At 39.7% G+C, this 115343-nt stretch carries 86 protein-coding genes and 1 pseudogene (2 of these 87 only partly in view); 74 read left to right on the top strand and 13 right to left on the bottom strand.

Annotated features, from left to right (window positions below; translation table 11 throughout):
- Positions 1-467, top strand: partial view of a TetR/AcrR family transcriptional regulator gene (locus ACSVDH_RS28655; protein WP_439252549.1) — the 3' portion only. It extends 157 nt beyond the left edge of the window; 467 of the gene's 624 nt are visible here — the last part of the coding sequence; the start codon falls outside the window, past its left edge; it ends in the stop codon at positions 465-467.
- A gap of 24 nt (positions 468-491) precedes the next feature.
- Positions 492-3752 (top strand): fused isobutyryl-CoA mutase/GTPase IcmF, encoded by a 3261-nt coding sequence (gene icmF, locus ACSVDH_RS28650; RefSeq protein WP_439252551.1) that lies wholly within the window; start codon positions 492-494, stop codon positions 3750-3752.
- 43 nt (positions 3753-3795) lie between these two features.
- Here the strand turns inward: icmF and ACSVDH_RS28645 are convergent, their stop codons facing one another.
- On the bottom strand, positions 3796-3933 hold the full coding sequence (locus ACSVDH_RS28645; RefSeq protein ID WP_299093372.1) for a hypothetical protein: 138 nt from the start codon (positions 3931-3933) through the stop codon (positions 3796-3798).
- A 180-nt stretch (positions 3934-4113) separates the two neighbouring features.
- Here ACSVDH_RS28645 and rpoE point away from each other — a divergent pair, with 180 nt between their 5' ends.
- The 3 genes and pseudogenes from rpoE to ACSVDH_RS28630 all read left to right on the top strand — a co-directional run bounded on the left by rpoE (position 4114) and on the right by ACSVDH_RS28630 (position 8224).
- Complete coding sequence (rpoE, locus tag ACSVDH_RS28640) at positions 4114-4683, top strand: DNA-directed RNA polymerase subunit delta (RefSeq protein WP_299093371.1); 570 nt, start codon at positions 4114-4116, stop codon at positions 4681-4683.
- 496 nt (positions 4684-5179) lie between these two features.
- Complete coding sequence (gene pyrG, locus ACSVDH_RS28635; RefSeq protein WP_299093370.1) at positions 5180-6787, top strand: CTP synthase; 1608 nt, start codon at positions 5180-5182, stop codon at positions 6785-6787.
- Positions 6788-6920: 133 nt separating this feature from the next.
- Positions 6921-8224: pseudogene (locus tag ACSVDH_RS28630) on the top strand (IS3 family transposase).
- 64 nt (positions 8225-8288) lie between these two features.
- Here the strand turns inward: ACSVDH_RS28630 and ACSVDH_RS28625 are convergent.
- Positions 8289-8831 carry a DUF2529 domain-containing protein gene (locus ACSVDH_RS28625; RefSeq protein ID WP_439250922.1) on the bottom strand — a complete coding sequence of 181 codons (543 nt, stop codon included), beginning with the start codon at positions 8829-8831 and terminating at the stop codon, positions 8289-8291.
- 361 nt (positions 8832-9192) lie between these two features.
- Here ACSVDH_RS28625 and ACSVDH_RS28620 point away from each other — a divergent pair, with 361 nt between their 5' ends.
- From ACSVDH_RS28620 to ACSVDH_RS28585, 8 genes are all read left to right on the top strand, one after another.
- Complete coding sequence (locus ACSVDH_RS28620; RefSeq protein ID WP_299093398.1) at positions 9193-9567, top strand: response regulator; 375 nt, start codon at positions 9193-9195, stop codon at positions 9565-9567.
- A gap of 177 nt (positions 9568-9744) precedes the next feature.
- On the top strand, positions 9745-10602 hold the full coding sequence (locus ACSVDH_RS28615; protein ID WP_299093367.1) for a class II fructose-bisphosphate aldolase: 858 nt from the start codon (positions 9745-9747) through the stop codon (positions 10600-10602).
- 794 nt (positions 10603-11396) lie between these two features.
- A complete protein-coding gene (gene murA, locus ACSVDH_RS28610) occupies positions 11397-12686 on the top strand; it encodes a UDP-N-acetylglucosamine 1-carboxyvinyltransferase (protein WP_439250920.1) in 1290 nt (429 codons plus the stop codon).
- 624 nt (positions 12687-13310) lie between these two features.
- Entirely contained in the window at positions 13311-14582 is a 1272-nt protein-coding gene (gene rho, locus ACSVDH_RS28605) for a transcription termination factor Rho (RefSeq protein WP_046588517.1), read from the top strand.
- A gap of 356 nt (positions 14583-14938) precedes the next feature.
- On the top strand, positions 14939-15145 hold the full coding sequence (gene rpmE / locus ACSVDH_RS28600) for a 50S ribosomal protein L31 (RefSeq protein WP_299093363.1): 207 nt from the start codon (positions 14939-14941) through the stop codon (positions 15143-15145).
- Positions 15146-15380: 235 nt separating this feature from the next.
- Complete coding sequence (locus ACSVDH_RS28595; RefSeq protein ID WP_439250919.1) at positions 15381-15995, top strand: thymidine kinase; 615 nt, start codon at positions 15381-15383, stop codon at positions 15993-15995.
- 261 nt (positions 15996-16256) lie between these two features.
- A complete protein-coding gene (locus tag ACSVDH_RS28590; RefSeq protein WP_439250918.1) occupies positions 16257-21941 on the top strand; it encodes a lamin tail domain-containing metallophosphoesterase family protein in 5685 nt (1894 codons plus the stop codon).
- Entirely contained in the window at positions 21916-22212 is a 297-nt protein-coding gene (locus tag ACSVDH_RS28585) for an LPxTATN C-terminal sorting signal domain (protein WP_439250917.1), read from the top strand. Before ACSVDH_RS28590 ends, ACSVDH_RS28585 begins: the two co-directional genes overlap by 26 nt.
- A gap of 75 nt (positions 22213-22287) precedes the next feature.
- Here ACSVDH_RS28585 and ACSVDH_RS28580 read toward each other — a convergent pair whose 3' ends face one another.
- Together ACSVDH_RS28580 and gloA2 are read right to left on the bottom strand one after the other, a co-directional pair.
- Positions 22288-22800, bottom strand: a complete 513-nt coding sequence (locus ACSVDH_RS28580) for a MerR family transcriptional regulator (protein WP_439250916.1) — start codon at positions 22798-22800, stop codon at positions 22288-22290.
- A 172-nt stretch (positions 22801-22972) separates the two neighbouring features.
- Complete coding sequence (gloA2, locus tag ACSVDH_RS28575; RefSeq protein ID WP_439250915.1) at positions 22973-23359, bottom strand: SMU1112c/YaeR family gloxylase I-like metalloprotein; 387 nt, start codon at positions 23357-23359, stop codon at positions 22973-22975.
- Positions 23360-23539: 180 nt separating this feature from the next.
- Here gloA2 and prfA point away from each other — a divergent pair, with 180 nt between their 5' ends.
- From prfA to ACSVDH_RS28550, 5 genes are all read left to right on the top strand, one after another.
- Positions 23540-24610: a peptide chain release factor 1 gene (gene prfA / locus ACSVDH_RS28570; RefSeq protein WP_299093448.1), complete on the top strand. Its 1071-nt coding sequence runs from the start codon at positions 23540-23542 to the stop codon at positions 24608-24610.
- Between the two features lie 6 nt (positions 24611-24616).
- Complete coding sequence (gene prmC, locus ACSVDH_RS28565) at positions 24617-25486, top strand: peptide chain release factor N(5)-glutamine methyltransferase (RefSeq protein WP_439250914.1); 870 nt, start codon at positions 24617-24619, stop codon at positions 25484-25486.
- A 291-nt stretch (positions 25487-25777) separates the two neighbouring features.
- Positions 25778-26428, top strand: a complete 651-nt coding sequence (gene spoIIR, locus ACSVDH_RS28560; protein WP_299093445.1) for a stage II sporulation protein R — start codon at positions 25778-25780, stop codon at positions 26426-26428.
- A 107-nt stretch (positions 26429-26535) separates the two neighbouring features.
- Positions 26536-26979 carry a GNAT family N-acetyltransferase gene (locus ACSVDH_RS28555; RefSeq protein WP_299093444.1) on the top strand — a complete coding sequence of 148 codons (444 nt, stop codon included), beginning with the start codon at positions 26536-26538 and terminating at the stop codon, positions 26977-26979.
- Positions 26980-27144: 165 nt separating this feature from the next.
- A complete protein-coding gene (locus ACSVDH_RS28550; RefSeq protein WP_299093443.1) occupies positions 27145-28191 on the top strand; it encodes an L-threonylcarbamoyladenylate synthase in 1047 nt (348 codons plus the stop codon).
- Positions 28192-28324: 133 nt separating this feature from the next.
- Here the strand turns inward: ACSVDH_RS28550 and ACSVDH_RS28545 are convergent, their stop codons facing one another.
- The 3 genes from ACSVDH_RS28545 to ACSVDH_RS28535 form a co-directional block, all read right to left on the bottom strand.
- On the bottom strand, positions 28325-29026 hold the full coding sequence (locus ACSVDH_RS28545) for a FadR/GntR family transcriptional regulator (protein ID WP_299093441.1): 702 nt from the start codon (positions 29024-29026) through the stop codon (positions 28325-28327).
- Between the two features lie 160 nt (positions 29027-29186).
- A complete protein-coding gene (gene gudD, locus ACSVDH_RS28540) occupies positions 29187-30545 on the bottom strand; it encodes a glucarate dehydratase (RefSeq protein ID WP_439250912.1) in 1359 nt (452 codons plus the stop codon).
- A 33-nt stretch (positions 30546-30578) separates the two neighbouring features.
- Positions 30579-31922, bottom strand: a complete 1344-nt coding sequence (locus ACSVDH_RS28535) for an MFS transporter (RefSeq protein WP_439250911.1) — start codon at positions 31920-31922, stop codon at positions 30579-30581.
- A gap of 277 nt (positions 31923-32199) precedes the next feature.
- Between ACSVDH_RS28535 and kdgD the strand changes: the two genes are divergently transcribed.
- The 26 genes from kdgD (at position 32200) to spoIID (ending at position 56684) form a co-directional block, all read left to right on the top strand.
- The gene (kdgD, locus tag ACSVDH_RS28530) at positions 32200-33132 is read left to right on the top strand and encodes a 5-dehydro-4-deoxyglucarate dehydratase (RefSeq protein ID WP_439250910.1); all 933 of its coding nucleotides are present in this window, start codon (positions 32200-32202) and stop codon (positions 33130-33132) included.
- A gap of 16 nt (positions 33133-33148) precedes the next feature.
- Positions 33149-34612 (top strand): alpha-ketoglutaric semialdehyde dehydrogenase GucD, encoded by a 1464-nt coding sequence (gucD, locus tag ACSVDH_RS28525; protein ID WP_439250909.1) that lies wholly within the window; start codon positions 33149-33151, stop codon positions 34610-34612.
- A 55-nt stretch (positions 34613-34667) separates the two neighbouring features.
- Positions 34668-34808 (top strand): hypothetical protein, encoded by a 141-nt coding sequence (locus ACSVDH_RS28520; RefSeq protein WP_439250908.1) that lies wholly within the window; start codon positions 34668-34670, stop codon positions 34806-34808.
- Positions 34809-34945: 137 nt separating this feature from the next.
- Positions 34946-35506 (top strand): manganese efflux pump MntP, encoded by a 561-nt coding sequence (locus tag ACSVDH_RS28515; protein WP_299093433.1) that lies wholly within the window; start codon positions 34946-34948, stop codon positions 35504-35506.
- A 295-nt stretch (positions 35507-35801) separates the two neighbouring features.
- On the top strand, positions 35802-37184 hold the full coding sequence (locus tag ACSVDH_RS28510; protein ID WP_439250906.1) for an alkaline phosphatase: 1383 nt from the start codon (positions 35802-35804) through the stop codon (positions 37182-37184).
- An 87-nt stretch (positions 37185-37271) separates the two neighbouring features.
- Positions 37272-37907, top strand: a complete 636-nt coding sequence (locus ACSVDH_RS28505; RefSeq protein ID WP_439250905.1) for a hypothetical protein — start codon at positions 37272-37274, stop codon at positions 37905-37907.
- A gap of 94 nt (positions 37908-38001) precedes the next feature.
- On the top strand, positions 38002-38460 hold the full coding sequence (locus ACSVDH_RS28500; RefSeq protein ID WP_439250904.1) for a low molecular weight protein arginine phosphatase: 459 nt from the start codon (positions 38002-38004) through the stop codon (positions 38458-38460).
- 92 nt (positions 38461-38552) lie between these two features.
- Positions 38553-38999: a ribose 5-phosphate isomerase B gene (gene rpiB / locus ACSVDH_RS28495; RefSeq protein ID WP_299093429.1), complete on the top strand. Its 447-nt coding sequence runs from the start codon at positions 38553-38555 to the stop codon at positions 38997-38999.
- Positions 39000-39018: 19 nt separating this feature from the next.
- Positions 39019-39591: a TIGR01440 family protein gene (locus ACSVDH_RS28490; protein ID WP_439250903.1), complete on the top strand. Its 573-nt coding sequence runs from the start codon at positions 39019-39021 to the stop codon at positions 39589-39591.
- 409 nt (positions 39592-40000) lie between these two features.
- Positions 40001-41242: a serine hydroxymethyltransferase gene (glyA, locus tag ACSVDH_RS28485; RefSeq protein WP_439250902.1), complete on the top strand. Its 1242-nt coding sequence runs from the start codon at positions 40001-40003 to the stop codon at positions 41240-41242.
- Between the two features lie 358 nt (positions 41243-41600).
- Complete coding sequence (upp, locus tag ACSVDH_RS28480; RefSeq protein WP_439250901.1) at positions 41601-42230, top strand: uracil phosphoribosyltransferase; 630 nt, start codon at positions 41601-41603, stop codon at positions 42228-42230.
- Positions 42231-42337: 107 nt separating this feature from the next.
- On the top strand, positions 42338-44566 hold the full coding sequence (locus ACSVDH_RS28475) for a S8 family serine peptidase (protein WP_439250900.1): 2229 nt from the start codon (positions 42338-42340) through the stop codon (positions 44564-44566).
- A gap of 230 nt (positions 44567-44796) precedes the next feature.
- Positions 44797-45018 (top strand): AtpZ/AtpI family protein, encoded by a 222-nt coding sequence (locus tag ACSVDH_RS28470; RefSeq protein WP_299093421.1) that lies wholly within the window; start codon positions 44797-44799, stop codon positions 45016-45018.
- Positions 45019-45024: 6 nt separating this feature from the next.
- Entirely contained in the window at positions 45025-45393 is a 369-nt protein-coding gene (locus ACSVDH_RS28465) for an ATP synthase subunit I (protein ID WP_299093419.1), read from the top strand.
- Positions 45394-45414: 21 nt separating this feature from the next.
- Complete coding sequence (gene atpB / locus ACSVDH_RS28460; RefSeq protein WP_439250899.1) at positions 45415-46149, top strand: F0F1 ATP synthase subunit A; 735 nt, start codon at positions 45415-45417, stop codon at positions 46147-46149.
- Positions 46150-46226: 77 nt separating this feature from the next.
- Positions 46227-46439: a F0F1 ATP synthase subunit C gene (atpE, locus tag ACSVDH_RS28455; protein ID WP_299093416.1), complete on the top strand. Its 213-nt coding sequence runs from the start codon at positions 46227-46229 to the stop codon at positions 46437-46439.
- 286 nt (positions 46440-46725) lie between these two features.
- On the top strand, positions 46726-47247 hold the full coding sequence (atpF, locus tag ACSVDH_RS28450) for a F0F1 ATP synthase subunit B (protein ID WP_299093414.1): 522 nt from the start codon (positions 46726-46728) through the stop codon (positions 47245-47247).
- Complete coding sequence (locus ACSVDH_RS28445; protein ID WP_299093413.1) at positions 47244-47789, top strand: F0F1 ATP synthase subunit delta; 546 nt, start codon at positions 47244-47246, stop codon at positions 47787-47789. The genes atpF and ACSVDH_RS28445 overlap by 4 nt, the downstream gene beginning before the upstream one ends.
- Before the next feature lie 15 nt (positions 47790-47804).
- Positions 47805-49313, top strand: coding sequence for a F0F1 ATP synthase subunit alpha (gene atpA / locus ACSVDH_RS28440; protein ID WP_299093411.1), 1509 nt, complete (start codon positions 47805-47807; stop codon positions 49311-49313).
- Positions 49314-49407: 94 nt separating this feature from the next.
- Positions 49408-50265, top strand: coding sequence for a F0F1 ATP synthase subunit gamma (locus ACSVDH_RS28435; RefSeq protein WP_299093409.1), 858 nt, complete (start codon positions 49408-49410; stop codon positions 50263-50265).
- Positions 50266-50473: 208 nt separating this feature from the next.
- Positions 50474-51892: a F0F1 ATP synthase subunit beta gene (gene atpD, locus ACSVDH_RS28430; protein WP_299093408.1), complete on the top strand. Its 1419-nt coding sequence runs from the start codon at positions 50474-50476 to the stop codon at positions 51890-51892.
- Positions 51893-51917: 25 nt separating this feature from the next.
- Positions 51918-52313: a F0F1 ATP synthase subunit epsilon gene (locus tag ACSVDH_RS28425; RefSeq protein ID WP_299093406.1), complete on the top strand. Its 396-nt coding sequence runs from the start codon at positions 51918-51920 to the stop codon at positions 52311-52313.
- Between the two features lie 568 nt (positions 52314-52881).
- The gene (locus ACSVDH_RS28420) at positions 52882-53112 is read left to right on the top strand and encodes a DUF1146 family protein (protein ID WP_299093404.1); all 231 of its coding nucleotides are present in this window, start codon (positions 52882-52884) and stop codon (positions 53110-53112) included.
- A 176-nt stretch (positions 53113-53288) separates the two neighbouring features.
- Positions 53289-54017, top strand: a complete 729-nt coding sequence (locus ACSVDH_RS28415; RefSeq protein WP_439250897.1) for a YwmB family TATA-box binding protein — start codon at positions 53289-53291, stop codon at positions 54015-54017.
- Between the two features lie 32 nt (positions 54018-54049).
- Entirely contained in the window at positions 54050-55351 is a 1302-nt protein-coding gene (gene murA / locus ACSVDH_RS28410; RefSeq protein ID WP_299093402.1) for a UDP-N-acetylglucosamine 1-carboxyvinyltransferase, read from the top strand.
- Between the two features lie 313 nt (positions 55352-55664).
- The gene (gene spoIID, locus ACSVDH_RS28405) at positions 55665-56684 is read left to right on the top strand and encodes a stage II sporulation protein D (protein WP_439250896.1); all 1020 of its coding nucleotides are present in this window, start codon (positions 55665-55667) and stop codon (positions 56682-56684) included.
- 227 nt (positions 56685-56911) lie between these two features.
- Here spoIID and ACSVDH_RS28400 read toward each other — a convergent pair whose 3' ends face one another.
- Positions 56912-57289 (bottom strand): VanZ family protein, encoded by a 378-nt coding sequence (locus ACSVDH_RS28400; RefSeq protein WP_439250895.1) that lies wholly within the window; start codon positions 57287-57289, stop codon positions 56912-56914.
- A 313-nt stretch (positions 57290-57602) separates the two neighbouring features.
- Here ACSVDH_RS28400 and asnB point away from each other — a divergent pair, with 313 nt between their 5' ends.
- The 10 genes from asnB to ACSVDH_RS28350 all read left to right on the top strand — a co-directional run bounded on the left by asnB (position 57603) and on the right by ACSVDH_RS28350 (position 66521).
- On the top strand, positions 57603-59513 hold the full coding sequence (gene asnB, locus ACSVDH_RS28395) for an asparagine synthase (glutamine-hydrolyzing) (RefSeq protein WP_439250894.1): 1911 nt from the start codon (positions 57603-57605) through the stop codon (positions 59511-59513).
- A gap of 152 nt (positions 59514-59665) precedes the next feature.
- Positions 59666-60556, top strand: coding sequence for a stage II sporulation protein SpoIIQ (spoIIQ, locus tag ACSVDH_RS28390; RefSeq protein ID WP_439250893.1), 891 nt, complete (start codon positions 59666-59668; stop codon positions 60554-60556).
- Between the two features lie 196 nt (positions 60557-60752).
- Positions 60753-60968, top strand: a complete 216-nt coding sequence (locus tag ACSVDH_RS28385; protein WP_518617451.1) for a hypothetical protein — start codon at positions 60753-60755, stop codon at positions 60966-60968.
- 593 nt (positions 60969-61561) lie between these two features.
- Positions 61562-61837: a sporulation transcriptional regulator SpoIIID gene (gene spoIIID / locus ACSVDH_RS28380; RefSeq protein ID WP_046588600.1), complete on the top strand. Its 276-nt coding sequence runs from the start codon at positions 61562-61564 to the stop codon at positions 61835-61837.
- Between the two features lie 217 nt (positions 61838-62054).
- Positions 62055-63056, top strand: coding sequence for a cell shape-determining protein Mbl (gene mbl, locus ACSVDH_RS28375; RefSeq protein WP_299091908.1), 1002 nt, complete (start codon positions 62055-62057; stop codon positions 63054-63056).
- A 211-nt stretch (positions 63057-63267) separates the two neighbouring features.
- A complete protein-coding gene (locus ACSVDH_RS28370; protein WP_439250890.1) occupies positions 63268-64074 on the top strand; it encodes a flagellar hook-basal body protein in 807 nt (268 codons plus the stop codon).
- 15 nt (positions 64075-64089) lie between these two features.
- Positions 64090-64920, top strand: coding sequence for a flagellar hook-basal body protein (locus ACSVDH_RS28365; protein ID WP_439250889.1), 831 nt, complete (start codon positions 64090-64092; stop codon positions 64918-64920).
- Positions 64921-64932: 12 nt separating this feature from the next.
- Complete coding sequence (locus ACSVDH_RS28360) at positions 64933-65199, top strand: DNA-directed RNA polymerase subunit beta (protein ID WP_299091917.1); 267 nt, start codon at positions 64933-64935, stop codon at positions 65197-65199.
- 387 nt (positions 65200-65586) lie between these two features.
- The gene (fabZ, locus tag ACSVDH_RS28355) at positions 65587-66027 is read left to right on the top strand and encodes a 3-hydroxyacyl-ACP dehydratase FabZ (protein ID WP_439250888.1); all 441 of its coding nucleotides are present in this window, start codon (positions 65587-65589) and stop codon (positions 66025-66027) included.
- A 161-nt stretch (positions 66028-66188) separates the two neighbouring features.
- Positions 66189-66521, top strand: a complete 333-nt coding sequence (locus tag ACSVDH_RS28350) for a hypothetical protein (protein WP_439250887.1) — start codon at positions 66189-66191, stop codon at positions 66519-66521.
- Between the two features lie 85 nt (positions 66522-66606).
- Here ACSVDH_RS28350 and ACSVDH_RS28345 read toward each other — a convergent pair whose 3' ends face one another.
- Positions 66607-67320, bottom strand: coding sequence for a 4'-phosphopantetheinyl transferase family protein (locus ACSVDH_RS28345; RefSeq protein ID WP_439250886.1), 714 nt, complete (start codon positions 67318-67320; stop codon positions 66607-66609).
- 293 nt (positions 67321-67613) lie between these two features.
- On the opposite strand from ACSVDH_RS28345, the gene ACSVDH_RS28340 reads away from it, so the two are divergent.
- The 11 genes from ACSVDH_RS28340 to cotJC all read left to right on the top strand — a co-directional run bounded on the left by ACSVDH_RS28340 (position 67614) and on the right by cotJC (position 102193).
- On the top strand, positions 67614-68639 hold the full coding sequence (locus ACSVDH_RS28340; protein ID WP_439250885.1) for a serine hydrolase domain-containing protein: 1026 nt from the start codon (positions 67614-67616) through the stop codon (positions 68637-68639).
- Positions 68640-68846: 207 nt separating this feature from the next.
- Positions 68847-69857 (top strand): fatty acid desaturase family protein, encoded by a 1011-nt coding sequence (locus ACSVDH_RS28335; protein WP_439250932.1) that lies wholly within the window; start codon positions 68847-68849, stop codon positions 69855-69857.
- A gap of 184 nt (positions 69858-70041) precedes the next feature.
- A complete protein-coding gene (locus tag ACSVDH_RS28330; RefSeq protein WP_439250883.1) occupies positions 70042-70770 on the top strand; it encodes a thioesterase II family protein in 729 nt (242 codons plus the stop codon).
- Positions 70751-76516, top strand: coding sequence for a non-ribosomal peptide synthetase (locus tag ACSVDH_RS28325; RefSeq protein WP_439250881.1), 5766 nt, complete (start codon positions 70751-70753; stop codon positions 76514-76516). Before ACSVDH_RS28330 ends, ACSVDH_RS28325 begins: the two co-directional genes overlap by 20 nt.
- Positions 76506-80720, top strand: a complete 4215-nt coding sequence (locus ACSVDH_RS28320) for a beta-ketoacyl synthase N-terminal-like domain-containing protein (protein WP_439250879.1) — start codon at positions 76506-76508, stop codon at positions 80718-80720. Before ACSVDH_RS28325 ends, ACSVDH_RS28320 begins: the two co-directional genes overlap by 11 nt.
- A gap of 14 nt (positions 80721-80734) precedes the next feature.
- Positions 80735-85216 carry an amino acid adenylation domain-containing protein gene (locus tag ACSVDH_RS28315; protein ID WP_518617450.1) on the top strand — a complete coding sequence of 1494 codons (4482 nt, stop codon included), beginning with the start codon at positions 80735-80737 and terminating at the stop codon, positions 85214-85216.
- A 156-nt stretch (positions 85217-85372) separates the two neighbouring features.
- Positions 85373-88528, top strand: a complete 3156-nt coding sequence (locus ACSVDH_RS28310; protein ID WP_439250878.1) for a cyclic peptide export ABC transporter — start codon at positions 85373-85375, stop codon at positions 88526-88528.
- Positions 88529-88544: 16 nt separating this feature from the next.
- Complete coding sequence (locus tag ACSVDH_RS28305) at positions 88545-100784, top strand: non-ribosomal peptide synthetase (RefSeq protein ID WP_439250877.1); 12240 nt, start codon at positions 88545-88547, stop codon at positions 100782-100784.
- A gap of 271 nt (positions 100785-101055) precedes the next feature.
- Positions 101056-101301, top strand: coding sequence for a spore coat associated protein CotJA (locus ACSVDH_RS28300; RefSeq protein ID WP_299092056.1), 246 nt, complete (start codon positions 101056-101058; stop codon positions 101299-101301).
- Positions 101302-101306: 5 nt separating this feature from the next.
- Positions 101307-101567, top strand: coding sequence for a spore coat protein CotJB (locus ACSVDH_RS28295; RefSeq protein ID WP_439250876.1), 261 nt, complete (start codon positions 101307-101309; stop codon positions 101565-101567).
- 56 nt (positions 101568-101623) lie between these two features.
- A complete protein-coding gene (gene cotJC / locus ACSVDH_RS28290) occupies positions 101624-102193 on the top strand; it encodes a spore coat protein CotJC (protein WP_299091927.1) in 570 nt (189 codons plus the stop codon).
- 344 nt (positions 102194-102537) lie between these two features.
- Here the strand turns inward: cotJC and ACSVDH_RS28285 are convergent, their stop codons facing one another.
- The 4 genes from ACSVDH_RS28285 to ACSVDH_RS28270 all read right to left on the bottom strand — a co-directional run bounded on the left by ACSVDH_RS28285 (position 102538) and on the right by ACSVDH_RS28270 (position 108231).
- On the bottom strand, positions 102538-104115 hold the full coding sequence (locus ACSVDH_RS28285; RefSeq protein ID WP_439250875.1) for an S-layer protein: 1578 nt from the start codon (positions 104113-104115) through the stop codon (positions 102538-102540).
- Positions 104116-104697: 582 nt separating this feature from the next.
- The gene (locus tag ACSVDH_RS28280; protein WP_518617449.1) at positions 104698-106497 is read right to left on the bottom strand and encodes a LamG-like jellyroll fold domain-containing protein; all 1800 of its coding nucleotides are present in this window, start codon (positions 106495-106497) and stop codon (positions 104698-104700) included.
- 499 nt (positions 106498-106996) lie between these two features.
- Complete coding sequence (locus ACSVDH_RS28275) at positions 106997-107437, bottom strand: YwpF family protein (RefSeq protein ID WP_439250873.1); 441 nt, start codon at positions 107435-107437, stop codon at positions 106997-106999.
- A gap of 383 nt (positions 107438-107820) precedes the next feature.
- Positions 107821-108231 (bottom strand): helix-turn-helix domain-containing protein, encoded by a 411-nt coding sequence (locus ACSVDH_RS28270; protein WP_439250872.1) that lies wholly within the window; start codon positions 108229-108231, stop codon positions 107821-107823.
- A 240-nt stretch (positions 108232-108471) separates the two neighbouring features.
- Between ACSVDH_RS28270 and ACSVDH_RS28265 the strand changes: the two genes are divergently transcribed.
- The 9 genes from ACSVDH_RS28265 to ACSVDH_RS28225 form a co-directional block, all read left to right on the top strand.
- A complete protein-coding gene (locus ACSVDH_RS28265; RefSeq protein ID WP_439250870.1) occupies positions 108472-108888 on the top strand; it encodes a hypothetical protein in 417 nt (138 codons plus the stop codon).
- 189 nt (positions 108889-109077) lie between these two features.
- Positions 109078-109425 (top strand): single-stranded DNA-binding protein, encoded by a 348-nt coding sequence (locus tag ACSVDH_RS28260; protein ID WP_299091939.1) that lies wholly within the window; start codon positions 109078-109080, stop codon positions 109423-109425.
- Positions 109426-109573: 148 nt separating this feature from the next.
- On the top strand, positions 109574-110143 hold the full coding sequence (locus ACSVDH_RS28255) for a hypothetical protein (RefSeq protein WP_439250868.1): 570 nt from the start codon (positions 109574-109576) through the stop codon (positions 110141-110143).
- 27 nt (positions 110144-110170) lie between these two features.
- Positions 110171-110881: a GntR family transcriptional regulator gene (locus ACSVDH_RS28250; protein ID WP_299091945.1), complete on the top strand. Its 711-nt coding sequence runs from the start codon at positions 110171-110173 to the stop codon at positions 110879-110881.
- 213 nt (positions 110882-111094) lie between these two features.
- Entirely contained in the window at positions 111095-112192 is a 1098-nt protein-coding gene (locus ACSVDH_RS28245) for an EF_0837/AHA_3915 family putative deacetylase (RefSeq protein WP_439250866.1), read from the top strand.
- Positions 112170-113273: a DgaE family pyridoxal phosphate-dependent ammonia lyase gene (locus ACSVDH_RS28240; protein WP_439250865.1), complete on the top strand. Its 1104-nt coding sequence runs from the start codon at positions 112170-112172 to the stop codon at positions 113271-113273. The genes ACSVDH_RS28245 and ACSVDH_RS28240 overlap by 23 nt, the downstream gene beginning before the upstream one ends.
- Before the next feature lies 1 nt (position 113274).
- A complete protein-coding gene (gene dagF / locus ACSVDH_RS28235) occupies positions 113275-114030 on the top strand; it encodes a 2-dehydro-3-deoxy-phosphogluconate aldolase (RefSeq protein ID WP_439250864.1) in 756 nt (251 codons plus the stop codon).
- On the top strand, positions 114023-115039 hold the full coding sequence (locus ACSVDH_RS28230) for a sugar kinase (protein ID WP_439250863.1): 1017 nt from the start codon (positions 114023-114025) through the stop codon (positions 115037-115039). The genes dagF and ACSVDH_RS28230 overlap by 8 nt, the downstream gene beginning before the upstream one ends.
- Before the next feature lie 98 nt (positions 115040-115137).
- Positions 115138-115343 carry the start of a GntT/GntP/DsdX family permease gene (locus ACSVDH_RS28225; RefSeq protein WP_439250862.1) on the top strand. The gene runs 1120 nt beyond the window's last position, so the window shows 206 of its 1326 coding nt (coding positions 1-206); it begins with the start codon at positions 115138-115140; its stop codon lies beyond the right edge, outside the window.

Genomic DNA, 115343 nt, shown 5'->3' with positions numbered 1-115343 from the left:
GGACGTTATATGAATATATTCGCCAAAAGGAAGATGTTTTGTACTTGGTCTGCGATACGATTTATGACCAAGTGCATATCAGGCTTGAACAGGATATTGATACGAAGCAAGGTACAATCGAGAGTTTAAAGCTTGCAATCCATCACTATTTTAAGGTTGTCGATGATATGCAGGATGAAGTGTTGGTCATGTATCAGGAAGCGAAATCTTTATCCAAGGATGCTCTTCCTTATGTTTTGAAAAAGGAAAATGAAATGGCGGCAATGTTTAAAAAGATTATTGACAGCTGTGTGACAAAAGGGGAGCTGAAGTTATCGGAGCAGGAGGCAGAGCTTATATCCCATAACATTATTGTCCAAGGACAAATGTGGGCGTTTCGAAGATGGGCATTGCAAAAGCTCTATACAATCGATCAATATATTGAACTGCAAACGAAAGTGATTTTACAGGGAGTTGTGGAGAAATAGCATTCACTTAAGGGGGGATAGCAGATGGCGGCAATTGACATTTATAAACCGAAGCATCCGATACGATTTGTGACAGCATCAAGTCTTTTCGACGGCCATGATGCTTCAATTAACATTATGCGTCGCATTTTGCAGTCAAGTGGAGCTGAAGTCATTCATCTTGGTCATAACCGATCAGTAGACGAAATTGTTTCAGCAGCCATTCAAGAGGATGTTCAAGGAATTGCAATATCGTCCTATCAAGGAGGACATGTCGAGTTTTTTAAATATATGTATGATCTATTAGTGGAAAAAGGGTCAGGACATATTAAAATTTTTGGCGGTGGCGGTGGAGTCATTATTCCCCGCGAAATAAAAGAGCTGCACGAGTATGGAATTGCGAAAATCTTTTCACCTGAAGATGGCAGGGAATTAGGTCTTCAAGGCATGATTAATTACATGCTTAAGGAATGTGATTTTTCGACGATTACCGAGCATGATATGGAGCTTGATCGGCTTAAAGCAGGCGAACTGAAGACTGTTGCGAAATTTATTTCCTATGCGGAAGCAAAGGTTCTTCATAATGAGGTATCAGCAAGTGTTGAGAGTGTGTTTAATCAGGCTAAACAGCTTGAATCAGCTGCACCTGTTATTGGGATAACCGGGACTGGCGGTGCTGGAAAAAGCTCATTAACAGATGAATTGATCCGGAGGTTTTTAAATGAAATCCCAGAATTAACGATTGCGGTTCTTTCCGTCGATCCGACAAAGCAAAAAACTGGTGGAGCCCTTTTAGGGGATCGAATCCGCATGAATGCAATTTTTTCACCGAGAGTATATATGAGGAGTTTGGCGACAAGACAATCGAAAACAGAGCTATCACTTGCAATTCAAGATGCCATTTCCGTTGTGAAGAGTGCTGGATATGGATTAGTGATCGTTGAGACGAGCGGAATTGGCCAGGGTGATGCGGAGATTACTCAGATTTGCGACCTTTCCTTATATGTGATGACAAGTGAATTTGGCGCACCATCACAGTTGGAGAAAATCGATATGATTGATTATGCCGATTTAATAGTCATTAATAAATTTGAACGAAAGGGCTCGGAGGATGCAAAACGTCAAGTGCAAAAGCAGTACCAGCGCAGCAGACAATTATTTGACATGCCGCCGGATGAGATGCCTGTGTATGGAACCATTGCCAGCCAGTTCAATGATTTAGGGACAAACACGCTATTTGCAAAGCTTTTGGAGCTAATAAATGAAAAGACTAACAAAGACTGGCAGACATCCTTGCCGATCGTAAAGGATGTTGCAAAGCAAAACGTCATTATCCCATCAGAAAGAAGATATTATTTACGGGAAATCAGTGAGACGGTACGAAATTATCACAAGCACGCTGAGGAACAAGCAAAGCTTGCAACAAAGCTCTTCCAAGTAAACGGAACATTGGAGACCTTGTCTGAACTAGAAGGGAATGAAGCGGTTATTCATTCTCTTGAAGCCCTGCAAAAACGACTTGAAGACAAGTTAACGCCACAATCGAAAGCGCTTCTTTCCGAATGGAAGGAAATGAAGGAAAAATATGCTCAGGATGAGTTTAAGACAGTCATTCGCAATAAAGAAATCGTGACAGCATTAAAAACGACTTCATTATCAGGCTTACCAATTCCTAAAGTGTCATTACCGAAGTATCGAAATGACGGCGACATTTTAACTTGGCTTTATAAAGAAAATGTTCCGGGCTCTTTCCCTTACACTGCGGGAGTTTTCCCGTTTAAACGAGAAGGAGAAGATCCGAAACGGCAATTTGCCGGGGAAGGCACACCTGAGCGAACAAACCGCCGCTTCCATTATTTATCAAAGGATGACCATGCAAAACGCTTAAGCACAGCATTTGATTCCGTTACTTTATATGGCGAGGATCCAGCACACCGTCCTGATATTTATGGAAAAATCGGAGAAAGCGGGGTGAGCATTTGTACGCTCGATGACATGAAAAAGCTCTATCACGGCTTTGATCTTTGTGCACTATCCACATCGGTATCAATGACAATCAACGGACCGGCACCAATCATCCTTGCGATGTTTATGAATACAGCCATCGACCAGCAGGTGAAGAAAAAAGAAGCAGAGCTTAATCGTTCGTTAACCGAAGAAGAGTATGAAGAGGTAAAGGCCGATACGTTGCAAACCGTTAGAGGGACGGTTCAGGCTGATATTTTAAAGGAAGACCAGGGGCAAAATACATGTATTTTCTCAACGGAATTTGCCTTAAGGCTGATGGGTGATATTCAACAATATTTTATTGATCACAAGGTGAGAAATTATTATTCTGTGTCTATTTCCGGTTATCATATCGCAGAAGCCGGGGCAAACCCAATCTCTCAGCTGGCATTTACTCTTTCAAATGGCTTTACGTATGTAGAATATTATTTAAGCAGAGGTATGGATATTAACGATTTTGCACCAAATCTTTCCTTTTTCTTTAGTAATGGGCTTGATCCTGAATATACGGTGATAGGCCGTGTTGCGAGAAGGATTTGGGCAACGGTCATGAGAGATAAATATGGGGCTAATGAGCGCAGCCAAAAACTTAAATACCATGTCCAAACCTCAGGTCGTTCCTTACATGCTCAGGAAATTGATTTTAATGATATTCGCACTACCTTACAGGCGCTTATGGCATTGCATGATAATTGTAATTCACTTCATACAAATGCATACGATGAAGCGATCACCACACCTACTGAGGAATCGGTCCGCAGAGCGATGGCGATCCAAATGATTATTACAAAAGAGCATGGGTTAACGAAAAATGAAAATCCGCTCCAAGGCTCATTTATAATCGAAGAATTAACCGATTTAGTCGAGGAGGCCGTTCTGCAAGAATTCGATCGCATTAATGAACGCGGCGGGGTGCTTGGTGCAATGGAAACGCAGTATCAACGCGGAAAAATCCAAGAGGAATCAATGCATTACGAAATGAAAAAGCACACAGGTGAGCTGCCGATCATCGGTGTTAATACTTATCTGAATCCAAATCCTCCATCACAGGAATTTGTCGATAATATGGAGCTTGCACGTGCAACGAAAGAAGAGAAGGAAACACAAATTGTCAACCTCCGTGCTTTCCATCAAAAGCATGAACAAGTGGTTGAGGAGGCTCTGCAGAAATTAAAACTTACAGCAATCAATAACGGAAATATTTTTGCTGAGCTAATGGAAACGGTGAAAGTTGCTAGTCTTGGGCAAATAACGCAGGCACTTTATGAGGTTGGCGGTCAGTATAGACGGAATATGTAAATCGTTTGCTCATGAATGGAAGCCTCTGTTCATGAGCAGCTTTTTAGTTAAAAGATAAATTAGCTTCAAATTTATAAAATGCTAGAATAAACGAAAAAGTTGCAAGATTATTCCTCAAAGTTGCAAAATTCTCTTCTAAAGTTGCAAAAAAACCACTAATAGTTGCAAGATTTTGAATCAAAGTTGCAAAATCCTCCTAAATAAAAGGTTGGAGGCCAAATTTAAAGTATTTTTTACGTGATAAATGTGGCATAAACTGCTAGAATTTGTTTATAATGAATGGTATGTGACTTAAAGCTTGACTTTATACATATTTTTACGTATGAAATAGATTTAGTATTTTAGAAAGGATGTGCCGTACTTGAGTCTAAAGGATTTAACTGAGGAACAAATCAAAGAAATGGCAATGGTTGAAGTTGCATATGAGCTTTTTACAGAAAACAAAAAACCATATCTTTTTAGTGACCTAGTAGAGGAAGTAGCAACTCTTCTTGGTTTAACAAAAGAGCAGGTTGAAGATAGAATCGCTCAATTTTATACAGATATTAATATTGATGGCCGCTTCATATGTGTAGGAGAAAACATGTGGGGATTACGTACTTGGTACCCTTACGAACAAATCGAAGAAGAAATTTTACCTGCTGCGAAACCTAAGAAGAAAAAGGCGAAGAAAGGCCTTGAGGATGATCTTGAGGATGACTTCGATGAAATTGAAGAAGATCTGGATTATGATGAGCTAGATGAGCTAGATGACTTCGATGATACGGATGAAGATGATGATGAGGATGAAGATGAAGATTTCGATGATCTTGATGACACAGATTTAGATGATGACGATGATCTCATTGATGATGACGATGAATTTGATTTAGAAGATGAAGATGAAGATTTAGACGAACTTGATGAGCTAGATGACGAGGAAGAAAAATAAGATTATAATTCGTCTTGACTTTCCCTTTTCAACTAGGTAGAATCTATTTTGGGCTCTTAAAAAAGCATTCGTTTGTATTTAGTATACAATTACAGCTCCCTTTCAACTTGTTTGAAAGGGGGCTTTCTATTTTTATGTAGAAAAAGAAGGTTTTTAATGATTGTTAGTGGATGCGGAATGCTCGATTTTATACATCGTGAGCATGGTGCTTTTAGCTTGTTCAAAGATAAATAAGTTTATGATTTGAATTGGGTGTCAATGTCTAGCTCCAGCGCCTAGCCCCGAAGCACAGGACGTGCAAATGCTGTCAGTGTGACAGGATGTCTCGTTTTTGACTTCCTCGAGGTCACAAGCCAATCAGGAATTTGAAGGTAAAGAACATCTTCTATTCCTGAACGTCTTGTTGCCCGAGGCCGAGCAAGGCGCTTCCGCTTTTCTAATGATTTTATTGTCTTTTGTACAAAATAAATATATATAGCTTCTGAGGGGGAAGACCATGACAAAGTATATTTTTGTAACAGGTGGAGTTGTATCTTCACTAGGAAAAGGTATTACTGCTGCATCTTTAGGAAGATTATTAAAAAACCGCGGTATGAGTGTAACGATTCAAAAATTCGATCCGTACATAAATGTGGATCCAGGAACAATGAGTCCGTACCAGCATGGTGAGGTGTTTGTTACAGGGGATGGCGCTGAAACAGATCTTGATTTAGGTCACTATGAGCGTTTTATCGATGTCAACCTAACAAAGTTTAATAACGTAACAACAGGAAGAATTTATTCAACTGTATTAAAGAAGGAGCGCCGTGGTGATTATCTTGGGGGAACAGTTCAAGTTATTCCGCATATCACCAATGAAATTAAAGATCGTGTATTCCGTGCTGGAAAAGAAACGGGAGCAGATGTGGTTATTACAGAGATCGGCGGTACGGTTGGGGATATCGAATCATTGCCATTCTTAGAAGCCATTCGCCAAATCAAAAGTGATATCGGCCGTGACAATGTAATGTATATTCACTGTACACTTGTCCCATATATTAAAGCGGCTGGCGAAATGAAAACAAAACCAACACAGCATAGTGTAAAAGAACTGCGCAGCTTAGGGATTCAGCCAAATGTTATCGTTGTTCGTACAGAACTGCCAATGTCTCAAGATATGAAAGACAAAATTGCGTTATTCTGTGACATTGATCCAAATGCAGTCATTGAGTGCCGTGATGCGGAAACACTTTATTCAATCCCATTAGATCTGCAAGCACAAAATCTAGATTCTATTGTTTGCAAACATTTAAAACTAGATTGTAAAGAAGCAGATATGACAGAATGGAAAGAGCTTGTAAAACGCGTAACAAATCTCTCAAAAATAACAAAGATTGGTCTTGTTGGGAAATATGTAGAATTACAGGATGCCTATATTTCAGTTGTCGAAGCACTTCGCCATGCAGGCTATCAATATGACTCTGACATTGAAATTAAATGGGTTAATGCAGAAACATTAACAGAAGAAAACGTGAAGGAACAGCTTTCAGATGTTGATGGCATCCTTGTACCTGGCGGCTTTGGTGACCGTGGAGTTGAAGGGAAAATCCTTGCAACAACTTATGCACGTGTAAATAAAGTGCCATTCTTAGGTATTTGCCTTGGCATGCAGGTTGCATCAATTGAATTTGCCCGTAATGTTGTTGGGCTAAAAGGCGCAAATTCTTCTGAAATTGATCCGGAAACACAATATCCGGTTATTGATTTACTTCCAGAGCAAAAGGACATTGAAGATCTAGGCGGTACACTTCGCTTAGGACTATCCCCAAGTAAGCTTCAGGAAGGAACGCGTGCATTTGAAGCTTATAAAGAGGAAGTTGTTTATGAGCGCCACCGTCATCGTTATGAATTTAATAATGAATACCGTCAAGTGATGGAAGAAGCCGGCTTCGTGTTTTCTGGGACTACACCTGATGGCCGTTTAGTGGAAATCATTGAACTCAAAGATCACCCATGGTTTGTTGCATCACAATTCCATCCGGAATTCACATCTAGACCAACTAGACCGCAACCATTATTCCGTGATTTTGTTCACGCATCATTAACAGCAGCTGAAAAGTTATAAGAAATAAGAAAAAGCTAACGTCTTGTAAAATGTACCCTATAGAGTAGACACGTAGAAAAAGTCTACCTATAGGGTACTTTTTTGTATAATTTAAATACAACTAAAGATAAGCAATAGGGGACTGGAGAAAATAATGAGTAAAAAGACTTTTACAGATAAAGAGATCATACAATTGTCAGCTAATAAATACGTTAAATCTGTTAGTTCTAAAGGAATTACTTATACTGATGAATTTAAACGTATTTTCATTGATGAAAATGAAAAGGGAAAGTTACCTAGGGATATATTTGAGGAATGTGGATTTGACATAGATATTATTGGGATGAAACGTGTTCAATCATCGGGCAAAAGGTGGAGGGCTGCCTATCGAGAAAGTGGAGTTTCCGGGTTACGTGATACTAGAAGTGAAAACTTAGGTAGACCTAGAGAAAAAGAACTTACATTAGAAGAGAAGAATGCTCGATTAGAAGCACAAATCAATTTACTAAAGGCTGAAAATGAACTATTAAAAAAGATTCGTTTTGCAGAAAGGGGGATGAAGAAGTAGTACTTCCCCCTTGCCAAAAGTACATTCTTATTCGTTCACTGATTAAAAAATATCAACTAAAAAATATGGTTAGCTACCTGTGTGAACTGGCTGGTATTTCACGAAGTGGTTATTATAATTACTTCTCAGAGAAGTCTCAAGAACAAAGAAGGCAAAGAGATAAAAAGGAAGAAGAAGTGAAGGAGATAATCTTAAAAGCATTCAAATATAAGAATCGTAAGAAAGGGGCACGCCAAATTAAAATGACCTTGGCGGGTCAATTTAATGTTGTCCACAATTTAAAGCGTATCCGACGAATCATGAAGAAGTACGGTATTATTTGCCCTATTAGAAAGGCAAACCCTTATAGACGAATGATGAAAGCAACACACGAACACCGTGTTTTCCCTAACTTATTAAATCGACAATTTAAGCAGAATGTACCTGGAAAAGTCCTTCTTACAGATATTACTTATTTATTTTATGGAAAAGGTCAAAAGGCTTATTTATCAACGATTAAGGATGCTTCTACCAATGAAATCATAGCTTATAATGTTTCAGATCGATTGACGATTGCCTTGGCTACAGACACCCTTTTAAAGTTATGAAAAATAGAAACTTTAAGAAAGCTAAAGATGCCTTAATACACTCGGATCAAGGGGTTCACTATACTCACCCTGACTTCCAAAGGTTAGTTGAAAAATTAGGATTACGCCAATCCATGTCAAGAAGAGGAAACTGTTGGGATAATGCCCCTCAAGAATCATTTTTTGGTCATTTTAAGGATGAGGCATACATAAAACCTTGTACAACCTTGGATGAATTAAAACTCGAAATACTATAGATACCAATGGAATTTAAATAAGATGACCCCTGTTCAATACAGAGATCATCTTCTTAAAACTGCCTAGGCTTTTTTAAAAATGTCCTTTACAAAGGGTACACTTTATTGTGCGTTAGCTTTTTTATATAGAGTTAATACTCATCTTCATATTCATTTAAGATCTCCTTAATGGTAAAGCTCAGTGCATAATAGACATATAAGGAGGTCATTAAAGCAGGAAATCCATATCTTTCACCGTCATCGCCGGGGATTAGAGGCTGGCGAAGTTTTGCATCTATATGAAGATCGGCGACAGATTCCAAGCCTGCTTCAACATTTTTGATTAAGGCGGAAACACCAACTAGCTGAATCCCTTGATCAGAAAGAGCTTTAGCAATGGAGATTGCTTCCTCATCTGTTGATCGATAGGTAAATAAAAGCACGCGATCTTCTGGTGAAAGCTCCTTTATCTGTCCATTTTCGTCAAGAAGCGCTTCAGCCCTATCTAATGGTTCACTGCTTTGCAATGCCTCCAATACGACACCATGGAGCTCCCTGTATCCGTAAAGGTACAATTTTCCTTCGCCAATTAAAGCCTGGGCAAGAAGTCTTGCGCTATCTTCTATATTCATCTCTTCCTGTTCTTGAATCCGATTAAAATGTCCGGTCAATTGAGTCGTGAAAATCTTCATCATGGTTTATAAAATCTCCTTCCACAAATCCCATGTATAAGGTATTATAACGAAAAGTAAAAAAATCTGAAAGAAAAGCAAAAAACGCATTTTCAAAATATGACAAAGATAAGCAGAAATTGTCGACAAATGATCAAAGTCATTTTGCAGGAGATACAAGGTAAAAAAAGAATTAATAATAAAGGTAAAATTGAACATTTTTATTCAACTATTTGTATAAAGGCAATTACAAATCATGAACGAAGCTGATACTAATGTATGTTTGGAACCTAAGAGAACATGTCGCAGTTCATCATTAAAAAGGTCTGAACCTTCGTACATATTGAATGGGAAAAAATAAAACGAAGAGGTGTATGAAATGACAATGTTAAAGGAAAAAATCTTGATTGTAGATGACCAATATGGAATCCGAATTTTATTAAATGAGGTTTTTCAAAAAGAGGGCTATCAAACGTTTCAAGCTGCCAGCGGTTTCCAGGCTTTAGAAATAGTTGAAAAGCATTCCCCTGATTTAGTGTTATTAGATATGAAAATTCCGGGTATGGATGGGATCGAAATATTAAAACGAATGAAAGTAATTGACCAGGATATTCGCGTTATTATTATGACTGCTTACGGGGAGTTGGATATGATTCAGGAAGCAAAGGATCTAGGGGCACTTACGCATTTTGCAAAGCCATTTGACATTGATGAAATTCGTGATGCCGTAAAAAAGTACTTACCAATTAAAACCAACTAAAAACATTATATTACCCAAATATATGTCGAAATGTTGCCGATTTTCGAAGAAATTGGTATGCTATTAAGTGTGAAAAGTATCATGCAGACTCTACATATTCGTGAATATTCTGGTCAAGCTAGGTATGATATACTTTTCTGTATCAGAAAATAAGGTTCATTAGGAGGATTTTACGATATGCCTTTAGTTTCAATGACAGAAATGTTGAACAAAGCAAAAGATGAAGGTTATGCAGTAGGTCAATTTAATATCAATAACCTTGAGTTTACTCAAGCAATCCTACAGGCTGCAGAAGAAGAGAAATCTCCAGTAATTCTTGGTGTATCTGAAGGTGCAGGACGCTATATCGGCGGATTCAAAACGGTTGTAAAAATGGTTGAAGGTCTTATTGAAGACTATAAAATCACTGTACCTGTAGCTATTCACCTTGACCACGGTTCAAGCTTTGAAAAATGTAAAGAAGCAATCGATGCTGGATTTACTTCCGTTATGATTGATGCTTCACACCACCCATTTGAAGAAAACGTTGAAACAACTGCTAAAGTTGTTGAGTACGCTCATTCAAAAGGCGTTTCTGTTGAAGCTGAACTAGGAACTGTTGGTGGACAAGAAGATGACGTTGTAGCAGACGGCGTAATCTATGCAGATCCTCAAGAATGTGCAGAACTTGTTAAACGTACAGGTATTGACTGCTTAGCACCAGCATTAGGTTCTGTTCACGGACCATACAAAGGTGAGCCAAACCTAGGCTATAAAGAAATGGAAGAGATTGCGAATCTTACAAACATGCCATTAGTTCTTCACGGCGGAACTGGTATCCCAACAAAAGATATCCAAAAAGCGATTTCTTTCGGTACAGCAAAAATCAACGTTAACACTGAAAACCAAATTGCTTCTGCAAAAGTAGTTCGTGAAGTGTTAGCTGCAAAACCAAATGAATATGATCCACGTAAATACTTAGGACCAGCTCGTGACGCGATTAAAGAAACAGTAATCGGCAAAATGCGTGAATTTGGTTCTTCAAACAAAGCATAATAGCAATATGGCCGCCTTCTCCTAAAGGCGGTTATATTCTGAAAATTAAGAAAGCGCTAACAAGTAGCGCATATCATTAACCTAGCTGACCAATTATCAAGATCTTATAAAAAACGGACTTGCAGATGCTTGTTCGTTTTATTTTTTGATTAAACTCTGACCTCTTTATGATCGTTAATCCCCAAACCACAAAAGTTGGTATTTTTTTCTTAAAAGAAGATTTCTTTGTAGTAAAACGTTGTTGTCCTGCTTAATAGATGGTTTAATAGTAAGAGATCCTATTTTTAAAAACGAATAAATTTGTTTGTTCATGGTGGCTGAAAAAAACAAACGTAAAGGAAGTTTTATAAATCATTTAAATAATGTATTTCCAAAGGCATAAAAGGAAATAAAAGAGATAACAGCTTGTATTTTTTAGAAGTAAGAAGATATAAATTGGTATTAGTTTTTGGTGTCTGGCTCCAAGGGAATCGGCTCTGGAGTCTAGTCAAATAGGAATTGAAGGTAAAAAACACCTTCTATTCCTATTCGCCATATGCTTGTCGCCGATCAACAGGCTTCTTGCGCCTTTAAAGCTAACAGGCAATAAGAACTAACCCTTTCCTCATAAGAGTTTTTCTAATCTTATATCGGAAAAATTTTGTTGACAAGAGATATCCTTATATTCGGAAAACATGATGGCTAAGGAAGGTTAGGCATATTTCGTGTGAAGTGAATACATAGATGTGCGAATTTGTGCAAAGCTCACCCTCCATGTTCTTTCCGGAGTCAACTTCATAAGAAGGGAGACTATCATGGAAAAATTAAAAGTTGCCGGTGGAGATTTATTGAAAGGTACCGTAAATATTAGCGGGGCGAAAAACAGTGCCGTGGCGCTCATTCCTGCAACAATATTGGCGGATTCTGTCGTTACGATCGAAGGATTACCAAATATTTCTGATGTGAATATACTCGGAGATCTATTAGAAGAAATCGGCGGAAAGGTCGAATTGAAAGATCATGAAATGGTGGTCGATCCATCATCGATGATTTCAATGCCGTTGCCGAATGGAAAAGTAAAAAAACTGCGGGCATCGTACTACTTAATGGGAGCTATGCTTGGTCGGTTTAAAAAAGCTGTTATTGGGCTGCCGGGCGGATGTCATCTAGGTCCAAGACCAATTGATCAGCATATTAAAGGTTTTGAAGCACTAGGTGCACAGGTAACAAATGAACAAGGTGCGATCTACCTACGGGCAGAAGAACTCCGCGGCGCACGAATCTATCTAGATGTTGTTAGTGTTGGTGCAACGATTAATATTATGCTTGCAGCTGTACTGGCAAAAGGAAGAACAATTATTGAAAACGCTGCAAAAGAACCGGAAATCATTGATGTTGCCACATTGCTGACAAGCATGGGAGCAAAAATTAAAGGGGCAGGAACAGACGTTATTCGAATAGATGGAGTTGAAAAACTGCATGGCTGCCGTCATTCCATTATCCCTGACCGGATTGAAGCAGGGACCTATATGATAATTGGAGCTGCGATGGGAAAAGAAATAATGATTGATAACGTCATTCCATTACATTTAGAATCCCTTATTGCAAAGCTTAGAGAAATGGGGCTGCATATAGAAACGAGCAACGATCAAATCTTAATTGTCGGTGGTCAAAAGGAGCTTAAGGCCGTTGATATTAAAACACTCGTTTACCCTGGATTTCCGACAGACCTTCAACAGCCGTTCACCTCTCTATTAACAAAAGCTTCTGGAACAAGTGTTGTAACAGATACCATTTACTCTGCACGATTTAAGCATATCGATGAACTGAGAAGAATGGGAGCGGCCATAAAGGTTGAAGGTCGTTCAGCGATTGTTTCTGGTCCAACAAAATTACAAGGTGCAAAGGTGAAAGCAAGTGATTTACGTGCTGGAGCCGCGCTTGTATGTGCAGGGCTTATGGCAGATGGTGTGACGGAAATAACTGGACTTGAGCATATTGATCGCGGCTATAGTCAGCTCGTTGAGAAGCTTTCAGGTCTTGGGGCAACCATTTGGCGTGAAAAATTATCGGATAAAGAAATCGAGCAACTGCAAAATTCATAAAAACAGCATGTTTGAGATTAAGATTTTGTAGATGTGTGGCCTTATTAAAAGGCGCATTAGGGACAACCTATTTCTTTAAAAAGGTATACCCTTAAAAAGTAAAAACTAGAAAGTAGATAAAAGATAGATACTTGCAAAATAGAAAAGCGAGGTTTTAAAATCTCGCTTTCTCCAGGTGAAAACCCCTTACTTCTAAATGATTTTCCAAAAATGATTGATTAAATCTGAGAAATAGGGTAAAAATAAAGAGTGCTGCATTGAATGAATTACTGCATAATCTACTTCAAGCTCACCTTCATTTTCCTTCTCGATCCAATTGTGCAAGATATTTCTTCATTCGTATATAGCGAGACTTCCAACAGTGGGGTTTTCTCCCTCCCCACTGTTGGTTGGCGAGACTTATCGGATCTTTACGGGCAGTTATCCCCTACGTATTTCTCAGCTTCTCTTAAATCTTGAAGTAGGGATTTTACTGCCCGTTAAGATTGGGATAAATGATGGTAAATCTCTTATTGAGTTATATAACGATCTGATACATTTTTTAATACCAGCAGAAATGAATTTGACAATCGATAGATGGAAAACAACGGTATAAAATTGAAAAATAAAAAGAGTGGTGTTTTTATGAATCAAGTTTCAATTTCTTCATTAGAACATATGAAACTAAAAGAATTATATGAGCTTGCACGTCATTTTAAAATTTCCTATTATAGCAAGCTAACGAAAAAGGAACTAATTTTTGCTATTTTAAAGGCAAACGCAGAGCAAGAGGATCTATTGTTTATGGAAGGTGTCTTAGAAATCATTCAATCGGAGGGTTTCGGTTTCTTAAGACCGATTAATTACTCACCAAGCTCTGAGGATATCTACATTTCAGCTTCGCAAATCAGACGTTTTGACTTGCGTAATGGGGACAAGGTTTCCGGTAAGGTTCGACCTCCAAAAGAAAATGAACGTTACTACGGATTGCTTCATGTAGAAGCAGTTAATGGTGAAGACCCTGAAACGGCTAAAGAACGTGTGCACTTCCCAGCATTAACTCCTCTCTATCCAGATAGACAAATTTACCTTGAAACAAAACCAAACTATCTATCAACTAGAATCATGGATTTAATTGCACCGGTAGGCTTTGGTCAACGCGGATTAATCGTTGCCCCTCCTAAAGCAGGTAAGACGATGCTGTTAAAAGAAATCGCAAACAGCATTACAACCAATAATCCGGAAGCCGAATTAATTGTTCTATTAATCGATGAGAGACCGGAAGAGGTAACAGATATTGAACGCTCAGTAGCAGGGGATGTTGTCAGCTCAACATTCGATGAAGTGCCTGAAAATCATATAAAAGTTGCAGAACTCGTTTTAGAACGTGCAATGCGTCTTGTTGAACATAAAAAGGATGTTATTATTTTAATGGATAGCATTACACGTTTGGCGCGTGCCTATAACCTTGTCATTCCGCCAAGCGGCCGTACTCTTTCAGGCGGTATCGACCCGGCTGCGTTCCATCGTCCTAAACGATTCTTTGGAGCTGCACGTAATATTGAAGAGGGCGGAAGCTTAACTATTCTTGCAACTGCATTAGTTGACACTGGCTCCCGTATGGATGACGTCATTTATGAGGAGTTCAAAGGAACAGGTAACATGGAGCTTCATCTTGATCGTTCACTTGCAGAAAAACGAATCTTCCCAGCAATTGACATCCGTCGTTCTGGAACTAGAAAAGAAGAGCTTCTCATTCCGAAAGATCACCTTGATAAGCTTTGGGCGATCCGCAAATCAATGGCAGATACCCCAGACTTTATCGAGAAGTTTTTAAGAAAATTACGTCAAACAAAATCAAATGAAGAATTCTTTAGTCAATTAGATGCTGAAATGAAGACGGCTAGAAATAGGTAGGGATTGTGGAGCAAGGCGGTTCCGCTTGTGTCCAGAGAAAAAGTACAATTTTTTTGAGCATAGTGTTGGCGTCTAGCTCCAGGCGCCATCGGCGAAGCACAGGACGTCGCGTTTTTAACTGCCTCTAGGGTCTAGTCAAATCGGAATTGAAGGTAAAGAACACCTTCTATTCCGATTCGCCTTATGCTTGTCGCCTTGCGCCTTTCTAGTAAAATTTAACTTCAGCTTGCTTTTACTCTTAGCACTTGTTATAATTTCATCATGTGCTTTTCTAGAAATGATATCGTCAATCGGACGAGTCACCTAGAATATTTAACTCTGTTTCAGATGATTCAGGGCGGAAGGAGATGAAAAGAATGAAAACAGGAATTCATCCAAACTATAATAAGGTTATGGTGAAATGCGCTTGTGGTAACGAATTCGAAACAGGTTCTGTAAAACCAGAAATCCGCGTTGAGGTTTGTTCTGAGTGCCATCCATTCTACACAGGACGTCAAAAATTTGCAGATGCAGGTGGACGTGTAGATAAATTCAATAAAAAATACGGCCTTAAGCAACAGTAATAAAGGTTTTTTCAACAGGCAAGACGAACTGCACTTGCCTGTTTTTTCACGCCAACTTTTACGTAGAACTATGATCATGGTTCCGATATAATGGTGATCCTACATATATTAAAGTAGGTATTTTTAAAATGATTTATTCCATGAAAAACATGTCTATATAGATGATGAAGGTACCAATGAACGGTACGGTCAATCGACTCGGAAAGCATTGACGACGAAGGGAGAGGCCGTTTTCATGTATGTAATGAAACAAAGTGGATGGCTTGAAATGATATGCGGCAGCATGTTTTCAGGCAAATCGGAGGAACTCATTCGCAGAGTGCGAAGAGCGCAATTTGCAAAACAAGAGGTAAAGGTTTTTAAGCCGGTCATCGATAACCGCTTTAGTGAAGAAGAGGTCGTGTCCCATAATGGCACCGCCATCGTATGTAAACCAATTGCCTCATCTCTTGAAATCTTGGAACATATTACTGAAAAAACAGATGTCATCGCTGTTGATGAAGTTCAGTTTTTTGATGAACAGATTTGTGATGTCTTAACACTTCTTGCAAATCAAGGATACCGTGTCATCGCAGCAGGTCTTGATCAGGACTTCAGAGGAGAACCATTTAGCGTTGTGCCGAAATTATTGGCTATTGCTGAGCTAGTAACTAAGCTTCAGGCTGTTTGCTCGGTATGCGGATCACCTGCAAGTCGTACACAACGACTAATCAACGGCAAGCCGGCTTCCTATCACGATCCGATCATTTTAGTAGGGGCATCTGAATCCTATGAACCTAGATGCAGACATCACCACGAAGTTCCAGGAGCACCTGTAAGGGATTTTAAAAAAGAGAACAGCACGATGTAATCGTTAATATAGATGTAGAGCTCCAAGCCTGAATGAAAGGCTTGGTGTTTTTTTTTCAGAACCCACCCAAGTAATATCCGTATTAAGTTCCACCGCGATTCATAACAACAGCACAATCATAAACTACATCACTTTACCCTAATTTTACAAAATATTAAAAATATAACAGAAACATTTGTAAAAATTTACACTCCTTTTAAATTTCGTTTACAAAATTCGATTAGTATTATCATGAATATACATAAATATAAGGAGGACGCCATGAATAAACGAGAAGTTCGTCGAAAAGTGAAAAGTCTTTTTTTATCTATTTGTATGGTAACGTTAATTCTGCCAAGTTTTATCTCGTTTATTCCTGTTAAAAGGATTTATGCAGAAGAAGTGATCAATAACACGGTTTCTACTAATCCTGCCGAGACAGGAACAACTGATACAGGCAATGAAGAACAAGCAACAGACAAAGAAACAGCCACTCAAGAACCACCTGTTCAAGGGGAAGCTGATGGAGTTGAAAGTGAAGAAGGCAATGCAGATGTACTGCCTGTAAATGATGAACCAGCACAAGAAGAAAGCACTACTGGAGAAAAAGAACCAACGCAAGAAAGTGAACCTGCACAACAAACGGAAGAATCCTCTGAAAAACCTGCTCATTCAAACGAACAACAAAACGAATCTGAGCCTCCTTCTCCGCAACAAAATGAAGCAGCAGAAGAAGAAAATCAGCCAGAAGCTTCTGCTAGTTTAGTAGAAGAGGATTTTAATAATAATTCCTACCTATTCATAACAGAAGTAGCCCCTAATTCTAAAGGGACAGATAACTATGAGTTTTTCGAAGTATACAATAATTCGAATCAGCCATTATCGTTAGCAAATTATGCGTTTATTTATCGTTACACAGACACGGGGAAAGAGATCGTGTTCCAAGTTCCTGCTGTGACAATTGATCCGCAGGAAACCCTTGTTCTTTGGTTTAATAACAGCGGCCTTACTTTATCTGATTTTAACAATTATTATGGTTTGCAGTTAACAAGTGAGCAAGTCGTTGAGTTTAAAGATGTATTTCCAGGCTTCGCTAATGGAGGAAATCGCGGCGCGGTGATCAAGGACAAAGATGGAAATGAAGTAACCTCTGCTGCCTATTTGCCTAATGAAACGGATAATAGCGGCTTAGTTGTTCAGTATAAATATTCTGCTTCAAAAACAGCAATGGATAAGCATCAGGTGTTGGCTTCACCAACTCCGGGTACAATAGAATCCGTTCAAGTTCCGGCGAATCCGGTTGTTTTAGCAGAAGTTCCAGCTGACAAAGAAGCGCCGGTTATCACCCATACACCGGTTACAGAAAGTGCTGTATCAGGTGCAATTAAGATTGATGCTAGTGTAACAGATAATTTGGCAGCGATCTCAACGGTGACACTATACTACAAGAATGCTGAAGCAGAAGACTTTACGTCTGTACCGATGAATGTAAGTTCAGAAGACTGGACAAGCTTTACGGCAGAAATTCCTGGTGCCAGCGTTCAATCAAACATAACCTATTATATTGAAGCGACAGATGGCAAAAATTATGCAAAAAGCGAGGAGCAAGTCATCTCTGTTGACGTTCCTCAAGAAACGTATAGCGAGCAAAGACTTTTCATTACCGAGCTTTCCCCGAACACAGAAGGCGCGGGAACCGATTATTATGAGTATTTTGAACTCTACAATAATACGAATCAACCGTTACCTTTAATGAACTATTCATTTGTTTATAAGTATACGGATAGCGGTGAGGAAAGAGTATTCCAAGTTCCTGCTGTGACGATTGATCCGCAGGAAACCCTTGTTCTTTGGTTTAATAATGGCAATCGTACGTTAGCGGATTTTAACGCACATTATAATTTAGGACTAACAAGTGATCAAGTCGTTGAATTTAAGGATCATTTTCCTGGATTTTCAAACGGCGGCAACCGGGCAATTGTCATAAAAGACCACACAAACACAGAAGTTGTTTCTGCCAGTTATTTAGGAACGGAAAATGATAACTTAGGTGCTGTTATTCAATATATGTTCCCTGCTTCAGGTACGGAAATGGAGAAGCTTAGCGTGCTTGCCGCTCCTACACCAGGTATGATTGAAGCCAATCAGGTACCGACAAAACCAGTTGAGCTTGATGAAATTCCAGCCGATACCGAGGCACCAGTTATTACTCATGCACCGGTTACAGAGGGTGCTGCTTTTTCCCCTATCAAAATTGAAGCAACAGTTACTGACAATATGGCTGTACCATTTGTGACCTTGCATTATAAAAAAGAGGGTGAGGAGTCCTTCACTTCTTTATCAATGAATGCCAGCGAAGATGGAGGAAGCTATTCTGCTGACATCCCGGGAGTGAGTGTCGATGCTCAAATCACATACTATATCGAAGCTTCTGATGGAGCAAATAGCAGCAAAACAGAAGAATATGTGATTACTGTTAAAAAGGATGAAGTGGATTACAGCAAAATTCCAACATTCCTTGTGACTGAGGTTGTTCCGGATACAGAGAATGTCGGATCAGCTGATGGCTATGAATTTATTGAAATCTACAATAATACGGATAAAGATTTAAGTTTTAAAGATTATAAGATTCAATATCGCTATGGAACAGATCCTGCAAGTGATGTCGTCTGGCCTTCCATACCGGATAATGTTGTGATTCCTTCAAAAGAAACACTTGTATTCTGGATTATTAATAACCAAAATGGCGAGAAAACCGTTGCTGATTTTAATGCAAACTTTGGAACAAACCTAATCGAAAACAAAGATATCGTAAAAATTCATAGTGACGGGATGGCAAACGGAAGTGCGAGAGGGCTAGTCGTTGCCACGAATACAAAGGAAGAAATTACAGTTTCATACTACAATGAGACAGCAAACACTGATGATACAGTACCTGACAAAGGTATAGTGTATAAGTATCCTGAAGACGGTTCAACACAGTCCTTGAAGGTAAGTGCCGGAATTGAGGATGCAACACCAGGCAAGGTAGAATCATTTCAGGTTCCTTCTCAGCCTGTACACATTGAAGACGACACAGTTGCTCCAACGATCGAAAATAAAACAACCGTTACAGAGGTCAAACAAACAGATGATATTGAGATTGCCGCAGCAGCAAATGATAATGTTGGTGTAAAATCAGTTCGATTGTACTATCGCACAAATGATCGGGATACATTTAATGAAATCCTTTTAGGAATGGATTCTGAAACACAATTATATAAAAATATGATTTATGCTGCAGATCTGATTGCCAAAGAATATGTTGAATATTTCTTTGTTGTATCAGATGGGGCAAATGAAGTGAAGAGTGATACATTTAAGATCACTGTTCATAGCGGGTTGGATCAGTCTGAATTGCGGTTAAATGTAAAAGAACATAAGATCCTTACAGGAGAAAAAATTCTTAAAGGGACATCAAATGAGGAAACAGCAGATGATGTTAAGCTATTCGTTGATGGAAACGAAGTACAGTCTAATACGTATACATCATTAGAAACCCCTGCCTTTTTTGCTTTTGAAGTAAACGGACTTAATACGTATTTCCAAAATGCAGTGACAATGGGCGACGATATTCTTTACCTATTGGATAAAGATTGGCTGTCACATTGGAAGACGTTTACGATTCCTGTTGAAGCTGATCGTTTGAAGCTGGGTGAAAATACGATTACCGTTCGTGCAGGAAATAAGGCTTCGCCATTCCAGCTAGAAGAAGACGAAGAAAACCGTGATGATTATAATTTAAGAAATGTTCGCTTAATTTTAGGAGATGGAACGGTTTTAACTGATCCGGCGAAGAATGATCCAACAAAGGTTTACGATATGGGTGATGATGGCACCTTCCGACCGTTTGAGGATTTTACGTTTACCATTACAGAAGATCATACTCCATCGAAAACTTATGCGTGGGATACAACAGCTGTCCCTGATGGCGAGCATGTGATTAAAGCAACTGATGCGAATGATGAAGTTTCGGCACCTGTATTAGTCGATAATACTGCACCTGTGGTAAAAACAACGATCATTGAGGGCAAGGAATACAAAGGCGAATTTACCATTGATACGGATGTAACAGATGAAATTGCCGGGGTTGATATGGTTCAAGTTCTGCTTGATGGCGAGCAAATTGAAGTGCCTTATAAAACGGCATCCTCACAGCTTACACCTGGAGAGCATAAGCTTACAGTTATTGCGACAGACAAAGTTGGAAACAAAGCAGAGAGCAATGTTCCGTTCTCTGTGAATAATGAAAATCCAACGAAGCCGGAGCTGATTTCACCAGCTGATAATAGCTCAACACCTGTAGATGGTGATCCGCGCTTGAAGGTCAAAGTAACAGACCCGACTGGTGATAAGATGGATGTAACGTTCTATAAAGGCTATCAATATGATGCCAGTCAAACAGATAATGTTAAGGCATTTAAGCATGCAGCAGATGTCGAGCCGCCGCAAACGATGGCTCCAGAGGGTGAAGCAGCCTTTACGGAAGAGGATATCAACTTAGTGTCTGAAAAGGATGGCCGCTACCTAGCAACAGATTCAAGTACACAATTCCCATACCATCGTTTTGATGTGACGGTTGATCCTTCAATTGATGAAAACGATGTTGTGGAGCTTTCATGGAGCGGAAACTCATTTGAAGGCAGAAAGGTATCTATGTATGCATGGAGCCACAAAAGCAGCAAATGGGAATTAATTGATTATCAAGTTGCGGGTATAGAGGATTTTGAATTAAAAGGAACCGTTGAAGTAGGTGAGTTTGTAAAAGAGGCTAAAATCAATGTATTAATCCAAGATGAAATTCCAAAGAGCCCTGAGGAATATGATTATACATTCGTTTGGATGTCTGATACACAATATTACTCAGAAAGCTATCCGCATATTTATGAAAGACAAACGAATTGGATTGCAGAAAAACAAGAAGAGCTGAAAATCAAATATGTTTTCCATACAGGGGATCTAGTCGATAATTTCGGTCAAATCCAAGAATGGGAAAATGCTGATAAATATATGGGCGTCCTTGACGAAAACAATATTCCTTATGGAGTATTAGCCGGAAATCATGACGTAGACCAATTATCGAACGACTACACACAATATTACAATTATTTTGGTGCGGATCGTTTCGAGGACAAACCTTATTATGGTGGAACGTACAAAAACAATCGCGGTCACTATGACTTAATTTCATCAAATGGCAATGACTTTATCATGGTTTATATGGGCTGGGGAGTTCAAGATGAGGATTTGTCTTGGATGAATGAAGTATTAAGCCAATACCCTGATCGAAAAGCCATTTTGAATTTCCATGAATATCTTTTAGTTTCAGGCAACCGCAGTCCGCTCGGTGAAAAAATTTACAACCAAGTGGTAAAACCAAATGAAAATGTCATAGCTGTTCTTAGCGGCCATTATCACGATTCTGAAACATTAGTAAGTGAAATTGATGACGATGGTGACGGAACTGCAGACCGTGAAGTGTATCAAATGCTTGGTGATTACCAAGGTGGTCCCGAGGGCGGCCAAGGCTATATGAAATTGCTGCACTTTGACCAAGACAACAACAGAATCATTGTCAATACGTATTCACCATACCTAGATGACTATAACTTCTATGATCCTAATGAATTCCCTGGAAAAGACGAGCTCATCATCAATCTTGATCTTCAAGTCGATGAAAAGCGCGTTGCTACTGACTACTTTGCTGTAAATGTAAAAACAGACGAAGAAATCGGCAAAAAAGAAAATGTGCCTAGTGGAAAAACAGCAGAAGTAAAATGGAGGAGACTGACTGAAAATCATACGTATTCCTGGTATACAGTTGCAGAAGATGACTACACAGGAAAAGCCGTCTCTGATATTTGGACATTTACAAAAGGCAAGGATCAACCTAACCCTGGTAATGGAACCGACAATCCAGGTAGGTGAAAATCCTGGTAATGGTAGCGGTAATCCAGGTAACGGTGGAGAAACACCAGGAAGTGGCAACAATCAGCCAAATAACGGAGCAGATCCAACGAATAAACTGGGAATTGAAAGTCCATCTGACTCGAAGTCAGCCGAGTCAGCCACCAGCGCTATATTGCCTATAACAGCAACCGATACTTATACTATTTTGCTAATCGGTATTGTTATTAGCTTGGCAGGTGCAGCATTGATTTACTTGCAGAAAAGAAAGACAGGAATTACACTTTCATAAGCCAAAACAGCCTTACTCTTTATTTTTAAGAGTAAGGCTGTTTCTTTACAAAAAAATAAGAGGGAACAATAGCCCTCAAAAGCTGAAAATTGAACTTATGAAATTTTTTCTTCGCGGTTTTTTCTGTTCGGATCCTTGATCAAATACAAAAACATTATCTTTCATCGGCTCACGTTTTTGTTGGGACCGTTCAAGCTCTTCGACCCTTTTCTCTAGCGATTGAACTTTGTTCAGCAAATCTTCCATTTCCCTGCGGTGTTGGAGAAGCTGATAGGAGACAACATCATCCGCTTTGCCGCGAATCTTTCGTTCAAGCTCATCCATACGCTCGCTCAATGTATCCACCTTAGGATCATTAACAACTGTAGTGTTGATTAACGTCCCCTTTCTGCTTGTTTCCGTCATAGCTTGAGGCTGCGGCTGATTATTTAGTTGTTCCTGCAATTCTTTTAATCTTGCCAGATCGTCGTCGTTAAACTGATAGTGCCCCAGTTCATTTTTTTCCAATTCCATATCCAATTGATGGACCCATCTCATTAACGTTCTTCTGGAAACTCCCAGTGCTTTTGCTGCGGCTGCTGTACTCATATTAATTCCTCCTTAAACTTTTAAGTACAATCCAAAACACAAGGCGGCCAACCAACTATATAGCAAATTCGACCTCCGCAGCAAATCACCTTCACGTTAGACAAAACAAGTATCAATTCGGCAAAGAAAGTGGATGTTTTACATATTATGAAATGGCTCTGTCGATAACCGCTTATGCTTCATAAAGCTCTAGCGGCAGTCCATCTGGATCCTGGAAGAATGTAAACCATTTACCGGTATGTGGATCTACTCTGATTGGTTCTACCTCCACACCTTTTTGATTAAGCTCAAGTACTGCCTCTTCAATATTCGGTACTTCAAACGCAAGATGCCTAAGTCCGGCTGCTTCAGGTTGTGTCGGCCTTTTAGGCGGATTTGGAAAGGAGAATAGTTCAATTTGATATGTATCATTTACCATTAAATCTAATTTGTATGAGCCGCGCTCCTCACGAAAAACCTCAGATAAAATCTTTAAGCCAAGTGTTTCTGTATAAAAAGCTTTAGAAACTTCATAATTAGAGCAAATGATGGCGATATGGTGAATTTTATTAAATTTCATGACAAGAACCCTCTTTTCTTAAAATTGATTTCCATGATTTAAGGTACCTATATTATAAAATAACAATTTTTGAGAAAGCTTACTATAATATGAAGAAAAATTTTGTCAATTTGCTTTTGACGCGTTCAGTGACCTATACTATAATTATAATGTTATGCATGAAAATTGAGGTGAACATGTGTGTTAGATCGTTTACAATCGGTAGAAGACCGTTATGAAAAATTAAATCAGCTTTTAATGGATCCTGATATTATCAATGATCCAAAGAAGCTGCGTGAATATTCGAAGGAACAATCTGATTTACAAGAAACAGTTGAAGCATATCGCGAATATAAAGAGGTACGTGAGCAAATTTCTGATACAAAATCAATGCTTGAAGAAAAGCTTGATCCAGAAATGCGCGAGATGGCAAAAGAAGAGCTGTCCGAATTAGAGGAACGTGAAGAAGAACTAACAGCTAGGTTAAAATTGCTTCTCATCCCTAAAGATCCGAACGATGATAAAAACGTTATCATGGAAATCCGTGGGGCTGCTGGTGGAGATGAGGCTGCTTTATTTGCTTCGGATTTATATCGTATGTACAGTCGCTTTGCAGAAACGCAGGGCTGGAAAACAGAAGTAATGGAGGCAAACGCAACTGGAACGGGCGGATATAAAGAGATTATCTTTATGATTAATGGTAAAGGGGCATATTCGAAGCTAAAATTCGAAAATGGTGCACATCGTGTCCAACGTGTTCCAGAAACGGAATCAGGCGGCCGTATCCATACCTCTACTGCAACGGTTGCGGTATTACCTGAGGCAGAAGAGGTTGAGGTGGAAATCCATGAAAAGGATATCCGTGTAGATACCTTTGCATCTAGTGGTCCAGGGGGACAAAGTGTTAATACAACGATGTCTGCTGTTCGTTTAACACACTTGCCAACAGGAACCGTTGTTTCCTGTCAGGATGAAAAGTCGCAAATTAAAAACAAAGAGAAAGCAATGAAGGTACTTCGTGCCCGTGTTTATGACAAGTTCCAGCAAGAAGCACAGGCGGAATATGATCAAAATCGTAAGCTTGCCGTTGGAACAGGTGACCGTTCAGAGCGTATTAGAACGTATAACTTCCCGCAAAATCGTGTAACGGACCATAGAATTGGCTTAACGATTCAAAAGCTTGACCAAATCTTAGAAGGAAAGCTTGATGAGGTAGTTGAGGCGTTAATCGTTGAAGACCAATCAAGCCGACTTCAAGCAGCGGAAGAATAAAAAAGAATGAAATTTGTATACGAAGCCCTCAACTGGGCTTCTTCTTTTTTAAAGGAAGCGGGAAGAGATGAAAATGCCGGTGAGCTTCTGCTGCGCCACCATTTACAGATGGATCGGGCAGCATTGTTTTCGAATTTGAGACTGGTCCTCTCAAATGAACAGCTGCAAGCATTTAAAGCGGATGTCGAAAAACACGGGGACGGTATCCCTGTTCAATACTTAATCGGTTATGAAGAATTTTATGGCAGGAAATTTAAAGTTAATCAAGAAGTGCTTATTCCACGTCCCGAAACGGAGGAATTAGTGGAAGGTGTACTTCAGCGTGCCGCCAGCTATTTTAAGGAAAAAGATGTGCTGCAGGTAGTTGACGTCGGCACAGGTAGCGGAGCAATTGCTATTACCTTGGCACTCGAAAACCCGAGATTTTGTGTGAGGGCCATCGATATTGCAGAGCCATCATTAAAAGTTGCTGAAGAAAATGCTAAACAACTACAGGCAAACGTTCAATTCCTGCACGGTGATCTTCTTGAGCCAATCACAAAAAATCCGGAAGTGGAAAAAATTGATATCCTCGTCTCAAATCCGCCATATATCCCTGATTGGGAAATTGACACACTTTCCCCAGTCGTAAAAGATCACGAACCTATTCGTGCACTAGCAGGTGGAAAGGACGGCTTGGATTTTTACAGAAGACTTGTGAAAGATATGAAGGATCTACTCAACTTACCAGCTATGGTTGCGTTTGAGATTGGAGTAGGTCAAGGCATCGATGTGAGAAACCTGATTTTGCAAACCTTCCCTGCTGCCGAAGTAGACATTGTAAATGATATAAATGGCAAGGATCGGATGGTGTTTGGATTGGTGGAGGGGGAATGAAGCGGGGGACATTCCCCTCCCGCCAAATCGAAGTCGCACTTTTTCAGTGTTCGCCGATAAATTTTGGATTTCGCTGATATATTTTAAATATCGCCGATATATTTTTAAATTCGCCGATAAAATGAATTTTTCGCTGATATATTGGCCGAATCCGCCGATAAAACAAGAGAAGTCGCTGATATCTTAATTCGGGGGAACTGTTCCACACCACCTATTAAACTATTTTTCCAAAAAGGTAGTTTAAGAATCTCTCATGCTGTCCATACTGTTTACCAAGGGAGGCGTGAGATGATGAAAAAACAAAAACTTGCATTTATATATATTCTTTTATTATTGGTTGGGGCGATTGCAAATGTGTATAAAGAACCGGTGGCTGCGAGTACTCAGGAGCCGGTTGTGATACCAGATGAGGCGATTCGCCTGCGGATTTTGGCAAATAGTAATTCGGAGGAAGACCAAGAGCTAAAAAGAAAGGTTCGAGATGCGGTTAACAAGGAAATTACTGAATGGGTAGAAGAGCTAACGTCAGTCGAAGCAGCAAGGGAATTAATTCAGTCGAGACTTCCTCAAATTGAAAAAATCGTTGCGGATGTTCTGGAAAAGGAAGACATGCAGCAATCCTATTCAGTTGACTTTGGTAATATAAGCTTTCCAACAAAGCTCTATGGAAACTTTGTTTATCCTGCTGGTGAATATGAAGCGATTTTAATTAGTCTTGGTGAGGCAAAAGGTGCCAATTGGTGGTGTGTGCTATTCCCGCCGCTATGTTTCCTGGATTTCTCTAACGGTGAAGCCGTTCAAGCTGCAGAAGCTGAAACAACAAACGATAAAGAAAAAACAGATGAAAAGCTAAAAGAGCTTGTTGTCGATGAAGAGGAAGAAAAAGAAGAAGTAGAAGTGAAATTCTTTTTAGTAGAATGGTTCCAAGGCTTGTTTGCATAATTTAAGAACTCCTTTAAAAAAGATGACGGATGTCCTTCTAAAATAAAGAATAAAACTAGTTTTCACCTCATAGTGTTGTAATAGGAAAATTAAATGGGGTGAAAATGATGTTTTATCAGTTGAAAATAGCAGAGGAAAAAGATTTTAACCGGCTGACTAGCTTTGTTGAAAAGGCTGGGGTTAGTTCAGAAGGATTTGAAAGTCTAATAGATTACTTTGTCATAATGGAAAGTGGAGAGCATGAAGTGGTGGCTTGCATAGGCGTTGAGCCGATGGAGGAATATGGTTTATTGCGTTCACTTGTCGTGTCGGACAAGCTAAAGCAGGCCCATATTTTAACGCTCTTTCAAAGCATTCAAGCATTGGCTGAGCAAAAAGGCATTAAGCATTTATTTTTAGTTACGAATAAGGATGCTTCCGTACAGTTTTTGTCGCTAATGGGTTTTGATGAGATTGAGCAAACATCCATTCCTAATCAGCTCTTATCTATTGATCATTTAAAGGGATCTCTTGAACAAGCCAATGCGAAAATTATGGTAAAGTCATCATAATGTGGGTATATCCACATACTTTTCCACAAAAGTCACAGCCTTATCCACAATTTGTGGATAAGGCTTGTTTTATTGTGCTTCTTTTTATATACTTTCTGAGAGTTATTTATCTACGAAATGCGAAAAATAGAGTAGAAATGATCGGTTATTAAGGAGTTAGAACATATGAATACAAAAGTATGGGTTGTGGATGATCGAGCAAATTTATCCACTAGTTATCCACATATTTCACAGGCTGCACAGTTATTAAGAGAGAATGAAGTGGTTGCTTTTCCGACAGAAACGGTCTATGGCTTAGGAGCCAATGCTTTTTCAGATGAAGCAGTGCGCAAAATCTATGAAGCGAAAGGGAGACCAAGTGATAATCCACTTATTGTCCACATTGCTTCTAAAAGCAAGCTTGATGAAATTGCAAAGGACATTCCCGATTATGCCTATAAATTAATCAATGAATATTGGCCAGGACCGTTAACATTAATCTTGCCGAAAAAAGGGAAGCTTTTATCGACTATTGTAACTGCGGGGCTTGATACGGTAGGTGTAAGAATGCCGGACCACCCGATTGCGCTTTCCCTCATCCGTGAGGCAGATGTCCCAATTGCAGCCCCGAGTGCCAATCGGTCCGGAAAGCCAAGTCCAACACAGGCATCACATGTATACCATGATTTAAACGGAAAAATCAGTGGTATTGTGGATGGCGGGGCAACAGGAGTTGGCGTTGAATCGACAGTGCTGGATTGCTCTACCGCAGTCCCAACGATTTTACGACCGGGAGGCATAACGAAAGAACAGCTTGAAGCAATAATCGGAGAAGTGAAAATTGATCAAGCGCTTGTAGAGGAAGGACATGCTCCTAAATCTCCTGGGATGAAATACACCCATTACGCTCCAAATGCTCCTGTTGTTGTTGTAAAAGGGAGTTTAGAGTTTCTGCAGAAGGTAATCAATAAGCATCAATCAGAAGGTAAAAAAGTGGGTGTACTGACGACAATGGAAAATGTCAACCAGCTTGAAGCAGATACAATCATTCCATGCGGAAGTCGTGCGGATTTACCATCAGTTGCTGCCCAGCTTTATGATGGCCTAAGAAAGTTTGATAAAGAAGATATCGACATCATTATAAGTGAAAGCTTCCCGCAAGAAGGTGTAGGGGAAGCGATTATGAACCGGTTGTTGAAGGCTGCAGGAAACAACTTCATTTTCGAACAGTAAAGAAAACTCGCCGACTGGCTAGCCTGAAAAGCGAAGACAGAGGCATAGTTGCCCTGGTCCTTAATACTTATTAAAAGTGAATAAAGAGGGGACAGTCCATAAGAAAATTTAGGGACTGTCCCACGCTTCCCAATTATTCCCCAGTAGAAAGCTTTAGCACCTTTTGCCGCACATAATTCAGATGGTTATACATATGTTGAAACGCTTCCTGTGGATTTCGCTGTTCAAGAGCTGAGTAGATTGCTTCATGATGGGAGACGGTTAGGTCACGTTCCCGGGTTTCAATTAAGCTGTCTATTTTATGATGAGTGATGAGCAGTGAATCAATCATTCCCTCGACAATTGGATTATTTGCACTTACTGCAATGATGCGGTGAAATTCCTTGTCATAGTCACCGTAATTATTGTCTTTGCTGTTTGCGATGCCGTCAATCGTTTCTCGCAGTGCAGCAAGCTGTTCGTCTGTTATTTTTTCAGCTGCCATTGTGACAAGCCCGAGCTCAAGGGCCATTCGTGCTTCAATAATCGCCGGTAAATTATCCACGGCAAGTGCCAGCATAACAGAAAACGGATGACTTCCGATTTTATTATTAAAAAATGTACCTTCCCTCGTTTTGCGGGTAATAACACCTAGTGTTTCAAGTGCGCTAAGGGCTTCGCGGATAACAGGCCTGCTCACATCGAGCTCCTCCATAAGCTCGGTTTCAGGGGGAAGCTTATCTCCAGCTTTCATTTGTCCGCTTACGAGCAGCTGAACAATCCGGTCTACCACCTGTTTCGCAAGTGTACTGCGGCTAACCGATTGAACGCCGATTTTTTTTGATGGGACACTCATTATGTAAACCTCTTTTCATGACAGATTCAATTTAATTGTTATTGTAAGACTAATTATATAATATCATGTAAAAATTTTCATGTTTGGAAAAGAAATAGGCGCTAATAATAAATGCGCCACTCAACAGAGTGACGCAAATGTTCAAAGATAACGAAGGAGCTTATCTCACAAGGCAAGGACGTTTCGGATCAAATTTCCAACCAGGAATTAAAAATTGCATGGCGATGGCATCATCTCGTGCTCCGAGCCCTTTTTGTAAATAGAGCTGATGAGCCTTTTCAATTTGCTCCATATCGATTTCAACCCCAAGCCCAGGCTTATCTGGTACATCGACCATGCCGCCAACAATGGTAAAGGGTTCTTTAGTTAACCGCTGTCCGTCCTGCCAAATCCAGTGGGTATCAATCGCAGTGATTTTTCCTGGAGCAGCAGCGGCAACATGAGTAAACATCGCTAGTGAAATATCAAAGTGGTTATTAGAATGTGACCCCCATGTCAACCCCCATTCATGGCACATTTGTGCAACACGGACGGAACCTTGCATTGTCCAGAAATGCGGGTCGGCAAGTGGGATGTCAACTGACTGAAGCTGGATGGAATGGCCCATTTGCCGCCAATCGGTTGCGATCATGTTTGTGGCAGTAGGCAAACCGGTTGCCCGTCTAAATTCTGCCATGGTCTCTCGTGCGGAATAGCCATTCTCTGCCCCGCAAGGATCCTCTGCATAGGCTAAGACATGATGTTGGTCTCTGCAAAGCCTAATCGCATCCTCTAACAGCCAGCCGCCATTTGGATCAAGGGTAATGCGTGCGTCCGGGAAGCGCTCAGCAAGTGCTGTCACTGCTTCAATTTCTTCCTCTCCGCGTAAAACACCGCCCTTTAACTTAAAGTCATTGAATCCATAACGGGCATGGGCCGCTTCGGCTAACCGTACAATGGCTTCAGGGGTTAACGCTTGTTCATGGCGCAGGCGAAACCACTCATCATCAGCATCCATGTCACTTAAATAAGGAAGGTCTGTTTGGTTCCTGTCTCCAACATAAAAAAGGTAGCCAAGCATTTCTACTTGATCGCGCTGCTGTCCTTCGCCAAGAAGTGCCGCAACCGGGACGCCAAGATATTGTCCAACTAAATCAAGCAGGGCTGCTTCTAATGCCGTTACCGCATGAATGGTGATCCGCAGGTCAAAGGTCTGCAGACCCCGTCCGCCTGAATCCCGATCTGCAAATTGCCTCCGAACTTTGTTCAAGATATTGTTATAAGTACCTATCGATTGCCCCATGACCAATGGCTTTGCATCTTCAAGCGTTTTGCGGATTTTTTCACCGCCTGGAACCTCACCGACTCCGATATTGCCTAGATTATCTTTTAAAATAACGATATTGCGTGTAAAGTAAGGGGCATGGGCACCGCTCAAGTTGAGAAGCATACTATCATGTCCTGCTACAGGAATCACCTTCATATCTTTAATAACCGGAGTACCTGCTTTAATGTTTTCTTTTACTAATTGAGTATTCATTTTTCATCGCTCCCATTCAACTAGAATAATAGATTAAGATGTTAATTCTACGCGCTTGATTTCTCCGACGAGGAATAAATAGCTGAAGATGGCCACAAGTGCATTAGCACCAACGAAGATTAGCGCACCATTAAATGACCCTGTCACTCCGATAATATAACCGATAATAATAGGTGTAGTGATACCGGCTATGTTACCGAACGTATTAAAAAGACCGCCGCTAACGCCAGACATTTCCTTAGGTGATGTATCTGATACAACAGCCCAGCCTAGTGCACCAAATCCTTTTCCAAAAAAGGCTAGAGCCATAACAAAAATGACAACCCATTGTGTCTCTACATAGTTTGCAGCAACTAAACTCATTGACATAACCATTCCAATGACTATAGGGGTTTTACGAGCAACTGTTAACGAAAAGCCTTTTCGCAGGAGGAAATCTGAAAACAATCCCCCAAGAATCCCGCCCAAAAAGCCGCAGATTGCAGGAAGGGATGCAATAAAACCAACCTCCAGGATGGTCATCCCTCTTTCTTGCACAAGATAGACTGGAAACCAAGTTAAAAAGAAATAGGTTAAGGTTGTAATGCAATATTGCCCCAGATAAATTCCTAATAGCATCCGGTTTGATAGCAGTTTTTTAACATTACTCCAGCTTGCACCTTTCTTTTCTTCAGTTTGATCCATATGAATTAAAGCTCCGCCAGCTTCAATATAATCAAGCTCCGCCTTGTTCATGCGCGGATGTTCCTTCGGACTATATATGGTTTTTAGCCAGATAAAGGCGACAATGATACCGATCACACCCATGAAGTAAAAGACATACTCCCAGCCAAAGGTGTATGTAATGTAACCCATGATCGGCGCAAAGAGAACGGTTGCAAAATACTGGGCAGAATTAAAGGTAGCTGCCGCTGTACCTCGCTCATGACCTGGAAACCAAGATGCTACGATTCTGCTATTGGCAGGGAAGGATGGGGCCTCTGCCAATCCAACAAGAAACCGGAGTCCAAACAGAACGGTGACGGCTGTTCCAACAGAACCGAAGATACCGATCATTCCTTGTAATAGAGTAAAACAGGACCAGAGGAAGATGCTCCAAAAGTAAACCTTTTTTGATCCGAAGCGGTCGAGGAGCCATCCGCCTGGAATTTGTCCTGCCACGTATGACCATGCAAATGCCGAGAAAACATAGCCCATCATAACGGAATCTAAGCCAAGCTGATTGGACATATCGGATCCCGCAATTGATAAAGTAGCACGATCTGCATAATTTATCGCTGTGACAAGAAAGAGCATAACAACAATCATCCAACGGGTACGTGTCTTCTTCTCATTATTTGGAATGATGGGATTAACTACTTTTTCAAGTGCGCTCATAATCTCACTTCCTTTTGCATTGTGGTGGCATCGCTTACAAAAGACAAAGAAAAACAGATTCAAATTTTATAAGTTTATTATAAGGGCATCTCTCCTTTTTTTAAGAAATTTTCAAAATATTATTTTGTCCAATAGTAAGACAAATAAATTTGATTGTCAATCATTTTCCAAGGTGAAAAATTGATAGGTTTTATTTTCAAAAATAGTAAAACTTCTTGTTGAAACATTCGTCTATTTGTCTTACAATAAAACAAAACACAAAGGAGGAGGAATGGTTGTGAATCAATTTCGCAAGGCGCCATCTGGAATTTTAGGATTTCCAATTGCTCCATTTACAGTAAATAATAAGCTTGATGAAAAGTTGCTTGCCCAAAATATTCAGTTTCTACTTAATGAAGGGCTCGAAGCGATCTTTGTCGCATGTGCAGCTGGAGAATATCCTTCATTAAGTAAAGAGGAATATGAAGCAATGGTAGAGGTAGCTGTGACTGTAACTAATGGAAAGGTTCCTGTTTACACAGGAGTTGGAGGCAATATCCAAACTTCTTTGGAATTTGCCGAGATATCAGCTAAAAAGGGTGCAGATGGTTATTTAATATTACCGCCATATCTGGTAACAGGGGAGCAATCAGGTCTTGCAGATTATTTCAAAACGATTGCAGAAAGTACAGATTTAAACGCCATTGTTTACCAGAGAGATCAGGTTTCTTTATCAGTGGAAACATTGGAAACGCTTGCGGAGGTGCCGCAGGTTGTTGGTGTAAAGGATGGACTGGGGAATATGGAGTTAAATACGCTTCTTACGCAAACCTTTAAACAGCGATTTGGCTGGCTAAATGGCATGCCATTGGCTGAAGTGACGATGCCGGCCTATGTTCCGCTTGGATTTAACTCTTACTCATCAGCAATTTCAAATTATATCCCGCATATCTCTAGAATCTTTTATCAATCCGTTTTAAACCAAAATCAAGAAACGGTGAATGATCTTTATCAGCATGTCATCTTACCAATCAACAACATTCGCCGTAAGCGGAATGGATATGCCGTATCTCTTATTAAAGCCGGGATGGAAATCATGGGTCTTCCTGTAGGGCAAAACGTCAGAAAACCGATTCAGCCAGTGGAAAGAGAGCATTATGCAGAATTAGAAACGATTTTAAAACAGGCATTGGATCGATATCCAAAACCAATAACAGCTAAATCACTTTAAAAAAGGGGATGAGCAAATGGTCGTAACAGTTGAGACAAAAAAATATCTTAATTTTATCAATGGTGAGTGGGTGCCATCGATTAGCAATGAAGTGGAAAAAAGCTTGAATCCGGCAAATAAGGATCTGGTTGTAGGCTATGTGCAAAAATCCGCTAAAGAGGATTTAGATTATGCTGTAAAGTCTGCCAAGGAAGCGAAGGAGGCATGGCGGAAGCTTTCTGGAGCTGAACGGGGAGAATATTTATACAAAGCAGCTGCGATCCTTGAAAAACGAATCGATGAAATTGCTGAATGTGCAACGAGTGAAATGGGAAAAACACTTGCCGAAACGAAGGGTGAAACAGCTCGCGGCATTGCTATTTTAAAGTATTATGCTGGAGAAGGGATGCGCAAAGTAGGGGATGTGATTCCTTCAACAGATCCAACTGCCCTCATGTTAACAACAAGGGTGCCGCTTGGCGTTGTTGGGGTAATCACACCTTGGAACTTCCCGATTGCGATTCCAATCTGGAAAATGGCTCCTGCGCTTGTATATGGGAACACTGTTGTGATTAAACCGGCGACAGAAACAGCGATTACCTGTGCAAAAATCATCGAGTGCTTTGAAGAAGCGGGATTCCCTCCTGGGGTTGTCAATATGATTACAGGCCCTGGCAGCGTCGTAGGTCAAGGGATTGCGGATCATAAGGATGTTAATGGGATAACGTTTACTGGCTCAAATAAAATTGGAAAGCAAATTGGTCAGGCAGCTCTTGCAAGAGGAGCGAAATATCAGCTTGAAATGGGAGGGAAAAACCCTGTTATTGTTGCTGCGGATGCCGATTTAAGCCTTGCGGTAGATGCGGTCATCGCAGGTGCTTTCCGTTCAACCGGACAAAAATGTACAGCGACTAGCCGCGTCATCGTTTTATCCGAGGTCTATGAGGAATTTAAGCAGCTCCTTGTCGAGAAAACGAAAGAGATTACCCTTGGAGATGGGGCTGACAGCAACACTTGGATGGGACCATGTGCAAATGAAAGCCAGCTTCATACCGTGCTTTCCTATATAAACAAAGGCTTAGAAGAAGGAGCAACACTATTAACCGGCGGGAAACGTGCAGAAGATGGGGAACTGAAAAAAGGCTATTATGTGGAGCCGACGATCTTTGACAGCTGTACTCCAGAAATGACCATCGTTCAGGAGGAAATTTTCGGGCCGGTGATTGCTCTGCTAAAAGCAGAATCCGTACAAGAGGCTATTAAACTAGCTAACAATGTAGAATATGGCCTTAGCGCTTCGATTTTTACAGCCAATATCCAAAACCTGTTGTCATTCATTGAAGATATGGATGCAGGATTAATCCGTGTCAATGCAGAAAGTGCCGGTGTTGAATTGCAAGCACCATTTGGAGGGATGAAAAACTCCAGCTCCCATTCACGTGAACAGGGAGAAGCAGCGAAGGAATTTTTCACATCGATTAAGACTGTCTTTATTAAATAAATGTGAGAGGCGGACATCTGTATTTGCGAATTAACCTAAAATTGGAGGAAACCTTATGTGGATCATCACGCTGTATTCACAGACAACGATCTCAATGTTTGAATTTGCTTCAGAAAAAGAAGCGAGAGAGATCTTCAATAAACTCCAAGGCTGTAAGATTCTTTCTCAAGTTATTTACTATAATGATTCTTTTTAAGTAAAAGAGGAACGAGCAAGGCAAGCGAGCATTCGCCAATTGCCTTACTCCCGCCTCTCATCTCTCTATTGTCATGTCAGTTCTAATCCAAATCGGACGTGCATAAAGTTAAATAGGCGTGTCCGAGGGGGTAAAAGATGAACATAGAAGCGATCATGGGAGAGCTGCTAACATTACTGATTATGGCACTGGCTTTAGGTATGGATGCATTTTCTGTTGGCCTTGGCATGGGGTTAATTCGATTAAAGGCCAGGCAAATCTTTTACATAGGAATCACAATCGGCATCTTTCATATATGGATGCCATTAGTAGGGATGTTAATCGGAAAAGCCCTTAGTGATACATTTGGAACAATCGCAACATTGTTAGGCGGCGGTTTGTTAATCTTGCTTGGCGTCCAGATGGTGTTCGCCTCGTTTAAAAAAGATGAGAAGCCGTTGATTACACCAGTAGGGTTTGGATTAATTGTATTTGCGCTTAGTGTCAGCCTGGATAGCTTTTCTGTCGGCTTAAGCCTAGGCATTTACGGGGCAAAAACCGTTCTAACGGTTGTTGTTTTTGGAATCGTAAGTATGGTGTTAACCTGGATTGGCCTGTTAACAGGTAAACGTGTACAGGCATGGTTGGGCTCATATAGTGAAGCGCTCGGCGGAAGCATCTTATTGGCATTTGGTGTAAAATTAATCTTTCCTTTTTAAGTAACGACCGGTTGGGAGCAGCCGGTCGTTTGTTAAGAAAATAACTTCTTTGTAAATTCGTGTAAATATCCACCTGTGTATTTTTTGCTAATTAGCGAAAAGGGATGGTAGAATACTCAACTATTATATAGTCTTTTATACCTAATGATGATCCGTTTATTGCTAATAATCCCCTTTATCTAGTTCCATTCGATCGATTATCTCCATTTACAAAACTATTACATTTCCTTAAAAGTACATTAAAACTACCAAACTATAATCAGCCATGTCACATAAAGATTAGGAGGAATTATTCATGTTTAATAAAAGATTTAAAAAGAAGCTTCTGCCTTTAGCAGTTATGACTGCTGTCGCTTTTGGTAGTTTAGGCGGAACATTCTCTGTTGCGGAAGCTAAGGAAGCAAAAAATAATGCAAAAATCAAAAATGTCATCTTTCTTATTGGAGATGGAATGGGTGTTTCATATACCTCTGCATACCGTTATTTGCAGGACAGCAATAACTCAAAATTTGTCGATCGTACAGAGCTTGATAAATATTTAGTCGGCCAGCAAATGACCTACCCTGAGGATCCTGAACAAAATGTAACAGATTCCGCATCTGCAGCCACTGCAATGTCAGCTGGTATTAAAACCTATAATAATGCCATTGCCGTTGATAACGACGGATCAGAAGTTAAAACTGTACTTGAAGCTGCAAAGGAACAAGGAAAAGCAACAGGCCTTGTCGCAACATCTGAAATTACGCACGCAACACCTGCTTCATTCGGATCACATGATCACAGCCGTCAAAACATGAACGCCATTGCGGAGGACTATTTTGATGAGTTAATAAATGGCGAACATAAAGTGGACGTGCTGCTTGGCGGAGGAACGGACTTATTTATTCGCGATGACCGCAATTTAGTTGAAGAATTTAAAAAGGATGGCTTCAGCTATGTCACGAATAAAAATGAGCTGTTAAAAGATGATAACGAACAGGTTCTTGGTTTATTCGCAGAACGCGGAATGCCAAAAATGATAGACCGTACAAAAGACATTCCATCATTAGAAGATATGACAACCTCTGCGATTGATCGTTTAAGTGAAGACAAGGATGGCTTTTTCCTTATGATTGAAGGAAGTCAAATTGACTGGGCGGGACATGATAATGATATCGTTTCTGCCATGAGTGAAATGAAAGACTTTGAAAAAGCCTTTAAAGCAGCAATTGAATTTGCGAAAAAGGACAAGCATACATTAGTTGTTGCGACAGCTGACCATTCAACTGGCGGTTATTCAATTGGTGCAAATGGCATTTACAACTGGTTTGGCGAGCCGATCAAAGCAGCGAAACGCACACCTGATTTCATGGCAAGTGAAATTGCAAGCGGTGCGGATGTAGAAGAAACATTGAAAAAATATATCGATCTTGAATTAACTTCTGAGGAAATTCAATCTGTAAAGGATGCTGCTTCTAAAGAAGAAGTAGATATTGATAATGCAATCGAGAAAATTTTCGATAACAGATCGCATACAGGCTGGACGACTGGCGGCCATACTGGTGAAGACGTCCCAGTGTATGCATTTGGTCCTGCATCTGATCGATTTGCAGGAAATATTGATAATACGGACAACGCAAAAATTATTTTTGAGCTTATAGAAAAAGGCAAAAATAAAACAGTGATTGAAGATAAGTAAGAAGAATTTTGTAACAGATAGAGAAATAGAAGGGTCTGGCATCTCGCTTTACGTCAGCTCCTTCTTTTTTAAATGGAGGGTTTTCTTATGAAAAGAACCATTGTTCTTATAGCATTATTATCTGTCATGTTAGTTGCATGTTCGAATAGCAACAACAGCGGTGCTCTTGAACGAGAAAAACAAATCGACACCGGGTATTTGGATGACTACTCATCAAACCCGCAGGTAACGGATGATCGAAACTTGCTTGAGGTAGGAAAATCGGTTTCCGATGAAAAAGGGAAGGCAACATTAAAGGCGATTAATTTTGTTGATAAAGCATACGAAATTGGCCCGATCCAGCTTCGCGTCAAAGATGCAAAGGTCATCCACCTGCGACCGGATTACAGCCTGATTGATTATTTTCATGTGTTAACACATGAGGAAGAATTCGATTTTACAAAGGTGTTTGTTGAAATTGAGAACACATCTGATGAAAAAGTCAGCTTTGCTCCAATCGCGCTGATTAAAACAAGCACAGGTGAGACATTTGATTGGGAAAAAGATATCTATTTGGAAGATTTAAATGGTGAAATAGCTGGAAAGTCTGCGAAAAAAGGCAACCTGGGCTTTATCATTGATTCTTCGAAGGAGCTTGAATGGATTGAAATCACAACGAGTGATGTTTTTGATCAAAATCAAAAGAAAATCCATGACTCGCAAAAAATAAAGATTGAATTCTAAAGCATAGGGTCTTCTCTATGCTTTTTTGCTCTAAGCATGTGACTATTTTCTTTACAACGTTTCCATTATAATAAATAGAAAGGAGTGTTATGACATGACAAATGTATTATTCGTTTGTACCGGAAATACATGCAGAAGCCCGATGGCAGAAGCGCTTTTAAAGCATTTGAAGAGCTCTGATCAGCTGGATGTAAAGTCTGCTGGTGTATTTGCCCTCGATGGCAGTGATGCAACACGATTTGCCCAAGAGGCCTTAAACGAAAAAGGAATCACGTGCGACCATCAATCCTCAAGTTTAAGTGAAGAGCTTGTTAATTGGGCAACAATTATTTTAACGATGACGAATCAGCATAAGCAATCTGTGATCGAGTTTTACCCGCATGCAGGTCGTAAAACATATACCCTTGCTGAATATGTTGCTGAGAATGACGAAGAAAGAAAAGATATCATCGACCCGTTTGGCGGACAACTGGATATCTATCGTCAAACATTAGCAGATTTAGAAAAGTTGATTCATAAATTAGTCCATAAGCTTGAGGAAAATAAAGCCTAAGTTACAAAGGAAATAATTGATCGTATGACAGGATAAGCGATACAATAAAAGAAGAGATTTTACTAAATATCGTTCATTATAGGAGGACCAAAATGAAAGTAGCAGTTGCATCAGATCACGGCGGAGTAAATATTCGGAAAGAAATCATCTCACTACTAGAAGAATTGAAGATTGAATATACAGATATGGGCTGCGAATGTGAAACATCTGTAGATTACCCTGATTATGCATTACCAGTGGCAGAGCGTGTAGCAAGCGGGGAATTTGATCGCGGAATCTTGATTTGCGGCACAGGCATTGGCATGAGCATTGCGGCGAATAAAGTAAAGGGCATCCGCTGCGCACTTGTTCATGATATGTTCAGCGCCCAAGCAACACGTGAACATAACGATAGCAACATCCTTGCAATGGGTGAACGTGTAATCGGACCAGGCCTAGCAAGAGAAATCGCAAAAATTTGGTTAACAACAGAATATCTAGGCGGGCGCCATGCAACACGTGTGGGCAAAATTGACAAATACGAAAATGAACACGCTTAATAAGGAAGTCGGATAAACGATGACAAATCTAGAAAATTGGCAGCGGGAGTTATCCACTTTATTGACTGACTTTCGCACCCAAGCAAACGTTGGCAAAGACGATATTGTGGTAATCGGCTGCAGTACAAGCGAAGTAATCGGAGAAAAAATCGGAACAGCAGGCTCAGAGGACGTAGCAAAAATGATTTTTGACACGCTGGCCACGTTTAAGGAGGAAACAGGTGTACAGTTCGCCTTCCAATGCTGTGAGCATTTAAACCGCGCCCTCGTGATCGAAAGGTCCGCTGCGAAAGTGAACGGATTTGATGAGGTTACCGTCATTCCAGTTAGAAAGGCAGGAGGCGCGATGGCCACATATGCCTATCAGCATATGGAAAACCCTGTAGTCGTTGAATTCATAAAAGCAGATGCTGGAATCGATATCGGCGATACATTCATCGGAATGCACTTAAAACATGTCGCCGTCCCATTGCGCAGCACCATAAAGCAAATCGGTTTCGCCCACGTCACCATGGCGAAAACACGTCCAAAGCTCATCGGCGGTGCTAGAGCTGTCTATGAAGCAACAAAAGAAAATACATCCTGTCATTGATAAGCGGAGAATCAACTTAATGTTGGTTCTTTTTATTTTGGTTAAAGGAATCATTCCCAACCACTCACGTCCTTCTACTACAAAAATGAAAAAACACAAAATATTCTTTCAATAAAGGTTGACTTTGTTAGAAAAACTAACCAAAATAGGTTGTATCAATTTCTGCAATTATAAAAATACTAAATGAGGATAGCTTATTGCATCAAACGAATATTACAATTGAGGAAACCTTATAATATTCGTATTTAAGCCGACTAAACGGCAAATTTCATAAAAAAAATAAAAATATTTCAGAAAATCTTTTACAATACAGCATACTAACGTGTACAATATAGTTGGAATTAGACGTTGAAAAAGCTGTGTAGGACAAATCCATAACAAGGTTTTGATTGAAGGGAGATTGTAACGAATGAAATTTTTACCAGAACAAGATGCGAAAGTTTTTGAAGCGATTCAGCTTGAGCGTACTCGTCAAGAAACAAAAATTGAATTGATTGCTTCTGAAAACTTTGTAAGTGAAGCTGTCATGGAAGCACAAGGATCAGTGCTTACAAATAAATATGCAGAGGGATATCCTGGTCGTCGTTATTATGGTGGCTGTGAGCATGTTGACGTTGTTGAGGATATTGCAAGAGACCGTGCGAAAGAAATCTTCGGTGCAGAATATGCAAATGTTCAGCCGCACTCAGGTGCGCAAGCGAATATGGGTGTTTATTTCACGATTTTAGAGCATGGTGACACAGTATTAGGAATGAACTTATCACATGGCGGTCACTTAACACACGGCAGCCCTGTAAACTTTAGTGGTGTTCAATACAACTTTGTTGAATATGGTGTTGATGAAAAAACACACCGCATCAATTATGAGGATGTATTAGAAAAAGCTAGACTTCATAAGCCAAAGCTAATTGTTGCTGGTGCTAGTGCATATCCGAGAGCAATTGATTTTAAAAAATTCCGTGAAATCGCTGATGAAGTTGGCGCTTATTTCATGGTGGATATGGCTCATATCGCAGGTTTAGTTGCTGCTGGTTTACATGAAAACCCGGTACCATATGCTGATTTTGTGACAACAACAACACACAAAACACTTCGTGGCCCACGCGGTGGTATGATTTTATGTAAAGAAGAGTTTGGCAAGAAAATTGACAAATCGATCTTCCCTGGAATTCAAGGCGGTCCGCTTATGCATGTTATCGCTGCAAAAGCAGTTGCATTTGGCGAAGCTCTTCAAGACAGCTTTAAAACATATGCACAAAACATTATTGACAATGCAAAGCATTTAGCTGGAAAATTACAAGCAGAAGGACTTACTCTTGTATCTGGCGGTACTGATAATCACCTATTATTAGTTGATGTTCGTTCCCTTGGATTAACAGGAAAAGTTGCAGAGCATGTATTGGATGAAATCGGAATTACTGTCAATAAAAACACCATTCCATTCGAAACAGAAAGTCCGTTTGTAACAAGCGGTATCCGTATCGGAACAGCTGCTGTAACAAGCCGCGGCTTTGGATTAGAGGAAATGGATGAAATCGGCAGCATCATTGCGTTTGCATTAAAAAATCACGAAGATTCATCAAAGCTTGCTGAGGCAAAACAACGCGTAGAAGACTTAACAAGCAAATTCCCTTTATATCGTAACCTATAATTAAAAGATGGGCGGCTTCCTATGAAGTCGTCCTTTTTGCAAAGAAATAAGAAATTATAATTTTTTTACTTAGTTTTTGTGTCTAGCTCCAGCGCCTAGCCCCTCGAGGTCATAAGCCAAATTGGAATTGAAGGCAAAGAACGCCTTCTATCCCAATTCGTCTTATGCTTGTCGGGGCTGATCAAGGCGCTTGCGCTTTTCTTATCTACTAACCTTCTCACACTAGAAAATCCTCTCCCATTCTACCAACAATGTTTCCTGGTAACGTCTTAGGTGTATAATTAATAAGATCGAACTTGAAACTATGATTGAATTTCTGTAAAATCTATTGAAGTGTCAAAGAAAAGGAGATGGTTTGATGGGGAAAGTATACGTGTTTGATCATCCATTAATTCAACATAAACTTACATATATTCGTGAAAAAAGTACAGGAACAAAGGAATTCCGTGAGTTGGTAGATGAAGTAGCAAGCTTAATGGCGTTCGAAATTACAAGGGATCTTCCATTAAAAGAGGTTGAAGTTGAAACACCTGTATGTACGGCAAAATCTAAGGTGCTTTCAGGGAAAAAACTTGGCATTATTCCGATTCTGCGTGCAGGTTTAGGAATGGTAGATGGTATCTTAAAGCTCATTCCAGCAGCAAAAGTTGGACATGTTGGGCTATATCGTGACCCTGAAACATTGCAGCCTGTTGAATATTACGTAAAGCTTCCTTCCGATGTAGAAGAACGTGATTTTATCGTTGTTGATCCGATGCTAGCGACGGGAGGATCTGCGGTCGAGGCAATCAATAGCTTGAAAAAACGCGGTGCAAAAAATATTAAATTTATGTGCTTAATTGCTGCCCCAGAAGGCGTTGAAATAGTGAAGAAAGCACATCCTGATGTTGATATATACATCGCTGCACTAGATGAAAAGCTGAATGATCATGGCTATATTGTTCCAGGACTAGGAGATGCAGGCGATCGCCTTTATGGAACAAAATAAATTATAGAAATAGGGAAATCTCAGAAATGGGGTTTCCTATTTTTATGCCTTCTACAATACATGTTTTTCGAAATGAAAGAACAGAATAACGATAGAGGTGGTTTTTAATGGGAACTAAGAAACAATTTATTTTGTATTTGATCTTATTCATTGTCATTTCGATAAGCACCACAGCAAATGGTGAAACCTTTCCTAAAAGACCGCCCTTGCCATCGGATGAAGAGGCAAGCATGCAAAAGCTTATGTTGGTTGTGAAAAAAGATGATTTTCTTCCTATTAAGAACAAGCTGGAGCAACAATCCAAGATCACGATCCATCAAATGTATCAACATGTTTTTTATGGTTTTTCTATAGAAGGGCCTGCTGAAAAAGTAATGGCTCTCAGTAATGATCCTGCAGTTCTGCATTCTAGCCCTGTTGTTTCCTATCGCCCGTTCATCAAAGAAAGTGTGCCATTTATCGGTGGAGGTGATGTGAGAGGATTATTTGACCGTGATCACCACAGGTTAACCGGCAAAGGAGTAAAAGTAGCTGTCATCGATACAGGGGTTGATTATCACCATCCTGATTTACATCGAAACTATAAAGGCGGCTATGATGTCATTGATGATGATAAAGATCCAATGGAGACGAAGGCTTTGGATGGAAATGAAACCATTCATGGCACACATGTGGCAGGGATTATTGCAGCAAATGGAAAATTAATGGGCGTTGCTCCAGAGGCGGAAATCTATGCATATCGAGCATTAGGGCCCGGTGGTATGGGCACCTCTGATCAGGTGATCGCGGCAATCGAAAAGGCAATCAAGGATAAAGTGGATATAATCAATCTTTCTTTAGGGAATAGTGTGAATGGTCCTGATTGGCCAACAAGTCTTGCGCTTGACCGTGCTGTTGAAGCGGGTATCGTTGCTGTGACATCAAGCGGTAATTCGGGGCCAGCTGTCTGGTCGGTTGGTTCACCTGGTACATCCGCTAAAGCCATTTCGGTTGGAGCGTCATCACCACCGCTTCAAATGCCCTATTTAAAAATTTCAGGTGTAAGAACTCTCATTAAAATGAATCAAATCCAGGGAGCAAAGCCTTGGGAAATGCATGGATTAGATGAGGTCGTTTTAGGAGGAATAGGGGCGGAGCAAGATCTAAAGAAGTCGGTAAACGGTAAAATTGTTCTTATCGAAAGAGGAAAAATTACTTTTACAGAAAAGGTGCTCAATGCAAAGCAGCGGGGAGCAAAGGCGGTTATTATTTACAATAATGTAAAAGGCAATTTTTCAGGATCATTAGAAATACCAATAGAAATTCCTGTTGTATCGATCTCAAAAGAAGCAGGGGCCCTAATTAAAAAACAGTTAAACAAGCAGCCTAGCGTTCGAACCATTTATAAAAAGGAAGAAGATGAGCTTGCTGATTTTAGCTCAAGGGGTCCAGTAACAAATACATGGGGGATAAAACCGGATGTTGTTGCCCCTGGTGTTGCAATCGATAGCACGATTCCAAATGGATATTTAGCAATGCAAGGAACAAGCATGGCCGCACCGCATGTCGCTGGAGCCTGCGCATTATTAAAACAAGCACACCCAAACTGGAGACCTGAACAAATAAAAGCTGCTTTAATGAATACAGCATCACCTTTAACGAATGTACGAAAGGAAAGGCTGAAGCCTATTGAACAAGGTGCTGGTAGAATTAATCTAAAAGAGGCAATTGAGGCGAAGGTGCTGATCTATCCAGGATCCCTTACTTTTGGGAAATATGAGACACGGCATCCGCGCACAAAAAAACAACAAAAAATCACTTTTGATAATCAGTCGAATCTTGTGCAAACGGCATATGTAAAAACACCGTACAATGAGCCTGGAATCCAATGGGTGCTTCCAGCAAAAATCACACTACAGCCTGGTGAGAAAAAACAAGTGGAAATTGGACTGGACATAACACCAAGTCGATTAAAGCCAGGGATTCATCAGGGATGGCTGCACGTTATACAAGGTGAAAGGCAAATCGAAATTCCCTATTTATTTGTAGTGGATGAACCGAATTACCCTAGAGTGATGGGCTTTGAGTTTGCCTATGGTGACCAACCAAAATCATATAAGTATCAGCTTTATTTGCCAGGCGGGGCTGATGAGATGGGAATTGCCTTATATGATCCGGACACATTGACGTTTGCAGGTTTTTTGGATTGGCGCAGAAATGTACCAAGAGGGGTGGTTGAAAAAGAGGTGAAAAAGGAAAAATTGAAATTGAAAAAAGGATTGTACAAAGCACTCATTTTTGCCAAAAAAAGCGGAAAGGAAGATCAGATTGAGGTTGATATTTTACTAAGTGAATAATTTAGTTTGTTTAACAAAGTCAAGGGGTTGACTAGTGAAATTGTGAACGATTTGTGAGATTTTGTGACGATTGCGGTAGATTGTGAATATTTTAACTTTAAACAGATTGACATCAACTATGTGCTATTGTATGCTATACGAGGGTGTAATGATAAGGTTTACAATACCATTCTAGAACCCGCTTTTCAACCCCTAATTCCGTTATAAATCAAGTAGCGAGGATTTATAGAATGCGACAAAAACACCGCCATCCGCTTCATGCGATGGGCCTAATGTCAGCCATCCTTTCCCAATTAGCAGGCTCTGTCTTGCTGGGCATTTTTGCTGGGAAATGGGTAGATGAATATTTTCATACTGAACCGTTGTTTTTGATCGTAGGCCTTCTGCTTGGGCTAGCTGTTGGGATTTATGCCATGCTCAGATTAGTCCACCACTATTTCTCAGGAGAATAACATTTCATGTTTGATATGCATCTGATGTTTCGCAGATATCGTAAGTACATATTATATCTACTTTCCCTCTATGTAGCAGGGTGGGGGTTTACGGAATATCAGTCTGTTTTCCTAGGTTTAGTACTCGGGACAAGCATAAGTCTTTACAATTTGTGGATCATGGTACGAAAGCACAATCAGTTCGATCGTGCCATCCAGGAAGGAAGGAAGACGGGGTCGCTGGGAACGACATCGCGAATGGCAGCAGCTGGTGTTGCAGTCTTTTTCGCAATTAAGTTTCCTGACTATTTTCATTTGGTTAGTGTAGTTATTGGATTAATGACGATGTACATCGTTATTATGATAGATTATGTAGTTCAACATTCACGCGCTTAGCTGGGAAGAGAGGTGAATCTATTGGGTCACGAAGCTCCTGTGGTAGAATTTTTAGGTCTTACTTTTAATTTATCAAATGTATTAATGATTACGGTTGCTAGTATAATCGTATTCTTAATCGCAATTGCGGCAACACGCAATTTGGCGATGAAACCAACGGGAATGCAGAACTTTATCGAATGGGTTGTCGATTTTGTTAAAAATATTATCGGCTCTACGATGGATTGGCAAACAGGCGGACGTTTCTTAACGTTAGGTATGACTTTATTAATGTATATTTTTGTTTCAAATATGCTGGGGTTACCTTTCGCTATTGTTGTCGGACACGATTTATGGTGGAAATCACCAACTGCAGATCCTGCAATTACTTTAACTCTTGCAGTTCTAGTAGTAGCATTATCGCACTACTATGGCATTAAGATGAAAGGTGCATCTGAGTATGGAAAGGACTTCTTTAAACCGATGCCTTTCATGTTCCCACTTAAGATTATTGAGGAATTTGCAAACACGCTAACTCTTGGTCTGCGTCTTTACGGGAACATTTTTGCAGGTGAAATTTTATTAGGCTTGCTTGTCAGCCTTGGAACAAGCGGTTATGCAGATGGGTTTGGAAGTGGAATTATCGGTACGATTTCTGCGGCAATTCCAATGTTAGCATGGCAAGGATTTAGTATCTTTGTTGGTGCAATCCAGGCATTTATTTTCACTATGTTAACGATGGTATATATGGCACACAAAGTGAGTCATGACCATTAATCAATATATGTTCAATCAATTTGAACGAATATAAAAGGAATACTATTTTTCATACAATTAAAGGAGGAAATTTAACAATGGGTTTATTAGCAGCTGCAATTGCAATTGGTTTAGCGGCACTTGGTGCTGGTATTGGTAACGGTCTTATCGTATCTCGTACAGTAGAGGGTATTGCACGTCAACCTGAAGCTAAAGGTGTATTACAAACTACTATGTTTATCGGGGTTGCATTAGTTGAGGCGATTCCAATCATCGCGGTAGTTATCGCATTCATCGTTATGGGTCAATAATTCGATAAGGAAAAAGAATTCATATGGCGAAGATCATTCAAAGCGAACCTTCGCCTTTCCTTTATGTCATGATAACGGGCAGAATTGAAAGCCTAAGGGAATAGTAAGCTTTATTTTTAAAATCTTAATTTTGTTTTAACAGATAAATTTTTTGAGAAGTCTGGTGTTTAGAAGCACTTTGAGTGTGAAATTGGCATTCTCTCATTTCTGAAATTCCGGCCTCTGACCTCTGACTTCTAATCATCATAACCCATCATGGAACTCTTGAAGGGAGTGAAACCGAGCTATGTTAACTTTTGATCTTGCATTAGGCGCGACTACAGGCGGCCTAAACACAGGTGATATCGTATTCCAGCTTGTTATGTTCTTAATCCTCCTTGCATTATTAGGAAAATATGCATTTGGACCGGTTATGAATATTATGAAGCAACGTGAAGAGCATATCGCGAATGAAATTAACAGTTCTGAAGAAAGAAATAAAGAAGCACAAAAACTAGTTGAAGAGCAGCGCGAGCTTTTAAAACAAGCACGTGTGGAAGCCCAGGCTCTAGTAGAAAATGCGAAAAAGCTTGGTGAGCAGCAAAAGGAAGATATCATCCAAGCAGCTCGTTCTGAAGCAGGCCGTCTTAAAGATGCAGCCCTTAAAGAAATCGAGCAGGAAAAAGAGCAGGCAGTTGCTGCGTTACGCCAGCAGGTTGCATCTCTATCCGTATTAATTGCATCTAAAGTCATTGAAAAAGAGTTGAATGAACAAGAGCAAGAAAAACTGATCAACGACTACATCAATGAGGTAGGCGAAGGCAGATGAGTAATGAAATCGTAGCAAACCGTTACGCAGTCGCTCTTTTTGAACTTGCGAAAGAACAAAATCAACTCGATCAAATCGAAAGTGAATTACTCGTTGTCAAGGAAGTCTTTTCAACGAATAAAGAACTTATAGATGTGCTTAACCATCCAAAGGTTACAAATGAAACTAAAAAATCGATTGTAAAAGAAGCATTTGCTGGTCTTACACAACAAGTAGTAAATACCCTTTTACTATTAGTAGACCGCCATCGTTCTAATATTGTAACAGATGTTGTCAATTACTTCGTGCAGCACGCTAATGAAGTGCGCGGTACAGAGGATGCCATTGTGTATTCTGTTCGTCCGTTAACCGAAGCTGAGTTAACATCGATTTCGACTTCCTTTGCTAAGAAAATCGGCAAGGTATCGCTTCGTTTAGAAAATGTTGTCGATAAAGGATTAATCGGCGGTGTGAAGCTGCGTATTGGCAATCGGATCTATGATGGCAGTGTGAGCGGTAAGCTTGAACGTATAGAGCGACAATTGGTCGCAAACAGATTGTAGATAGGGGTGAAACTCATGAGCATCAAAGCTGAAGAAATTAGTGCGCTTATAAAGAAGCAAATCGAAAACTATCAGTCTGATATAAAAGTAAGCGATGTAGGTACGGTTATCCAAGTTGGGGACGGTATCGCTCGTGCTCATGGCCTCGACAATGTCATGGCTGGAGAGCTTGTAGAATTCGCAAACGGCGTTATGGGTATGGCTCAGAACCTAGAGGAAAATAACGTTGGTATTATTATTTTAGGACCTTACACAGATATCCGTGAAGGTGACGAAGTTCGTCGTACAGGACGCATCATGGAGGTTCCTGTAGGTGAAGCATTAATCGGTCGTGTTGTTAACTCATTAGGACAGCCTGTTGATGGATTAGGTCCAATTGAAACAACTAAAACTAGACCAATCGAAGGTCCTGCACCAGGTGTTATGGATCGTAAATCAGTACATGAACCACTTCAAACAGGTATTAAAGCGATTGACGCACTTGTGCCAATCGGACGCGGACAACGTGAGTTAATCATCGGTGACCGTCAAACTGGTAAGACATCAGTAGCGATCGATACGATCTTGAACCAAAAGGATCAAGATATGGTATGTATCTACGTTGCAATCGGTCAAAAAGAATCAACGGTTCGTGGTGTTGTTGAAACATTGCGTAAACATGGTGCATTAGACTACACAATTGTTGTAACAGCTTCTGCATCACAACCAGCTCCAATGTTATTCTTAGCTCCATATGCTGGGGTAACAATGGGTGAAGAGTTCATGTATAATGGCAAGCATGTTCTTGTTGTATATGATGACCTTACAAAACAAGCTGCGGCTTACCGTGAGCTTTCATTATTACTTCGTCGTCCTCCAGGTCGTGAAGCATACCCTGGTGACGTTTTCTACTTGCATTCTCGTTTACTCGAGCGTGCGGCTAAATTAAGTGATGCAAAAGGTGCAGGTTCATTAACTGCATTACCATTCATCGAAACACAAGCAGGTGACGTTTCGGCTTATATCCCGACAAACGTTATCTCAATCACTGACGGACAAATCTTCCTTCAGTCTGACCTCTTCTTCTCTGGTGTACGTCCAGCGATTAACGCAGGTCTTTCTGTATCACGTGTTGGTGGTTCAGCGCAAATTAAGGCAATGAAAAGTGTTGCTGGTACTTTACGTCTTGACCTTGCATCATACCGTGAGCTTGAAGCATTTGCTCAGTTCGGTTCAGACCTTGATAAAGCAACACAAGCAAAACTTAACCGTGGTGCTCGTACAGTTGAAGTACTTAAACAAGGTCTTAACAAGCCGTTAAAGGTTGAAAAACAAGTTATGATTCTTTATGCATTAACTCGCGGATTCTTAGATGATGTCCCAGTAGCAGATATCACACGTTTTGAAGATGAGTTCCATGCATATTTTGAACAAAACCAAAAAGCTCTTCTTGAAGAGATCCGTACAACTGGCAAACTTCCAAAAGATGAAGACTTAAAAGCAGCAATTGAAGCCTTCAAGAAAACATTTGTTGCATCAGAATAATCTTTTACGTAAAAGTGAAGGCTCCTTTAGAGCTTTCACTTAGCGTGTTAATAAAACGGAATCGATGATTTTTAATTAAAGGTGGTGAGAACCTTTGGCATCATTACGCGACATAAAATCAAGAATCACTTCAACAAAAAAGACTTCTCAGATTACAAAAGCAATGGAAATGGTTTCTGCTGCAAAGCTGAACCGTGCAGAAAATAATGCGAAAGCATTTGGACCTTATATGGAAAAAATCCAAGAGGTAGTGGCAAGCATTGCAAACGGTAGTTCTGATGTAAGTCACCCAATGTTGGAAAGCAGACCTGTTAAACGAACTGGCTATTTAGTCATCACATCTGACCGTGGCTTAGCAGGAGCTTTTAACAGCAGTGTTTTACGTGCAGCGTTTCAAGCAATTCAAAAACGTCATAAATCAAATGATGAATTTGTGGTTATCGCAATTGGAAGAATGGGTCGTGATTTCTTTAAAAAGCGTGGAATGAACGTTATTTCAGAAATTACGGGCATTGGTGACGAAACAAACTTTGCGAGCATTAAAGACATTGCGAGCGGTGCCGTAAACATGTATGCAGATGAAACATTCGATGAGTTGTATATGTACTATAATCACTTTGTAAGTGCGATTCAACAGGATGTAACAGAGAAAAAGCTTCTTCCGTTATCGGATATTTCGTCTAACAAAAAATTAACTTCCTATGAGTTCGAGCCGAACCAGGAGGAAATTTTAGAAGTGCTGCTACCACAATATGCTGAAAGTCTCATCTACGGAGCATTGCTTGATAGTAAAGCTTCTGAGCATGCAGCACGTATGACAGCAATGAAAAATGCAACTGATAATGCAAAAGAGCTTATCGATACACTTACATTATCTTATAACCGTGCACGTCAGGCAGCAATTACACAGGAAATTACCGAAATTGTCGGCGGTGCAGCGGCGTTAGAATAGGAACGAATTATTTATTTAGACACTTGAAATTAGCAGTGTCAGTGTCTAGCTTCGAAATACAGGACTTGCAAGTGCAGTAGTGGCGATTAACGTCGCGTTTTAGACTGTCAGCGCCTAGACCTGTATGTCTAGTAAGGAAAAGAACACCTTCTTTTCCTGCTATGGCCTAAGCAAGACGCTTACGCATTTCGTGATAGGAGGGAAAACGATGAATAAAGGACGCATTACGCAAATTTTGGGTCCGGTTGTTGACGTAAAGTTCGAAAGCGGACAACTTCCAGACATTTATAATGCCCTTACAATAAAAACAGAAGCGAATGATAATGCAGTCGCTATCGACCTTACTTTAGAGGTTGCCCTGCATTTAGGTGACGACACAGTACGTACTGTTGCGATGGCTTCAACAGATGGACTTGTTCGCGGATTGGAAGTGACAGATACAGGTGCTCCAATTTCTGTACCTGTAGGTGACGTGACTCTTGGTCGTGTTTTCAACGTATTAGGTGATAACATTGACTTAGATGAGCCAATTCCTGCTGAAGCTCGTCGTGACCCGATTCACAGACAAGCACCTAAATTCGAGCAGCTTTCAACTGAAGTTGAGATCTTAGAAACTGGAATCAAAGTTGTAGACTTGCTTGCTCCTTATATTAAAGGTGGAAAAATTGGTCTATTCGGTGGTGCTGGTGTAGGTAAAACCGTATTAATCCAGGAGTTAATTAACAACATCGCACAAGAGCACGGCGGTATTTCTGTATTCGCAGGAGTTGGTGAGCGTACTCGTGAAGGAAATGATCTTTACCACGAGATGACTGATTCTGGCGTTATTAAGAAAACTGCGATGGTATTCGGACAAATGAACGAGCCGCCTGGTGCACGTATGCGTGTAGCATTAACAGGTCTTACAATGGCTGAATACTTCCGTGATGACCAAGGACAGGATGTTCTTTTCTTCATGGATAATATCTTCCGTTTCACACAAGCAGGTTCAGAGGTTTCTGCCTTACTTGGACGTATGCCATCTGCCGTTGGTTACCAACCAACATTAGCAACAGAGATGGGTCAATTACAAGAACGTATTACATCTACAAATGTAGGTTCTGTTACATCAATTCAAGCTATTTATGTTCCAGCCGATGACTATACGGATCCGGCTCCGGCAACAACATTTGCTCACTTGGATGCAACAACTAACCTTGAGCGTAAATTATCTGAAATGGGTATTTACCCTGCGGTGGATCCTCTTGCTTCAACTTCACGTGCCTTATCACCTGAAATCGTTGGGGAAGAGCATTACGCTGTCGCACGTCAAGTACAACAAACATTACAACGTTACAAAGAACTTCAGGATATCATTGCCATCTTAGGTATGGATGAGCTTTCTGACGAAGATAAGCTAACGGTTGCACGTGCTCGTCGCGTTCAATTCTTCTTATCTCAAAACTTCCACGTTGCAGAACAGTTCACTGGACAGCCTGGTTCATATGTTCCTGTAAAAGAAACTGTACGTGGATTTAAAGAAATTCTTGAAGGTAAATATGATCACCTTCCGGAAGATGCATTCCGTTTAGTAGGTAGAATTGAAGAAGTAGTAGAAGCTGCTAAACAAATGGGTGTAGAAGCCTAATTTTGGGACCTAGGAGGGTATGAGTATGAAGACAGTATTAGTCAATGTCGTTACTCCCGATGGCCCAGTTTACGATGCAGACGTAGAAATGGTGAGCGTAAAGGCTCAAAGCGGTGAACTTGGCGTTCTGCCAGGGCATATTCCTATGGTTGCCCCTTTGGAAATCGGGGCAGTTCGCTTAAAAAAAGGGAGCGGCACAGAACTCGTTGCTGTCAGCGGCGGCTTCATTGAAGTACGACCTGACAAAGTGACTATTTTAGCTCAAGCAGCTGAAAGAGCTGAGTCAATTGATGTAGCTCGTGCAGAATTAGCTAAAAAGCGTGCTGAAGAGCGTCTGAATCAAAAAACAGATGATATCGATTTTAAACGTGCAGAATTAGCGCTTCGACGTGCGATCAACCGTTTAAATGTAACGAAATAATCCTAAAAAGGATGGCATTCAAGAGAATAGCTCTCTGATGCCATCCTTTTTACTTTTAAAAAAATAAACCATATATCCTTCCTTTTGAAACACGTTTTAAGGCCCCTGAAGGCTTCGAAATTACACTTTAAAGCGCAGTCAATATAATGAGTGCATCCAGGTTAAAATCAAGTGAAGTAACCGCTATCATTTTATTTTATCGAACATATCAAAGTGGAAAGAATATCATACAAAAATACCTATCAATATCCAAACACTGTAACAATTTATTCATAATTAAAGAACGAATTAGGATTAGCGCCATAGTAAAATGGAGAAGGGAAAAACAGCTTTATGTAAAATATAACCATTATCAATTAAAATTTTGTTAAAATTAAAAATCAATCATGTTACTCCCAAATTTTTATATAATGTTCAAGGGTATGCCGTTTTAAGGATATTTTTGGCTTTAATGGGTATTATTTTATTCTTTTTTAGGTCAAATTGAGGTTGTTTTTTTGAAAAAATGAGGTATGATTTAACTTGCTTTGTGTCTTTTATACGATTTAGTATTGGGAGGGATGGGGCAATGCCCGATTACGGCCAACTGGCTCTAATCAGTATGCTGGTAAATCTCGCCTTTATGGTAGTCACCTGGTGGGCTTTACAAGCATTAAATTTTGAAAAATGGATCAAACCGGGCAAAGTAATTCAAGCAAGGACACTTTTAATATTATTAACGATTGCAATTGGCTCTATGGTTAGTAATTTTTTCCTTGATTATTTTTTATGGTCTAAAGCATTGCCAATGTTATTTTAACAATTGGCGAAATTTTGTAAAAAATAGCTTGTCCTCTTACTAAATGCTTTGTTTATAGGTAATTAGAATGGGGTATAAAAGCTACATATTTCGTCTGTCTAATATTGACGACTATTTCCACGTATGCATACTTTCAATCCGGTAACAATGTTACTAAGGAGAGGAAGTGACCGTATATGAGAAAAAAAGAAATAGCTGCAGTTATTTTTACGATGATTCTGGTGTTTACATTGGTGGCTAATCATATAGGAGCAGAAGGAAACGAGTCAAAGATTTCACTTTTGGCTGATGGAATGGAGAAACAAAATGTACGGATTGATACATGGTCTTTGTATGCCAAAAATTCTGTCGAGAAAAAGTCAATAAAAGAAGTGAAACAAATGGTAGACCAGCTTCGTCAATATAAGTGGGTCTATGAAAAAGACGGAGAAGTGTTTAAAGCGGTCGGTGTGTTTGAAAATAAAAAGAAAAACATAACTGAAAAGCTTCAAATTTTGACAACCCTCACAAACAATCATTCAACAGCGTATATCCTTTATCAGGTCACAGGGGTAGGTGCACAACCAGACTGGGACAAAGTAAATGAGTATTTTCATGAGCAATCATTCGACATTTTTCACGAAAATGTTACAACTTTTGCTTGTCTTCAAGGATTACTTGATGATAATATGAAAGTTAGTTTGTATGAAAAATCACGTGAATTAGTAAATGAATTTAATGCAAATCCAGTTGAACAACTTCAAGAAAAAGATTTTATCTCTATTTCAGGAAAAACCCCTTTATGGGAAGATTTTATTCCAACCGATAACGATAAAATAAACATTCAAATTGCATTGAGAACGGACGAAATGGGCGATTATACTAGCGTTGTAATAGGAACACCAATCATTACGTCTGAATATTAATATAGAGAAATTGGGACGCGGAGGGGAATACTTTGGAAAAAATCATCGTCCGCGGCGGTCAGAAGTTAAACGGTACAGTGAAAGTTGAAGGAGCAAAAAATGCCGTTTTGCCAGTTATCGCTGCATCTTTATTAGCTAGTGAAGAAAAAAGTATTATCAATGATGTACCTACGCTCTCCGATGTGTATACAATTAATGAAGTTCTGCGCTATTTAGGTGCAGACGTCCATTTTGAAAATAATCAAGTGATTGTAGATGCATCAAAAGAGCTAACAACAGAAGCACCATTTGAATATGTAAGAAAAATGCGTGCATCTGTTTTAGTAATGGGGGCACTTTTAGCTCGCAAAGGCCGTGCACGGGTTGCTTTACCAGGTGGCTGTGCAATCGGGTCTAGACCAATTGATCAACATTTAAAAGGCTTTGAAGCAATGGGCGCTACAATTAAAGTAGGTAACGGCTTTATTGAAGCCGAAGTAAAAGGAAGACTTAAGGGAGCTAAAATTTACCTTGATTTCCCAAGTGTTGGCGCAACTGAAAATATTATTATGGCTGCAGCCCTTGCAGATGGAACAACCGTTATTGAGAACTGTGCAAAAGAACCAGAAATTGTCGACTTAGCCAATTATATAAATGCAATGGGCGGTATTATTCGCGGAGCAGGTACAGGCACAATCCGTATTGAAGGAGTTGCCTATTTAAAAGGTGCACAGCATACAATTATTCCTGATCGTATCGAGGCTGGCACATTTATGGTTGCTGCTGCGATTACAGGCGGAAATGTATTAGTTCAAGGAGCAGTTCCAGAGCATTTAACATCTCTTGTAGCTAAAATGGAAGAGATGGGTGTTACAATCATTGAGGAAAAAGACGGTCTTCGCGTAATTGGACCTGAAAAATTAAAATCAGTTGACATTAAAACAATGCCACATCCAGGATTCCCGACAGATATGCAATCACAAATGATGGCATTATTACTACAAGCGAACGGCACAAGTATGATCACTGAAACAGTTTTTGAAAATAGATTCATGCATGTTGAAGAATTCCGCCGCATGAACGGAGATATTAAAATTGAAGGAAGATCTGTTATCATTAATGGCCCTGTAGGACTTCAGGGTGCTGAGGTTGCAGCTACTGATCTTCGGGCAGGCGCAGCTCTCATCCTTGCTGGCTTATGTGCAGAAGGCCATACACGCGTAACAGAGCTTAAGCATCTTGACAGAGGCTATGTAAACTTCCACACGAAACTTCAAGCTCTTGGAGCAGATATCGAAAGAGTGAAAGAAGAAATACCAACAACATCTGATCAGCAAGCAGCTGTATCAGACTAGAGATATGCCTTCATAAAAGAAGCAGGAGTCATGACCATGGCGGCCTGCTTCTTTTATTTGTCTATAATGGTATATTTCTTTCTCCTAGCTCGAAACACTAAACGTGTACGACTTTATTAGATTACCTATAATCAAACAAATATATACATGATCTTACGAAAAACTTCTATATAGCATTTGAAAGTCCCTAACTTGTCCATTCAATGGTAAGACAAACTGGTTCATATTTTTTCTGTCATAATTGCTTGTCCACGCCCATAAGATGAACTATGGATATTCCACTTAACCTAAATCTTATTGGAGGCCTTAAAACATGAAATCAATGAAACCAGTTCTCTTTACATTCGGAGCATTATTCATCATCATTCTCCTCATTCCTACATTACTCGTCACTCCTTTTATGGATCAATCCAAAGGGAAATTAGGTAAAGAACTTTCAGTTGCCAAAAGCGAAACACCCGTACTAGCCGAATCATCAGTTTCAGTCCCTGTTTATCGAAGCCAATTGGAAAAAACCGAAAATATCCCGTTGGAAGAATATGTCATTGGAGTAGTCGCGTCAGAAATGCCTGCGGAGTTTGAAACAGAAGCATTGAAGTCACAAGCATTGGCTGCAAGAACCTACATTACAAAGCGACTAATAAATAACGAAACATTAGGTACTCCTAAAGGTTCAGGTTCAATCGTCACAGATACCCAAGGGCATCAGGTTTATAAAAGTCCTCAAGAATTAAAGGCGTTATGGGGTGATGATTATACGTGGAAAATGGAAAAAATCACAGAAGCGGTTGCAGCAACGCAAGGAAAGATTCTTACATATGAAAACCAGCCAATCGATGCATCTTTCTTTTCAACAAGCAATGGATTTACAGAAAACTCTGAAGCCTATTGGCAGGAAGCTATACCTTATTTAAAGAGTGTTGAAAGTCCATGGGATGAAAAATCGCCAAAATTTTATGATCAAATGGTCATTTCCATTAAAGAGTTTGAAAATAAATTAGGAGTCAATATAGATAAGTCTATTGGAAAAATCACCGCGCTCACACCAGGAAAGCGTGTTGCAAAAGTTGAGGTTGGCGGCAAGGAATTTACCGGACGAGAAGTTAGAGATGCACTTGGATTAAAATCATCAGATTTCACTTGGGAAATCAAAGATGATTCCGTTGTGATTGAAACAAAAGGTTTCGGCCATGGAGTCGGCTTGAGCCAATATGGTGCAAACTTTATGGCAGAGGACGGAAAGAAATATACAGAAATTGTCGCTCACTATTATAAAGGAACAAAAGTTTCAGCAGCTGAGCCATTTTTGACGAAATATACGGCAAGCAAATAAGAGAATTCTATAAGAAGGAAAGTCCCCCAAATGAAACGATTGGGGGATTTTTCCTTTTTTAAGAGATAAGAAAGTATAAATTTTGTACTTAGTTTTGGTATCTAGCTCCAGCGCCTAGCCCCTCTTGGGTCTAGCCCCTCATGAATTGAAGGCAAAGAACGTCTTCTATTCATGAGCGTCTTATTTGCCCTAGGCTGAGCAAGGCGCTTGCGCTTTTTAATAGACCTCTATTTATTGTTTTCAGAGAAATATTTTTTCTTCGCAAACAAATAGGACACAGTAACCCCAATTGTATCTTTTATAAAATCAATCACCGTTGCAGAGCGTGATGGAACAAAGGATTGATGAATTTCATCGGTTAGGCCGTAAAGGATGGCGATGATTGCTGCGGCTAAGCTTGCTCTTTCACTCCACTTATGATGGGCCATAAAGGCAAACACAAGGAGCCAATAAAGAATCGCGAATTCAATCAAATGCAAGGACTCCTTTAAAAGCGCATCAAAAGAAAAGGGTGTTTTAACAATCGCATCTGCTGGATTGCTGGAAAGGATCCAGATCAAGGCCATATATAGAAAGGGTAGAATTGTAATCAAAAGCTTTTTCATGGTTGAACTCCTTTTTCAAAATACTGCTTATTTATCAAATAGTTATATGAGTGGCTGAACGTACAGATAACATAATAGCACGTACCATTCACCATCATAAACCAATTAGGGAAAAGCAGCCAGACTTATAAAGCAATGTTTAAAAAATAGAGAATAAAATGAGACTTTTTGGTGATTTCCTCCGTTTCATGATTGAAAAGTATATAAGAGATTATGAGTTCGCACTTTAAAAGTAAAAAAATGAATGGTTGACATATCTTCGACTAAAGAGCAAGTGTGAATTTCATTCAAGAAAAATAGAGGAGGAGAAATAATGTGTGGATTTGTTGGGGTTTTGTCTAATAATGGACAGGCCTCTTTAAAGATTGATAAACAGTTTGAAAAGATGAACAATATTATTTTTCACAGGGGTCCAGATGATTCTGGATATTACGCCGATCAATACATTCAACTAGGTTTTAGACGGTTAAGTATTATTGACCTAGAAGCAGGCAGTCAGCCGCTTTCTTATGATGATGGGAGATATTGGATTGTTTTTAATGGAGAGATTTATAACTACATTGAGCTAAGGGATGAATTAGAGAAGGATGGATATATTTTTCAAACTTCCTCAGACACAGAAGTACTCTTGGCTCTATATAGTCAAAGAAAAGGAAAAATGCTTTATTCCCTTAGAGGTATGTTTTCCTTTTTAATATGGGACAGTGAAAAAAATGAATTATTTGGCGCCCGAGATCCATTCGGCATAAAACCACTGTATTACCTTGAACTAGAAGATAAACTCTATTTTGCATCAGAAAGAAAGAGTATCGTGCTGGGTACTGATCATGAATGCATTAATGAAGAATCGCTGCACCATTATTTGACCTTTCAATATGTTCCTGAACCAGCAACAATGTCAAGAGGAATAATGAAAGTGGAGCCTGGACATTATTTTTTTAAAAAACAGGATGAGGAATTAGCTATTAATTGCTATTGGAAACCGGTCTTCAAACCAGTAACCGATCAATTTACAAAATTAAAAAACGAATTACAAGAAACACTTTTGGATTCAGTAAGCATGCATATGCGCAGCGATGTACCAGTAGGTTCATTCTTATCAGGGGGGATCGACTCCAGTTTTGTTGTTTCCTTGGCAAGAGAGTCGAATCCGAATCTCAAGACGTTTTCTGTCGGCTTTGCTACTGAAGGATATAGCGAAATAGATATCGCAAAGGAAACAGCTCATGCACTGAATGTCGAAAATGTTTCTTATCTTATACAACCAGAGGAATTTATAAAAGCGCTGCCAAGGATTGTCTGGTTTTTAGATGATCCCCTTGCAGATCCCTCAGCTGTTCCATTATATTTTGTTGCCAGGGAAGCAAGTAAACATGTAAAGGTTGTCCTGTCTGGGGAAGGGGCTGATGAACTTTTTGGCGGGTATAATATTTATAGGGAACCAATTGACCTAAGTGTATTTGAAAAAATTCCTCCATCTATTAAAACGTCAATGAAAATGTTTGCAGGTTTACTGCCAGAAGGCATGAAAGGAAAAAGCTTAATTGAAAGGGGCTGCACCCCATATGAGGACAGATACATTGGAAATGCCAAGATTTTTAATAATGATGAAATAAAGCACTTGATCAAAATGTATTGGGATCATGTTTCATTTAAAGATATTACTCTCCCTCTCTATCATGAGGCCAAACACTATGACAAGGTGACCACGATGCAGCATATCGATATCCATACATGGCTGAAGGGGGATATTTTACTTAAGGCAGATAAAATGACGATGGCTAACTCGTTAGAATTGCGAGTCCCATTTCTAGATAAAGAGGTTTTTCATCTTGCTTCAAAAATTCCAACAGATATGAAGCTTGCTAATAGAACAACAAAGTATATTCTTCGAAAGGCAGCGGAAGGGATTGTTCCTGAACATATATTAGATAGAAAAAAATTAGGCTTCCCCGTTCCAATTAGAAGCTGGTTAAAAAATGAACTATATGACTGGGCCCTGCAAGTTATTCATGAAAGCGAAACTAATTATTTTATCAATAAGAAGTATGTGCTTCTCCTGCTGTCAGAGCATTGTACCGGAAAGAAGGATAACAGTCGAAAGCTTTGGACGGTGCTGATCTTCATGATCTGGCATCAAGTGTTTATCGAAAAAAAATATAGCTTTAATGATGAAGTCTTAAATGGAAATGTTGCAGCTGAATATAAATCGAGAAGACAATAAACTGTGCCTTTGCAATTATCACAATTATAGAAATATTTAAGGAAGCACATATTATATTAAATACTGCACATACTAAATTTTTAAAAAATTTTTTTAAGATGTGTATATAATTCAGCAATTGTGTTCAGAATGATTGCTGAGGTGATGATAGAATGAGAGAGGAAGAAACTAAACGTACTTCTCAATCAAAAATTCAACAATTTTTTAGAAAACGTTGGGTATTTCCGGCAATCTACCTAATGAGTGCAGCAGTTATCCTTACAGCGGTTTTATGGTATCAAAGCATCAGCAACAATGTAGCTGAAGACCTACAGAAAGAAAACCAAGGAGAAACAGCGCCAGAAGCAGTAGAAGTAAACACATTAAAAGAGAACGTTGCAATGCCTGCTGTAGATCCTGAAGCTGTCCAGGTTGTTAAAAAGTTCTATGATCCAAATGCTTCAACAGAAGAGCAAGAAGCCGCACTTGTATTCTATAACAATTCCTACAGAATGAACAAAGGAATTGATATTGCAAGAGAAGATCAAAAAGAATTTGATGTTGTTGCATCGCTAAGCGGTACAGTAACAAACGCAACAAAAGACCCAATCCTTGGCCATGTTGTTGAAATTGAGCATGAAAATGATGTCGTAACTGTTTATCAATCATTAGCAGATGTTAGTGTACAAGCTGGTGACAAGGTAGAACAAAACGAAGTAATCGGTAAAGCTGGCAAGAGCCTATACAACGAAGAAGATGGTGTACATGTACACTTCGAAATTCGTCAAAACGGTGTAGCTGTGAACCCAGAATCTTATATGGATAAGCCGGTAACATCCATCGAGGTTACAGAAGAAGAAGCATCTCAAGAGGAGGCTACTGAAGAAGAAGCCACTCAAGAAGACGCTGAAATGAGAGAAGAAGCTCCAAAAGAAGACGCTGAAACAGGTGACCAACCTGCAGAAGAATCTCCAGAAGCAGATAAAGATGCTGAAACAGGAGAAACTGAAGACAGCCAACAATCTAGCGAGCCAGAAACTAAAAATAACACATTAAATTCGTAAGGATAGATCCAATACGAGGTTGAACTCACACAATAATGAGGTCGGCCTCGATTTTTTTTGGGAATTGGAAATTGGAGAGTGGTTCGATTCCTGAGGTTGGTGGTTCAAAAATATTGGTAGCTGGTTCAAATATATCGCTAGATGATACAATTTTTTGAAGTGAGTGGTTCAATTACTTCAGTACGTGGTTCGATTCGTGAGCAGTGGTTCAAATAAATCGCCAGGCGATACAATTCATGAAGTAGGTGGTTCAAATAAATCGCCAGGCGATACAATTCATGAAGTAGGTGGTTCAAATAAATCGCCAGGCGATACAATTCATGAAGTAGGTGGTTCAAATAAATCGCCAGGCGATACAATTCATGAAGTAGGTGGTTTAAATAAATCGCTAGGTGATACAATCATGAAGTAAGTTGCTCAAATATATCGCAACGTGATACATTACCTGAAGTAAGAGGTTCAAATCCATTATCCGCTGGTTCAATTCTTAAAGAGCGTGATTCAAAAAAATCAGTTAGTAGTTCAAATAGTCATTTATGTGGTTCAATAAAACTCTGAACAAACCTTTCTCCAATTTAGAGCTCAAATCTAACCAGCTAAATTCTTTAAAAAGCCACCATCCCAACTAACCAAAATTTGGAATCTGCATTATTCATCTCGACAAATTTCTCAGGAAATAATTTAGAAATAAACATTCCCGTTAAAATAATTTTCTGCAAACAATCACCTTAAAATACATTAAATTCAGGCAAAAACCTAATAAATTTATAAAAAAATGAATAAAACCCTTGTCCCTCTTGACTTTTCGTGCATATTCCCTAACCCAAGCTAATAAAATGTTACAAACCTATCAAAGAGAGTGTTTGAGGTGAGGGATCGTGAGTGTATATTTTAATCGCAGTAGCAGGGGCATCATACGATCATCTAAGAGAAAGTCAGCCAAAATGTCTTGGTATGCGAGTCTCATTTCACACTTCTCACATCCATATTAGGGAGGCGAGTGGTGTGCACGATTACATCAAAGAACGCACAATCAAGATTGGGAAGTATATCGTGGAGACAAAGAAAACAGTTCGCGTGATTGCGAAGGAATTTGGCGTTTCCAAAAGTACCGTCCATAAAGATTTAACGGAGAGGCTACCTGAAATCAATCCTGATCTTGCGAATGAGGTAAAGGAGATCCTTGATTACCATAAATCAATTAGGCATCTCCGTGGTGGAGAAGCAACAAAGCTGAAATATAAAAAAGACGAGATTTTAGAAGAGCAGCCAGTAAAATAAAGCGTTTGTATCTGTTTCTTAAGTTTTGGAGGTTTGAGTGTCGTATACTCATTTCTATGCTATTAGCTTCTATTTCATTCTATGTGAATCGACAAATTCCTACATAAACCAGTGAATTTATTTTACAAAATCATACTTTTTTTTTGAATTTATGATACAATATTTAATTAGGTCAGTTATTCTGGGAATGAAGATTTGCAAGGAGGATATAGAGATAATGTTTGCTAGGGATATAGGTATAGATCTTGGTACGGCAAATGTATTGATACATGTTAAAGGAAAAGGCATCGTGCTGAATGAGCCATCGGTTGTTGCATTAGACAAGAACTCAGGAAAGGTTCTTGCTGTTGGTGAAGAAGCCAGACGTATGGTAGGACGTACTCCTGGGAATATCGTTGCGATTCGCCCTTTAAAAGATGGCGTTATTGCAGATTTTGAAGTGACTGAAGCGATGTTAAAGCATTTTATTAATAAGCTGAATGTAAAAGGTTTATTGTCTAAACCGCGCATGTTGATTTGCTGTCCGACAAATATTACATCAGTTGAACAAAAGGCGATTAGGGAAGCCGCTGAAAAAAGCGGAGGAAAAAATGTGTTTCTTGAAGAAGAACCCAAAGTAGCAGCGATTGGTGCTGGTATGGATATCTTTCAGCCATATGGGAATATGGTAGTTGATATTGGCGGTGGAACTACTGATGTCGCTGTTTTATCAATGGGCGATATTGTCACCGCCTCTTCAATTAAAATGGCTGGGGACAAGTTTGACCTTGAAATTCTAAATTACATTAAACGTGAGTATAAGATGCTAATTGGCGAACGTACAGCTGAAGACATCAAAATAAATGTTGCAACAGTATTCCCAGGCGGACGTAATGAAGAAATAAGCATACGCGGCCGCGACATGGTTACAGGTTTGCCTAGAACGATTACAGTCAATTCGAAGGAAGTGGAAGATGCCCTTCGTGAGTCTGTTGCTGTTATTGTACAAGCCGCTAAGAGTGTCCTAGAGCGTACTCCTCCAGAGCTTTCAGCTGACATCATCGACCGCGGTGTTATTTTAACTGGCGGTGGAGCATTATTACATGGATTGGATCAGCTTTTAGCAGAAGAGCTTAAAGTACCGGTTCTCGTTGCAGAAGCACCAATGGATTGCGTGGCAATCGGAACAGGTATTATGCTTGATAATATGGATCGCATTTCTCGCAAAAAATTAGTTTAATACATTGTTCGATTAAGAGTCTGATTTTCAGACTCTTTTTTTCATAAATGAATCCTTTGTCCTATAGTTTTTTTGTTTTTTCTAAAATATAACAACCATTTCCTGAAAAAATGTAATGAGAAAACAGTTGTACTCCTTTATAATAAATGGTAGGGAATTCTGTCGAAAGAATTCGGATTGTGCGGTAATTTATATAAAGGTGGTGTATGAGATGTTAAGAGGATTATACACAGTAACAGCAGGCATGCTGACACAGCAAAGGCGGACAGAAATGCTTTCAAACAATATGGCGAATGCCAACACACCGGGCTACAAAGCAGATCAATCATCGATTCGCGCCTTTCCGGAAATACTGTTAAAAAGAATGGAAAATGGTGCAGTCCCTGCCACAGTGGGGTCGTTACATACAGGTGTTTACATACAAGAGCTAAATAGTCATTATCTCCAAGGTGATCTGCGGGAAACGGGCTTAAAGAGTGATGTAGCCCTTGTTGAGCAAAATGTTCCGGTTCATCAAGAAACAAATGTAAAGGGCGCGCTGTTTTTTGCAGTAGAGAATGAATCAGGAGAAGAGCGTTATACACGTAATGGACATTTTACTCTTGATGAAAATGGGAGACTGCTTTCAAATGGAAATCAAGTATTATCTGTAACCGGCCAGCCAATTTTCATACAATCTGGTGAGTTTCAAGTGACTGAGGATGGTGATATTTTCGCTGACGGAGAATTTGTTGCACAAATTGATGTCCGCTTTGAAGCAGATGTCCGAAATCTTGTAAAAGAAGGAAACGGCTTATATCGGACGGCAAACAATCTAGCCCTGCCTTCAGCCGCTAATAATGCTGAGATCGAATACAATTTGAAACAAAACTTCCTGGAAGGCTCTACCGTTGATGTTGCAAGAACGTATACAGAGATGATGACTGCATACCGTTCATTTGAAGCAAACCAAAAGGTGCTGCAAGCTTATGACAAAAGTATGGATAAGGCCGTTAATGAAATTGGCCGCTTAAGATAATAGGGGGAACATATCATGTTACGCTCAATGATTACAGCGACGAATACGATGAGCCAGCTGCAAAAACAGCTTGATACAATTGGCCATAACCTGGCTAATATTGATACACAAGGCTTTAAACGGACCGAAACCTCTTTTTCCGAGCTTGTGAGACAGCAAATCGACAACCAGCCAAATGAACAGGATGAAATCGGTCGGTTTGGCGAATTAGGGATTAGGCAAGGAACGGGAGCAAGACTGGGCAGCAGCCTGGCTTTGACGCAAGGAAGCCTGAAGCAAACAGGCAGAGCGCTTGATATTGCTTTTTCAGTTCCAAATCAATTTCTGCAAATCGATGTAGATGGGGAAATTCACTATACAAGGGACGGCGCCTTATATTTATCACCAGCAGCTGATGGGACAAACCGCTTAATGCTTGCCACCGCTGAAGGAAGGCCGGTTCTGGATGAAAATCAAAATCCGATTATAGTTGAGGATACCTTTAAAGAACTTGTCATTTCAGAGGATGGAACAATTACAGCGATACCGCAAAATGACGGAGATCTCCCGCAGGTCTACAGTCTCGGAGTTGTCCAAATAGATCGCCCCCAATTGCTTGCCGAAAATGGCAGCAACCGTTACAGGTTAACGGACTTAGGCAATAATCTACAAGGTGATATTCTCACCTATTTAGAAGGAGCATTGCGTGGGAACGTCTCGTTAAAGCAAGGTTCATTGGAAATGTCCAATGTAGATTTATCAAAGGAACTGACCGATTTAATGATCTCACAGCGGTCTTACCAGATGAATGCAAAATCGATCACAATGGGTGACCAAATGCTTGGATTAATAAATGGTGTAAGATAGGAGTATAGACTATTGGTTGAAAAACAGACGGCAAAAGCAGCTAGTCGAGAAGAAGTGAAAAAAGCCAAAAAGACGAAGGAAAAACAGCAAGAAAAAGTAAAGATCCGTGTCAGATTAATACCGATATGGTTAAGGGTGCTGCTTGTACTCATTTTCATGGTCATCAGCACTATCGTTGGCGTCATTGTAGGATACGGTGTGATCGGAAATGGCGACCCTGCTGACGCACTTGATAAATCAACCTGGCAGCATATCATCGATTTGGTTGAAAAAGAATGACGAGAAGATTATACTTTGCATATAAGGGAAGGTGAATGCCTTCCTTTTGTCGTATACTTATTAATAGGATTTTTTTAAAAACTATTTGTAATTATGAACGCAATTTAAAGTTTGAAATGAGAGGTTGGATGTTGGATTAATAGGAATCGGCGAACCACAGATTCCTTATAGTCTAGATAAAGATGAATTTTATTACTTTCTTTAACCTTAAGACTTTTTCTATAAGATTTTTAGGAGAAGGTATATAAAGGCAATCGATGAATCGCCGATTGCTTCCAGTCCCACCTCTCATCTCGACTTCAAGAGTAACTCTCCTTCGAAGTGATTTACTCTATATCGAAATGAAACGACATACAAAAAAATAAAAAATAGCAAGGAGCCATACATATGTTAGATACTCAACAAATAAAAGAAATCATCCCGCATCGCTATCCATTTTTATTAGTTGACCGTGTGTTAGAGGTTGAGGAAGGCAAGCATGCAGTGGGCATAAAAAATGTAACAGCGAATGAAGAGTTTTTTAATGGCCATTTCCCGGACTACCCGGTGATGCCTGGAGTGTTAATTGTTGAAGCACTTGCCCAAGTAGGTGCAGTTGCCATGCTTAAGAAAGAAGAAAACCGCGGCCGCTTAGCATTTTTTGCTGGAATTGATAACTGCCGCTTTAAAAAGCAAGTAAAACCTGGTGATCAATTACGCCTTGAGGTTGAAATTACACGTGCACGCGGCGCAATTGGAAAAGGAAAAGGAATTGCAACGGTTGATGGAGAAGTCGCTTGTGAAGCGGAAATCACGTTTGCATTAGGTGAGAAAAAGGAAAAAGCATAAGAAGCAAAAGAGACAAATGGACCATGATCACAGGTCGTTTGTCTCTTTTTTTGCCTATTGTTTGAAAATGCAATCTCGTTCACCAAGAATCAAATCAAAAAAACAGGGAAACCTAATAAAAGAACATTGCCTCATTCATAATGAAGAAAGGAGCAATACACATGAATAAGAAATGGTTATTAACATTATCTGGCTCACTGCTTGCAGCCATGATTGTAACAGGATGTGCCGATGATGCAGACCCTGCACCACCGGATGAAACACATGACCAGCTTCCTGATGAGAATGGCAATACTCCGTCAGATGAGGGCGGCCAATCTCCAGTTGATGAAAATCTCGATGAAAACATGGACCCTCAAGGTGATGGACAAGAGCAATTAGAACAGGATGCAAGGGAAGATACGAATGGGAATGCCGGTGAAGATACGACAAAAGAAGGCAATCAAGATGCGACTGAAAACGATATAACGGAAGATGATCAAATTAAAGAATAAAATAAGTGCAAAAACCTAATGAGATACAGGAAAAGCGACTTTTTCACTGATAACGGGAAGGTCGCTTTTTGATTGTAGAAAAAAATCACAAAAAAACAGAGCGTTCCATTACTTTTACATTTTGAATAGGCACTGATTCCGTACAACAAACTGCTGCAACATAATTCTTCTCTATCTGAAATAATCTGAAGTGAAATGAATGGTGGGAATGAAGAGATGTTCTTAATGTAAGCTTATTTTGTGACCAATCCTCCATATTGAAACCAAAGCCATCGATAGGACAAAGGAGTCCTTTTCCTATAGTTTTCACATATGCCTCTTTTAAGGTCCAAATGGTAAAGAAAAATGGTAGTTGTTCGTCTGGATGAATCATCTGAAAATAATCCATTTCTTCCTGTGTAAAACATAGCTTGGTTACAGAAAGGTCTATGGGCTTAATTTCTTCAACATCTACACCTATTTTTCCCGCTGCCGTCATGGCGCTTAGAATCCATTTACCTGAATGGGAGAGGTTAAAATCTATTTCAAAGCCATGAGAAGGGTCGAGATAAGGACGTCCATATTGATCTCTTATTATGGAGAGAGAATGAACGGGTATTGTTAGCCTGTCTTGCAGGAGATTTCTTATTGCCAAATGCCCCAATAACGTTCGTTGTTGATCTTCTAACTTGTGGAATCGTAAAATTCTTTGTCTTTCATTATCAGGCAATATATGAAGTTTCTGTTTTATCCACTCGAAAGGTACCGGATCTCCTATTTTAAAGGCAATGATTTCTGCGGCATGACTATTTTTATACATGGTAACCTCACTATTAGGGGAATAATCGTTTACAGTATAAATGTATAATGAGATCCGCTTTTTATCAACTAGGTCAGACGATGGTATTTTTTTAACAGGCTTATTTCTAATTTTTTAACACCCAGTACTAGGTAAACGTAGAAAAGGGATCTTATGTCCTAGTTAAATATACTGAGAAATTCCTGGTTCAACTGGATAAATTAAGGCCTTAAGAACTGTTGATCGCATCAACGAAAAAGGTTAAAATTACCAGTATTGGAAGTAATGGAAAATGTAGAGAAAGGTTGGATTTAATGGAATTATCCCGAAAAATTGAAGAATTTGTAAAGAGTTATTATAACCGATTGCCATTCTCTGGCGCAGTTTTGATAAAAGGTGAACAAACACGCTATGAAGGGGAATTTGGCTTAGCCAATCGGAGTGAACAGATCGCCATTACTTCACGAACAAGATTTGGCATGGCATCTGGATGTAAAATCTTCACCTCAGTAGCGATATGTCAACTCGTTGAGAAGGGGCTATTAACCTTTGATACCCATCTTAAGGATTGTTTACCTATTTCATTCCCACATTTTCATCCCGATATTACCATTCATCATTTATTAACCCACACCTCAGGAATACCAGATTATTTTGATGAAGAAGTGATGAGTGATTTTGAAGAACTATGGAAGGCAGTTCCTATGTATTCGATAAGATCACCCTATGATTTCTTACCCATGTTTCAGGACAACCCTATGAAGTTTGAGCCAGGAAAAAAGTTTTCCTATAGCAATGCTGGTTTTATTTTACTTGGATTAATTGTAGAGAAAGTATCTGGCATGTCGTTCCCGGACTATGTGAAGGAACATATATTCAGAGCTTGTGATATGTCAGACTCCGGGTATTTTCGGATGGATCAGCTGCCAGAACGGACAGCACTCGGATACATTGATAGTGATGAGGATCATACCTGGAAAACAAATATTTATTCCGTTCCTATCGTAGGCGGACCAGATGGAGGGGCTTTTACAACCGTATTAGACCTGGATAAGTTTTGGAATGGATTATGGGATGGAAAACTGCTAAACAAAGAATATAGGGAGAGATTATTGACTCCCCATGAGAATAGTAAAAATGATTTGTATTACGGATATGGAGTTTGGATTTTAAAGAAGGAGGATGAAATCTATAAATTCTTTATTTTTGGTTTTGACCCTGGGGTAAGAATGCATTCATCCGTTAATGTTAAATTGAAGACTCAAACTCATATCCTTTCAAATATTGAACAAAATGTAGTTCCAATTGTAATGGAAGTGGATAAATTGTTTTCATCATAATCATTTAGATTATAAGGTGCTTTTTGTCTATCCTTTGATCTGCATTCAGTACCTTTAAGGACTTCATAATACTGGGAGGATTTGAAAGAGGAGTAGAGATAAGTCGTTTTTTAATTGTTGGATGTTAGAGGTTAATTGGTTGTTAGTATTAGCTAAGACTAAATGTTTCAAAGATCATTGATTCTATTAAAAGGAGTTCATAACATGATGAATGAAGCAAACCTAGTAGAAACGACACCCCCCCCTCAAGAGTTAGAGAAGCATCGTTTTTCTCGTGACATTATCGGAAGGATTCGCGAATTGCAGCAAAAGAACAATTGGTACAACTTTTTTGCAATCGGCCTGGATTGGCTTATCATTTCCATATCAATTGCTCTTTGTTATGTAATCCCTACATTTTGGATGTATCTCATCAGCATAGTAATCATCGGCAGCCGTATGCGCGGTTTGGATATCATGATGCATGAGTCCAGTCATCGTATGTTGTTTAAAAACCGGTTATTAAATAAATGGGTTGCTTCCCTTTTCGCTGCCTATCCAATTATGATCTCTTATAAAGCCTATTGTAAAAGTCATATGACACACCATAGATACTTATGGAGTGATGAAGATCCTGACAAACAAAGGTATAAGATAGTTGGATTAGATAAACCACCAAAAAACAAAATGGATTTTTTCCTTCACCACTGTTTAAAACCATTATTTTTAGTGCATGTGCCTAACTATTTAATTGGAATGGTTAAAGTAACGGCATATGCAAAAGAAGAACCTCGTTTCGATCAAATCATCAGAGCTTTATACTGGGGAGTAATTATTACCTGTTTAATCGTTTTTGGCTTCTGGCAAGAATTCATCCTATTTTGGGTTGTTCCGTTTTTAACAACGTTTCAAGTTTTAAAATATTGGGCCGAAATGGCAGAGCATGCCGGCTTAGAGTCAGAACAGGAAATATTTGCATCAAGGAATTCTTTCGGGAATTGGTTTGAACGCATATTACTCCATCCTCACAGAAATTCATACCATTTGGTTCATCACCTTTTTCCTGCTGTACCGCATTTCAATATTAAAAAAGCACACCTTATTTTATTGGAAGACCCCGAATACCAAAAAGCACACCATTGTACTGGCTTTTTTCTGGCGTCTGCACCAGGCTTTACATCAGTTATTGACGATATACAAGGTCGTATACCGTTTTGGAATAAGACGAAGGAAAAGTAGGGTTCGTTTCGCATGACAAAGGCTTTATAGAGAGCTAATAATTTCCCAAGTACATTAAATCCCAATTTCACCAAATAGATTAACATAATGGATGATGAACACCCATAAATGACAGCGGGTCATTTATTATTATCTATAAGGCTCTTTTTGTTGGTATAAAATCCTCTCGTTAGGAGGGAAATTGATGAGAAAGCTTGTTCTTTTTTGCTTTCCTTATGCAGGCGGATCTGGGGCGATCTTTCATCATTGGTCCAAGTACTTGCATCCAAGCATTGAACTTTGCCCCATTGACTATGCAGGAAGAGGCAAGAGATTTCAAGAAAGCTTCTATCAAAATATGAACGAGGCCATAGATGACCTTTTTGATGTTGTACATCCTTTCATTTCTAAAAATCATTATTCCTTTTTTGGACATAGCCTGGGTGGACTTATCGCTTATGAACTTTGCAAAAAAGTGGCTAGTGAATCCTGTCGTCCTCCAGAACACCTCTTTTTGTCAGGCATAAAAGCTCCCAATCAGTTAAGAAAAAAGAAAATTCATCATCTTCCAGAAAAAGAGTTCAAAGAAGAACTGTTGGAACTCAATGGCACACCATTAGAGGTTCTTAACAATCAGGAGCTGATGAACCTGTTTATCCCGGTTTTAAGATCTGATTTTAAATTGATTGAAGAATATGAAGGTGACCAAGTACGTGCAAAAATAAATACAAGCATTACGGCCTTGTATGGTGATAAAGACAATATGTCAAGAAATGACATGATGAAATGGAGGGATTTTACGGCAAAAGACAGCAGAATCATTTGTTATCCAGGAGGACATTTTTTTATTCGCGAGCACTACAAGGAGATCATAAAGCTGATCAATTGTACATTGGCTGAGAGAGGAGACATTTATGAGTACTCAAACTTATAATGCAAATTTGGTAACAGAGGAAGAACAATTCTGGTTGAATAAGCTATCTGGAGATTGGGAGATGAATAGTTTTGCACAAACTGCTAAAAAGAACGAGCTGAAAGATGCTCAGCATGATACTTTTACCTACCAATTTCCAAAGGAGTTATCAAGGAAAATTATAAAAATAAGCAACCAATCTGAAACTGGTTTGTTCATCATCCTGATGTGTGGAGTAAAATACCTGCTTTCCATCTATTCGAAAAATGAAGATGTCTCGATCGGTACTCCAGCTATCCAAGCGAAAACAGGTGCTGCTTATCAGGACCATCCTCTGATTATCCGCAGCAAGGTTCAAACCGGTATGTCATTTAAAGAGCTTCTTTTCAATGTTCAACATACGATTGCTGAGGCCCATCAAAATCAAAAAGTGTCACATGATAGGTTAGCGGCATTATTATGCTTTGAGAATGCTACTAGACTAAGGCCCCTGACTATTGTTCAGCTGGAAAACATTCAACCGAATAAACCAACTTATGCTCGATCTGCTGATACTATCTTTCATTTTACTTGGGATGGAAATGACATTGAGTGCTCAATCGCCTTTAAAAAAGACATAGGGGAAATAATTGAGCAGATAACGGATCAGCTAACACATTTCTATCAGAAAGTAATAGATTCTCCAAATATATCCCTTTCTGACATTGAGCTTTTATCGGAAGAGAAGAAACGTATTTTACACGAGTTTATTGACACTGGCACTGAGTTTCCGATGGACAAGACTGTTGTTGAGTTGTTTGAAGAGCAGGTATCCAAAACGCCTCAAGAAACGGCAATCGTTTTTCAAGGGAAAAAGCTATCTTATGAGGAGCTAAATAAAAGAGCGAATCGTACAGCAAATGAATTAGTCAAAATAGGAGCGAAGGAAGGAAAAATCATAGGGCTGATAATGGATAGGTCGCTTGAGCTTCCAATCAGTATATTAGGAGTATTGAAGACTGGGGCAGCTTATTTACCTATCGATCCAAACTATCCAAAGGAACGTATTGAAAAAATCATAAGTAATTCGAACGTAGATATTGTGGTGAAAGACAGCCGTTATCAAAAGCAACTGATGCATCAACAAACAGCCTTTATTGATGTAGATGTCATTTGTCAGAAGGATTTACCAGCTGAGATGGAAAAGAATCTAAATCTGCCCCTCCAACCGGACGGATTACTTTATGTTCTTTATACCTCTGGAAGCACAGGTGAACCTAAAGGGGTAATGGTAAAGAGAAATTCATTTGCAAACCTGCTTCACTGGTACACAAATGAATTTGATATGAACGAAACAGACAATGTTTTATTAATTGCTCCGATTAGTTTCGACACGGCACATAAAAATTTTATTGCTCCATTAATAAAAGGGGCGCAATTGCACATTTTTGAACCGGGCGTTTATGATTACAACAATATGTCCGATTATATTCACTTACATAAGATTACGAGTATCAATTGTACGCCGAGCGGCTTTTATCCATTGGTTGAATACAATAAAGAAACAGATTATATCAGGCTGGCATCACTGAAACATGTCTTTTTAGGAGGTGAACCTATTCATTCTAAAAGGTTAAAGCCTTTGGCAGAATCATTAAACTTTACCGGAGAAATCGTAAATACATATGGGCCGACCGAATGCACTGATATTTCATCCTTTTATCGGATAAAGGATGAAGAATTGATTGAACGAAAAGAAATTCCAATTGGAAAGCCGCTCAATAATGTGAAGATCTATATCGTTGACCATCATTTAAGACTCCTGCCTATTGGGGTTATTGGAGAGCTCTGTATTAGTGGGGCAGGATTATCAAAGGGTTACTACAATGCCCCGGGTTTAACAAAAGAGAAGTTCGTCGATTTTCCTGCAATCCCTGGGAAAAAGGTTTATAGAACAGGAGATTTGGCGAGGTGGACTGCTGATGGCAATCTAGAATTTATCGGAAGAAAGGACAATCTCACCAAGATAAGAGGCTTTAGGATAGAGGTCGGAGAAATTGAGGCATGTCTTTTGAAGCATCATGAGGTCGAGGAAGCCGTCGTTGTTGCAAAGGAAGATCGTCAAGGTACCAAAGAGTTATGTGCTTATTTTGTGGCTAAGTCGGATATACCAGCTGTCGAATTAAGAGATTTTCTCATGAAACGATTGCCGGATTTTATGATTCCTGCTTATTTTACACAATTGAACAAAATGCCGCTTAATCAAAACGGAAAAATTGATCGAAAAAAACTTCCTGAACCTGAATTAAAGGCAACGGTAAGTTCTATTTACGTTGCTCCTGAAAATGAGCTGGAGAGAAAAATTGCTCAAATTTGGGGTGAAGTACTACAGCTAAAAAAAGTCGGACGTTATGATCATTTTTTTGAAATAGGAGGTCATTCGTTAAAGGCGGCTTCTGTTGTATTGAAAATCAATCAAGAATTTTCAGCAAATCTGCAAATGAGTGAAATGTTCAAACAGCCGACCATTAAGGATCTAGCTAGTTTATTAAGTGAAAACCGTCAATATGAAACAGCAGGCATTTTGCCTGTCAAAGAAAGAGCGTATTATCCCGTCTCATCTCAGCAAAAACGTCTGTATATCATGTGGCAGCTTAACAAGGATTCATTGGCATATAACTTACCAACTGGAATCATGATCGAGGGGGATCTTGACACAGCTGCAATACAAAAAACCTTTCAGATTCTCGTAAATCGTCATGAAATTTTACGTACATCCTTTTCCTTTGCAGATGGACAGCTGGTGCAGCATGTACATCCTATGTTGGCAATTAGTGTAAATTGTATAGAGGCCGACCAAGAGCGGCTTATGGAAGTTGTAAGGAGCTTGATCAAGCCCTTTCATCTTGAAAAACCGCCTCTTATAAGAATAAACCTCATAAAAATCCAAGAAAATCAGCATTTGCTAGTAACGGATGCTCATCATATTGTATTTGATGGTCTCTCTATGGATGTATTAATGGAGGAATTTACTGAGATTTATGAGGGGAAAGATCTGCCAAACCTTAAGGTGCAGTATCGAGATTACGCAGTATGGCAAGAACAGTTTTTTCAGACTGAGCATTTTAAGCGTAAAGAAAAGTATTGGTTGGATCAACTTTCAACACATATTCCGTCACTTGAGTTAAGGACTGATTATCCACGAAGGCCAGTTCAGAAAAGTGATAGTGATCTCATAACGATCACAGCAAGCAGCGATTTGACTTCAAGATTAAAAGAGGCAGCTATGGAGAATGGAACGACCCTCTATATGATGTTACTTTCTGCGTTAAATGTTTTGTTTGCCAAATATACAGGTCAGGAAGAGATTGTGATCGGCTCACCTACAGCAGGAAGGTCGCGGCCAGGCTTGGAAAAAATGATTGGAATGCTGGCAAATACGGTGGTGATGAGAAACTTTCCGCGCCGTGAAAAATTACTTCGGGAATTTATTAATGAAGTGAAGAATACGACACTTGAAGCACTTGATCATGAGGAATACCCGTTTGAGGTTTTGGTCGATCAGTTAGGTGTTCCGCGGAATACAGGCAGAAACCCGGTATTTGACATCGCATTTTCCCTTGATCGTCAAGAGGATTTCGTTAGGAATAGTGGTCATTTAGCTTTTCGCAGCTGGCCGATAGAAAGCAAGATGGTTCAATTTGATTTATTCTTACATGCTCTGGAAACGAATGAAGACCTTACGCTGAAATTTAAGTTTCGCACCGATCTTTTTAAAAGGGAAACCGTGGAGAGAATCGCTGGTCATTTTCTTCATTTGTTAGATGAAATGACGATAAAAGGAAATAGCCCGATAAAAGAGCTTGAATTGATATCAGATGAAGAAAAACAAATGGTTCTTTCTGAATTTAATGAGACAAAGGCCGAATTTTTCTATGATAGGACCGTGCAGGAAATCGTTGAACAGCAAGCAAAGGAGAGGGGAGCCAAAGCGGCGGTTTTCTGTAACGGCAAGGAATTTACGTACACTGAGCTAGATGAAAGATCGAATCAACTGGCTAATCTGTTAAGAAGCAAGGGAGTCAAAAGAAATAGCATCGTTGCATTGATGGTGAGACCTTCATTCGAAATGGTAATAGGAGTTCTGGGAGTGCTAAAGGCAGGGGGAGCCTTTCTGCCAATTGATCCTAATTTGCCGCCTAACAGGATTTCGTATCTAGTAAAAGACAGCCGTTGTCAGTTGATCCTGACAACGAATACAACACTAGAACAGGAAGCCTTTGACCAAGAATTCATTGAATTAACGAATGAAATGATGAGCAAAGAAGACAATTCCCAACCTGAAAATATCAATCAACCAGATGATTTAGCATATGTGATTTATACGTCTGGAACGACCGGAAAGCCAAAGGGTGTGATGATTGAGCATAGAAATCTAGTCAATCAATTGGTCGGGTTAATTGAGACCTTGCAGTTTGATGAGGACTTCCGACATTTGCTGCTTGCCAAACTCACATTTGATGTTTCTGTGCAGCAGATCCTTCTGCCGATTCTTTCTGGAGGAACGCTTTATATCCCTGAAAGAGAAGTGATGGCAGAGCCAAAGGAGCTTTGGCGCTATATAAAAGATCATCACATTAACATGCTTGGTGCTGTTCCTTCCCATCTAAAGGTTTTAATCCATAATCATAAAATGGATCATGAGCTTCGCTGCATTTTTGTGGCCGGAGAAGTATTCACGAAGAGCCTTTACGATCAATTGCGCAGTTCGGTTCATGCCGAAAAAGTGATGAATCTTTATGGGCCGACAGAAGCAACAATCTTCTCAACTTCTTACTGTTGTAATGGAACTGAAGCAAGTTCTGGCATGCCAATAGGAAAACCGTTGAGTCATTATCGGGCCTATATTGTGGACAAGGATCTTAAGATTGTGCCGTTAGGGGCCATTGGGGAGTTATGTATTGCAGGAGCAGGTGTGGCAAGAGGCTATATCAATAACCCAAGTTTAACAAAAGAAAAGTTTATCCCCGATCCATTTGTTCCAGGTGAAAGGATGTATAAAACAGGAGACCTTGCAAGGTGGCTGCCTGACGGGAACATTGAGTATTTAGGAAGGATTGACCACCAAGTAAAGATTAATGGCATCCGAGTGGAGCCAGATGAAGTGAAAAACCATCTTTTGGAATTTGGTGCATTCGAGGATGCAGTTGTTATTACAAAGCAGAATCAACATAAAGAAAACTATTTATGTGCTTATTTTGTAACGAATAAGGATGTTAATCTGTCAGATTTACGAGATTACTTGAAAATGAATTTGCCGGAATACATGATTCCTTCTCATTTCGTGAGGCTGGAAAAAATGCCGGTATCATCTAATGGGAAAATTGACGTGAGGGTGCTGCAAGAAAGGAAGGATGATCAAGATGTGTTGCCTGGAGCAACTTCCCCTGCCCCGGACACACAATTGGAAAAAACGATTGCGGAGATATGGAAGCAGGTTCTTGGTATTCACCATGTGGGAATCCATGATCACTTTTTTGATCTTGGCGGAAATTCACTCAATATTGTTCAGGTTAATGAGCGATTAAAAGAAGTGTTCCAAATTGATCTAGCTGTTGTCACGCTATTCAGGCACACAACCATTGCTGACTTGGCCAAGCATGTAAAATCGTTGGATATGGAAAATGAAGCTCAAACTTCAAATACAGATCGAGTGCAGGTGATGGAGGCATCGAAATCCAGGCTAAAACAGAGAAGACAAAGAAAGAGGGATTGGAATGAATCATAGTCATTCACCAGTAGAAAATGGAATGGAAGTTGCAATTGTCGGGATGTCATGCAGATTTCCCGGGGCAGATCATATCGATACCTTCTGGAAAAATTTAAAGAATGGCGTAGAATCCGTTTCACTTTTCTCTGATGAGGAACTGCAGGAAGCAGGGATTGATCAAGAAACCCTTCAACACCCAAATTACAAGAAAGCCGGAGGAGCCATCTTTGGCACAGAATGGTTTGATTTAAATGTATTCCAATATTCCCCGAAAGAAGCGGAGGTAATGGATCCGCAGCTGAAAATCTTGCATGAATGTGCATGGGAAGCGTTGGAGCACAGCGGTTATTGCCCGGATACCGTAAAGGGACTGATCGGTACGTATATCGGCTGTTCTACAAATTTGTATTGGTTGGACACTGTTTACCGCCATGCAACCGGCTTTTTAAAAGAAGCTGAGTTATTAAATGGCTCTCAATTCTTCAGCACTCGATTATCACATAAGCTAAATTTAAAAGGTCCGAGCTATACCGTTCAAACTGCCTGTTCTTCTTCATTGGTCGCTGTTCATTTAGCCTGCCAAGCTTTGTTAAGCGGGGATTGTGATATGGCTTTGGCGGGGGGAGTTTCCATTACCTTACCAGAGAAAAGAGGTTATTTTTATCAGGAGGGAATGATCCTTTCTCAAGACGGAAAGTGCAGACCATTTGATGCCAGTGCCAGGGGAACGGTGAATGGCAACGGCGCGGGTATTGTTGTGTTGAAGCGACTTGAGGATGCAATTGCATCTGGAGATTTTATCCATGCGATTGTAAAAGGCTCTGCCATCAATAATGACGGTGCCAATAAGGTAAGCTTTACAGCACCAAGTGTAGAAGGACAAGCAGACGTTATCAGAACAGCCCATCACATCTCAGAAGTTGAGCCTGAGAGCATATCCTATGTTGAGGCACATGGCACCGGGACGATACTAGGCGATCCAATTGAGGTTGAGGCCCTAAAATTGGCGTTTAACACAGAAAAACAAGGGTTTTGCGGAATTGGATCAGTAAAAGCGAATATCGGGCATCTTGATAATGCTGCCGGTGTGGCTGGTTTCATTAAAACAGCCATTGCCTTAAAGAACCGGATGATCCCGCCTAGTATTAACTACGAGAAGCCTAATCCTAAGATTAACTTTGAAAACAGTCCGTTTTACGTAAACAAGGAACTAACTAAGTGGAATAATCGGGGCTATCCATTACGGGCTGGGGTGAGTTCTTTTGGTATGGGAGGAACAAATGCACATGTCATCCTTGAGGAGGCACCAGAAAGAGGAAGTTCGGATCAGGGGAGAAAGTTTCAATTGCTCTCATTTTCCGCGCAAACGGAAAAATCACTTGAAGACCAAACAAAGAAGCTTGCTGGTTATTTAAATCAGGAGGATAACGTAAAACTGGCCGATTTAAGCTACACACTGTTAACTGGCAGAAAAAACTTAAAGTACAGAAGAATGCTGGTGGTTTCTACTAAAGAAGAAGCAAAGCGCGAACTGCTCAGCCTTGATCCTGCAAAGGTACAGACGGTGATGGATGACGGCAGCAATAAGCAAATGATCCTTATGTTTCCTGGGCAGGGAACACAGTATGTCAATATGGGCTTGGAGCTCTTTAGAGAGGAAAAGGTTTTTCGTGATGAGATGAATCGCTGTTTTCATCTGTTGGAGGAAATTAGCGGATTGAATTGGCAGGAAGTGATCTATCCATCTGAGATCAACGGCAAGATTGATCAGACCCTTTATACTCAGCCGTCGCTTTTTGCTTTTGAATATTCATTGGCAAAAATGTTAATGGAATACGGTATTCGACCAGACGGCATGATCGGTCACAGTATCGGAGAATATACAGCTGCATGCTTAGCCGGCGTATTTTCCTTGAAAGATGCCTTAAAGCTCGTTTATGAACGAGGGAAGCTTATGCAGCAATTGCCAAAGGGAAGTATGGTAAGTGTGATGGCTTCCGGGCAGGAAATCATGCCGTTTCTTAGTGAAAAACTATCCATTGCGGCAGTGAACGGCCCCTTCGCTTGTGTTGTTTCAGGTCCAAATGAAGAAATCATCCTGTTTGAGGAGCAACTGGCAAGCAAAGGCATGTCTTATAAAAAACTAGCAACCTCACATGCCTTTCATTCTAGCATGATGGAGCCCATTTTAGAGGCTTATAAAGAGAGACTTAGAGAAATAGACTTTCATCCGCCTAGCATTCCCTATCTCTCGAATGTAACGGGTGAATGGATTACGGCAAGCGAAGCAACTAGCCCTGACTATTGGGTACATCATCTTCGCCACACAGTACGGTTTTCCGATGGGATCAGCCAGCTTTTAACTGGCGGAGATTATCTATTCGTTGAAGTTGGGCCAGGCAGGGCACTAAGCACATTGGTAAGACAACAATCTCGCGGAAAATTATCCACTTCTATTGTGAATACAGTGCGGCATCCCAAAGAAGAGGTTTCCGATGAACAGTATTTGCTGCAAACGATCGGCAAGCTTCATATGCAGGGTGTAAAAATAGATTGGTCCAGCTATTTTGCAAATGAAAAAAGGCACCGCATTCCTTTGCCAACCTATTCTTTTGACAGGAAGCTATATAGGCTGCATCAAAATGCTGAGCATGATGTCCCAGAGGCACCTTATATAGAAGAACATCCGGCTGAATCGAAGCAAGCAAGCTCCTCTCCAGATGGGAAAGAGCAAAAGATTATCGAGGCATTCAAGGATGTTACCGGGGTATATCCTATTAGCCGCCAAGATGATTTCTTTGAAATAGGCGGCAGCTCATTGACCGCTGTCAATGTTGTTGCAAGGTTGCAGAAGGATTTTGATATTTCAATTAATCACTTATTTCAATATCCGAGAGTGTCTGACTTGGCTAAGCATATGACTGATAAGAAAGCAAGCCATAGAGTCGATAAAGCTGCGTTGGCAAAATATCTAACCGCAAGACGGAAAAGTCATCGCCTAGTTGAGGATGAAACGATGCAAGAATTGCGTCATGTCTATGAAAACAAGAATAATAGGTATGTGGAAGCAGATCTTTCCCGTGAACGGAACTATAAGGAAATCCTGTTAACAGGAGCAACCGGTTATTTAGGAGCTTATCTGCTTTATGAATTATTAACTAAGTTTAATAGCTTTATCCATTTGATTGTAAGAGGTGACAATCAAGCGGCAGCGGAAAAACGACTAAAAGAAAAAATATGCTCTTATTTCGGCCCTTCCTTTTATGATGAGTATAAACAAAAAATCGTCGTTTATAACGGAGACTTAACTAAAAAGGAGTTAGGGTTGGATCGGATAACCTATCAATATCTTAGTGAAACAATCGAATGTATCATCCATTCAGCCGGCAATGTTAGTCATTTTGGAAATGAAGCTGAATCCTATAAAGCAAATGTAGTGTCAACGCAACATATGGTTGATTTCGCGCTTTCAGGCTCTCGAAAAGATTTCAACCATATTTCCACATTGGCAGTAGCTTCTGGGGTTGTTCTTAACAAAAGGGATATTTTGTTTACCGAGTATGATGATGATTTAGGGCAAACCATCGAACATCCCTATCCAAAGACAAAGCTTCAAGCAGAAAAGCTTGTCATGGAGGCAAGGAATAAGGGAATAAAGGCAAACATTTTCAGAGTTGGAAATATCGTTTTTGACTCTTCATCAGGCAGGTTTCAGGAGAACATCGAGCAAAACTCCTTATATACGATGATGAAATCCTATCTCAGGATCGGTCTTGTTCCCGAGATGGATAGGGACACAGATTTTTCATGTGTAGATGATGTTAGTCGAGCCATTATCAATCTGTTTGCAAAAGAAGCTTTAATAAATGAGACGTATCATATTTTTAATCCAAACTATGTTAGCCTAGCGGATATCTTGACAACTCCAGGCTTAACAATTGACGTTAAAGAAGTGTCTATTGAAGCATTTATCGATTACATCTTTGATGAAAAACAAAGCGAACGGTTTGCTTCAGATTTATATGCGCTCCAACTTCACAGTGTAGGCGAGGACTTAACCCTCACCGAGGAATCAATACAGACCATCTTCCATATCCTTGCTGATAAAACGAACCAACTATTGGGCAGGACGGGCTTTGTTTGGAATGATCTAAATGAGCGAATGATTAAAAAAATGATTGAGCATGGTCAGAATGTGGATTTTTTCAGTAAAACAAAATGAGGTGGTATTTTCAAATGGATCATACGCGGTTTTTTTCATTGACTCACCCTCAAAAACGAATTTGGTATATGGAAAAAATTTATCCAAATAAGCCGCTCCATAACATCGGGGGTATCGTATTGATTAAAGGCAACGTGAATGTTGTCATCCTGAAAAAGGCAATCAATGAATTCATTAAAGCAAATACTGGAATCAGACACTGCTTTTTAGAAAGAGATGGTGAAGTCTATCAATATATCGCTGACTATCAAATGTTCGATGTGCGTCAAATCGAATGTAAAGGAAGACAGGAGCTGGACGAGTGGGTAAATCAAGAGGCGCAAAAACCTTTTTCGCTTCATTCAAGTGAGCTCTTCGACTTTGCTTTGTTTCACTTGCTGGATTCAAATGAAGGAGGATACTTTGTTAAGGTTCATCATCTCTTATCAGATGGGTGGTCAATGAATCTCTTAACCGATCAGATCGGTACGATCTATATGAATCTCTTAATGGGTGAGGAGTTAATCGGTCAATCGGGCATATCCTATCTTTCCTATCTTGAAAAAGAACAAGCATATTTAAGGTCTGATCGCTTTCTTAAGAATAGACAGTTTTGGCAGGCTAAATTTCATACCCTTCCTTCTTCCTTTGAACGGGTTGAATTAGATTGTTCTTCCGGAATCCGAAAGACGTACTATTTATCAAAAAGCCAGTCGGCTAAAATTAATCAATTTGCTGCTGACCATAACGTTTCGGTCTATGCCTTTTTTGTTGGGATGTATTATGCATATCTTCAAAAGGTTAAGAAACAGGATGATTTGATTGTTGGCATGCCAGTATTGAATCGTTCGGGAAAAAAAGAAAAAGAGATTTTTGGTATGTTTACAAGTACAATGCCTTTCCGTCACAAGGTAGATCTCGATTTAACGGTAGAGGATTTTATGAAGGGAATTCATCATGATTTGATGCGTTGTTACTTTCATCAAAGATATCCCTTTGACCTGCTCATGCAGGATTTGCAATTGAAGAAAAAGGGCTATGGCGATTTGTTTGATACATGCATCAATTATTACAATACAAATCTGCAGACGGAAGTAAATGGAACGCCTGTAGAAAATATGGAGTTTTACAACGGAAAACAATTATATTCACTCCAGCTGATTATCCGGGAATGGTCCGGAACGGGTGAATTTCAATTAGATATCGACTATAAGGTTTCAAACTATGAGGATAAGCAAATTGATCATATGTATCGTTGCTTCGTTCATTTAGCGGATCAAATGCATCAGAATCCCAATAGAAAGCTTGCAGAACTTGAGCTTATGCCTGGTGAGATAAGAAACAAGCTGCTATATGATTTCAATTCTACAGATGCAGATTATCCTAAGAGTAAAACCATTTACCAGCTTTTTGAGGAACAAGCAGAAAGAACACCGAATCGAACAGCTCTTTGTATGGAAGACCAGACAATGACCTATAGGGAATTAAATGAGAAAGTAAACCAATTGGCAAGATATTTAAGAGGAAAAAATGTAAAAAGAGGAAAAATAGTGGGAATATCAACCAAACATTCCATGGAAACGATCATTGGAATGTTAGGAATTATGAAGACGGGAGCGGCCTACTTGCCGATCGATCCTGACTATCCATCTGAACGGATTCTTTATATGTTGGAGGATTCGGGAATTGAGCTAGTTTTGACCAACTTTGACATCTTGAATACTTGGGGGATGTCTTTAGACAAGGTGGAGATTGTCGAGCTGACTTCAGCTGATCTATATAAAGGGGAAGCTGAAAATCTTGCACCGATGAGTGGTCCATCTGACCTTGCTTACATGATCTACACATCAGGCTCTACAGGAATGCCAAAGGGTACGATGATTGAGCATAGCGGTCTGGTCAATTATATATGCTGGGCGAAGAAGGTGTATGTCGGTGAAAGTGAAGAAGAGGCTTTTCCATTTTACTCCTCCCTTGCATTTGATCTGACGGTTACTTCGATTTTTACACCGCTCATTAGCGGAAATCAGATTGTCATCTATCCTGCCGATAATCATGAATATGTGCTCTATAAAATATTCAAAGAATCGAAAGCAACCATTATCAAATTAACTCCTTCCCATTTATCACTCTTGCAGGATCTCGAGCTAAAGACGTGCTCAATCAAGACATTCATTGTTGGAGGGGAGGATTTAACGGTTAGCCTTGCTTCAAGTATACAGAGCCAATTTGGCCATGATCTAAAAATTTTCAATGAATATGGACCAACTGAAACGGTAGTAGGGTGCATGATTCATCAGTTTGATCCAATACGGGATACAAGGGCATCAGTACCAATTGGCAAGCCTGCGCAAAATACGAAGATCTATTTATTAGATTCAGACCTTAACCCTGTTCCAGTGGGAGTGATCGGGGAGATCTTCGTTTCCGGTGATGGCGTTTCAAGGGGTTATCGTAATAAGGTTGAATTGACAAGAAAAAGATTTATTTCAAATCCTTTTTCACCAGGGGAGCGAATGTACCGCACAGGCGATTTAGGAAAGTTTATCGATGAATACAGTGTAGAATACGTCGGGAGAGCAGATGATCAAAGGAAGATTCGCGGCTATCGGATAGAAATGGGTGAAATTAAAAACGTGATGATCACCCATCCAAGCGTAAAAGATGCTGTCGTAATCGATCAGAAAAGTGAAAATGCAACCACATATATATGTGCCTATTATGTAAAGAAGGAAGAGGTTTCTTCAGCTGAATTATTCAGATTTTTGGAAAAGTTTTTACCGGTGTATATGTTGCCTTCCCATTTCATACCGTTAAAGGAAATTCCGTTAACGATTAACGGAAAAGTTGACCGCCATGCACTTCCTGCACCTGAAGCAGCTGTAAACGAAGCAGTTGAAAATGGAATGGAAGAAGTTTTAATAAAAACAATCGGGCAAGTGCTGCAGGTTGAAAACGTAACGATGAAGGACAACTTTTATCATCTTGGGGGAGATTCGATCAAAGCGATTCAGATCACCTCAAAGTTAGCTCAGAAGGGCTTTAAAATCAAAACAAAAGATATTTTAGCTAATCCAGTCATTGAGGCGATGGCATTACATATTGAAACAGCTTGCAAAGAAATGCGAAAAAACAGGCACTGTGTTGGCAAGGTAGATAAATGGCCGACTGCTTCTTGGTTTTTCGCCCAAAACATGGAAAATATTCATCATTATACCCAGTCTGTTTTATTAAAGGTTAAAGGAGACCTGAAGAAAGAAATTCTTGAAGATGCCCTGCAGTTATTGGTTTCACATCACGACTCTTTCCGTATGAATTATCAGCCGAAAACAGAAGAGCTTTATTTCAACGAAAAACATATCCTTCCTAAATTTGAGTTAAAATCATTTGATTTATCAAGTTTTTCGGAGCAGGATCAACTTGTTTATATGGCTGAGATTGGGGAGTTGCTGAAGTCGAGCTTTAATATTGAAAAGGATTTTCTATTAAAAGCATGCGTATTTGAACTAGGGAGATATGGAAAACGGTTTTTGATGACAGCACATCACCTGGCAGTTGACGGTATTTCGTGGCGTATTATCCTTGAAGACCTGAGCCAGCTCTATAAGCAGATTGAAAAGCAGGAGCCGGCACTTTTGCCTGTAAAAGGCCATTCCGTGCAGGATTGGGCAATTGAACTGAAAAATTTCGGTGCAGCCATTACGGAAAAGGAAAAACAGTACTGGGGCCGTATCAACCAGCAGCCGGTAAAAGGGTTTAATGATTTTGACTTAGGTCCGGACAAAATGGAGCATTGTGACACATTGGTTCAAAAATTATCAGAAGCTGAATCGCTTCAACTTCTGCAAAAGGCGAATGAGGCGTACCGAACAAAAGCGGATGAATTAATGGTCATCGCACTTTCCATGGTACTGGCTGATTATAGCAAATGCAGTGAGGTGATCATTGAGGCAGAAGGTCATGGGAGAGAAGAGATTGCAGATGGTATGGATGTCTCAAGAACTGTTGGATGGTTTACAAGCCTGTACCCGATTCTTTTAAAGGTAGAAAAGACAGATTTATCCGAACAGATCAAGCATTTAAAGGATCAGCTTCGGACAATCCCTCATAAAGGTCTTAGTTACGGGGTGTTAAAGCATATCACAAAAGAAGGGGGAAACGACAATCAAAAGCTCGTCCGATTTAACTATCTTGGTGACTTTAATGCTTCATTTTCAACTAGCTTATTTGAATTTACGGACGAATATTCAGGTAGAGAAAGCAGCATAAAAAATGAAATCGATTGTTTGCTGGAAATCGTTGCATACATGGTTGATAACAAGCTGAATGTATCCATCACCTATAGCAAAAACAAATTCAAACGCGGAACCATCTCCCAGTTTTTCTATGATTACATAAACCAATTGAGAGAATTGATCCAGCACTGCAGCAAAAGAAATCAAACAGATTTTACACCATCAGATTTTGAAACAGTAAATCTCTCGACTGAAGAGCTTGAGAGTATATTTAACAGTTGAACCCCGCATGAAGCTTCACTTTGTCCCAATCTTAACGGGTAGTATAACTAAAAACCTCCACTTCAAGATTCAAGGAGCAATTATGAAGAGAAGTGGAGGATAACAGCACGTAAAGATCCGATAAGCTCACTTTATGAAAGGGGGGAGTATTTCGTTATGGTAAAAGGAAAAATCATCTTAATGGCTATGGTCGTTTTGCTGTCTTTGCCGTTAATAGCTAGTACTCAGATCGTCAACGCGGAAAATAATGAAGCAATGTTATCGAAGGATGATCAAGAAAGACTGGATGAATTCATTGAACACCAAATGGATGAAGGCAAAATCCCGGGAATGTCGTTGGTAGTGGTAAAGGGTGACCAAACCGTTTATAAAAAGGGATTTGGTTATTCAGACCTTAAGGAAAAGAAGCCGGTTACTGATCAAACGTTATTTGAGATTGCTTCAAATACAAAGGCGTTTACAGCTCTTGCCATCTATCAGCTTGCTGAAAAAGGACTGCTCCGTTTGAATGATTCGGTCAGTAAGTATTTACCATGGTTTCAAATGAAATATGAAGGTGAGCATCAAGGCAGCAAGCTCAATGAGAATGTGGAAATAACGATCGAACAGCTCTTGCATCATACAAGCGGCATCCCATTCAATACGATTGGAAGGATTCCGATAGCAAGTGATGACAAAGCCTTGGAAAATACGGTTAGAGGGCTTGTCAATCAATCGGTGGACACCTATCCAGGTGAGCAATTTGTCTACTCCAGCATAAATTATGACATCTTAGGACTGATTATCCAGGAAGTCACAAGCCAATCTTATGAATCATACGTTCAAACAATGATTTTAAACCCTTTGAAAATGGAACATACCCATTTGTTCAGAGACGAAGCAAGCAGATTTGATTTGGCAAAGGGCTATAAGATCGGATTTTTAAGGCCAAATGAGTATGATGCGCCAATCTATAGGGGCAATACTCCCGCAGGTTATATTATCTCAAATGCGAATGACATGGAAAGATGGCTACGCGCACAGGTTGGGACTCTAGAGGACATAGATCGTCAGGACAAAGCAATTCAACAAGCGATTAGGCAAACACATCTGCCCAACCGTTCAGTTTCCCCCTCTACTGATGGGTCTTCCTATGCTGGAGGCTGGGAGGTTTACCAAAATGGTTCCGGCGAAATTTCCCATACTGGAAGCAATCCTACTTATTCTTCCTTTGTTGTATTTCGTCCCCAGGAGAAGCTGGGCGTCGCCATTTTGGCCAATATGAATTCCGATTATACGCAAAGCATTGGGCAGGGAGTTATCAATATTCTTCTTAATAAAGAAATGCCAGCTGAACCAAAAGATATGTACCAAAGTATTGATTCTTTCTCTTTTACCGTTTTATTGTTTATGGTTCCATTTTCTTGCTTAACGATTTACTTCATGGTGCGAGTCATCATGCAGGTGGTTCAGAAAAAAAGAAGCTTGGAAGCAAACAAAGTGAAACGGCTTGGCGTTCCAATGATTTCGATGCTCTTTTTGTTGGCTGCCGGGTATTCCCTTTATAAAATTCCAGCTTTGTTTTTTTCAGGGCTTTCTTGGGATTTTGTGTACGTATGGGCACCAATTAGTATGATGGTTGCCGCATGGGCATCCATGGCTGGAATCTTCCTATTTTGCAGCTATCTGTCGTTGATCTCAATTTATCCGAACACAGTAAATAAAACTAGGAATTTGTTTCCGCTCTTTGTGTTAAGTGCTGCGAGCGGCTTTGGAAATGCGTTTATCATTTTTATCATTAATGCTGCCTTAAACAGGCCTGATTTAGAAGCAAATAATCAATTGTTTTTATATTTTGCAATGGGAATGATCGTTTACGTACTTGCCCAAAAGCTGGTGCGAACCCAGTTAATAACCCTTACAAATAACTTGATTTATGAGCAAAGATTAAAGCTATTGAACAAAGTTCTGGAAAATCCATATGAGAAAATTGAACGCACGGAATCAGAAAAAATCCAAACCGTATTAAATAATGATACTGAAGCGATCTCAAACTATGCTCCATCGATCATCACCGGCCTGACCGATTCGATTACTCTCCTATGCTGCTTGGTTTATCTCGGAGTCATCAATATTTACGGGCTTTTCATCTCGATTGGCGTCATTCTCGCTGCTGCGGGATTCTATTATGCAGCAGGAAGATCAGCCAACAAATTATGGGAGCAAACAAGAAATATTCAAAACACGTTTTTTCGATATATCAACGATCTTATTGGCGGTTATAAAGAATTAAGCCTTGCGAAATCAAAGCGCGAAGAGTTTAAAGACGATATGAAAGAAAGCATTAGTGAGTATAAGGAAAAACGGATCCAGGGCGGACTGAAATTTGCAAATGTCTTCATCATTGGCGAATTGCTGTTTGTTCTCGTTATCGGTGCTGTTACCTTTTTATTTCCCCTGCTTTTTAAAGAAGTACAAAGCGATTTTTTAAGAAGCTATGTTTTTGTCTTTCTTTATATGACTGGACCTATTCATAGTATCTTAAATGCAATTCCAAACGCCATTCAAATGAGAATCAGCTGGAGGAGAATAAATGAGTTTTCCAACTACCTCGAAATTGCCGGTGCCGGACAAAAGGAAGCTGCTGGTTTAGCCGAGCCTGCAGAAAGTGTGACGGCTGCGTACAAAGGAATAGGCTATCAATATGAGAATGAGCATGGAGAGTCATTTGAGGTAGGCCCGATAGATGTTCAATTCAAATCAGGAGAAATCGTGTTCATAACAGGTGGGAATGGAAGCGGCAAATCCACGCTTGCCAAACTGCTTACCGGCTTGTATTCATCGAAGAGCGGGGAGGTAATGATTAACCATCAACAAGTGGACCAAGAAGAGATTACTGAATTGTATTCGGTGATTTTCAGCGATTACTACCTATTTAACAAAGTTTACGGCATCGATTGCAGCTCAAGGGAAGAGGAGATCAAGCATTATTTACACACTTTGCGCATTGATGACAAAATTCAAATTCAAGATGGAAAATTTAGTACGACAAAGCTTTCAACAGGTCAACGAAAAAGACTGGCTTTGTTGATTAGTTATTTGGAGGATAAGCCGATCCATTTATTTGATGAATGGGCAGCTGATCAAGACCCGGAATTTCGTTCTTTTTTCTATATGGAATTATTGCCTGATCTAAAGGCAAAAGGGAAATGCGTGATTGCTATTACTCATGATGATCGCTACTTCCATCTTGCAGATAAGGTAATCAAGATGGAAAGAGGAAAGATTGTGGAAGAAGTGCATCCAAATGAGGAAATGAAATCATTCATCTAAAGGAGGAGCTTACTGGATGGTAAAATTGGATAAACAACATGTTGAAGATATTCTAAGCCTGACTCCAATACAGGAGGGAATCTTGTTCCATTATTTAAAAGACACCAATAGTGAAGAGTACTTCGAGCAACTATCCTTGGAGATATCAGGGGCCATAAACATGTCATGCTTTACTGACGCATGGGAGTCGGTTATCCAAACCAATGAGTCGTTACGTACACTATTTCGATGGGAAAAATTAAAAGCTCCTGTCCAAATTGTCCTTAAACAACAAAATCTGAAAATGGAATTTATTGATCTTGTGCAAAAGCAAGAAACAGAGAAACAAGTTCTCTTAGAAGAAATAAGAAGGAAGGATCGTGAAACTGGATTCGATCTTCGGGAGGTACCGTTCAGGATCACGTTATGCAAGTTTGCGGAAGATAGATATGAAATGATCATCAGCCATCACCATATTTTATATGATGGCTGGAGCAATGGCATTATGTTAAAGGAATTCCTTGAAGCGTATCAATGCCGTAGCCGTTCAGAGATGTACAAGCTGCCTGTCAAAAGGAAATATAAGGATTTTATTAAATATATCCAAAGCCAGGATAAAGAAAAGCAAAAACGATTTTGGCAGGAATATTTGAATGGGTTTGATGCGCAAACGATGCTCGAACCAAAAAAGAAAAAGGAAACATCAATTCGGAACGACCGTCATAATCGGATTCGGCTTCCAAAAGGTGAATGGCAGGCATTTGCCCAAAAAAAGGAGGTTACCCTTGCCTCGGTCATGTACAGCATATGGGGGATTGTTTTGCAGAAGAACAAAAATAGCGACGATATCTTATTTGGCTCAACCATTTCAGGTAGAGCGGGAGCCTTTCAGGGAATTGAAGAGATGGTCGGATTATTTATTAATACCATTCCTTTAAGAATCAGGAGATCACCTGGTGAAACAGCATTCGAACTAATAAAAACGGTAAATAAGTCCTTACAAGATTGGGAAACATATGGAACCACCTCATTACCGGATATTAAAAGATACAGTGAATTAGATGAAAAAACAGATCTTTTTGACACGATTGTTGTTTTTGAAAACTATCCTCTAGATCAGACCTTACGTAATAAAAATGGCGGAGAAATTACATTTAACTCCTACTCCGCATTTGAAATGACGAATTACGGATTATCCCTCACCATTCACGTACTTGAAGACATTGAAATATGTTTTAGCTACAATGAACAACTTTTTGACACATCGACAATTGAACGTCTTGCTCAGCATTTTCTGGTGATTGCGAATGACGTGTTAAAAAACCCGAATAAACAGGTTGAGGAAATAGAAATCATCTCTTCAAATGAGAAGCAGCAGATTTTATATAAATTTAATCGGACCGAAGCCCCTTATTCAACGAATGTGACGATCAGCGAATTAGTTGAACAGCAAGTGGAAAAAACACCTGATCATATCGCAATAGTGGATAAAGGAAGAAACGTTTCTTATAAAAAATTAAATGAGATGGCCAACAGCTTAGCAAATGCGCTGCTTTGCAAAGGAATAAAAAAAGGTGAAATTGTCGGCATTATGATAGGACCATCTATCGAAATGGTCGCTGGCATCCTCGCTGTCTTAAAAGCTGGTGCAGCCTATTTGCCCATTGACCCAGAATATCCTGAATCCCGTAAGAGGCTGATAGTAGAAGACAGCGGAACAAGGTTTTTGCTGACGGATCAACATTCATTTGCTCAAAGAGAAAATCATGCATCTACTACCATTCTTCTATTGGACGATAGTGGAATATTTTCGGGAGAAACCGCCAGTCCTGAAATAGATCGCAGCCCAGAAGATTTGTTTGCTGTATTTTACACGTCAGGGACGACTGGAAAACCAAAGGGTGTGATGGTGGAAAACCGAAGTGTCGTTAATTTGATTCAATGGTTTGGCAAAACATTTGATATAAACGAACAGACAAATCTTTTGCAATTAACAAATTTCGTGTTTGATCCAAGCATTGAGGACTTTTTTGGCACGCTAGTATTCGGAGCCACATTGCATGTAGCTGAAAAGGATTTGCTTTTGAACAAAGATCGCTTTTGTGAGTATGTCGATCAACGCCAAATCCATATGATTAATTTTATTCCAACAGTTTTAAAAGAATTATTATGTCATAATCGAAGGCTAAAGAGTCTTCACACAGTCATTTCAGGTGGAGAAAGACTGGAGGAATCATTGAAGAATGATTTGATTGATAGAGGATATAACCTGTATAACCATTATGGTCCGACAGAAATAACAGTCGATGCTTTAAGCAGTAAATGCTCAGAGAAAAATGTTACGTTAGGTAAGCCTATTTCAAATGTAAGATGCTATATTTTGGATAAAGATCAAAATCTCTGTCCAATTGGCGTTCCTGGCGAGATGTACATCGCTGGAGCGGGAGTTGCAAGAGGATATTTGAATATGCCTGAAGCAACAAATGAAAAATTCGTAAAGGATCCCTTTTTTCCGAATGAACGAATGTATAAAACAGGTGATTTGGCCAGATGGATTTCTAACGGAGAAATTGAATTTTTAGGAAGAACGGATCACCAGATCAAAATCAGAGGCTACCGTGTCGAGCTTGCAGAAATTCACGAATTGTTACTAAAACTCGAATACATCCAGGAGGTAGCAGTCATTGATTGGGAAAATGAAAAGGGAAGAAAAGTGCTTTGCGCCTATCTTGTGTCCAATACAGAAATTCATGCCAAAAAGCTAAAAGACTATTTATCTTCTAAACTGCCGGAATATATGGTCCCTACTTATTTCATCCAACTAGAGAAACTGCCATTAACATCGATCGGAAAAATCGATCGTAAAAACCTGCCTGCTCCAAAAATGCAGGCAAGCCATCAGCATGTGGCACCTACAGGCAAGAAGGAAAAGGATTTGGCAGAGGTCTGGTCCTCTGTATTAGGAATTGATACCGAAGCCATCAGCATAAATGATAATTTCTTCGAGCTTGGCGGAGATTCCATTTCCAGCATTCAGCTAGTGGGCAAGGCGCTGCAAAAGGGGATTGAGATCACGGTAAGTCAGGTATTTAAACATCAGACAATTGCAGAGCTTGCTGCTAGTGCTGCGGAAAGAACAGTGAGCCATCCTGAAGTAAAAGCGGAAGAGAAAGTTGCTGGAGAAGTTCTTCTTACACCGATACAAAAGTGGTTTTTTGAGCAGGATTTACAAAACCGTCATTTGTGGAACCAATCGATTTTGCTAGAAACGATGCCTGCCATGAATGTGGGAACACTGCGCAAAAGTTTTCATATTTTAACAGAACATCATGATAGCTTCCGTCTCAGGTATGACCAAAAAGAGGGAGAGTGGGTACAGTCTTATGCAGATTCGCAGGAAAATGTGATTTTTGAAAACTATGCGTTTGACCAATACCATGAACAACCGTTGGATCACATCATTTCAAAAATACAGTATGGTTTAAATATCAAAGATGGACCGCTGATTCGTGCGGCATACTTTGACTTTGGCAATGGTCAAAATGGAAGGCTGTTTATTACAGCGCATCATCTTGTTGTGGATGGTTATTCATGGAGGGTCATCCTTGATGATCTTCAAGCCATTTATGAACAGCTTGAAAGCAGCACCCCTGTTCAACTGCCGATGAAAAGCCTATCGTTTAAAAGGTGGTCAGAACTGCTTTACGAGTATGCGAAATCAGATCAGCTGAAAAACGAGCTTTCTTATTGGATGAATAATACGCCAACATCGATAAAGAAGCTGCCTGTTGATATGGAAGGCGGGCTCAATACAGAAAAGGCGGCACATACCCTTTCCTTTAAGTTGACAAAAGAGGAGACAGCATTTTTATTGCAGGATCATCCCCATTTATTTAAAACAAGAATAGATGATCTATTGCTAACCGCACTTTCTAAAACCTTGTCAAAATGGAGCGGAGCCACTTTAATTGATCTGGAAGGGCATGGGAGAGTTCCATTGTTGCAGGAGCATAATCTATCTCGAACAGTAGGATGGTTCACATGCGTCTATCCAACGGTTTTAGGGGATATGGAGCCGAACAGCGGCATGGAAGATGTGCTGAAGCAAGTGAAAGAACGGTATCGAAGCATCCCAATGGGCGGAATTGGGTACGAAATCATAACCTATCTTGCAGAGGATGAGTTGAGTGAACAGCTCACATCAAAGCCGAGAGCGCAAATAAGCTTTAACTATTTAGGCCAGCATGAGCAAGCAGGAACAGAACCACAGCTATTTATGCTCTCTGAGGTGAATGCCGGAACGAACCGTGATGTAGATGGCATAAGAAGTCACTTGCTCGATATTGATTGCATGATTGTTGATAAAAAGCTGTCGATTGAATGGAAATACAGTTCAAATCATTATTTCCCTGAAACGATTCAACGATTAACAACAGACTTTATTCATCATTTAAAAGAGATCATTGAATCCTGCCAGACAACGACGATAAACACCCTTACACCCTCTGATTTCCCGTTTGCTTCCATCGAGCAAGGGAAGCTGGATGAGTTTAGTAAAAGATATAAAGCAATTCAAGATATCTATACCTTAACACCGGTACAACAAAGCATGATCTTCCACCATATCTACTCCCCGGATTCATCTGTAACGGTGGAGCAAACGGTGTTTTCAATCGAATCAAAACTTAATATAAAAGAATTTGAACAAGTGTGGCAAACGATTCTTGACCGCCATGATAGCTTACGAACTTCCTATCATTGGGCGGGCCTAGAGGAACCAGTACAGGTTGTTCATCGAAATCTAAAAGTCCCTTTTCAGGTTGTAGATTGGACAAACCTATCAAAGCATGAGCGGATGAAAAGTTTAGAGATGCTGCTTGAGGAGGATCGCAAAAAAGGGTTTGATCTTTCCGAACCGCCGCTAATGAGGATACTGGTTGTCAAACGGGGCGAGTCTGCCTATGATGTGGTCTGGACTCATCACCACCTGCAGGTCGATGGCTGGTGTAATAGCATTCTCTTTAAGGAAATCGGCGAGATCTATAAAGCCTATTGTACTGGTGAAAAATTAGCATTAGGAAAAGCTCGTTCATTCAAGGATTATATCGAATGGCTTCGAAGACAAGATAAGCAAAAGGCAGAACAATTTTGGCGAAAAACGTTAAAGGGTTTTAAAGAGCCGATCCGCTTTAGTGATCTATTTTCTGTTAAAGCAGGTACAAATGAAGCACCCGCCTTTGGAGATGTTTCATGCGCAGTGTCACAGGAAAAGCAGGATGTGGTCCAAGCCTTCGCAAGGAAGCATCGGATCACGTTAAATACGTTGGTTCAGGGAGCATGGGCGCTTTTATTAAATCGCTATTCAGGGGAAAAGGATCTTACATTTGGTGTGACATCATCAGGTCGTCCTGCCGAATTAAATGGCTCCGATTCCATGATCGGCTGTTTTATGAATACTCTCCCATTCAGGATAAAGATAGACCCTGGCTTGCATATGATCTCGTGGCTTAAAGAATTACAGGTAGCATTAGCAGAAATGCGTCAATATGAGTATACCTCTTTAGCCGATATCCGAAGTTGGAGTGAGGTGCCAAGGAATTCGGCCTTATATGATCTGTATGAAAGCATTGTGATCGTTGAAAATTATCCTTTTGATGCAGCATTAAAGGATGGAATGGGGGATCTAGAGATAAGCTCCGTCCGCACAGATGAACAAATGGATTATCCATTGGTCGTTTATTGCAACCTGCAGCCAGATCTCCACTTTAAGCTTTTGTATGACAGTCGTTTTCTTAATGAACCAGAAGCAAATCAGGTGCTTGCACATTTCATGAACATCCTCTGGGAAATAACGGAGATGGATGCAGAAAATGGCCAATTAAGCAGTATATCAATGATCCCGGAATCAGAGCTTAACCAAATCTTATTTGAACTGAATCCAACCGCAATGGAATATCCTAAAGATGTTTGCTTTCAAGATCTATTTGCAACCCAAGTGAAAGCTCAGTTCGTTCAACCTGCAGTGATCCAAAACGGGGAAAGTCTATCCTATTACGAGCTGGATCTTCTCTCAAACAAGTTAGCAAATAGGCTCACAAGACTTGGAGTAGGTCCTGATGTGCCGGTTGGTTTGTATGTTGAACGCTCACTAAACATGATTGTAGGAATCCTCGGAATCATAAAAGCTGGCGGGGCATTTCTTCCGATCGATGCAGATTATCCAGGTGAAAGAGTCGACATGATGCTGGAGGATGCTCAAGTTTCAGTCCTGCTTACTCTAAGCAGCCTGGAACCAAATCTTCTAACTTATGAAGGACGTACAATTTTCCTTGATGTGGAATGGGATGGGATTCTAGAAGAGCCAGTCGACCAGCCAAGAGCCGGCATCGAACCTAAGAATTTGGCTTACATCATCTATACCTCAGGTTCATCAGGCAGACCTAAAGGGGTTATGATGCCGCATGAAGCGGTTGTGAGCCACTCCATCGATATGATAAATCGCTATGAATTGAAACCATGGGACCGAGTTCTTCAGTTTTCGTCAATAAGCTTTGATATATCATTAGAACAGATTTTTACGGCACTGGCTGCAGGAAGTACTCTTGTTCTGCGGGACCATGATTTATGGACGCCTTATCAGTTTTCGCAAAAATGTGCGGAATATGGCCTTACCGTTGTCAATCTTCCAACCTCTTATTGGGGAGAAATAACTCAGGCATGGCATGGGGAACCTGAACTCATTCCAAACAGCCATTTAAGGCTTGTCATTGTTGGCGGAGAACAAATGTCAGGTGAAAAGGTGAGAATGTGGGAAAAGGCTCCTTTACACCATATCTCTCTTTTAAATGCCTATGGCCCAGCTGAAACAGCCATGACGAGTACCTTGTATCATGTATCCGGTAACGGAATGAAAAGTTCCCATTTACCATTTATTCCTGTAGGTAAGCCGCTTGCAAACAGACGGATTTATATTCTTGATAAGGAAATGAACCCATTGCCAATTGGTGTGAAAGGGGAAATCTGTATCAGTGGCTTGCCTTTGGCGAGAGGCTATCTAAATAATCCTGAGATGTCGAAAGGGAAATTTATTCAAGACCCGTTTGAAAAAGGAAGCCGGCTTTATAAAACCGGGGATATGGGGAAACTTCTTCATGATGGAAACATTCAGGTGCTTGGAAGAATGGACGACCAAATAAAAATTCGCGGACACCGAATTGAAATTGGTGAAATTGAAGCGGCTTTAAACAAGTTAGATCAGATCGTAGATTCAGCAGTTGTCGTGAAGGCTGACGAAACAAATGAGAAATACCTTGCGGCCTATTATGCTTCTGCCGTAGATTCAAGTCTCGATCCTTCTGAAATGAGGAGAATTCTGCAGAGCAAAATCCCGGAATATATGATTCCTTCCTTTTTTATTGAAATGGAAAAACTTCCATTAAATCCGAACGGAAAAATTGACCGAAAATCACTTTCGGCAATGCAAATCAAGGTAGAAATGACGGATGGATATGAAATGCCATACAATGAGACCCAATTGAAGCTTGCAAGCATTTGGGAAAACATATTAGGGGTAGATGGAGTAGGGATCAATCATTCCTTCTTTGAAATGGGCGGTCAATCCTTAAAGGCGATTACACTAGCTTCAGAGATTCATAGAGAATTTCATGTTGAGCTTCCGCTTATTCAAGTATTCACATCACCAACAATCAAGGAGTTGGCGGTATGTATTGAAGAATTGACGGAGAAGGAAGGGAAGCTTCAATCTATTAAGCCGGCAGCACAGAAGGAATACTATGAGGTCTCACCTGCACAGAAAAGAATGTATATCGTCAGCCAGCTTAACGGTTCTAGTACGAATTACCATATATCTGGTGCTGTGCGGCTTGAGGGCAAGGTCGATCTGACCAAGCTGGAAAAGTCATTTCAGGCGTTAATCAACCGGCATGAAAGCTTACGTACATCTTTTAAAGAGGTAGATGGGAGCATCATGCAAAAGGTTCATCAGGACTTTGAGTGGTCTATTCAGTATCTGCATGCCAATGAAAGCAATGTGGAACAGGTCATTGAGGCGTTTATTAAGCCATTTGATTTAGCAAAAGGCCCATTATTCAGAGCAGCTGTAATCGAACTTTCACCAGCAAATTACGTACTTGTTTATGATATGCATCATATTGTATCAGATGGTCTGTCAGTTGCGATTTTAATCAGGGAGTTTGCCACCTTGTATCAAGGTAAAAACTTGCCGGATCCAAAAATCCAATATAAAGATTTTTCAGCTTGGCAGAACGAAAGGATTGAATCTGGAAAAGTAAAACATCAGGAGGAATATTGGCTAAATAGATTTTCAGGGGAAATACCGCTCTTAAATCTTCCAACAGATTTTCCTAGATTGGGAGAACCGATGGTTAATGGTGATCAGCTTCAATTTAGTTTAGATGAACACTTTACTGCCAAATTACATGAAATATCAATGAAAAACGGCGTTACTCTGTATAATCTATTACTCTCTGCATTCAATGTCCTTTTGTATAAATATAGCGGACAGAATGATATTGTTGTTGGAAGTCCTGTATCTGGAAGACGGCATGCTGAGCTTGAAAATATGGTCGGTATGTTTGTCAATACGCTTGCACTGAGAAATAATCTTAACTCAGAAAAAAGATTTGATTATTTTGTAAGTGAGGTAGCGAACCAAACACGCCAGGCTCTTGAGCATCAAGAATACCCGTTTGAGATGTTAGTTGATAAGCTGCCAGTGCAAAAAAGCTTAAATCGCCATCCATTGTTCGATGTTATGCTCGCTTTTGAAAACGTTGATGAGGCAAAGGCGGAAATCGGTGAATTTGTCATTTCCCCATGTGAATATAAAAACCGCACGACTAAATTTGACTTGGAGCTAAAAATTACCGAGCAAGAAGGCATTCTTCATTTTGTAATAGAGTACAGAACCGGCTTATTCCGTAGAGATACAGTGGAACAAATGGCCAAACACTTGGTGAGATTATTCGAGGTCATCAAGGAAGACATAGCGATTTCCATCGGTGAAATAGACCTTTTAACAACAGAAGAAAAAAATCAACTCATCAAAATGAACGATACGGATGCTCTTTTCCCGGAAGAAAAAACAATCAAACGCCTGTTTGAAGAACAAGTGGCCATGCATCCTAATCACACGGCAGTAGTATGCGGTGATAGGAGGATGACGTATAAGGAACTAAACGCGAGGGCGAACCAACTAGCCAACCATTTAATTAAGAAGGGAGCACGACCAAGTACAGTCGTTGGTCTTCTGGCTGAGCCTTCCATCGATATGATTGTTGGACTATGGGGCATTATTAAGAGCGGGGCTACATACCTGCCGATCGATCCTGAGTTCCCTGAGGATCGGATGCATTTTATGCTTGAGTCCAGTCATGCCGCTGCGCTGGTTTGCATGTCACATTTGTACCCTTCTACTGAAAGTTGTTGTGAAGTGATTGAACTCGACCATGAAGACATCGCTTCTGCACATGATATAAATCTTGAAGACAGAAGTACACCTGATGATCCAGTTTATCTTATTTATACATCGGGAACGACCGGCTATCCGAAAGGAGTACCAATTAAACATCAAAGTTTGGTTAACTATGTATCATGGTTTACCCGTGCGGCGAATATCACAGATACAGATAAAACAGTGCTAGTATCATCGTTCGCCTTTGATTTAGGATATACTGGCCTGTATACAGCATTAGTAAATGGCTGTGAGCTGCATGTGGTGCCAAAGGAACTTTATACCGTTCCAAGAACGTTTCTGACCTATTTAAAAGATCAGCAGATAAGCTTTATAAAACTGACTCCATCACTTTTCAAATCAATAGTCGACAACCTTACATTCGAGGAGGATGTCAATCGATTAGCGCTTAGACTGATCGTTTTGGGTGGAGAAGAGATGAAATCGGCGGATATCGTGAAGTTTCATAACCTATGCCCAAACATTGAAGTAATGAACCATTATGGGCCAACTGAGGCAACGATTGGCTGTATTGCTTATAAGCTGGACTTTGAAGGGTATGATCCTCTATTAAATGGAACCATCATTGGAAAACCAATTGATAATGTAAAAGTATTAATTCTCAATCAGCATCAGCAGCCAGTGCCAATCGGGGGAGCAGGTGAAATCTGCATTGCTGGAGCCGGTTTGACAGAAGGGTACCTAAACCAAGCAGAGCTAAATACCGAAAAGTTTATTGAAGGTTCAATTTGGGGCCATGAACCTATCAGGCTGTATAAAACAGGAGACCTTGGAAGAATCACAGCTAATGGGAACATTCAGTTTCTAGGAAGGATAGATCATCAGCTGAAAATACGCGGCTATCGAGTGGAGCTAGATGAAGTAACCTCAGTGATCCTTCAGCATGAGACAATCGAGAATGCATTTGTCACACCTCATGTGGATGAAGAGGGCAATCATGAACTACATGCCTATCTTGTACTAAAAGAAGGTGAAAATGGTGAAGGAATGAGAGACTACCTTTCTAATAAACTACCTTACTATATGGTGCCATCTGTTTTTGTTAAAGTGAATGGAATACCATTGACCGCTAACGGTAAACTTGACTTAAAAGCCCTTGAAGAGATCAGGGATGCTTCTTTAATAAATGTCGAGTATGAAAAACCTAAAGATATAGTAGAACAAAAGATTGCTGACATTTGGGAAGAGGTCCTTGATGTTGAAAAAGTCGGGATGAATGACTCCTTTTTTGAAATGGGTGGAAATTCTCTGAAAATCATGCTTGTAACGACGGAAATTCACAAGCAATTCAATGTAACGATTCCATTGCGGGAATCATTCAAAACTCCAACAATTAGAGGGATGAGCGACTATATTAAAAAGTCATCAGAAACCAAATATTTTTCGTTACAGCCTTTAGCAAAACGAGATTACTATGAACTTTCATCCGCACAAAAGAGGTTGTACACAATTCACCAAATGGAAGGGCTCGGCACAACCTACAATATGCCAAGAGCCACCTTGTTAGAGGGTGAAATGAACCTGGATCAATTGGAAGATGCCTTTGGTGAGCTAGTAAATAGGCATGAGGCATTACGAACCTCGTTTGAAATTGTTAAGGGCGAAGTGAAACAGCGAATTCATGATGATGCTGAAGTCAAAATAATTTATTCAGAACTGAAAGAGGAAATGGTTCTTGAACCTAATGGAGAGCTGAATGAGAAATTAATTAATATCATGGAAGGGTTCATCAAGCCCTTTGACTTAACGAAGGCTCCATTGGTAAAGATCCAGCTAATTCGATTAAACAGAAATCAGCATGTCTTACTGACAGATATGCACCATTTGATTTCAGATGGATATTCCGTCAATCTTTTGCTGCATGAATTTTCCCTGCTATATCAGGGACAGCAGCTTGAGGAGAATCTAATTCAGTATAAGGATTATGTTGGTTGGCAACACCAGTTTTTAAAAACAAAGGAGGCCAAGAAACAGGAAGAGTATTGGTTGGATATCCTTTCAGGGAATCTTCCGGTTTTGCAGTTGCCAACGAATTTCCCGCGTCCGCTTATACAAAACTTTGAGGGTGACAGCTTTTTGTTTAAAAGCGGAAAGGAAATGAAGCAGCGCCTGGAACAACTTTGTTCGGAAACAAATTCGACACCATATATGGTTTTAACGGCAGCATATAGCATCCTTTTATCTACCTATTCGTCACAGCAAGACATCATTATAGGCTTGCCAATTTTAGGCCGAACACATTCTGATTTAAAACATACGATTGGTATGTTTGCTAATACAATTGTAATCAGGACGTTCCCTAATAGAGATGAATCCTTTGTATCGTTTTTAAGCGAAGTAAAGGAACAATTGCTAAAAGCGTACGATAATCAGGATTATCAGCTTGAGATGCTCCTGGATAAATTGAAAATGAAGCGTGAACCAGGAAGGAACCCGCTCTTTTCAACCATGCTTGCCCTACAGGATGCACCAAAAAATGAAAGAACAGTAGGGAACTTGAAATTGAATCCTGTCAATTACAGAAACAAGACATCGAAATTTGACCTATCGCTATTTGTCGAAAACAGGGAGGAAGGCATGTTATTTGAATTTGAATATGCAAGCAGTTTATTTACAAGAGAAACGATCAAGAAATTTGCAGATGACCTGTTATACATTTTGGACTTTGTAAGCTTGGATAAAGAAAGAAGAATAGATGAAATCGAGATTGTTGGATTAGTAGCTGAAAACGAGGGGATTGAGAATGTCACATTCCAATTCTAGCCAGTAGGAACTAAAACGATCACGAGGCTTTCAAACAAAACGTTTGGGAGCCTTTTTTTATTGCAGCATTTATCAAACGGTGAGGGAGTCATTCCAAATTTTTTCAAAAAATACTCATAAGTACAAATCTCTTATGAATATGATGGTGATAAAGTATGTTCAAAAAAGGTTATACAAGTCATCAACATGAAAAAGTGGATGAAAGGGATTAAATTTTGTAAACAAATGGATCCCTTTCGTTCACAAAAAAGAGGTGTAAAAGGTGAAAGATATGAATTATCCTCATGAGCAGCCAGCAACATTCACTAGAATGAAGGCGTATCGACCATTTCATAGCCGCTTTGATCCTTGCCCCCCAATCGGATTGAAGTTTTATTCAACACCGCCTCATTTATATATGGGATTTCAGCCGCCCAACCTTCCGCAGTTTCCGCCTAGGGTTGCCTTGAAAAAGGGTACACTTTGGCCTGCATTATACGATCCATATGAAAACCCGTATGAAGGAAAAGGGAGGTAGTGAATGTGAAGCAATTACCTGATGAATATTACCAACTGCTTGAGGAAATTCAAGCGATCGACTTTGTCCTTGTCGAACTGACCCTTTATCTTGATACCCATCCAAATGATATGCAGGCTCTTCAGCAATTTAACCAATGTGCTTTAAAAAGCAAACAGCTGAAGCAAGTGTTTGAGTCAAAATTCGGGATGCTGCAAGGCTTTGGAAACAGCTTTGCAGATGCAAATTGGAGCTGGGGAACTGCTCCATGGCCATGGCAGGTTTAATATGATAAAGGATCGGTGCTACCCGGTCCTTTCATTACGAAAGGAGACAACAGATCATGTGGGTATATGAAAAGAAGCTTCAATATCCAGTAAAGGTAAGCACATGTAATCCAACCCTTGCCAAATATTTAATTGAACAATACGGCGGTGCTGATGGAGAATTAGCTGCGGCATTGCGTTATTTAAACCAGCGTTATACGATTCCGGGTAAAGTTATAGGCTTATTAAATGATATTGGAACAGAAGAATTTGCGCATCTGGAAATGATTGCAACAATGGTTTATAAACTAACCAAAGATGCTACACCTGAGCAGCTAAAAGCAGCAGGTTTAGGCGAACATTATGTGGATCATGACTCTGCCTTGTTTTATCACAATGCAGCGGGTGTACCATTTACAGCAACTTATATTCAAGCAAAGGGTGACCCAATTGCAGATTTGTATGAAGATATTGCTGCAGAAGAAAAGGCGAGGGCTACATATCAATGGCTTATTAATATTTCAGACGACCCCGATATAAATGATAGTCTTGCCTTTTTAAGAGAACGGGAGATTGTCCATTCACAACGATTTAGAGAGGCAGTCGAAATTTTAAAAGAAGAACGTGATCGTAAGAAGTTCTTTTAAAGGAAATCTCGGAGCGACGGTGCGTTCCGAGATTTTTTATCGTTTACCGGGAAATTATAAAATTCTTAAACTGCGGATAAGCGCACGACATCCAGCTCCAGCGCCTATCCCCTCGAGGTCATAAGCCACAAATGAATTGAAGACAAAGAACGTCTTCTATTCATTTGCGTCTTATGCTTGTCGGGGCTGAACGAGGCGCTTCCGCTTTTGTTCCTGCTCACTAAGATGAAGATAAAATTTTTTCGAATAGATTTTCTTAAATATACGAACATAGAAAGAAGGCTGTTAGCAATTTCTCGACAGCCTTATGCCTTTTTATAAAGCAGTTTTTCTGCTGCTTCGTATTATTCCTTATTTGACTTATCTTCCACACTGACGAAGATTGGATTGGAATAAAACCAAAGATCCTTATAATTTCGTTTATTGATTTCAGCAAATCGTGTTTCATTATCTTCAATATCAGTTACTGGATCAATCAGCGGCTCACCGTTGCTTGTTTCTCCAGGGACATTTACTCCCAGATTGGTTCCTCTTAGACGGAAATATTGGTCCTTATCTGCTTGTACTTTAAATGAGATGACATTGTATCCATTGTGATCCGTTTTCCAGTCTTTGCTTGAGAAGCGTTTAACTACTTTAGTCGTATCATTTGTATTTTTGGTGTAGGCATCTGTATTTGGTGCAGCTTTCCCTGTCACGTCACCAGCAATCAAATCGACATGATCTACTTGAACTGGATCTCCGTTATTATTCTTCTCTGGGCTTTTAAAGCGGATTGTGATCGTAACCATTTGTCCTTCTTTTACTTGAAGGGTTTCACCCATCTCAACTTCGTTCCCAGCACCTTTTACTTGAAAATCAAGTGCATTGATTAAATCTCCAAAAACGGAAAAGGATTTTCCTGACCTCATTCCATCCACAACAGCCTGTGCTGTTGTACCGTTCACCCATGTATAGTTTTTAGAGTACTGACCAGGCCAATATCCACTGGAGTAAAGACCGTTATCACTAATATGGAAATGGGAGTCCGAATTGGAAAAGTTCCAGAAATGTCGTCCTTCTCCAAGGAGTGCATCCCATGTACCGCCAAGCTTAGCGAGCATATAATCAGAACCGCCATACGTTCGGTTTTCTGGCGTAGAAAGATTTAAACCGCCTCTGTCAGGTTCCATTTGATTTCCTGGCATTCCTTCAAATCCAAACGCCACATTTGGGGCGATATTATTGAAGTCGCGAAAATCGGAAATCGTGTATACCCTTTTTCTAGATGGATGATTAAAGATAGCAAAACTTGTATTCTTATAATTTTTCTCAAGCCAAGCCAAAGCTGTCCGAGCATCCTTTGGAGTCTTATAAGCTCTTTGATCTTGAGTTTCCCATCTTGCTACATCTTCCGAATTGAACATCTTTACATCCCGATCCGTAAACAAATACTCAAACTGGTTTATCGCTTTTAAGGTTTCCATTGATCCGGCAATATCGCCAAAAATCCCGATGCCAACATGCTCGTAAGTAGGCATGTCCCACTCGAATCCCGAAAAGATGATTTTATTTTTATAGTTTCCTGCATCTTGCAATTGTTTGATCTTTGGTGCTTGATATTGGATGATTCCCTGTGACATTGGAATCGGTCCTCCTGGAATCGGATTTCCTTCATCGTCCCGAGAGGATGGTCTTAAGTGATCGGAAATCCCAATCCAATCCATCCCATACTGATCAAATCCATGATCTAGAAGCTCTTCTAGAGACTGCTGAGAATCATCAGACTGAAACGTATGGGTGTGATACTCCCCAGTCATCCATCTGCCTCCTGAATTCTCGTTGTTGATATTCTCTACTTCCTTTGCTTCCACAGGCAAGCCCTGAAGAAGTAGAGAAAAGCTGAGAGCTAAAATAGATATTGCTTTAAATTGACGCAGCATTTTCCTGTACCTCCAAATAATTAAAAAAATTAGAACAAAAACTATTTTACTGGAATAATATTAAATCTATATGTAAGTATTGTATCTTTCCTGTAAAGATGTGAGTGATAACAACAATAATCGTTGTTCTTTAAAATCTTTTTATTTTAGGCTGTTTTCGCACACTTTGCTGCTATTTACCAAGTAGTACGGAGTGGTTGATTGCAGCGAGAGATGCTCGCTTTCCGCGGGGCGTGCGGTGAGCCTCCTCGGCGCAAACGCCTGCATAAGTCTCACCTGTCCAGCTACTCTAAGCAGGAGTCTCGCAACCTGCTCCAATCAATCTTAAAGAGTTTCGTTTAAAGAACCTATTAAAAAACAACAATCTCTTAAAAAAGAGACTTATTTTAAGTTTAAGTAGAAAAACAAACTGCACCTAATTACATTTCTGGTCTTTTTTTGCAAAATCAAAGCCTTCCGATATGATTTGGAAGGCAATAAGATTATTCGTATCCTAAGACTTTAAGTAAAAAAATGGGGATGACTCAAGTTGAAAGAATCTCTCATATAAAGGGAGAATTTTCGTCTAAGTCATCCTTTTTGTTACTTCATGTTAAATCTCTCTTTAAAATTAAAATCTAATTCAAATTGATTGTGCGTATCTGTTAAATAGTTAAAATCAACATAAGTTCTTTCCTTTTTCGACATTTTATCTACAAATGGAGAGTAAGTACGGAAAAACAGTTTATTTTTCTCTTCAGCAAATTCGACAAGTCTTAGCCAGCCATTTCCCCCACGATAATCTGATTGGTAATTGACTAGCATTTGAATGACATCGTTCCCTGCTGCGTTTTGTTTCACTCGGTGTGTGATGTCAAAGTAATGACCATTAACCGTCATAAACACTTGATTGTGATTATTGATAAGTTCATTCCATATAAGTTTTCCGTTAGACGACTCAACGGCAACCGTTTCATTATTTTCAACTTTAGGATAAATAATATCATGAGAAACAATAATCGTTGGTTTGTCTTTATGTTGATTTAAAACATCTTTTGACCATTCTAAATCTTTTTGAAGATTTTTCATATCAACAATTAAAAATAAGTATTCATAACTACCAGCTTCAACAATAGCATATGAGCCATAGCCCGATGGAGAAGATCCCTTATAGTATTCTTTATCCGCGAAACGCTGTGGTCCATAATGTGTTAAGAATGGATCTCCGTTAGCATAATCATGATTTCCTGCAGTTATCATATAAGGAATTTCCTTTTTATCTAAATAGGAAATAGATTCAAGCGAATTATTCCATTGCACTTCTGAATTACTATCGACAATATCTCCAACAAATGCATTCATTAGAATATTGTTTTTCTTTGTATTTTGAGTAATCCACTTCATTTGACTGGTAAAAATCTCTGGATTGTGGTTTGAATATTTCTGAGTATCCGGGACAAAAAGAAAATTATAATTATCTTTGTCTGTTAGGAATGGAACGTTATCATTTGTACCATCTATCGGCTGATCATCACGAGCATCTTGAATAAGCCATTCGTTTTCAGACAAAGCCTCATCAGCGATTCGTATTTCTTGAATGTTACCGGCAAATAGTGCATCTAATTCATTTCCCCACTCAGAAGCACCAATGTTCCAGCCTTTACCTTCTACAGCTGCGATGCCTTTCACTTCTATTGATTTTCCGTAATCGCTAACCCCATTCACTGTTAAAGTGGTCGTTTGTCCGTCATTAACAACCGCTAAATGATACCATTCATCACGATTTAAAGAACGAGACCAATTGGTCACATTGTAGTTTAGATTCTCTGGATGGCTTGTCCATTGAATTTCTTGGTCACTAGAAACAGATAATGTCGTAAGAATTTCTTTCTCGCCTTCGGTTTTATTGAGATCAGCACCTTGCCCTTGTCTTGTTAAAATCCCCATCCAGCTATGTAAACTGCTATTAAAATGACTAGGTAATTTAAAAACTGCTTCGATGGTAAATCCATTTTCAAACTTCTCAGAATTGATCGGTGCCCCATCGGTTGTTTTTAAATATCTTCCCGCAGGAGCTTTTTTATAATTAGCAAATTGTAAGCTATTAATATTTTCTTGTTGATTATAATCATCCTCAGACCATGTCAGCATATTTTTTAACTCTGCTGAAGCTAAATCTCCAACCGTTACTAACTCTAAATCATTCCCATTTTGACTCGCGTCTTCAATGATCATATTCCCGTTTTCAATCGAACCGCTTTTCACATATTCTTTTGAAAACTTCCAATCTGCTACAATGCTTGTGGTTTCTTTTTGGGCTGCAGAACCAGAAGAGGCAGCAGTCGCAGTAAAATTAGGAACCATCAAACATATGAGTGAAAGTCCTGCTATTACATTTTTCATTCCCATCCTCTTTTTTCCTCCTAATAGAAATTAGCTAGCAATAGAAGATTATCAGGTATTTATTAATTTCACCTTAATGATAGATTAATGTTTTGTAAAAGGCTGTTATAAGTTTTATTCTTTTGCTATTTTTGTATATTCAAATTAATAACAAGAAGGACTTAAATTGTATAAAAAAGGACTTGCATTAGATTTTGCAAGTCTGTCTGAATGTAAAAATTTTATTGTTTTCGCAAACTTAGAAAAGAGCAGTTAACCTATTAGATTATTTATTGTTTTTTTAAATGCCGAAGGAGTTAGCAAGCAGAATATGATAAGTTTTTAAATGAAAAAAGCACCTAAAATAGTAGCCTTTTAAAACTCTTAATCCTAATAAACGTTCTTCAAATTTTCACGGGCAGGAAACCAACACCTTAAGCTTCAGGAAAAAGAAAGACCGGATAACTGCCAGTAAAGACTCGAAGAAAAGACGTTCGTTTCTTAAGGTGATCGTCACGTATTACAACTTCGTTGATTCTTTCCGCTGATGAACGTTTTCTGAAAATGTTTTAATGAGGGCATCTCCTGATAAGCCCTGCCCCATTAAGGAACGAAGCAGCTGCTCTGGATCATGGATTGGTCTGGATGTTAATAGTCGGCCATCTAATAAAATTGATAAATGATTTTCTAAAGGAGTAATGGTTTTAACCTTTGCCATGATTTGGGCAGGCGAATTTGTCTTTTTCGAAATGGTCACTAGGACTTTCATTTTCTTTTTCGCTTCCGATAGCTTTTCGAAGTAGGTTTGAAACTCTTCTGGAACGAGTGCCTCAATTAACCAGGAGTTTTCTCCATCCTCGAGGTTAATGATTAACCCATCTTCAAGCGGGATCTCTTTGATTGTTTTCTCTTGAACCATATCTTGTTCAATTTTCAAGCCCACAAGCTTAAATGTTTTCATCGACATCACCCCTGTAAGCAAATTTTTTTATGAAAAAGAAAGTTATTGTACTTAGTTTTAGTGTCCAGCTCCAGGCGCCATCGGCTCGAGGTCATAAGTCAAATAGGAATTGAAGGTAAAGAACACCTTCTATTCCTATTCGCCTTATGCTTGTCGCCGATAGGCGGGCGCCTTGCGCTTTTCTTAAAAGGTAAGAAAGTATAAAATTTTAACCTAGCTTTAGTGTCTAGCTCCAGCGCCTAGCCCCTCTAGGGTCTAGCCACTCATGAATTGAAGGCAAAGAACGCCTTCTATTCATGAGCGTCTTATTTGCCCTAGGCTGATCAAGGCGCTTGCGCTTTTCTTATTATACCATAGGAATAATTAATGCAAAAAAATGATCGTTACTCAGATAATTTCTTCGTTTTTTCGATGACGGTAATTAACATCTCTTCAATCAGCTTGCGGTCTTTTGGTTTAGCTAGTAAAAGCTGTTGCAGACATGAAAGCATTTTAGGATTCTTAATTAAATAATCAATAACTTGTGGCAGCGAAGGCTCCTCACAATAGTCTCCATATACCTCAAAAAGGTAATCATTTGTTTGTTGCTTCCTTCCAATCAGTTCATCGATGCTAATATTAAATGCATTGCTTAAGGAAAGCAGATAGGATAAGGCGGGCTCTTGGACACCTGTTTCAAGTCGCGTTATAACCGGTCGGGATACATTTATCCTTTCAGCGAGCTGTTCCTGCGACCATCCATTTTGCTCCCGATAATATTTCATATTCATGATAAAAGTTTTTAGCTCTCTCATTTAGACCTCCTGTATGTTCTACTACTGAACATCCTGCCAACTGTTCGATAATTAAACAGGAATAGATATTTAGACCTATATTGAGAATAGCGAAAAAATATGAAGAAAGAATGAGATGAGTGTTAAGATTTCCTTAAAATTCGTCAAATATCATCAAATATCATGATTCTCTTTTTTCAGTCATCACAAAAAATGCCATATAATGACATTGTAAATTATTTGAAATGGGGTAATAAAAAAATGATTCTATTTAAATTAAAAAGCCTTTATGTCAAACAGAAAAAAAGAGAGTCATTACAGGTTAATGAGAAACCAGCTGAGGGCGACATCGTATTGAAAATAGCTGATTTTAAAAAAGGCAAACAGAAAGATTACTATTTTCTCGTTCCTACTCAAGCAATCGTTGAAATTCACTATGAAACAATCGATCAAAAAAATTTATTGCGTTTTGTTTTCTATTTAGAACAACGAAATCTATCTATTCAATACTTCACATGGAATGAGGTAGAACAACACTACATAGAAGCACCCCTTAAAAATGAAATAATTCAATCCCATTCCTTCCAAGTCATTCTTCAGAGTATAAGCTATTCAGGCGATCAGCATATTTCATTCATTGTAAATTCAATTCAACGCTTAACAGACTTACCGAACTAACTGAAAAAACAATGAAATTGGCGAAATTTGCGGAAAGAATAAGCGATCATTTTTCAAAGTGAAAAAATGTATTAGGTGATAAAGAAGTTTCAGGAGCTGCTAAAAAATCAAAATGGATTTTTACTGATTTTTCCAACAGGGTGAAATCTATTACAATTTATTTGTACATAAAAGGAAAGGAGGGACAAGGTGATCAATCAAATTATTTTAGTAGGTCGTCTAACAAAAGATCCAGAACTTCGCTACACAGCAGATGGATCGCCAGTCGCAAACATCACGTTGGCTGTAAGCCGGCAATTTCGTAATGCAGCAGGTGAAATTGATACAGATTTTGTTAACTGTACACTTTGGAGACGAACAGCTGAAAATACAGCAAACTATTGCCGAAAAGGCTCAATTGTTGGTGTGACAGGAAGAATCCAGACACGCAGCTATGAAAATGCTGAACGAACCCGTGTCTACGTCACTGAAGTTGTAGCCGATTCCGTTCGCTTTATGAGCGGAAAACCACGTGAATTAGTGGAGCAAGAAAGCTAGTTCCGCTTTTCTCTGTACTAGAAAAAATCAAAAGTACCCCCAATACCCCTCGAAGATTGAGAGGCTGGTTACTGCTAGATTCCCTCAGCAAGCCAGCCTATTTTTAGGAGAAATAATGGTATAATAGCAAAGAGGAGGTGATAGAAGGATGGAAGAATTATTAAAAACCTTTATGAGTCAAATGAATCATCAATTTTCACTTTTAACGAAGGAAATCCATGAAATAAAAGATGGAGTAGCAAGTTTAGAAGGAAGAATGGATAAGTTAGAAGGTAAGGTTGACACTTTGGAAGGAAGAATAGATAAGCTAGAAGGAAGGATAACTGCTTTAGAAGAAAATCAATCAAAGCTTATCAAAAATCAAAACGAATTAAAACAAACGATCAACCAGCATGCCACAGAATTTAGAAGCCATTTTAAAAAGATTGAGGAAGAGCTTAAACAGCATCGCGAAGCTTTTAATATTTATGCTGCAGATCTAAGCTCAGTAAAAACAAATGTTGAGTATTTAAGTGGGAAAACAGGTGTGCACGATATGAAAATAAACAACATCGAAAAAAGCTCGAAGTATAACCTACTATTCCCACTACCGCTATTTTTTATATCCTGCTTCAAAATAAAACTTCTCCAGTCATCCCTCAAGAAAATTAGATTCCTACACTTTCAAAAAAATTATTGGTACAATAAGGGAGAGATAAAACAACTATATGAACAATGAGTAGATACATTGGAAAGGTAGATCTTAATGAGATTGTTACGAAATAAGGGACCATTTTATATACAAGTAAAAAATGAATTGAAAGAACGGATCATTAAAGGCGTGTACCCTAAAAATTCGTTAATCCCTCCTGAACCCGAATTAGAAAAGGAGTTTGGCGTGAGTAAAATTACGATACGCAAAGCGGTTGAACAACTGGCGATTGAAGGCTATGTGGAAAAGCATAGCGGCATCGGTACGAAGGTATTGGCAAATCGGGCCGTCTCAAAATTATCGAAGGGACAGGGGTTTTCAGAATATTTATTATCAACAGGATATACCTTGAAAAAGGGCAATGTAACGATCTCTAAAGTTGATGTATCAGACCATCCCGTTTTGTCTGATCATTTTGAGCAAGAGTGCTATTGTATTGAGCGGATTTATACGTTAAATGATCAGCCATATATTCATTTTACCCACTATATTCCTAATCGTTTTTCACTATCATTAGATCCTGAAATGTTTAAGGATTCCTTGTATGAATTGTTGTATGAAAAGGGAGTTTATTTTAATCGGTTTCAAGATGAATTTGGTGTGGACACACCGAATGAAAAAATCGCCAAATTGTTAAAGATTGACCCGAAGCCGCTATTCCAACGAACCCGCTTTTCTTATGATATCAATGAACAATTAATCGAGTATTCGATCGGCTACTATAATACCGATATTCATAAATATGTCGTTAATCTGAATGTATAGGGTAGAAACATAGTGATTTCTATCCTTCTAGCTGCATGGAATATTTTACATGCAAATTTTCTCATTAAACATTATAACGTTATATTTACTTTATTCTTTTTCTATGTTATCTTTACGTTACATTAAGAAATTATTTTTTATTATAAAACATTATAACGTTATGATTAATAAAATTGTAAGCGTCTTTAATTGACTATGAAAAAGGTGATATAGATGAAGGATTTTGTATTGCGTCATGTAAAGCGATTAAATGAAGAGGAAATCGATATCGTCATTGAGGATGGAAAAATTGCCCAGGTAATGAAGGCTGGGGATGGTCACGGAGAGCATGTTATCGATTGCTCCGGCCTATATGTATCAAGCGGGTGGATTGATTTACATGTCCATGCCTTTCCGGAATTTGATCCGTACGGTGATGAAATCGATGAAATCGGAGTAAAGCAGGGAGTAACGACTATTGTTGATGCGGGAAGCTGTGGCGCTGATCGTATTGCCGATTTAGCAGCAAGCAGAGAAAAAGCAAAAACGAATGTATATGCCTTTTTGAATATTTCACGTATTGGCTTAGAAAGAGTTGATGAATTATCAAGGTTAGAGTGGATTGATAAAGGGAAGGTTGTACAAGCTGTAAAGGAATATAAGGATATAATTGTTGGCTTAAAGGCACGGATTAGTAAAAGTGTTGTTTGTGAAAATGGTATTGAGCCTTTGAGAATCGCTCGTGCCCTTTCTAGTGAAACAGACTTGCCGATAATGGTTCATATCGGCTCGGGACCGCCAAAAATCGATGATATTATTCCGCTTTTGGAAAAAGGAGATGTCATTACCCATTATCTTAATGGAAAGCAAAACAATCTTTTTGATGAACATGAGAACCCCCGCCAAGTATTAAAAGATGCCATTAAACGCGGTGTTCATTTAGATGTTGGTCATGGTACCGCAAGCTTCTCCTTTAAGGTGGCGGAAGCAGCAAAGCGTCATCATATCGCTTTAAATACAATCAGTACAGATATTTATCGCATGAACCGATTAAAAGGGCCTGTTTACAGTATGGCTAATGTTTTGACGAAATTTCTCTCCTTAGGATATTCGCTTGAAGAGGTTATCGCAGCGGTTACGATCAATGCTGCTAACTGGTTGAAAAAACCGGAGCTTGGCTGGATAAAGGCTGGAGATGTTGCTAATCTGACTCTTTTCGCAGTGAAAAATGAGCCGATTACTTTAATCGATTCAGACGGTGAAAAGCGGGTATCAGATCAACGAATCGAAACTAAAGGAGTGGTTGCAAATGGCGAATTCATTAAATGCTAAATATGGACTTAAACGTGTGATTAATGCAAGTGGACGAATGAGTATATTAGGTGTTTCAGCTCCAACGGATACGGTAATGGAAGCAATGAAACAAGGCGGTCAAAACTATGTGGAGATTGCAGATTTAGTTGATAAAGCCGGTGATTACGTAGCTAGGATTTTAGGTTCAGAGGCAGCCGTAATCGTAAACTCGGCATCAAGCGGGATTGCCCTTTCTGTTGCCGCAATGGTGACACAAGGAAATCGCCGTAAAAGTGAGCGTCTTCACCAAGAAGAAATTACGAAAAGAGAAATCATCATGCTGAAAGGTCACAACGTACAATACGGAGCACCTGTTGAAACGATGATCTATTTAGGCGGGGGAAAATTAGTTGAGGTAGGCTACGCCAATGAAGGAAAGGCGGAGCATATCGAGGATGCGATTTGTGAAAATACTGCGGCCATCCTTTACGTCAAATCACACCACGCCGTCCAGAAAAATATGATTTCGATTGAAGAAGCTTGGGAGGTTGCCAAACGAAATGGTGTTCCACTGATTGTCGATGCTGCAGCAGAAGAAGATCTTCAAAAATATGTGAAATACTCAGACCTGGCAATCTATAGCGGCTCAAAGGCGATTGAAGGACCAACCTCAGGGATTGTGGCCGGTAAACGCAAATACATTGAGTGGCTAAAGGTTCAATTACATGGCATTGGCCGCAGCATGAAGGTCGGAAAAGAATCGGCATTTGGCTTACTTCAAGCGCTTGATGAATACGGCAATAAAGAAGACAAAAGCGAACAAGAGAAAGAAACCTTGCAGACATTAATGACATTGAATGAACTCAATGGCATCAAGGTGACAATTGTCCAGGATGAAGCAGGTCGGGCGATATTCCGGGCGCGTATTCACATTGATCCAAACGAGGCACATCTAACCGCAAAAGAAGTGAATACAAGGCTGCGCGATGGTGACATAGCCATTTACACTCGTGATTATGGTGTGAGACAGGGCTATTTTGATATCGATCCCCGTCCTCTGCAGCATGATGATATTGAGGTAATTGAAGCGAAAATCCGTGAAATTGTAGGAGGTAAATAAGATGGCAAACATAACAAATCGATTTTACAAAGACCGTGTCGCATTAAATGTGCTAGCAAATAGTGTAGAAAATGCAAAAGAGGTATTTGAAGCAGCTGAAGGCTATGTATTAGTCGGTGTTCTTTCAAAGGATTATTCGACAGTGGAAGAAGCAGTTGCCGCAATGAAAGACTACGGTGAGCAAATTGAAGATGCCGTATCGATTGGATTGGGCGCTGGTGATAACCGTCAGGCAGCTGTAGTAGCTGAGATTGCGAAACACTACCCTGGCAGTCATATCAACCAAGTGTTCCCTTCTGTCGGAGCAACACGCGCCAACCTTGGAGAGAAAGATAGCTGGATCAATAGCTTAGTATCTCCAACAAGGCGGGTCGGATATGTGAATATCTCAACAGGCCCAATCAGCGCTGCCCAGGAGGAGCATGCGATTGTACCGATTAAAACGGCGATTGCCCTTGTGCGCGATATGGGCGGCAATGCATTAAAATACTTCCCAATGAACGGGTTAAGCAGTGAAGACGAGTTCCGTGCAGTTGCTAAAGCATGCGGGGAAGAAGGCTTCGCGCTTGAGCCGACAGGCGGGATCGATAAAGGTAATTTTGAAGCGATATTGCGTATCGCCCTGGAAGCGAAGGTTCCGAAAGTGATTCCTCACGTGTATTCATCAATCATTGACAAAAGCACAGGAAAAACAAAGGTCGAGGATGTGCGCGAATTATTAGAAACGATAAAGAAATTGGTTGATCAATATGCCTAAGAAGATCGCGGCATTCGGAGAGGTGATGATGCGCTTGCAGGTGCCAGGCTATGAGCTCCTATCACAAGCGAGCACATTAAACTACTCCTTCTCTGGAACGGGAGTCAATGTAACCGCAGCTTTAGCACGATTTGGACATACAGGGTATCTCGTGTCCACGTTGCCAGCCAATGCCGTTGGCGATGCAGCTGTCTCGTATCTGCAAAAACTAGGAATAACGCAAAACTTCATTAGACGTGATGGGCATTATGTGGGCATGTATTTTTTAGAAAATGGATTTGGTGCCAGGCCAAGCAGGGTGACCTATACCAATCGTCAAGAGAGCAGTTTTAACACAGCAGCTGAAAAAGCTTATGATTTTACCACCATTGCCAAGAAAATCGATGTTGTTCACTTTTGCGGAATCACCTTGGCGATGAATGATGCGGTTCGTCAGCAAATGAAAACATTCGCTAAAGCAGTGAAGGAAAATGGTGGTACAGTTGTTTTTGATTGTAACTACCGCCCATCGCTCTGGGGTGAAGATGGATATAAAAAAGCGAAGCCGCATTATGAAGAAATGCTCCATCTGGCTGATATTGTCATGATGAATGAAAAGGATGCCATCTATATTTTGGGGATGAAAACGGAGAAGGAAGGTCGTCATGAGCAGCTCGTGGACTTGATTCCAGCTGTGGCAGAAACGTACAACATCTCTGTTATTGCTGGGACACATCGTTCCATTAACGGAGACAACACCCATTCGTTAAGGGGATTTATGTATAAAAATCAAGCATTCCATTTTTCAAAAACACTCGTCTTTTCTGTATATGACAGAATCGGGGCAGGAGATGCCTATACAAGCGGGATTATCCATGGTGAGGTCGAAGGATTTTCAATAGAGAAAACCGTTGAATTTGCTGCAGCAGCAGGGATGCTTGCCCATACCATAGCGGGTGATACGCCAATGTCAACAGAGCGTGACATCATTCAAGCAATGACTGTATCGCTAGGCGATATACAAAGATAACCATAATTAAAAATAGAGACTGCGAGAAAAGGGGAAAAAGCTCCCTTTCTCGCAAAGTGAATGAAAACGTTTACGTATAGGGAGAAGGGGGAAGACCTATGGAATTATATTTGTTAACGATTACCTTGCTGTCCATTGTCATTGTCATTTTAGGTGTCGCATGGTGGAAATGGCATGCGTTTATTAGTTTAACGGTTGCCAGCTTGTTTTTAGCGGTGATGTCCGGATTATCAATGGATAAAATCGTCACGGCTTATGAAACCGGAGTTGGCAGCGTGTTAGGTCATTTAGTCGGAATTTTAGC

Origin of the sequence: Metabacillus sp. Hm71, from assembly GCF_051842955.2 — a bacterium.
GTDB lineage: Bacteria > Bacillota > Bacilli > Bacillales > Bacillaceae > Metabacillus.
The sequence above is the reverse complement of the archived record's forward strand: the minus strand, read 5'-3'. Positions and strand labels throughout refer to the sequence as shown.

Coding starts and splice junctions, on each gene's coding strand:
- ACSVDH_RS28320 (WP_439250879.1), top strand. CDS start 76,506: ATGAATCATAGTCATTCACCAGTAGAAAATGGAATGGAAGTTGCAATT.
- ACSVDH_RS28305 (WP_439250877.1), top strand. CDS start 88,545: ATGGTAAAATTGGATAAACAACATGTTGAAGATATTCTAAGCCTGACT.
- spoIIR (WP_299093445.1), top strand. CDS start 25,778: ATGAAAAAACAAAAACTTGCATTTATATATATTCTTTTATTATTGGTT.
- ACSVDH_RS28270 (WP_439250872.1), bottom strand. CDS start 108,231: ATGAGAGAGCTAAAAACTTTTATCATGAATATGAAATATTATCGGGAG.
- upp (WP_439250901.1), top strand. CDS start 41,601: ATGGGGAAAGTATACGTGTTTGATCATCCATTAATTCAACATAAACTT.
- ACSVDH_RS28550 (WP_299093443.1), top strand. CDS start 27,145: ATGAATACAAAAGTATGGGTTGTGGATGATCGAGCAAATTTATCCACT.
- ACSVDH_RS28370 (WP_439250890.1), top strand. CDS start 63,268: ATGTTAAGAGGATTATACACAGTAACAGCAGGCATGCTGACACAGCAA.
- prmC (WP_439250914.1), top strand. CDS start 24,617: ATGAAATTTGTATACGAAGCCCTCAACTGGGCTTCTTCTTTTTTAAAG.
- ACSVDH_RS28505 (WP_439250905.1), top strand. CDS start 37,272: ATGAAAAGAACCATTGTTCTTATAGCATTATTATCTGTCATGTTAGTT.
- ACSVDH_RS28520 (WP_439250908.1), top strand. CDS start 34,668: ATGTGGATCATCACGCTGTATTCACAGACAACGATCTCAATGTTTGAA.
- rpmE (WP_299093363.1), top strand. CDS start 14,939: ATGAAAACAGGAATTCATCCAAACTATAATAAGGTTATGGTGAAATGC.
- ACSVDH_RS28275 (WP_439250873.1), bottom strand. CDS start 107,437: ATGAAAACATTTAAGCTTGTGGGCTTGAAAATTGAACAAGATATGGTT.
- gucD (WP_439250909.1), top strand. CDS start 33,149: ATGGTCGTAACAGTTGAGACAAAAAAATATCTTAATTTTATCAATGGT.
- ACSVDH_RS28315 (WP_518617450.1), top strand. CDS start 80,735: ATGGATCATACGCGGTTTTTTTCATTGACTCACCCTCAAAAACGAATT.
- atpF (WP_299093414.1), top strand. CDS start 46,726: ATGTTAACTTTTGATCTTGCATTAGGCGCGACTACAGGCGGCCTAAAC.
- ACSVDH_RS28475 (WP_439250900.1), top strand. CDS start 42,338: ATGGGAACTAAGAAACAATTTATTTTGTATTTGATCTTATTCATTGTC.
- ACSVDH_RS28545 (WP_299093441.1), bottom strand. CDS start 29,026: ATGAGTGTCCCATCAAAAAAAATCGGCGTTCAATCGGTTAGCCGCAGT.
- ACSVDH_RS28555 (WP_299093444.1), top strand. CDS start 26,536: ATGTTTTATCAGTTGAAAATAGCAGAGGAAAAAGATTTTAACCGGCTG.
- ACSVDH_RS28510 (WP_439250906.1), top strand. CDS start 35,802: ATGTTTAATAAAAGATTTAAAAAGAAGCTTCTGCCTTTAGCAGTTATG.
- murA (WP_439250920.1), top strand. CDS start 11,397: ATGGAAAAATTAAAAGTTGCCGGTGGAGATTTATTGAAAGGTACCGTA.
- ACSVDH_RS28350 (WP_439250887.1), top strand. CDS start 66,189: ATGAATAAGAAATGGTTATTAACATTATCTGGCTCACTGCTTGCAGCC.
- ACSVDH_RS28280 (WP_518617449.1), bottom strand. CDS start 106,497: ATGAAAAATGTAATAGCAGGACTTTCACTCATATGTTTGATGGTTCCT.
- rho (WP_046588517.1), top strand. CDS start 13,311: ATGAATCAAGTTTCAATTTCTTCATTAGAACATATGAAACTAAAAGAA.
- ACSVDH_RS28580 (WP_439250916.1), bottom strand. CDS start 22,800: ATGAGTACAGCAGCCGCAGCAAAAGCACTGGGAGTTTCCAGAAGAACG.
- ACSVDH_RS28420 (WP_299093404.1), top strand. CDS start 52,882: ATGCCCGATTACGGCCAACTGGCTCTAATCAGTATGCTGGTAAATCTC.
- ACSVDH_RS28255 (WP_439250868.1), top strand. CDS start 109,574: ATGGAAGAATTATTAAAAACCTTTATGAGTCAAATGAATCATCAATTT.
- ACSVDH_RS28535 (WP_439250911.1), bottom strand. CDS start 31,922: ATGAGCGCACTTGAAAAAGTAGTTAATCCCATCATTCCAAATAATGAG.
- atpD (WP_299093408.1), top strand. CDS start 50,474: ATGAATAAAGGACGCATTACGCAAATTTTGGGTCCGGTTGTTGACGTA.
- fabZ (WP_439250888.1), top strand. CDS start 65,587: ATGTTAGATACTCAACAAATAAAAGAAATCATCCCGCATCGCTATCCA.
- ACSVDH_RS28400 (WP_439250895.1), bottom strand. CDS start 57,289: ATGAAAAAGCTTTTGATTACAATTCTACCCTTTCTATATATGGCCTTG.
- ACSVDH_RS28285 (WP_439250875.1), bottom strand. CDS start 104,115: ATGCTGCGTCAATTTAAAGCAATATCTATTTTAGCTCTCAGCTTTTCT.
- ACSVDH_RS28230 (WP_439250863.1), top strand. CDS start 114,023: ATGCCTAAGAAGATCGCGGCATTCGGAGAGGTGATGATGCGCTTGCAG.
- ACSVDH_RS28330 (WP_439250883.1), top strand. CDS start 70,042: ATGAGAAAGCTTGTTCTTTTTTGCTTTCCTTATGCAGGCGGATCTGGG.
- ACSVDH_RS28590 (WP_439250918.1), top strand. CDS start 16,257: ATGAATAAACGAGAAGTTCGTCGAAAAGTGAAAAGTCTTTTTTTATCT.
- atpE (WP_299093416.1), top strand. CDS start 46,227: ATGGGTTTATTAGCAGCTGCAATTGCAATTGGTTTAGCGGCACTTGGT.
- cotJC (WP_299091927.1), top strand. CDS start 101,624: ATGTGGGTATATGAAAAGAAGCTTCAATATCCAGTAAAGGTAAGCACA.
- mbl (WP_299091908.1), top strand. CDS start 62,055: ATGTTTGCTAGGGATATAGGTATAGATCTTGGTACGGCAAATGTATTG.
- ACSVDH_RS28345 (WP_439250886.1), bottom strand. CDS start 67,320: ATGTATAAAAATAGTCATGCCGCAGAAATCATTGCCTTTAAAATAGGA.
- ACSVDH_RS28425 (WP_299093406.1), top strand. CDS start 51,918: ATGAAGACAGTATTAGTCAATGTCGTTACTCCCGATGGCCCAGTTTAC.
- ACSVDH_RS28250 (WP_299091945.1), top strand. CDS start 110,171: ATGAGATTGTTACGAAATAAGGGACCATTTTATATACAAGTAAAAAAT.
- dagF (WP_439250864.1), top strand. CDS start 113,275: ATGGCAAACATAACAAATCGATTTTACAAAGACCGTGTCGCATTAAAT.
- ACSVDH_RS28625 (WP_439250922.1), bottom strand. CDS start 8,831: ATGATGAAGATTTTCACGACTCAATTGACCGGACATTTTAATCGGATT.
- pyrG (WP_299093370.1), top strand. CDS start 5,180: ATGACAAAGTATATTTTTGTAACAGGTGGAGTTGTATCTTCACTAGGA.
- ACSVDH_RS28515 (WP_299093433.1), top strand. CDS start 34,946: ATGAACATAGAAGCGATCATGGGAGAGCTGCTAACATTACTGATTATG.
- glyA (WP_439250902.1), top strand. CDS start 40,001: ATGAAATTTTTACCAGAACAAGATGCGAAAGTTTTTGAAGCGATTCAG.
- ACSVDH_RS28490 (WP_439250903.1), top strand. CDS start 39,019: ATGACAAATCTAGAAAATTGGCAGCGGGAGTTATCCACTTTATTGACT.
- ACSVDH_RS28240 (WP_439250865.1), top strand. CDS start 112,170: ATGGCGAATTCATTAAATGCTAAATATGGACTTAAACGTGTGATTAAT.
- ACSVDH_RS28335 (WP_439250932.1), top strand. CDS start 68,847: ATGAATGAAGCAAACCTAGTAGAAACGACACCCCCCCCTCAAGAGTTA.
- ACSVDH_RS28445 (WP_299093413.1), top strand. CDS start 47,244: ATGAGTAATGAAATCGTAGCAAACCGTTACGCAGTCGCTCTTTTTGAA.
- gloA2 (WP_439250915.1), bottom strand. CDS start 23,359: ATGAAATTTAATAAAATTCACCATATCGCCATCATTTGCTCTAATTAT.
- ACSVDH_RS28620 (WP_299093398.1), top strand. CDS start 9,193: ATGTTAAAGGAAAAAATCTTGATTGTAGATGACCAATATGGAATCCGA.
- ACSVDH_RS28585 (WP_439250917.1), top strand. CDS start 21,916: ATGGAACCGACAATCCAGGTAGGTGAAAATCCTGGTAATGGTAGCGGT.
- spoIID (WP_439250896.1), top strand. CDS start 55,665: ATGAAATCAATGAAACCAGTTCTCTTTACATTCGGAGCATTATTCATC.
- rpiB (WP_299093429.1), top strand. CDS start 38,553: ATGAAAGTAGCAGTTGCATCAGATCACGGCGGAGTAAATATTCGGAAA.
- ACSVDH_RS28415 (WP_439250897.1), top strand. CDS start 53,289: ATGAGAAAAAAAGAAATAGCTGCAGTTATTTTTACGATGATTCTGGTG.
- ACSVDH_RS28500 (WP_439250904.1), top strand. CDS start 38,002: ATGACAAATGTATTATTCGTTTGTACCGGAAATACATGCAGAAGCCCG.
- ACSVDH_RS28340 (WP_439250885.1), top strand. CDS start 67,614: ATGGAATTATCCCGAAAAATTGAAGAATTTGTAAAGAGTTATTATAAC.
- ACSVDH_RS28465 (WP_299093419.1), top strand. CDS start 45,025: ATGTTTGATATGCATCTGATGTTTCGCAGATATCGTAAGTACATATTA.
- gudD (WP_439250912.1), bottom strand. CDS start 30,545: ATGAATACTCAATTAGTAAAAGAAAACATTAAAGCAGGTACTCCGGTT.
- icmF (WP_439252551.1), top strand. CDS start 492: ATGGCGGCAATTGACATTTATAAACCGAAGCATCCGATACGATTTGTG.
- ACSVDH_RS28595 (WP_439250919.1), top strand. CDS start 15,381: ATGTATGTAATGAAACAAAGTGGATGGCTTGAAATGATATGCGGCAGC.
- asnB (WP_439250894.1), top strand. CDS start 57,603: ATGTGTGGATTTGTTGGGGTTTTGTCTAATAATGGACAGGCCTCTTTA.
- ACSVDH_RS28365 (WP_439250889.1), top strand. CDS start 64,090: ATGTTACGCTCAATGATTACAGCGACGAATACGATGAGCCAGCTGCAA.
- ACSVDH_RS28300 (WP_299092056.1), top strand. CDS start 101,056: ATGAATTATCCTCATGAGCAGCCAGCAACATTCACTAGAATGAAGGCG.
- ACSVDH_RS28325 (WP_439250881.1), top strand. CDS start 70,751: ATGAGTACTCAAACTTATAATGCAAATTTGGTAACAGAGGAAGAACAA.
- atpA (WP_299093411.1), top strand. CDS start 47,805: ATGAGCATCAAAGCTGAAGAAATTAGTGCGCTTATAAAGAAGCAAATC.
- ACSVDH_RS28265 (WP_439250870.1), top strand. CDS start 108,472: ATGATTCTATTTAAATTAAAAAGCCTTTATGTCAAACAGAAAAAAAGA.
- ACSVDH_RS28310 (WP_439250878.1), top strand. CDS start 85,373: ATGGTAAAAGGAAAAATCATCTTAATGGCTATGGTCGTTTTGCTGTCT.
- ACSVDH_RS28245 (WP_439250866.1), top strand. CDS start 111,095: ATGAAGGATTTTGTATTGCGTCATGTAAAGCGATTAAATGAAGAGGAA.
- ACSVDH_RS28615 (WP_299093367.1), top strand. CDS start 9,745: ATGCCTTTAGTTTCAATGACAGAAATGTTGAACAAAGCAAAAGATGAA.
- ACSVDH_RS28470 (WP_299093421.1), top strand. CDS start 44,797: ATGCGACAAAAACACCGCCATCCGCTTCATGCGATGGGCCTAATGTCA.
- spoIIQ (WP_439250893.1), top strand. CDS start 59,666: ATGAGAGAGGAAGAAACTAAACGTACTTCTCAATCAAAAATTCAACAA.